The organism is Streptosporangium sp. NPDC023963 (assembly GCF_040639135.1).
GTDB lineage: Bacteria > Actinomycetota > Actinomycetes > Streptosporangiales > Streptosporangiaceae > Streptosporangium.
In genome coordinates, this window is record NZ_JBEZZK010000008.1 from 112949 (window position 1) to 226579 (window position 113631).

Genomic DNA, 113631 nt, shown 5'->3' on the forward strand with positions numbered 1-113631 from the left:
CCGTCCCAGGGCGCTGAGCTCGTACTCCACCCGGGGCGGGATCGTGGGGTAGACGGTGCGGGTCACCATCCCGTCGCGTTCCATGTTCCGCAACGTCTGGGTGAGACTCTTCTGGGTGATCCCGTCGAGCCTGCGGCGGAGCACGCCGAACCGGACCGGGCCGTCCCGCAGGGCGTCCACCAGCAGGCAGGTCCACTTGTTGGCGATCGCCTCCAGGACCTTCCGCGAGCCGCACTCCCGAAGATACGCATTCGCGGCGCCGTGCTCTCGCAGGCCAGAAGTAGTTTCCATGAGGTACCTATATATCCAAAAGGTGCCTTCTTTCAATGAGATACCGGTGTAGCCGACGATTGATCCCGAAGAGCTTCCCTTCAGAGGAGATCATGATGCGCCTCATCACCCAGTCCGCCGTCGGCGACCCTTCCGTACTCGACATCGCCGAGGCCGACCGGCCGGAGCCGGATCACGGGCAGGTCCTGATCAAGGTCGGGGCCGCCGGGATCAACCCGGTCGACGGAGCGGTCCGCTCCGGCCTCTACCCGCTGCTCGGCCCGCCGCCCTTCACCCTCGGCTGGGACGTCGCGGGCACGGTCGAGTCCACCGGGCCCGGCGTGTCCGCGTTCGCCCCCGGTGACGAGGTGCTGGGCCTGCTCGCCTACCCCGGTGCCGGCAACGCCTACGCCGACTACGTACTCGCCTCGCCCAACGAGATCGTCCACCGGCCCGCCGCGCTGCCCGTGGAGCAGGCAGGAGGGCTCCCGCTGGCCGGGCTGACCGCCTGGCAGGCGCTGGTCGGCATCGCCCGCGTCACCGAGGGGCAGCGGGTTCTCGTGCACGCCGCCGCAGGAGGGGTCGGCCACCTCGCCGTCCAGATCGCCGCGTCCCTCGGGGCGCACGTCATCGGTACCGCTCGAACGGCCAAGCACGACCTCCTGCGCGAGCTCGGCGCGCACACCCTGATCGACCACACCACCACCGACTTCGTCGCGGAGACCGAGCCGGTGGACGTGGCGTTCGACCTGGTGGGCGGCGAGTACGGGGAACGTTCCGCCGCCGCGCTCAAGCCCGGCGGCCTGCTCGTCGGAGCGCTGGGCGGCAACCTCGGCATCACCCGGGAACGCGCGGCCGAGCTGGGCGTACGGTTCGCGGTGGTGAACGTGCGCCCCTCGGCGGCCGACCTGTCGCGGCTGACGGCCCTGGTGGAGGCGGGCCGGCTCAGGGTCCACCTGGACCAGGTGCTGCCGCTGGCCGAGGTGGCCAAGGCACACGAGCTCCTGTCGACCCGCCGCACCACCGGGAAGATCGTCCTGATCCCCTGATTTCCTGGGATCCTGAGTCCCTGAGCCGTATGCCGCCCGCGACGGCTTCACGGGCGAGCCGGCCGGGCCGTCCTCGACGCCGAGACCGGCCCGCCGGACACGCTCACCTGAGCTGCGAGGAGGCCCGGCACGAAACCTGGGCGGGCCGTCAAAGGAACTCCGTCAAAGGAACTCCGTGAGGAAGGCGATCGGTGTTTTTGCGCGGATGCGTCGGGCACAAGGCCTCACATGGCGCCAAAAATGGATGATTCGGTCAGCATCACCCCGTGTGAGAATGGGCCGCTGCTGATCCGGGGGCCGTTCACACTGCTCACTCAGGACGGGACCATCATCGATCCCGGCCGGGCGACGGTGGCGCTGTGCCGCTGCGGCCGATCCTCATCCAAGCCTTTCTGCGACGGCTCGCACAAACGATCCGGCTTCCGGGCCGCGAGCGAGCCCGACGCGGTGGCCTGAGCTCGTGTTCTGAGCCGGCGGGACGAGTGCGCGGCGAGCGGTATCCGGCGTCCGGCATAGAAGACCCCGCCGAGCAGGAGCCGGGTCGCCAGGGCCGGCCAGCTGCAGACGGCCCGCTCCAGCAGCCACACCGGGACGAACAGGGTGGTGGTGAAGGGAAAGACCCGCCGCCCGCCCGCGCGACGGCGGCCGAGTTCGGCCAGGCCCATCGCCACCCCGGCCCCGGCCAGGACCGGCCCCGGGCGCCGCCGCAGCAGCGCGGCGGCCAGTGCGGGCGCGAGGGCGAGAAAGAACGCCATGCGGGCCGGTTGCGCGAGGTCGTCGTAGGCCTGCCGCACCCGCTGGGACCAGAAACGGCGCGAATCGGGCGGCAGGCGGCGGACGTAGAGATCCAGGGGGCGCTCCTCGCGGCCGCCGTGGGCGCGGACGGTGCGGATGAGTTCGAGGTTCTCGAACATCACGTTCCCGTCGTAGCCGCCCATCGCCAGGAAGGTCGAGCGGCGTACCCCGAACGTACCGGGGTAGTCGGCCCCGAAACCGCGGTTGAGCAGGGTGCGGGCGCTGTCCCAGTGAGCATGCCACGGCATCGGGTCGAAGTGGTTCTGCGGGCGGACCAGGTCGGCTCTTTCCAGCAGGGCGTCGAGGCGGGCCAGTTCGCTCTCGCCGTAACGGACGTCGTCGTCGGCGATGATCACGTGTTCGGCACGCGCCCGGCGCAGCCCGGTGATCACTCCGTTGACCTTGCCGTTGGCGAAGTCGAGGTCACCGTCGGGTCGCAGGTGCAGCGCGAGGCCGTCCCAGCGGGCGGCGTGCCGGGCGAACAGCGCGGCCGGGGAGTCGTCGACGACGATGACACGGACGCTGGAGCGCAGCCGGCGCAGGTAGACGGTCAGCTCCGCCAGCCCGGCGTCGTCGTTCCAGCGCAGCGGCAGCACGTAGTCCATGTCGAGATCCGTCTCCCGATCCAGGTCCAGGCCTGTCACCGGCTCCCTGCCATCAGGTCCGCCTCACGCGCCTCGCGCAGCGAGGAGACACCGCGGCGCCAGCGATCCATGACGTGCTCGGCGAAGAGCCGGTCCAGGGTCAGGGCGCAGGCCGCGCCGTACAGGACGTCACCGGCCCGCGAGGGGTGCTGCGCCACGAAGCCGCCGCACATGTCGTGCGCCGCCACCTGCTCGTGGACGGCGTCGGCCTGCACGTGCTCATCGTAGAAACGTCTCGCCGTCTCATCCCCGCCCAGCCTGCGCAGGCCCAGGGAGTAGCTGTGGTTGGGCGCCGAGGAGGTCATCTCGAACGCCGCCAGGTGGCCCAGCAGCGCTCCGAGGTGGCGCCGGTGCAGCCCGAACAGCGACATGGTGTTGGAGATCGCCAGCGTGATTGCCGGGACCCGCTCCAGGTAGGCGCCGTAGGAGTCGTCCATGTCCAGCCCGCGCATCGTGGCCCTGAACAGCTCGGAATGCATCCGCTCGACGCGCCCGCCGCCGTACTCGTCGGCCTGGATCTCCACCAGCGCCGCCTTGGGACGGCCGCTCAGCCGGGGAATCGCCCAGGTGTGCGGGTCGGCCTCCTTGAGGTGGTAGATCGACCGGTGCGCGACGAACTCGCGGAACTGCTCCAGGTCGGCCTGCCTGGCCAGGAACGCCGACAGGCGGGGCCCCTCGTCGGCGGCCACCAGCTCGGCCAGGGCGCGCCGCATGGGCACACCCGGCGCGAGCGGCGGGCTCGGCGGGCTCGGCGGGCGCAGCACGGCCCGCGCGAGGCCCTCCTCCCATCGCCGCTCCAGCGCCTTCCTGGCCGCCAGCAGCGACGGCTCCCACTCCCACTCCTGCCGCACCTCCTCGAAGCCCTGGTAGTGCAGTTCGTAGCAGGCGAAGAGCGCCAGCTGGAGGTCCTCATCATCGACGGCCGGCCCCCCGGCCGGTACCGGTGGCGGATCGAAGGTGTGCGGCGAGCGCCTCAGCCGTTCGAAGAGCGCGGCGGTGAGAGGACCTCGGGGCGTGGGAAGCTGCATCACGATCTCCCATGGCGACGAAAGGCTCGGGTGAAGGACTCGGGGAGAAACTTGGCGGTCTCATCTTCCGGAAGGGCGTCTCGCCGTGAGGTCGCGCCGCTGATTCGCTCCCAACCCGATGGAGGTGCATGCCACGGTGACGGCGCGACCGTCGGTGCCGATGTAGCCATATACGGTCATATATGGACTTATCGAACACGCGTACCATACGCCCCTGATGCCCTCGTCTTTCCCGCGCTAACCTCCCGGCCGTACGCATGGTGAGAAAAATCGTGATCGACAACGGGAGACGGCGTGGACGCGGCCCGTCATCCCAGGCACCGGTCGGCGGGCAGGAGATCGGCGCGCATGTTGCGCTCCATCATCCGCAGTGACGCCTCGGCGAGGTCGGGGTGGATGTGGGCCACGCAGTCGGAGGCCACCCGGACGGAGAAGTCGCGCACGTAGGCGTCCAGCGCGCTGTAGAGCACGCACTGCTCGGTGACCTGGCCGGCGAGCACGACGGTGTCGATCTCCTCGCGGCGCAGCAGGTACTCCAGTGGCGTGCCGAAGAACGCGCTGTGGCGCACCTTGGGCATGAAGGCGCAGTCGTCCGGGGGAAGCACCGGCTCGACCAGGTCGGGACGCCGGCCCTCCAGGGCGCGCCGCCGCAGGTCCTCGGTCGTGGCGGTGAAGTCGCCGTGGTTGTCGTTGACGACTATCAGCCGGGCGTCTCGATGCCGGTGGGCGTGCCTCATCAGCCCCGCCAGGGGCTCCACGATCTGCTCGACGCTCTTCTCCAGGGTGTCGGCGTCCTCGTGGTCGTAGGGATTCAGCATGTCCACCACGATCACCGCAACAGCACTCATGCCCTCACCCCTCATGATCGGGTCGTGGGTGATCACGGCCATCCGTACGGGAAACCGTGATCGCCCGTGGGTCGCAACCCTGTCAGCCCTGTCCCGTCTCTTCCCTGCCGTAGCCGAGGTCTGCGCCACCTCCGCCAGGGTGGTGGAGGTCCGCTCCGGCAGTGACCGCACCGCCTCGAGCACCGCGTCGGGCGCGCCGCGGCCCCGGCCTCGGACCGCGACGTCTCTCTTCTACCTGTCTACCTGAGAGTCTTCTGCCTGCGAGCGAGCCCTTACCCGCTCCTTGGTGGGCAAACATCCACGTGAGCGGCACAGGCTCGCCGATCCGGCGAGCGCGGCGAGGACGGAGAGGACAGCAAGGACTGGGAGGAAGCGAGGGCAGCAAGGACAGGGAGGAAGCGAGGGCGGGGAGGGCGGGGCCGTGCAGTGGCCGGGTGCGCTCCGACCGAGACTCGTGGATCACCGAACCGCGGGCGGTGGCTCGTCGCGGGAAGCGAGGGCCCGCGCCACGCGAGGTCTAGTGAGGGGCCATGTCGACGAAACGGCTGTAGTGGCCCTGGAACGCCACGGTGACCGTGGCGGTGGGGCCGTTACGGTGCTTAGCCACGATCAGGTCGGCCTCACCCGCCCTGGGCGACTCGCGCTCGTAGGCGTCCTCCCGGTGGAGAAGGATGACCATGTCGGCATCCTGCTCGATGCTTCCGGACTCGCGCAGGTCGCTGACCATGGGCCTCTTGTCCGTTCGCTGCTCGGGGCCACGGTTGAGCTGGGAGATCGCGATCACCGGGACCTCCAGCTCCTTGGCGAGGAGCTTGATGGCCCGGGAGATCTCGGAGACCTCGTTCTGGCGGCTCTCGGTCTTCTTCGGCGAGGACATCAGCTGCAGGTAGTCGATGATGACGAACCGCAGGTCGTTGCGCTGCTTGAGGCGGCGGCACTTGGCCCTGATCTCCATCATCGACATGTTGGGCGAGTCGTCGATGAACAGCGGGGCCTCGGCCACCTCGCCCATCCGCCGGGCCAGCTTGGCCCAGTCGTCGTCGGTCATCGTGCCCGATCGCATGGCGTGCAGCGCCACCCGCGCCTCGGCCGACAGCAGACGCATCGTGATCTCATTGCGCGACATTTCCAGCGAGAACACCACGGTCGTCATGCCGTGCTTGATAGCGGCAGATCTCGCGAAATCCAGCCCCAAAGTCGACTTGCCGATGGCGGGACGGGCGGCCACGACGATCATCTGGCCGGGGTGCAGGCCGTTGGTGAGGGAGTCGAGGTCCTGGAAGCCGGTGGGGACTCCGACCATCTGGCCGCTCCGGCCGCCGATGGCCTCCAGCTCGTCGAGGGCACCCGGCATGATGTCGGCCAGCGGGATGTAGTCCTCGGAGGTGCGGCGCTCGGTGACCTTGTAGATCTCCGCCTGGGCGCGGTCGACGAGGTCGTCGACCTCCTCGTCCTGACCGCCGTACCCGTAGGAGACGATGCGGGTGCCGGCCTCGATTAGGCGGCGGAGGATGGCCTGCTCGCGGACGATCCTGGCGTAGTAACCGGCGTTGGCCGCGGTCGGGACGACGGCGGTCAGCGTGTGGAGATAGGCGCCGCCGCCGATCCTGGCGACCTCGCCCCGCTTCTGCAGCTCGTCGAGGATGGTGACGGCGTCGGCGGGGTCGCCGCGGCCGTAGAGGTCGGTGATGATGTCGTAGATGATCTGGTGGGCCGGACGGTAGAAGTCGTCGGACCGCAGGATCTCGACCACGTCGGCGATGGCGTCCTTGGACAGCAGCATGCCGCCCAGGACCGACTGCTCGGCCTCGATGTTGTTCGGCGGGGTGCGCTCGAATCTCGGCTCGAAGACCGGCGGCTCCGCGATGCTCACCACACACCCCCTCTTTCGAACACAGTTACGTTATCTCTATTTGTAGCCGATCGGGGTGACAGTTTCGCGGCTCCGCGCCCGGCTGGCAACGCGGCCTGTCGACAGAGGTGTGGATAAGCTGTGCACTTCTTCCCCAGAGGTGTGGGCACCCTGGGGACAGTATTGTGGATAACTCTTGTCCACAGCTGTGGATAACCCTCTGACCAGGGAAAACGTCATCCACCGCCTGTGGAGAAAAGAAAGTTGGCACGACACGCCGAAAGTCGCCCCAGATGACACCCCCTGACGGGTTCATCCCACTGAAGATCCACCCGAAGGTAAGAGGCACAATGGATGAGTGCCTCTTACTCCTCGATCTGGCCGATCCGAGCGGTTCCGGTCCGGCCGATCCGGTCGGTCCGGCGAATCAGGTCGGTCAGGTGGATCCGGTCGGTCCGGCCGATCCGATCGCTCAGATAGATCCGGTCGGTCCGGTGGATCCGGTCGCGACCATGACCGGCAGATCCTGCGGTTGGCACTGCCCGCGTTCGGCGCCCTGGTGGCCGAACCGCTGTTCCTGCTGACCGACACCGTCGTCGTCGGCCGCCTGCCCGCCCCCGCGCTCGGCGCCCTGGGAGTGGCGAGCACGGTACTGAGCTTCCTCGTTGGGCTGTGCGTGTTCCTGGCGTACGGCACGACCGCGGCGGTGGCGCGGCAGATCGGGGCGGGCGAGACCGGGCGGGCGCTTCGGCAGGGGGTGGACGGCCTCTGGCTGGCCGCCGGGGTGGGACTGGCGATCATCGTGGTCGTCTGGCCCCTGGCGCCCACGCTGGTTCATCTGCTCGGCGCCGAGGGCGAGCTCGCCCGGCAGGCGGTGACCTACCTGCGGATCAGCCTGCTCGGTGTCCCCGCCATGCTGCTGGTGCTCGCGGGCACGGGCGTGCTGCGCGGCATGCAGGACACCGCCACCCCGCTGCTGGTGTCGGTGGGGGCCTTCGCGCTGAACGCCGTGCTCAACATCGTGTTCGTCCTGGGACTGGGCTGGGGGATCGCGGGCTCGGCCTGGGGCACCGTGCTGGCCCAGTCGCTCGCCGCCGCCGTCTATCTCCTGCTGATCCTCGTCCGGTACCGCGCGCCGTTCCGCCCCGACCTGGCGGGCGTGCGGGCGGCGGGCTCGGCCGGAATCGCTCTGATCATCCGTACGGCGTGCCTTCAGCTGGTACTGGCCGTCGCGACCGCCGCGGCCACCCGCATGGGAGAGCAGCAGATCGAGGCGCACACCGTCGCCATCAGGATCTGGACCCTGATGGCGTTCGCCCTGGACGCGATCGCCATCGCCGGGCAGGCGATCACCGGCCGCGCGCTGGGCGCCGGCGACGTGGCGGGAGCCCGCGGCGCGACCGGGAGGATGGTGGTCTGGGGGGTCGGCTCGGGCGTGCTGCTCGGCCTCCTCATCGTGCTGGCCAGGCCGTTCGTGCCCGCGCTGTTCGACGCCGGCCCAGTCGTCTCCGTGGAGTTGCTCGACCTGCTCTGGGTGGTGGCCGCCCTGCAGCCCGTCGCCGGGGTGGTGTTCGTGCTGGACGGCGTGCTGATCGGGGCCGGAGACCGGCGCTACCTCGCCTGGGCGGGGGTGTGGACGACGATCGCCTACCTGCCCGCCGCGTTCCTGGTGGACCTGCGGGACGGCGGCCTGGTGGCGCTCTGGCTGGCGCTCGGGCTGTGGATGACGGCCCGGCTGGTCACCCTGTCGACGCGGGCGTACGGCAGGGCGTGGCTGGTGGTCGGCGGCTGAGCGGACGAAACGGCCGGAACGGCCGGGTGGGCGCCGGGACGGCGAGAAGGCGGGCGGCAGGTAGTTCGCCTGTGACCGACGGTGTCCGCCGGGCAGGTGATCCAGGCGTGACACTGTGGTGTCCACGACGTGACCGGATAACCCTTGTCCGGTGGAACTCCCCTGCGGCACTGTGAAACGAGTCCAACAATATAGGGTTATCAGCCCACCACGATTGGTCACGTCGTGCCCGAAGGTCCTTCTTCGTCGATCGTTCGCCGCATGCCGCCGGGCCATGCCACAGGCCGGTTGACCGGTGCGCGCCACGGCCTCCCCACGGCCTATCGCGGGGCGGACCTCATCGTCCTCGGCGTCGGGGTCATGATCGGCGCGGGCATCTTCGGCCTCGCCGGCCGCCAGGCCGCGAACATGGCCGGACCGGGCGTGATCCTCTCTTTCATGATCGCGGGAATCACCAGCCTGCTCGTGGCCTTCTGCTTCGCCGAGCTGTCCTCCGCCATGCCGAGCTCGGGAAGCGCCTACACCTTCGCCTACGTCATCTTCGGCGAGGTCTGGGCCTGGGTCGTGGGCTGGGCGCTGGTCCTGGAGCTCCTGCTGGCCACGGCGGCGGTGGCCCGCGCCTGGTCGCTCTACGCCGCCCAGATGCTCACCGACCTCGGCGTGCGCCTTCCCGAGGTGATCGCGGGCATGGTCGGCCAGACCACGGGTTTCGACCTGTTCACGCTGTTCATCCTGGCGATCCTCACCGCCGTGGTGGCCCTGGGCGCCCGCGTCGGACTGCGCACCCTGTGGGTCATCGTGGTCGCCAAGCTGCTGGCCATCGGCGCGGTCATCGTGGTCGGAGCCCTCCACTTCGACCAGCGCAACCTCGCGGCCATCCCGGTGCCGGCGGTGCCCGCGGGGAGGGCAGAGGAAGCCCTGCACTCCCCGCTGCTCGGCCTCCTCCTCGGCCAGACGGGCACGTTCGGCTGGTTCGGCATCTTCGCCGCCTCGGCGGCCATCACCTTCGCGTACATCGGCTTCGACGTCGTGGCCACCGCCGCCGAGGAGTCCGAGGACGCCCCGCGGTCGATCCCGAAGGGCATCATCCGCGGGCTGGTGCTCACCACGGTCATCTACATCGCGGTCGCGGTGATCATGGTCGGGATGACCCCGTATGACAAGATCTCCACGGACGCCCCGCTCGCCAGCGCCTTCCGCGAGGCGGGCGAGGGCTTCATGGTGCACGTCATCAACATCGGGGCGGTGCTCGGCCTCACCACCGTCGTCCTGGTGCTGCTCGTCGGCCTGACCCGCGTGCTGTTCTCCATGGCGCGCGACGGGCTGATCCCCCGCTCGCTCTCCAAGATCAACCGTAGCTACCGCAGCCCGACGAGGGTAACGGTGATCATCGGCTTCCTCGCGATCCTGCTGGCCGAGTTCGTGGACGTGCTGACGCTCGAACCGCTGGTCGTGATCGGGGCCCTGTTCGTGTTCATCGCCGTGGCCGGCGGGGTGGTCAGGATGCGGCAGACGATGCCGGACCTGCCCCGAGGCTTCCACACCCCGCTCTCTCCCGGCGTGCCGATCGCCTCGATCCTCGCCTGCCTGTGGCTCATGGTGAACCTGCAGCTCATCACCTGGCTGTACTTCATCATCTGGATGGCCTTCGGCGTGCTGGTCTACCTGGTGTACGGAAGGCGCAACAGCGTGCTCGCCACGACGGCGCGGCCTCTCCCCGAGCCTCCCGCGCGTCCCGCCCCGGAGCGCTACCAGTACGGCCCCGGGGACGGACGGACGGGCCCGCCCGGACCACCCGGCCCGCCCGGCCCTCCGTTCGGTCCACCCGGTCCTCCGTTCGGCCCGCCCGGCCCGCCCGGCCCTCCAGGCGGTCCCGGCGGTCCCGGATCCGCCGCAGGGCCCCGCGGCAGGCACCGCCGCTGAGATCATCCGCCGAGACCTGGACGAGCCCCGGAACCCGGGAGCCGGAAGAGGTCAAAGGCGCCGGGCGTCGATCACACTCTGCACGAACTCCCTGGTACGGGGCTCACGAGGATCGGTGAAGATCTGCTCGGGGGTGCCTCGTTCCAGGAGCACGCCGCCGTCGAGGAAGCAGACGGTGTCGGCGATCTCCCGGCAGAAACCCATCTCGTGGGTGGTCAGGACCATGGTCATGCCCCCCTCCTTGAGCTCCCGGATGATCCCGAGCACCTCCTTGACCAGCGCCGGGTCCAGGGCCGAGGTGACCTCGTCCAGCAGCATCAGGCGAGGCTGGGTGGCCAGGGCCCTGATGATGGCGGCACGCTGCTGCTGGCCACCGGAGAGCTGGTCGGGGTAGGCGTCCGCCTTGTCCGCCAGGCCGAACCTGTCCAGCAGGTCGCGGGCCTGCGACTCGGCCTGCTTCCTACCCGTCTTGTGCACCTTGCGCGGCGCCAGCGTGATGTTGTCCAGCACGCTCATGTGCGGGAACAGGTTGAACGCCTGGAACACGATGCCCATGCGCTTGCGCACGCCGTCGGGATCGGTCCTGGCATCGGTGATCTCCTCACCGTCCAGGGTGATCGTGCCGTCGTCGGCGGTCTCCAGCAGGTTGACGCAGCGCAGCAGGGTGGACTTGCCGGAGCCGGAGGCGCCGATCAGGCACACCACCTCGTGCGGCTCGACCTCCAGGTCGATCCCGCGCAGCACGTTGTGGCCGCGGTAGTTCTTCCACAGGCCCTCGATGGTCAGCAGGCTCATGCCCTCTCCTCCCGTGCCGCCGCCGTCCCACCGGGCGGCGGGACGCTGCCTCCGTACGCCCCGGTCCGCCCGCTCACTGGCCCCGCCGCCGCTGCGAGCGGGCCGCCAGGTAGTCGGTGAAGCGGGCCATGGGGATGGTGAGCAGGATGAACAGCAGCGCCGCCGCCAGGTAGGGGGTGTAGTTGAAGGTGCTGGCGACGTGGATCTGCGCCTGCCGCAGCGCCTCCAGGGGACCGATCGTGGCGACGAGCGCGGTGTCCTTCTGCAGCGAGACGAAGTCGTTGAGCAGCGGCGGCACCACCCGGCGCACGGCCTGCGGAACCACCACGTGGCGCATGGTCTGGCCGTGACTCAGCCCGAGGGACCGGGCTGCGGCCCGCTGACTGGGGTGCACAGACTCGATGCCGGCCCGGAAGACCTCCGCCACGTACGCGCCGTACGAGAGGGTGAGCGCGATGATGCCCAGCGTCGCGAGGTCCGTCGGCGTGCCCTGCAGGCCGAGTGCGGGCAGGCCGAAGCCGACGAGATAGATGACGAGGATCGTGGGCACGCCGCGGAAGACGTCGGTGTAGATCACCGCGAGAGCGCGCAGTGGGAAGAACACCGGCGCCGTGAGGTTGCGGGCCAGCGCGACGAGCATTCCCACCACGAGGATCAGCGGCTCGGCGATCAGGAAAATCTTGATGTTGAGCAGGAACCCGCTCAGCACGTCCGGCAGCGCCTCGGTGAACTGGTCGAGGTCGAAGAACGTCTCCCGCACCCGGGGCCAGCCGGGCGAGGTGGTGAAGAGCCAGAGCAGCAGGACGATCACGAGGATCGTCGAGACCGTCGCGACGGAGCCCGAACGGATCGACGACCTCCTGCGGAGCCGTTCCCGCTCCAGTTGCCGCTCGCTCTTCGCCCAGCCGGCGGGATCCCCCGGGTGCTCGTCGCTCCTCATCGAGCGCCGTCGTGACGCGGACCGTACGCGCTCCGCGCCCGCGGCGAACCTTCGGCCCCGGCCCCGGCCCCGGCCCCGATTACGGCTGCGGCTGCGGCTCTACCTCCGGCCGTGGTCCCGGCTGCGGGCATGAGCATGGGCATGGGCGACGTCGGAGGGGACTCCAGGGTCACTTCAGCTCCGGTGCGCCTGCGGCGGAGCCGAGCCACTCGGTCTCGATCTTCGCCAGCTCACCGGAGGCGGTCAGCTCGTCGATGGCCTCGTTGACGCAGCCCACCAGCGGGCTGCCCTTCTCGAAGACCGCGCCGAAGACCTCGGGCTCCCCGGAGGCCGCGCCGAACTGGCCGACGATCTTGGAGTTCTCGACCTGGGCCGCGGTCACGTAGAAGGCGGTGGGCAGGTCGACCACCACGGCGTCGACCTGCTTGTTCTTCAGCGCGTTGACGGCGTCGATCTGCTCGTTGTAGACGTTGATCTCGGTCGACGGCTTGATGACGTCCTTGACCGCCTGCAGCGAGGTGGTGCCGATCTGCACGCCGATCTTGGCGTCCTTCAGGCCCGCCAGGTCCGTGGCGGAGGCGACCTTGGAACCGTCCAGCGCGACCACGGCCTGCTTGACCGTGTAGTAGCCCTTGCTGAAGTCGACGACCTTGGCACGGTCGGGGGTCACCGAGACCTGGTTGACGTCGAAGTCGAACTGCTTGGCGCCCGGCGCGAACGCGGAGTCGAACTTCACCGTCGCCCAGGTGACGTCACCCTTGGCGAAGCCCAGCCGGTCCGCGACGGCGTAGGCGACCGCGCTCTCGAAGCCCTTGCCGTTGGCCGGGTCGTCGTCGCTGAACCACGGATCGTAGGCGGGCTTGTCGGTGCCGATGGTCAGCTTGCCGGGGGTCTTCAGCGCGGGACTGTCCTTGGCGCAGGCGCTGGGAGCCGTGGAGGTCCCTGAGGCGCCTGAGGACGCGGGGCTCGCCTGGGTCGCCGTTTCCGAGGCCGGCGCACAGGCCACCGCGGTCGCCGCGAGGGCACCGAGCGCGAACAGCGTCGAGGGACGGACCATGACAAAACCTCCAGGCCGAAGCAACGGTTCCCGAATTGTATGTACTCGCAGTGACCTGGGGTAACGGGTATCAGAATATGAAATTTCCCGGCGGAAAAGGGGGTTTCCGCCGGTCCCCAGGGTCCGCAGGAGGGCCGGGAAGGCCGGTATCCACCGGCTTTCCGGGCCGGCGGGAGGACGGCCGGCGGGAGGAGGTCGGCGCGAGGGCCGGGAAACGGCGACGGCAGGGAAACGGCGACGACCGGAAAACAGCGAGAACCGGGAAGCAGTCAGAACCGGGAAACGGCGACGGCTGGAAAACGGCCAGGACCGGGAAACGGCCAGGACCGGGAAAGGACAAGGGCCCCTCCCCGCGAACGGGAGAGGGGCCCTTGTCGCACGGGGCCTGTCAGGCCGCGACGACCTCGACATCGAGGGACGCGGAGACCTCCGGGTGCAGCTTGACGCTGACCCGGTGGGAACCGAGGCTCTTGATCGCGGAGGCGATCTCGATGCGACGGCGGTCGAGCAGGGGGCCACCGGCGGCCTTGACGGCCTCGGCGACGTCACCCGTGGTGATGGAGCCGAAGAGGCGGCCGGACTCGCCGGCCTTCGTCTTCAGGACCACCTTCAGGGCCTGCAGCTGGCCGGCGACCTCCTTGGCGGTGCCAAGGTCGCGAATCTCGCGAGCGTCACGGGCCTTCTTGATCGAGGAGATCTGCTTCTCGCCGCCGCGCGTCCAGAGGATCGCGAAGCCGCGGGGAAGCAGGTAGTTGCGGCCGTAGCCGCTCTTGACCTCGACGATGTCGCCAGGGGCGCCGAGGCCGGTGACCTCACTGGTGAGAATGAGCTTCATCTGTCCGGACCTCCTTAGCGCGCGGTGCTCATGTACGGCAGGAGCGCCATCTCACGAGCGTTCTTGATAGCGGTCGCCACGTCACGCTGGTGCTGGGTGCAGTTGCCCGTCACCCGGCGGGCACGGATCTTGCCGCGGTCGGAGATGAACTTCCGAAGCAGCGCCGTGTCCTTGTAGTCGACGTAGGAGATCTTGTCGTGGCAGAACAGGCAAACCTTCTTCTTAGGCTTGCGCAGTGCCGGCTTGGCCATCGTGGTGCTCCTTTCAGAGCCCCGCCGTCAGGCGGGAATGGTCGCTGCGGATATGGACTGGGATGTCGGGACGCCGTGGTGGCCGTCCCGGAAAGGCGTCCCTAGAAGGGCGGTTCGTCGCTGAAGTCGCCGCCGCCGAAGCCGCCGCCACCCTGCTGCTGCTGACCGCCGCCGCCCCCGTAGTTGTTGCCGCCGCCGCCGGAGAAGCCGCCACCTTGCGGTGCGGCCGGCGCCGCGGAGGCCCACGGGTCGTTGGCGGGGCCGCCACCGAAGCCGCCACCGCCGCCACCGCCCTGACGGGCGGTCTTGTTGACCTTGGCGGTCGCGTTTCTCAGGGAGGGGCCGACCTCGTCGACCTCAACCTCGTAAACGGTGCGCTTCTCGCCTTCCTTGGTCTCGTAAGACCTCTGGCGGAGCCGTCCCTGAACGATGACCCGCATGCCGCGCTGGAGGCTCTCGGCGGCGTTCTCCGCCGCCTGCCGCCACACGTTGCAGGTCAGGAACAGGCCTTCGCCGTCTTTCCACTCGTTGGTCGTCTTGTCGAGGAACCTCGGAGTGGACGCGATGCGAAACCGGGCCACCGCTTGCCCCGTGGGGGTGAAGCGCAGCTCCGGATCGTCGACGAGGTTGCCGACGATGGTGATCGTGGTGTCGCCTGCTGCCATGGCTAGCGCTGCCCTTCCTGCGGCCTTCGCTGGTTATCGGCTCAGAGTACGGCTGCCGCCCGACAAAATGCCGGAGATTAGTGCACGTCCGGGCGCAGGACCTTGGTGCGCAGGATTCCCTCGTTGAGGTTCATCTGCCGGTCGAGCTCCTTGACCGTGGCGGGCTCGGCGCTCAGGTCGATGACGGCGTAGATGCCCTCGGGCTTCTTCGCGATGTCGTAGGACAGCCTGCGGCGACCCCACACGTCGACCTTCTCCACGGTGCCGCCGTCGTTGCGGACGACCGTGAGGAACTGGTCGAGGGAAGGGGCGACCGTACGCTCATCGAGCGAGGGGTCAAGAATGACCATCACTTCGTAACGGCGCATGCTGACTTCCAACCTCCTCTGGACTCTTGCGGTCACGACACCGTGCCGTGACAGGAGGACGCTGACGTACTTCACCTCGGGCTCCCATTTCGGCGCTCGGGGTGGAGGGTGGGCCATGACACACCCATTCGACGTAGCCGTGCCAGCCTACCAGTCCGGCAAGGGTTGGGCCGTCACCTCGCCGGGCACGTCCCCATCAGGGGAAACGGGTAGGTCCCGGTGGGACACGTCCTCACCGGGAAAGGGGGGCGGGGAAGATGCCGCATGCGTCCGGACACGGCCGGAGCGGGCGTTCCCGGTTCAGGCTGAACAGCGACGGGCGGCGCCACCCCCTGGAGAACGCGCTGAGCGTCTGCACGATCCTCTGCGGGCTGATCGCCTTCGTGGCCGGGCTCTTCCCCGCGGCGCACTCCGTCGCGTCGTTCCTGGGGGTGCTGGGGTTCTTCGGCGGCCTCTACTCCCAGTACGTCTCCGCGACGACGCCGGAGCGCACGCTGAACATCGTGGGCATCGTGGCCTCGTTCGTCGGTGTGGCCTTCGGCATCCGCAACGGGGGTTTCCTCCCGTAGGGTCCCGAACCTGACGAGGGCCACACCGGCGAAGGTCGTGCCGCGGCGTCCAGGCCACGCGGGCCGGGCCGACGGGCGGCACGCGGACGGGGAACGGCTAGCCGGCCAGGCGCAGATCCACGCCCAGCAGGATGAGGAACCACAGGAACACCGCGAGCAGCGCCTCGGCGATGTCCTTCAGGAGCGCGGGGGTGATGTATTCGTACACCCAGGCGACATAGAGGCCGATCAGGATGTAGATGAGGCCGATGAGACTGATCCCTCTGCGATAGCGAGCAGCCACTTGGAACTCCTTGGGGTCGGCCCGTGGGGGCGGGCGGTGGGGCGCGACCTGCGACTGCCCCTGCCCTCGGCGTTGAAACGGCTACTCTCGGATACATGCCGCTTATCGGAGCTCATGTCGACCAGGACGACCCGCTGGCGCACGCCAGAGCGCGCGGCGCCGAGGTCGTGCAGTTCTTCCTCGGTGACCCGAAGGGGTGGAAGGCCCCGGTCATCGGTGAGAAGACGCGGGAGATCAAGGACTCGGACGTGGAGGTCTACGTCCACGCCCCTTACGTGATCAACGTGGCGACCGCCAACAACCGGGTGCGCATCCCCAGCCGCAAGCTGCTGAGCTCGCACCTCGCGGCGGCGGCCGAGCTGGGCGCCCGGGGACTGATCGTCCACGGCGGGCACGTCGGCGCCGGGGACGACCCGCAGACCGGCTTCGACAACTGGCGCAAGGTGTTCGAGCGCCTGGAGGGGCACGAGGTCCCCGTGCTCATCGAGAACACCGCGGGCGGCGGCAACGCGATGGCGCGCAAGCTCGAGCGCATCGCCCGGCTGTGGGACGCGCTCGACGGCTTCGACGTGGGCTTCTGCCTCGACACCTGCCACGCCCACGCGGGCGGCGAGGATCTGGCGGACGTGGTCGAGCGGGTCATGGCGATCACCGGCAGGATCGACCTGATCCACTGCAACGACTCGCGCGACGCCTTCGACTCCGGCGCCGACCGGCACGCGAGCCTCGGCGCGGGCCAGATCGACCCCGAGCTCATCCTGGGGGTGTGCCGGAGCGCGAACGCCCCGATCGTGGTGGAGACCCCCTTCGACGGCCAGGCCGAGGACATCGCCTTCCTCAGGACGAAGCTCTAGGAGACTCCGGAACCAGGATTGATCCACAGCCTGTGGATAACTTCATGGGATTACTTTTCCCGAAGAGTGGGTAAGGAGAATTCCCGCCGTTCAGCCCACCCAGGCCCCGTCGGCGAAGATCAACACGTTGAGCGCCATCAGCGGGCCCACCACCAGGGCGTAGACGAGGATGACCCACCGTTTCCACGGCGCCGGTCCGCCGCTCGCCCTGGCGATCAGGATGAAGAGCGGCCACCACAGCAGCGCCGAGCGCGGGACCGACAGATAGTAGGCCGAGCACAGCAGGGCGCCCACCTGGAGCCCCACGTAGACGAACTCGCTCCACCTCCGCAGGAAGAGCAGGACCAGAACGAGCCCGACCCCGACGGCCGCCCCCGCGATCTCCATCCGGAACGCCCAGGCCATTCGCCCCTCGCCCGCGGCCGCGTTCAAGGTCGTGCTCAGCGACTCCCAGGGCCACACCATGTGACGCCCCCAGCCGGCCTCCTGCGCGCTCTTCCAGGCCAGCCAGTCGCCCGTACGGGAGTACTGGTAGGCGGAGTAGAGCGCCGGCGGCACGAACGGCAGGAGCAGCCACCCCGCCCGCCGCAGGGGCTGCCTGCGGACGAGGAACTCCACGATCAGCGCGACGGCCAGGAACAGGCCGGTGATGCGCACGCAGGAGGCGCCCGCAGCCAGGGCCGCGGCGAGCGGCCAGCGGCCCTGACGTGCCGCGAGCCAGGCCGGGACGGCGAAGGCCAGGAAGAGCGACTCGCTGTAGCCCGCGAACAGGAACACCGCCATCGGCCAGAGCAGCAGCGCCAGCACCGCGCGCCGGCCGGTTCCCTCCGGCCCCTCCAACTCGGCCAGCCTGGCGAGCGCCGCCATCGCGACGGCACCGGCCACCAGGGAGATCAGCAGACCGGCGAGCGTCCAGTCGTCGATCACGAGATGCACCGCGCGGAGCATCAGCGGCATTCCGGGGAAGAAGGCGGGCAGCCCCCTGTCGGGCTCGCTGCCCGGGACACCGTCGTAGCCGTGCTCGGCGATGGTGATGAGGAGGTTCGCGTCCCAGTTGCGCCAGCGCTCCAGGAACGGCTTCGGTACGGCGTCCCCCTCCATCAGCGCCTGCGCGCCGACGGCGACCAGGACGACGATTCCCAGACGGGAGGCCAGCCAGAGCAGCAGCCCTTCCGTCGCGGTGTCGCGCGGAGGGGTCTCGCGAGGGGGAGCGGAAGGAGTGGTCACAAGGTCGAATTGTTCCGGATCAGCTCGACGGACCGCCAGACTCGGACTCTCGCCGAACGGGCCCATCTTGTCTCCTGCCGCCTCGGCGGACCTGCCGGACGCCCGGCGAACACCCCCACCCGGGCCCCGCCACCTCGGCGAACGCACCGCCCGCCGGACGCGGACGCCCGGCGAACGGCTCCGTCCCCGCGCTAGGAGAGCGCGAGCCGGAAGCGGTCGGGTGCCCCGTCGAAGACGCCGCCCGCCTGGTCGTCGGTCCCATCCTCGCGGATCACGTCCTTGTCGGGAACGAAGATGTCCCGTACGACGAACGCCATCATGATCAGGATGGTGATCGCGCGGGCCCACACCGCGGTGAAGTAGGTGTCGCCCGAGATGCCCAGCGCCTCGTTGCCCGGCTGGATGCCGACCAGGTAGAGCCAGATCGCGAAGAAGTACCAGCACTCGGCGAGCTGCCAGAGCGCGATCGGCTTCCAGCCCGGCCTGGCCAGCACCGCGAAGGGGATCAGCCAGAGCACGTACTGCGGCGACCACACCTTGTTGGTCAGCATGAACGCCGCCAGCGTGAGGAAGCACAGCTGCATCAGGCGGGGACGGGTCCTGGCCGTCAGGGTGATCACGGCGATCGCCAGGCAGAACGCGGCGAGCGAGATGACACCCAGCTTGTCGAGGAGTTCGGAGTCACCCAGGACCGGCCACTGCTTCTGGTTGAAGAAGTACCAGATGGAGCCCCAGTCGGCCGGTCGCTCCTGGCTGAAGACGTAGAACCTCTTCCAGCCGTCGAAGGCGAAGACCATGATCGGTACGTTGACGACGAGCCAGGCGCCCGCGACGCCGCCGATCGTCTTGAGGAACGGCATCCACCTGCCGGTGCGCAGCGTCAGCAGGAACAGCGGGCCGAGGAACATCAGCGGGTAGAACTTGGTGGCGATCGCCAGGCCGAGCAGGATGCCCGCGAGCCACTGCTTGCGCTTCGACCAGGCCAGCAGCGCGCCCAGCGCGAGGGCGTTGGCCGCCAGGTCCCAGTTGATGTACGCGGTGAGGATCAGCGCGGGGGCCAGGGCGTACCAGAGCGCGTCCCAGCGCCTGGCGGGACCGGCCAGCGTGGCCATCAGCAGCACGCCGACGACCAGGCAGAGCGCCATGAGGATGACGGTGAGGTCGTAGAACGCCGTCCCCTGGTCGCTCATCGGGGTGACGATCCGGCGGAAGAACTCCATGATCCCGCCGATGCCGACGGGGTACTCGACCGGATAGTCGAAATAGGGGATCTTGCCCTCGTTGAGCTTCTCGTTCCACCACAGGGGATAGATGTCGGTGTAACAGAAGTTCGTGAACTGCAGGGTCCCGTGGTTCCACGCCCCGTCGACGCGGCACGGCCACTTCCAGAACCAGGCCAGGACCGCCCCCAGCCCCGCGAACAGGGCCAGGGGCAGGTACGGGATGGCCCGGGTGCCTAACTCGGGCAGCGGGCCTCGCGGCGACAGGAGGTTCTTCATCAGGGACGCCGTCCGCTCGCCGAGGGTGTCGGGACCAGGGCCGCGGCCGGCGTGCCGGGTGTGCCGGCCGCGCCCGGCGCGTCGTTCTGTTCCAGCTCGCCGTTCGGCGGGCCGTTGCCCGGATCGCCGTTCTCGCCGACGTCGCACGAGCCGTCCCAGGGCAGGCACTCGCGGCCGTCGGGCTCGCCCTGCTCGCCGCCGCCGTCGTTGTTGTCGTTCGGCGGCCAGCCGCCGTCGTCGCCGTTCTCGTCGGGGAACGGGTTGGTGTCGTCCATCGTCTGCGTCGGGCTGGGCGTCGGGGTGGGCGTGACCAGGTTGTTCCGCGTCCCGGTGTTGGCCCTCGGCGGGAACTGCAGGACCTCGTCCTTGGCGGTCACGACCTGCATGTAGTCGTGCCAGATCTGGGTCGGGGTGCCGCCGCCGCCGATGAAGGAGGGCATGGGCTCCTCGGCCCAGTGCACGACCTTGATCTTCGGGTTCGGCAGGCCGTACTTGTTGACCTTGAGCTTGCGCCTTCCCTCGGCCCCCAGCGGCTTGTTGTAGGGCACGTCCTTGGACATGCCGACCGCGGTGACGATCTGCGGGGTGAAGCCGACGAACCAGGCGTCCTTGTAGCCGTTGTTCGTGCCGGTCTTGCCGGCCACCGGCCGCGTGCCGAGGTTGGCGGCACCGCCGGTGCCGCCCTTGACGACGGCCTGCAGCGCGACGGTCGTGTCGGCCGCGGTCTCGGGAGTGATGACCTGCTTCTCGACGATCTGCTCGGGGAGCACGACGGAGCCGTCGACCGTGGTCACCTTGGTGACGGTGTGCCAGTTGTAGTGCTTGCCCTCGTTGGCGAAGATCCCGTAACCGGCGGCCTGCTCGACCGCGGTGACCGAGGCGCTGCCGATGGTGACCTGGTACTTCTGCTCCTCGACCGCGTAGTCGACAGCGTTCTTGCGCTTGTAGAGGGGGTTGTACTTGGTGGTCTCGCCGACCCCCGCCTCCTTGGCGATCCTCGCCACCTCCTCGAGGGTCACCTCCTTGCCCATCTGCACGAAGGCAGTGTTGACCGAGCTGGCCATGGCCTTGACCATGTCGATCGGCCCGAACGCCTGGTTCCCCGAGTTGCTGATCGGGGTGGTGCCGGGCATCTTGATCGTCCGCATGCCGTCCACCAGGCTGTCGAGCGACTTGTCGTTCTCCAGCCAGGCCGCGAGCACGTAGGGCTTGAACGCCGACGCCGCCTGCTTGGTGGAGTCGAACGCGCGGTTGACGGAGTCGTTGACGAAGTCGTCGCCGCTGTAGAAGGCGAGCACCCGGCCGTTCTTCGGGTCCACCGAGGCCAGCCTGGCGTGGATGGTCCGCTCCAGGCCGGAGGTGCGGGCCTTCACCGCCTTCTGCGCCGCCTCCATCATCTTCTCGTCGAAGGTGGTGTAGACCTTGTAGCCCTCGGTCTCCAGGTCCTCCTGCTCGATACCCCGCCCCTTGAGCTCCCGCAGGACGATGTTGAGCATGTAGCCCTTGAGACCCTTGTAGGTGTTCGCGGCCTTGGCCTTCTTGAACTTCAGGTCCTCGAAGGAGCTTCCCGCGTACTTGCCGTACTTGGCGGGGTCCATCTCCGCCATGTTCTTGAGCGCGGCGCCGAACCGCCACTTGATCGCGGAGTAGTCGCTCTTCTGCTCCTGGACGTCGAAGGCGCTCGGGTTCTGGACCCGGGCGGCCAGGTAGGCGCCCTCCGGCACGGTCAGCTGGCCGACGTTCTTGCCGAAGAACGTCTTCGCCGCCGCCTGGATGCCGTGCGCGCCACGGCCGAAGTAGATGAGGTTGAAGTACTCCTCGAGGATCTGGTCCTTCTCCATCGTCTTGCTCAGCTTGACGGAGACGAAGATCTCCTTGATCTTGCGCTGGATCGAGACCTCCTGGCTGAGGCCGTCGTAGTAGCCGCGCGCCATCTGCTGGGTGATGGTCGAGGCGCCCTGGAGCTGGGTGCCGCTCACGGTGCTCCAGAGCGAGCGGGCCATGCCCGCGAGGTCGATGCCGCTGTCGGTGCGGAAGGTCTGGTTCTCCAGGGCGATCACCGCGTCCTGGACGTGCGTGGGAATCTGCGCGAGCTTCACCGGGACGCGCTGGATGCCGATCCGCGCGATCGGGGTCTTCTTGTCGCGGTAGTAGATCACGCTGCCCCGGTCGTCCACGCTGGCCTGCGTGGAATTGGGGATGGGCGTGTTGGCGTAGGCGACCGCGATCATGCCGAAGACGCCCGCGCTGAGCACCACGAAGCTGGCCATGACGATCTTCCAGTTGGGCAGGAAGCGCGTCCACCTCTTGGGCTCGTCGTCGCCGTCGGGACCGCCGCCCCCGGGACCTCCGGGGCCCTCGGGACCTTCGGGTCCGCCCGCGGCGGGACCGCTCGCGCCACGCCCGCGGCGCCTGCGCCCGCCCTCGCCCGGCCTCGGACCGGCGGGACGCCCCCCGCCCGCCTGGGCGGCGAGCATCGCCTGGGTGTCCTCGAAGGCAGCCTCGGTGCGGCGGCCGGTCGGGTCGGTGTCGCGCCGGCGCGCCTCGCCGGGGGCGCCGGGGCCGCGCTGGGGAATCCCACCGGGAACGCCGGGGGCGCCAGGACCACCGGGGGCGCCAGGGCCGCCGGGGCCGCGCGGCGGCATGCCGCCGGGGGCGCCCGCGTCGCGCCGGGGCGGTCCGCCGGGCTGCTGGGACGGCGCGCCGCCGGGGTAGGGCATCCCGCCGTGCTGGGGCATCATCGCGGTGCGGGGATCGGCCCCCGCTCTCTGCGGTGGCCGATCCTGCGGTGCCTGCCGGGAAGAATCCCAGCTCGCGGCAGTTTGGGGGTTTTGTGAGGGGGGAACTGCACGGGGAGCGGCTCCTGGGCTCGAGCGACGGCGCCGCCCCTGGCGAGCCGATCCGTCGGCGCCTTCCTGGCGCCCGTCCGGCTCCGGGTCATTGCTGTGGCTGTAACTCACGCGTCCTCGTTTGGTCATCGGGGTCTATGACGGCGTGCAGGCGGGCGAGACTACCTCCTGATCAACGGAGACCTCGTCGCCTTGGCTCACTGGTAGCCGGCCTATTCGGGTGGATCTCCATTCCCGGGGACGAACGAGATCGCCAGGTGGTTCGGGCAACAACCTTGGCAGACCTCCCCCGCGTCGACGCGGGATTCCCGGCATTGAAAAGCGGTCCACGCCGCGCGGGGGCCGTGTCCCACCACCGCCTGCTGTGACCACATACGCGCCAGACTACGGCTTTTTGCGGTTTGCTCCCAACCTCTTGGGAAAGTCGCTGATTGCAGCCTTATGTTGAATGGACGTATCCTGTCGATGTATCGGTTCGATACATCGACGCGAGAGGTGGTGGTTTCCAGTGGCCGGCGGACGTGGCGGCGTGCTGGAGCTGGCCGTGCTCGGGTCGTTGCACGAGACCCCGCTACACGGTTATGAGCTGCGCAAACGGCTCAACGCCCTGCTCGGCATGTTCCGGGCGTTCTCCTACGGCTCCCTCTACCCGTGCCTCCGCCAGTTGCTCACCGACGGGCTGATCGTCGAAGACGGCGACGCCACCGCGGCCACCACGGCCGCCGACAGCGCCATCGTGCTCCCCGGCCGCCGTTCGAAGATCGTCTACAAACTGACCGCGGAGGGCAAGGAACGCCTGCAGGAACTCCTCACCCAGGCCGGCCCGTCCGCCTGGGAGGACGAGAGCTTCGGCGTGCACTTCGCCTTCTTCAGGCACACCGAGGCCGAGGTGCGCCTGCGCATCCTCGAAGGTCGCCGCAGCCGGCTCGAGGAACGTCTGGACGCCGTGCGCACGGCACTCGCCCGTACGCGCGAACGGCTGGACAGCTACACCCTCGAGCTCCAGCGTCACGGTCTGGAATCGGTCGAACGCGAAGTGCGCTGGTTGAATGAGCTGATCGCCACCGAACGGCGAGCATCGCCGCCGGAGGGGGAACGGCGGCCCGCGCGAGATGAGACGTCCAGGGCGCCCGCGCCAGGGACGGGCACGACGGGGCGGCACGCCACCCCGGAAGAGAACTGACCACTGAGAGAACAAAGGGGAGCGAGTGCCATGGGTTCGGTGCGCGTAGCCATTGTCGGTGTAGGCAACTGTGCCACGTCGCTCATTCAGGGCGTGCACTACTACCGGGACGCCGACCCCGGTGCCCGGGTGCCGGGCCTGATGCACGTGAAGTTCGGCGACTACCACGTCGGCGACGTGGAGTTCGTCGCGGCGTTCGACGTGGACGCCAAGAAGGTCGGGCGTGACCTGTCCGAGGCGATCGTGGCCTCGGAGAACAACACGATCAAGATCTGCGACGTGCCGCCGCTCGGCGTGACGGTGCAGCGCGGCCCCACCTACGACGGTCTCGGCGAGTACTACCGGGAGATGGTGGAGGAGTCCGACGAGGCCCCGGTCGACGTCGTGCAGGTCCTCAAGGACAGCAAGGTCGACGTCCTCGTCTCCTACCTGCCGGTGGGCTCGGAGGAGGCCGACCGCTTCTACGCCCAGTGCGCCCTCGACGCCAAGGTCGCGTTCGTCAACGCGCTGCCGGTGTTCATCGCCTCCGACCCCACGTGGGCCCAGAAGTTCGTCGACGCCGGGGTCCCGATCGTCGGTGACGACATCAAGTCGCAGGTCGGGGCGACCATCACGCACCGCGTGATGGCCAAGCTGTTCGAGGACCGCGGTGTCGAGCTGCTGCGCACGTACCAGCTGAACTTCGGCGGCAACATGGACTTCATGAACATGCTGGAGCGCAAGCGCCTGCAGTCCAAGAAGATCTCCAAGACCCAGTCGGTCACCTCGCAGATCCCGCACGAGATGCAGAAGGCCGACGTGCACATCGGCCCGTCGGACCACGTGCCGTGGCTCGACGACCGCAAGTGGGCGTACGTGCGCCTGGAGGGCAGGTCCTTCGGCGACACTCCCCTCAACCTGGAGTACAAGCTGGAGGTCTGGGACTCCCCCAACTCCGCCGGCATCATCATCGACGCGGTGCGCGCCGCCAAGATCGCCCTTGACCGGGGCATCTCCGGCCCGATCCTGTCCGCCTCCTCGTACTTCATGAAGTCACCCCCGGAGCAGTACTCCGACGACGAGGCGCGCGACTACGTGGAGAAGTTCATCCGCGGCGAGGTCGAGCGCTGACCTGCCGGCGTCGCACGACGACCGGACGGTGAACGGCGAGAGCCCCCGGCCCATGTGGGCCGGGGGCTCTCGCCGTGGAAACGGCCGCCGATGTGGGAGACCCTCACGCCGCCGGGACGTGGGACCGCAGCCTCGGCGGGCGGGTCAGCGGGCGGCGGGCGGGAGGTCGGCGGGGTCGGCGGCCCGCCATTCGAGCGGGTCGGCGCCGAGCTCGGCCAGCTGGGGGACCTGCTCGCGGCACCAGGGGGAGATCGCCAGACGGTCGCCGAGCACCCCGTCGGTGAACTCCTTCCACGGCATCCAGCGGACGTCGTCGACCTCGTCGGGGTTGGGCGCCGCCTCCGCGGTCACGAGCACCCGGTAGACCGGGCACAGCTCCCGCTCGACGGTGCCGTTGTCCATGACCGCGCGGTAGGAGAAGCGGGGCAGGAGGAGATCGACCTGGCCGGCCGCGAGGCCCAGCTCGTGGGAGAGCCTGCGGGTCACCGCCTCGGGAAGCGGCTCGCCGGGCAGGGGGTGGCCGCAACAGCTGTTGGTCCACACCCCCGGCCAGGTGATCTTGTGCAGTGCGCGGCGGGACAGGAGGACCCGCCCCTGCTCGTCGAACACGTAACTGGAGAAGGCCAGATGGAGGGGAGTGTCAAGACCGTGCACCGTGGCCTTGGCCGCCGTGCCGATCGCGTTTCCCTCGGTGTCGACAAGCACAACGTGTTCATCAGGTGTCACTCGACCGAGGGTACGTGATCATGTCGGTTTACCGCGCCCCCTAAGCGATACGTAGGCAAAGGTACGAAATGTCCAACTACCCCGTCAGGGATGTTCCCGATGCCCGCCCATCGCCGTCGCACATAGGCTGAGCGCGTGTCATTCGTATCCGATCTACGCGTGGTCCTGGAAGGTCGGGACTTCCGGAGGCTGTACGCGACCCGCCTGGTCTCGCAGTTCTCCGACGGGATCTTCCAGTTCGCCGTGGCCGGGTTCGCGTTCTTCAGCCCGGAGAAGAGCACGAGCGCGGTGGAGATCGCCGCCGGGCTGGCCGTGCTGCTGCTGCCGTACTCGATCCTGGGCCCCTTCGTCGGGGTGTTCATCGACCGCTGGTCGAGGCGGCAGATCCTGGTCATCGCGCCGCTGGTCCGCGGGGCGCTGCTGCTCGCCGCGGCGGGGCTCGTCGCCGCGGACGCCCCCGACGCGGTCTTCTACGCCGCCGCACTCGGCGTGCTCGGGGTGAACCGCTTCTTCCTGGCCGCGCTGGGAGCCTCGCTCCCGCACGTCGTGCCGGCCGACCGGCTGATGGTGGCCAACGCGGTCACCCCGACCTCGGGCACCGTGCTCACCTTCGTGGGCATCGGCGCCGGCTACCTGCTCCGGGCGGTCTTCGGCTCCGACCACCGGGGCACTTCGGTGCTGCTGGTCGTCTCCGGTCTCGTCTTCGGGCTCAGCGCGCTCATCTCCATGACCATGGGCAGGCGGCTGCTCGGCCCCGCCTACGACCCCGACCGGCCGCAGGCCCGCGAGGCCGTGCGCCATGTGCTGACCGGTCTGGCCGACGGCGTGCGGCACCTCGCCCGGCACCGGGCCGCCGCCGCGGCGATGGGCGCGATGGCCACCCACCGGTTCATGTACGGCATGTGCACGGCCATGATCGTGCTGCTGTCGCGCTACTACTTCGCCGAGAACGCCGAGGACGCGCTGAACGCGGTCTCCATCGTGGTCGCCACCTCGGGGGTCGGCTACTTCCTGGCCATCCTGGTCACGCCGTGGGCCACCGAGCGCTTCGGCATCGAGCGGTGGGTCCCGGCCATGCTGGTCACCTCCGGGGTGCTGACGCCGGCGCTCTGCGCGCCGTTCCAGGAGTGGGGATTCGCGGCCGCGGGCTTCGTCCTCGGCATCGCCGGGCAGAGCATCAAGATCTGCGCCGACACCGCCGTCCAGCGAGACGTCCAGGACGCCTACCTCGGCCGGGCCTTCTCCGTCTACGACATGCTCTTCAACGGCAGCTACGTGCTGGCCGCGGCCCTGGCGGCGGCGCTGCTCCCGCCGGACGGCAGGTCGTTGCTCGTGCTGGTGGTCATCGCCGCCGGATACGTCGCGGGCGCGGTGATCTACCGGATCATCACGCCGGCCAGGGTGATCCAGCCGCTGCCGCCGTCACCGTCACGGCCCTTGAAGTGACCGGACCGCCGCCGTCACCGTCACGGCCCTTGAAGTGACCGGACCGCCGTCATCGCCGACGCGGCCCTCACAGTGACCGGGCCGCAGCCGTCATCGCCGTCGTGACCCTCTCCAGGTCGCCGTCGCCGATCGAGTAGGGCGGCATCGCGTAGATCAGCCGTCCGAACGGGCGGAGCCAGACGCCGTGCCGCATGACGAGGTCCTGGACGGCGGGGACGTCGACGGGCTCGCGGGTCTCGATCACCCCGATCGCGCCGAGGACCCGCACGTCGCTCACCCCGGGGGCCCCCGAGGCCCCGGCCAGGCCCGCGAGGAGGCCCGCCTCGATGCGGCCCACCTCCTCGCGCCACGGGCGCTCCCGCAGCAGCTCCAGGGAGGCGTTCGCGACGGCCGCGGCCAGCGGGTTGCCCATGAACGTCGGCCCGTGCGCCAGCACGCCGACGCCCTCGGCCACCCGCTCGGTGCACAGCGTCGCGGCCATCGACATGTAGCCGCCGGTCAGGGCCTTGCCCAGGCACATGATGTCGGGCCTGATCCCGGCGTGGTCGCAGCCGAACAGCTCCCCGGTCCTGCCGAACCCGGTGGCGATCTCGTCGGCGATCAGCAGGACGCCGTGCTCGTCGGCCAGCTCGCGGAGCAGCCGCAGGTAGGCCGGGTGGTAGAAGTGCATGCCGCCCGCCCCCTGGACGACCGGCTCCACGATGATCGCGGCCAGCTCGCCGGCGTGCCGGGCGACCAGGTCCGCCAGCCGGGCCGCGTAGCCCTCGTCGTACTCGCGCGGCGGCCGGTCGGCGAACACGTGCCCGGGCAGCACGCCGGAGAACAGGTGGTGCATGCCGTTGACCGGGTCGCAGACCGACATCGCCCCGAAGGTGTCGCCGTGGTAGCCGCCTCTCACCGTGAGCAGCCGCCCCCTGCCGGTGAGCTGGAACGCCATCTTGATCGCGACCTCGACGGCGACCGACCCCGAGTCGGCGAGGAACACCTTCGGCAGCCCGGTCATCGCGGCGAGCGTGGCGGCCAGCCGCACGGCGGGCCCGTGGGTGAGCCCGCCGAACATGACGTGCGCCATGTCCTCCAGCTGGTCCTTCAGCGCCCGGTTGAGCCGGGGGTGGTTGTAGCCGTGGACGGCCGCCCACCAGGACGACATGCCGTCGACCAGCTCGCGGCCGTCGGCGAGCGTCAGCCGCACCCCGTCGGCGCGGGAGACGACGTGCGGCGCCACCGGCTGGGGTGTGGCCGCGTAGGGGTGCCACACGTGTTCACGGTCGAGCCTGGCGATCTCCGCCGGGGCGATCTCCGCGCCCCCGGCCGTCTCCACGATCCCCTCAAGGCCGCCGCGACCGCCGAGACCGCCGCGACCGTCCCAGGCTTCACGGCCGTCACGGCCGAAACGAGGACCGGGAGCACCGAAGCCGCCGAGGTCAGGAGCGCCGTTCAGGGTCCACCTCGCCGACGGCGTCGCCCGCCTCACCGCCCACGTCGCCGGTCCGGCCGTCCACCCCGTTCGCCCGCGCCCACTCACGGAGGGCGTCCGCGGCGGCCTCCTTACCGAGGACGCCCCGGTCGAGACGCATCTCCAGCAGGAACCTGTAGGCGCGGCCCACGACCGGGCCCGGCGGGACGCCGAGGAGCTCCTGGATCTCGTTGCCGTCGAGCTCGGGGCGGATCTTGCCGAGCTCCTCCTCCTCCGCCAGCCGGGCGATGCGCTCCTCCAGCTGGTCGTAGGTCTGCGACAGCGCCTGGGCCTTGCGCCGGTTGCGGGTGGTGCAGTCGGCGCGGGTCAGCTTGTGCAGGCGCTCCAGCAGGTGCCCGGCGTCGCGGACGTAGCGGCGCACGGCCGAGTCGGTCCACTCGCCCGTGCCGTACCCGTGGAAGCGCAGGTGCAGCTCCACCAGGCGGGAGACGTCGGCCACCACGTCCTTGGGGAACTTCAGCTCCGCCATGCGCTTTTTGGCGAGCTGGGCGCCGACCACCTCGTGGTGGTGGAAGGAGACCCGGCCGCCGGGCTCGTGGCGGCGGGTCTTCGGCTTGCCCACGTCGTGCAGGAGCGCGGCCCAGCGCAGGATCCGGTCGGGGCCGCTCTCCTCCAGGTCGATCGCCTGCTCCAGCACGATCAGCGAGTGCTCGTAGACGTCCTTGTGCCGGTGGTGCTCGTCGATCTCCAGACGGAGCTTGGGCACCTCGGGCAGCACGTGGTCGGCGAGCCCCGACTCGACGAGGAGCCGCAGGCCCTCGCGGGGGTGGTCGCCGCCGATGAGCTTGTCCAGCTCGTCGCGGATGCGCTCGGCGGAGACGATGTCGATCCTGTCGGCCATCGCGCCCATCGCGGCGAGCGCCGCCGGGTCGACGGCGAAGCCGAGCTGGCTGGCGAACCTGGCCGCGCGCAGCATCCGCAGCGGGTCGTCGCCGAAGGAGCGCTCGGGGGGGCCCGGGGTGCGCAGCACCTTGGCGTGCAGGTCGTCGAGGCCGCCGTGCGGGTCGACGAAATCGCGGGACGGCAGGCGCAGCGCCATCGCGTTGACCGCGAAGTCGCGCCGGGCCAGGTCGCCCTCCAGCGTGTCGCCGTAGGCCACGTCGGGCTTGCGCGACTTGGGATCGTACGACTCGCTGCGGTAGGTGGTGATCTCCAGCAGCCACCCGCCCTTGCGGACGCCGACGGTGCCGAAGTCGATGCCGATCGTCCAGATGGAGTCGGCCCAGTCGCGGACGAGCTCCAGGACCGTCTCGGGCCTCGCGTCCGTGGTCAGGTCGAGATCGTTGCCGATCCTGCCCAGGAAGACGTCGCGTACGGAGCCGCCGACGAGGGCGATCTGGTATCCCCTGGCGGCGAAGAGCTCGCCGAGCTCGTCCGCCACGGGTGCGATCTTCCGGAACAGCTCGCTCATGCCGTGGCGCTGGCTCTGGGTCAGATTTGAAAGGGACAAGCCGGGTAGGTCCTTCGGTTACGGAACATGTTCCCCTGCGGGGATACACCTGAAGCGATCACCAGGTTACGGTCGGTCAGGGAACCTCGGGGACTGTGCGTCGAGGCAAGGAGCACACACATGAAGGATGCGCTCGCGATCCACCGCTGGCTCCTCGCACACCAGGTCCATCATGAGATCGTACGCCTTCCGCGCGCGATGACATGCTCGGACGAACTCCCCGAGGTGCTGTCGGCGAGTCCCGAGATCTGCGTGGGAGTCACGGTCCTCGAGGTCACGACGCGGATCGGCCGCGAACCCGTGGCGGTCGTCACCTCCGTCGGCTCCCCGCCGCGCCCCGGCGTGGTCGCCGGCATCCTGGAGGCCCGGCGGGTCCGGCAGGCCTCGGCCTTCACCGTCAACTCCGCCACCGACTACGCCTCGGGCCTGGTCTGCCCGCTGCTGCTGCCCGCCACGCTCACCGTGCTGGTGGACGAGCGACTCACCCGCACCGTCACACCCGTTTACGTGCCCACCGGGGAGCGTCGTACGGCACTCCTGATCCGCGCCGACCATCTGCTCACACTGGTGTCAGGAAAGATCGTGGACCTGACCCGGCACGGCTCCCGGAGGGAGCCGGCGACCTTTCCCCTCGCCGGTTAGGCCATAGCATTACCGGCGTGCGCCGTACTCGACCCCTGGCCGGCACGTGATCCACAAGGCCGCGCTCCTCGCCCTGCTCGCCACCACGCTGCTCGTTCCCGCGGCCGTGGTCGTTCCGGGTACGGCGAACGCCCGGACGACCTCGGTGAGCCGGGCGGGCCTCCAGGTCGTGCTGGAGGCGATCGGCCCCGACGCCCCCCGCGACCCGACCACCGAGATCAAGCTGTCCGGCTCCCTGGTCAACTCCGGCACCGAGACCCTGAACGGGTTGCGCATCCGGATGCACTACTCCCCCCAGCCGTTCGCCCGGCGCGCCGACCTGGAGGCCTACCAGACGGGACAGACCCTCCCGAACTCGTGGTGCTGCGAGAGTTTCGTCCAGGCGCCGATCGCGCCCTCGGGCAAGCTGCCGTGGGAGTTCTCCTTCACGCCGCAGGAGCTGAAGTTCTCCGGCTTCGGCGTCTACCCGGTCATGGTCGAGGTGCTCAACGCCTTCGGGCAGCAGGGCACCCTGCGCACCACGGTGACCTACATGCCCAGGGAGACCAGGGTGGCCCGCACCCGGCTCGCCACGGTGCTGCCCATCGTCGACCAGCCGCGCCGGGCCGGCGACTCCACCTTCGTCGACGAGGGCCTGCCCGCGGCCATGGCCCCCGGCAAGCGGCTGGGCGACCTGCTCAAGATCGCCCAGGACACGTCGTCCGCCAAGGGGCTCACCTGGATCGTCGACCCCGCCCTGCTCGACGACGCGCGGGCCATGGGCGAGCCGCACGCGGTCAGGGTCAAGGACCGCACCCAGCAGCGCCCCGCGACCCCCGAGACCGCCCAGTGGCTGAACGACTTCCGCGAGGCCGTCGCCGACCACCCGGTGGTGGCGACCCCGTACGGCGACCCCGACGTGGCGGCCCTCGCCCACAACGGCGTCGACGACGCCACCGGGACCGGGATCGCCGCGGCCGGGATCGTGGCCAGGGAGACCCTCGGCCGCGACGTGATCACCAACGTGAACTGGCCGGTGGGCGGCCTGATCGACTACGACGGGCTGGACCTGCTGGCCACCGGCGGCGTCGGCACCGTGCTGCTGAACGGGCCGAACCTGCCGCCGGTGACGCCCCCGGTCACCACCCCCGACGCCGCGGCGACCCTGGAGAGCGTGAACGGCCCGGTCACCGCCCTGGTCGCCGACGCGGCGCTGAGCGAGACCATCGGCGCCGACACCTCCGCCCCCGGCGCGGCGCTGGCGAACCGCCAGCGGTTCATCGCGGAGACGGCGATGATCGCTTCGGAGCCCGGCACCCCGGCCAGGACGGTGATCGCCGTCCCGCACCGCCGCTGGGACCCCGATCCGGAGTACGTGACCGATCTGGTCGAGACGGCCGCCACCCTGCCCTGGCTGGCGCCCGTCACGCTCGACACGGTCAAGCGCGCCAAGGGCGTCCCCCCGGTCCCGCGGGCCGGCCTGACCTACACCGACCAGGACAGGAAGCTGGAGCTCTCCAAGCAGTACCTGACGGGCGTCAGGAGGGTCGGCGCCCGCGCCGACCTGACCGCCGCGATCACCACCGCCCAGGACCTCGACGTCTTCGACCTGGCGCTGCTGCGCCTGACCTCCTCGGCGTGGCGCGGCAAGACCGCCAACGCCGCGCCGTACGTCCAGCAGGTCGCCGAGGCGATCGACAGCCGGATCGCCATGGTCAACATCACCGGCAGCGAGCAGTCGCGGCTGCGCACCCTGGCCGGCAGCAACGGCGACGTGCCGATCAGCGTGCGCAACGAGCTGAGCGGCGAGGCCGGCGAGGTCGCGGTCGCGGTCCGGCTCAAGGTGACCTCCGACCAGCCCGACCTGCTCAAGATCGAGCCGTACGAGGACAAGCTGGAGATCCGCGGCGGCCAGAACCAGACCATCCGGATCCCGATGACCTCCAGGTCCAGCGGCCAGACGACCGTGACGGTCCAGCTCACCACCGAGGACGGCCGCAAGTACGGCAAGCCGATCGAGCTGACCGTGCGGACCACCGGCTACACCGGGGTCGCCCTGGTGATCGTGGGGGCGGCTCTCGTGGTGATGCTGGCGGCCGTCGTCCTGCGCGTCCTGCGCCGCCGGGGAGGCCGCCGTCCGGCGGCTGCCCCGCCGCCGGCGCGCGAGCGCGAGCCCGCCGGTACCGAGTCGTGAGCGCCCGGCGCTCCGAGCACCTAGCGAAGGAAAGCGCATGAGCAGGGTCCTGCGCGCGAGCGCGATCATGGCTGCGGGGACGATGGTCTCCCGCGTCACCGGCTTCGTCCGGACGGCGGTGCTCGCGGCGGCCATCGGGACCTTCGCGCTGGGCGACGCCTACAACGTGGCCTACACGATCCCGCTCATCCTGTTCGACCTGCTCATCGGCGGGATCCTGAGCAGCGTCGTGGTTCCGATGATCGTAAGGCGGCAGAGGTCGGACCCGGACGGCGGCCGGGCCTACGAGCAGCGGCTGATGACCCTCGGGGTCGTCGCGCTGACGCTGATGGCGCTGCTCGCGGTGGCGCTGGCCAGGCCGCTGATCGGCCTCTACAGCGCCGACTGGGGCACGGAGAAGACCGAGGTCGCGGTCACCCTGGCCCGGTACATCCTGCCGCAGATCGCCTTCTTCGGGATCGGCGCGATCGCGGGCGCGATCCTCAACACCCGCGACAGGTTCGCCGCGCCCATGTGGGCGCCGGTTCTGAACAACATCGTGATGATCGGCGTCGCGATCGTCTACTACGTGAAGCTGGGCGGATCGGGCACCGACATCGACACCGTGACGGACGGCGACCTGCTGCTTCTCGGGCTCGGCACCACCGCCGGCATCGTGGCCCAGTGCGTGGTGCTGATCGTCGCGCTCCACCGGGTCGGCTTCCGCTTCCGTCCCCGGTTCGACCTGCGCAACGCCGGTCTCGGCGAGATGGCACGGACCGCGTCCTGGACCTTCGCCTACGTCGGGATCAGCCAGCTGGGCTTCCTGATCACCACCAAGCTCGCCTCGGGCGCGGGTGAGCGCGCGCCCGGCGCCGGCAACTCGGCCTACGCCTACGCCTACCAGTTCTTCCAGCTCCCGTACGGGATCATCGCGGTCTCCGTGATCACCGCGATGCTGCCCAGGATGAGCCGGGGGGTGGCCGACGGGCAGCTCGACACGGTCCGCGAGGAGTTCGCCTCGGGGGTGCGGCTGGTGTCGGTGCTGCTGGTGCCCGCCGGGCTGCTGCTGATGGTGCTGGGCCCCGCGGTGACCGTGCTGATCTTCTCGTGGGGCAACATGACCGTCGACTCGGCGGTCCACATCGGCAACGTGCTGCAGGTCTTCGGGCTGGCGCTGGTGCCGTTCTCGATCTTCCAGCTGCTGCTGCGGGTCTTCTACTCCTTCGGCGACACCCGCACCCCGGTGTTCCTCGCCCTCGGCAACGTGGCGGTCAACGCCACGCTCAGCCTCACGGCCTACTACGCCCTGCCCCCCAGGTACATCGTGATGGGCCTGGCCTTCGCGTTCACCGTCGCCTACGTGGTCGGCGCGGCGGTCGCCTGGATCCTGGCGGCGCGCCGCGTGGGGGGCCTGGCGGGGCGCAGGGTGGCCGCCGGGCTGTCCCGGATGTACGTGGCCGCGCTCCCCGCCGCGGCGCTCGCGCTCGGCGTTCTGTGGCTCATGCAGGAGCTCACGGGGCTGGACGCGCTGAGCGCGGCCATCATGCTGGCGGTGGGCGGCGGACTCGGTATGGTTCTTTACTTGGCGATCGCCCACCGGATGCGCATCCCCGAGGTGAGTTCGATCGTTGGAATGGTGGCAGGACGGGTAGGCCGGTAACCCAAAGACTTGTCTCAAACGTCTGACAAGACGAACACGGGCGGAACCGGCGCGGGACTACCATGGTGCGACGCGTGTGGTGACATGCGGCTAATGGAAGCAGGAGGGCGTGGGCGGATCCACCCAGCATCGTGTGATGTGTCGTGATGTGCTGACCGGGCATGGTGCTGTCGTGTTCTCAGGTACGGGGTCCTCGTGAGTTCCCCCGCCGTCGAGCCCGGCACCAAGCTGGCCGAGCGTTTCCGGCTCGAGGACCGCGTCCACGAGTCGGGCGGTGCCACCCTGTGGAAGGCCATCGACGAGGTGCTCGCCAGGCCCGTCGCCGTCCACACCTTCGATCCCGACTTCCCCCGCCTGAACGAGGTCGTCACGGCGGCCAGGGTGGCCAGCCGGCTGACCGACCCCCGCCTCACCCAGGTCTTCGACGCGACCGAGGACGACGGCCACTCCTACGTCGTCAGCGAGTGGGTGAGCGGCGAGTCCTTCGGCGACATGATCGCGAACGGGCCGCTCGACCCCGAGCGGGCCGCCGCGATGGTCGCAGAGGCCGCGGAGGCGCTGGCCCACGCGCACGAGGCGAACCTCGCCCACCTCTGCCTCACCCCCGAGCACCTGGTGTGGACGGCGGGCAGCACCGTCAAGCTGCTCGGCCTGGGAGTCGACGCCGTCCTGGACGACGTGACGAGCGACGACCCCGCCCGCGAGGACGCCGAGGGTCTCGGCCGCCTGCTGTACGCCGGGCTGACCGGCCACTGGCCGGGCGACGAGCAGGACGGCGGCGGCCTGCCCGTCGCGCCCATGGGCGACGGGCACTTCTGCACGCCGCGCCAGGTCACCGCGGGTGTTCCCGGCTACCTGGACGCCATCGTCTGCCGGGCCCTGCTGCCGGAGACCAGGCGCGGGCTCGAACCGCTGACCACGCCCGCCGAGGTCGCCGAGGCCCTGGCCTCGGTGTCGCGGCCCAGTCCCCTGCCGATGCCGACGCCGATGCCCATGACGGCGCTGCCGGTGGCGGCCTCCCGCTCCGAGGGCATCGACACCGCGGCGCCCCAGCGCCACACGCCCCCTCCCCAGCACCACCACCAGAACCAGCACCGCCCGATGCCCCGCCAGGCGGGCGGCGGCATGGTCAACAAGGTCGCCATGACCGTCGTCGTGCTGCTGGTGATGGTGGCCGTCGGCCTGGGCGCCTGGACCCTCGGCCGCAGCATCGGCAACGCCGGCACCCCGGAGACCGGCGAGGAGAGCACCACGCCCACGCCGACCGCGGCGGTCGGCACCCGGGAGGTGAAGCCCTCCTCGGTCACCGGCTTCGACCCGCTGGGCGACAACGAGGAGCGCGGCGAGCTGGCCATCAACGCGACCGACGGCAAGGAGTCCACCGACTGGCACTCCGAGTCGTACGACTCCGCCGACTTCGGCCGGCTCAAGACGGGCGTGGGCCTCCTGCTGGACATGGGCGAGAGCGTTCCGGTCAAGCAGGTGACGGTCAACTTCGGCAGCACCTCGGGAGGCACCGTGGAGCTCAGGGTCGGCGACTCCCCGCAGCTCGACGACCTGTCGGTCCTGCAGAAGATCAACGGGGTCTCCGGCAAGAAGACGTTCACCGCGGAGAGCCCGAAGAAGGGCCGCTACGTGCTCGTCTGGTTCACCAAGATGCCCACCTACCAGGGGAAGTACCGCGGCCAGGTGCTGGACATGAAGGTCCTCGCGACCAAGTGACACCGCTCCGATTTGATCTGTTTTACCCGGCTTCTTGCAGATCATCGGAGAATCCGTGGCACCATCTATCCCGTAGAGGTGTTCTCCCCGGATCGGCATAGCAGGACTCTCCTTGTGAATTCCCCACCCGAGACCCCGCCAGCGGCGGACGAGCAGACGGCGAAGGCCCCCGTGTCCGACGCCGACCTGCTCACCCGGCACATCGCCGGGGATCCGCACGCCTTCAGTGAAATAGTCAAGCGACATCGAGACCGCATGTGGGCGGTCGCCCTGCGCACGCTGGGCGATCCCGACGAGGCGGCCGACGCCGTTCAGGACGCCTTCGTCTCGGCCTACCGCAAGGCCGGGAGCTTCCGCGGCGAGGCGGCGGTGACCACGTGGCTGCATCGCATCGTGGTCAACGCCTGCCTCGACCGCATGCGCAGGAAATCGGTGCGCCCGGTGGCCGACGACGAGCTCGTCGAGGCCGCGGAGCGCGAGACCCCGGTGCTCGACCAGACGGCCGAGCGCGAGGTGTCCATGGAGGTCTCGGCGGCCCTGAAGCTGCTGCCCTCCGACCAGCGCGCCGCGCTGGTCCTCGTGGACATGATGGGCTACTCGGTCGAGGACGCGGCCCAGGTGCTGGAGGTGCCGAGCGGCACGGTGAAGAGCCGATGCGCTCGCGGAAGGGCGAAACTCGCCCCGATTCTTTCCCATTTGCGGAACCGATCAGACCTGTCTCGCGTCTCATCCGCGAAGGGAGCAGAACTTCGTGACGGGTGATACGCACTACGACCTGGAGATCTTGGCCGAACTGGCCGAGGGGCTCCTCGACGCCGCCACGGCCATGCGGGTACGCGAGCATCTCGCGATCTGCGATCCCTGTGGTGAGAGCCTCGCCGACCTCGCGGCAGTTCGCGAGGTGCTGGCGGCGACCCCTACACCGGCGATGCCGATGGGAGTCGCGCTGAGGATCGACCGCGCACTGGCCGCTGAGGCAGACAGCTTCCGTGGAGGTGGAGTGGGCCTGGTGGAAGCACCGGCCTGGGACGACATAATGCGTGACGCGCCGTGGGAGACGTCCTCTCCCGCAGAACCGGCGCCATGGGAGACGACCCCTCTGCGGGCACCGCTCCCGCAGCAGGAGCCTGAGCTCGAGCCGGTGCGGCTGGGGGTCGTCGGCGACGACGGCACCGTGGTCCCGGCGGCCCCGGCCAGGCGTCGCGGCGCGAACCGGCGGAACCGGCGGAACCGGTGGGCGATGCCCGCCGCGGCGGCGGGCATGGCGGCGGCGGTGATCGGCGCGACCGTGCTGGCCACCGGGACGCTGACGGCGTCCGGGCCGGACCAACTGCCGATGAGCGCCCTGCCCGCGCCTGCGGACACGATCCAGTACGCGCTGACCGACAGCAACTACAACTACACCGACGCCGAGCTTCGCGGCTCGCTGCTCGACTACATCGGTCCCGGGACCATCCTCGGGACGGCCGAGAACTCGGGGATCGACAAGTGTGTCCGGCAGGTCTCGGCGCAGGTCGGCATCTCGCCCTTCGCCGTGGACCAGGGGTTCTACAACGGGCAGGAGGCCAACATCCTGCTCTTCTGGCAGAACCAGGCCAAGAACACGGTGCGCGTCCACGTCGTGGGCCCGCAGTGTGACGACGTGCGCAAGCCAGGCCTCGCACGCTGGAAGTGACCGGCGGTGCGGCCCCGGGTGACCTCGACAGGCCACCCGGGGCGGCCGACGGTGAAACACCCGGAATGACCGGTGACATCCGGAATGACCGGTGGCACACGGGATGACCGGCGACAAGGATCCCGAGGTGATCCGTGGCGGGTAATCCGCCGCCAAAACCCTCGCTTCCACCGTGGGTGCCCGGCATGGATTCGTCCGTGCCGGGCTTTCCGGTTCCACCCGGGGGATCCGTCACCGCGCCGGGCGGGAATCACCGGCGCCTAGGATCTGTTGACGCCGGTGGCATCGACAGAGGGAGAGGCGCGAGCGCTGATGGACGTCCGGAATGTGATCATCATCGGGTCGGGTCCCGCGGGTTACACGGCCGCGGTGTACTCCGCGCGTGCCGAGCTGAATCCGCTGGTCTTCGAGGGGTCGGTCACCGCAGGTGGCGCCTTGATGAACACCACCGAGGTGGAGAACTTCCCAGGCTTCCCCGGCGGCATCATGGGCCCGGACCTGATGGACGGGATGCGCAAGCAGGCCGAGCGGTTCGGCGCCGAGCTGGTCGCCGACGACGTGGTCGAGGTCGACCTGGCCGCCAACCCGAAGGTCGTCAAGACCGCCACCGACACCTACTACGCCACGTCCGTCATCCTGTCGATGGGCTCGGGTTACCGCGAGCTGGGCGTGCCCAACGAGAAGCGCCTGTCGGGCCACGGGGTGTCGTGGTGCGCCACCTGTGACGGGTTCTTCTTCCGCGGCCAGGACATCGTGGTCGTCGGCGGCGGGGACACCGCGATGGAGGAGGCGATCTTCCTGACCCGGTTCGCGGCCTCGGTGACGGTGGTGCATCGTCGTGGCGAGCTGCGCGCGAGCAAGATCATGCAGGATCGGGCGTTCGCGAACGAGAAGATCCACTTCCTGTGGGACAGCGAGGTCGTCGACGTGCTCGGCGAGAACAAGGTGAGCGGGGTGCGGGTACGCAACCTCAAGACCGGCGCGGAGGCGGAGCTGGCTGCCACCGGGCTGTTCATCGCGATCGGCCACGATCCGCGCACCGAGCTGGTCAAGGGCCAGGTGGAGCTGGACGACGAGGGCTACATCAAGGTCGAGGCGCCCTCGACGCGCACGAACCTGGAGGGCGTCTTCGCCGCGGGTGACGTCGTCGACCACACCTACCGCCAGGCGATCACCGCCGCCGGCACCGGGTGCGCCGCCTCGCTCGACTCCGAGCGCTGGCTGGCCGAGCACCACGGCGCGTGAAGACCGCGTGGAGACGTGAAGACCGCGTGAAGACAGGGTGTGACGACGGCGTGTGACGACAGGGTGCGCGGCCGGGTGTGACGCCCCCGCGAGGCACGCCTCGGGCGCGCGTCGCACCCCCGCCGGACGACACCTCGCCCGCACCGGTCACCCATCGGCAACGGCATCAGGAACAAGTCCTCAGACAAGAGGGAGAGCAGGAACCTTGGGCACCATCAAGCACGTGACCGACGCCAGCTTCGACGCCGACGTCCTCAAGAGCGACAAGCCCGTGATCGTCGACTTCTGGGCCGAATGGTGCGGCCCGTGCCGCCAGGTCGCGCCGATCCTGGAGGAGATCGCCGGCGAGCAGGCCGACAAGCTCACGGTCGTCAAGCTGAACGTCGACGAGAATCCGACAACGGCGACAAACTACGGCGTACTCCAGATTCCCACTCTGAACGTCTATAAGAACGGAGAGGTTGTGAAGCAGATCATCGGCGCCAAGCCGAAGGCCATGCTGCTTCGCGAGCTCGAGGGCATCATCTAGGCCCCCTGCGGGTCGGCCGCCCCCCACGGCGTCCGCCCGTATCACCCGCTTCCGAGCGGCACACCCACCCACTGAAAGCCCCCCGTCTCACCGCGGGGGGCTTTCACATGCGCAGGGCACCCGTACAGGAACATGCGCAGGGCACCCGCACAGGGCTTTTCGGCACGCGCCGCGCCGGGCGGCTCGCGGAGACCTCCGGAGACGAGTTCACGGATCCTGCGGTCAGGCTCACGGCTCCCGGAGGCGTGCTGACGAATCCAGGAGGCGGGTCCACGGCCCCCGGAGGGCGCGTTCGGCTCCACAACGTGCCGTAACGGGCTCCACAACGTGCCGTACGGGCTCCAGAGGGTCTCAGACGGGCCGCAGCGCCCTCTCGGGACTCATCGACCCGAGCAGCCTCTCCAGTGCCACCTCGACGTCCTCACGCCATGAGACGGCGTTCTTGAGCTCCAGACGGAGGCGGGGGAAACGCAGGTGCGGGCGGACCGTCTTGAATCCCACGGAGAGCAGGTAGTCGGCGGGCATCAGGCACGCGCCCGGCTGCTCCCACTTCAGGTCGCCGAACGCCTCGATCGCCCGCACCCCGCGCCGGGTCAGGTCCTTGGCCACGCCCTGGACCAGCATCCGGCCCAGGCCGCCCCCGGAGAACTCCGGGATGATGTGCGCGGTCATCAGCAGCACCGCGTCCGCGCTGACCGGGGAGGTCGGGAAGGCCACCGAGCGCGGCACGTAGTGGGGCGGCGCGTAGAGCACGAAGCCGGCCGCCACCCCGTCCACATAGACGATCTTTCCGCAGCTTCCCCACTCCAGCAGGGTGGAGGAGATCCAGGCCTCCTTCTCCAGTCCCGGATCACCGGCCTTCACGGCCCGGTCCGCGTTGACGGGATCGAGCTCCCAGAAGACGCACCGGCGGCAGCGGCGCGGCAGGTCGTCGAGATTGTCGAGGGTGACGTTTGCCAGCCGACGCGACACCTGTTGGCCCCAATCCTGGCGAGACGAGTGCAAGCCATGGCGAAAAACGCGCGAAAACGGCGTCTCCAGCTGGCATCGTAGCCCAGTGCGGGTCCTGGTTTCAGGAGGTCCCGTCCCCACACGCAGACGAACTGCAGCCCCTGACGTACCCTGGTTTCTCTGGTATGAGCGCTTTGTGTGCTCCACACAACCTAGGAGGTGGACCGTGCCCCAGGACAACGATCACGGTCAGACCATCGCCCCCACCCAAGGCTCGCGCATCGACGCTTACGTCGACCGTTACGCGGCACGGGCAACCGGGATGGTCGCCTCCGAGGTGCGAGCTCTCTTCTCCGTCGCGTCGAGGCCCGAGGTGGTCTCGCTCGCCGGCGGCATGCCGTACGTCACCGCCCTCCCCCTGGACGTGGTGGGGGAGCTGGTCGCCGACCTGATCGCCAAGCGCGGCCCGGTCGCGCTCCAGTACGGCTCGGGGCAGGGCGACCCGCACCTGCGCGAGCAGATCTGCGACGTCATGCGGATGGAGGGCATCGAGGCCAACCCCGACGACGTCGTCGTGACCGTCGGCTCCCAGCAGGCCCTCGACCTGATCACCCGGATCTTCATCGACCCGGGTGACGTCGTGCTCGCCGAGGGCCCCTCCTACGTCGGAGCCCTGGGCACGTTCTCCGCCTACCAGGCCAAGGTCATCCATGTCGCGATGGACAGCGAGGGGATCATCCCCGAGTCGCTGGCCCAGACCATCTACGCCCTGAAGAGCGCGGGCAACCGGATCAAGTTCCTCTACACGATCCCCACCTTCCAGAACCCCGCGGGCGTGACGCTCAGCGTCGCGCGCAGGCAGCAGGTCCTGGAGATCTGCCAGCGGGCCGACGTGCTGATCGTCGAGGACAACCCGTACGGCATGCTCGGCTTCGACGGCGATCCCATGCGGACGCTGCGCGCCGACAACGCCGACGGAATCGTCTATCTCGGCTCGTTCTCCAAGACCCTGGCCCCCGGTTTCCGGGTCGGCTGGGCCCTCGCCCCGCACGCCATCCGCGAGAAGCTGGTGCTGGCGATGGAGTCCGCGGTGCTGTCGCACTCCTCCTTCACGCAGCTGGCCGTCGGCCAGTATCTCGCCACCCAGCCCTGGCGCGAGCAGATCAAGTCGTTCAGGGAGCTCTACCGCGAGCGCCGCGACACCATGCTCTCCTCGCTGGAGGCCCTGATGCCCGACGGCGTCACCTGGACCCGCCCCGGTGGCGGGTTCTTCGTTTGGGCCACCCTTCCCGAGGGGCTCGACTCCAAGGCGCTCCTGCCCCGCGCGGTCGCCGAGCGGGTGGCCTTCGTGCCGGGCACCGGTTTCTTCGCCGACGGCGGCGGCGCGCGGCACATGCGGCTCTCCTACTGCTACCCCGAGCCCGAGCGCATCCGCGAGGGCGTCCGCCGCCTGGCCGGGGTGATCGGGCAGGAGCTCCGCGTCCGCGACACCTTCGGGACCGGCTCGCCCGCCGAGCGCGCCGGGATCGACACTCCGGGACCCGACCTCGCGTGACCCCGCCACACCCCGCTGTCCGGGAGGTGCCCCGTGCCACGGGGCACCTCCGGCATGAGCTCCTCCCCGCCGGTACCGTACGGTGACTTCCTGCGCCGGTGCGTGGTGATCGATCCGGTTCGCCGGAACAGCCGGACCGCGCGGGACGAGAGCGACAGGACAGGCTCGGAGCGGGCCTTGACGAGAGGTATGTCGGATGAGTGACCTGGGCCATGTGCTCGTCCTGGCGGGCGGGCTCTCCTACGAGCGGGAGGTCTCGCTGCGTTCCGGCCGCCGGGTGAGCGAGGTGCTGCGCGGCGCGGGCGTATCCGTGGAGACCCGCGACACCGACGCGTCACTGGTTCCCGCCGTGCTCGCGGACCCGCCGGACGCGGTCTTCGTCACCCTGCACGGCGGGGCGGGCGAGGACGGCGCCATCCGCTCGGTCCTCGAACTCCTCTCCGTCCCGTACGTCGGCGCCGGCCCCGACGCCTGCCGGGTCGCCTACGACAAGCCCACCGCCAAGACCGTCGTGCGCTCCGTCGGGCTGCGCACCCCCGAGTCGGTGACGCTGCCCAAGGAGACCTTCCACGACCTCGGCGCCTCCGCGGTGCTGGCCCGCATCGTGGACCGCCTCGGCCTTCCCCTGTTCGTCAAGCCGTCCCGCGGCGGCTCGGCGCTCGGCGCGTCGATCGTCCGCAGCGCCGAGGAGTTCCCCGCCGCCATGGTCGGCTGCTTCGCCTACGGCGACACCGCGCTGATCGAGCGCTGCGTCGAAGGGGTCGAGGTCGCCGTCTCCGTGGTCGACCTCGGGAGCGGGCCGGTGGCACTGCCCCCCGTGGAGATCGTCGCCAACGAGGGCGTGTACGACTACGCGGCCCGCTACACCGCCGGGCACACCGAGTTCTTCGCCCCGGCACGCCTGTCGCCCGAGGCGTCGGCCGCCTGCGCCGCGATGGCCGTGACCGCGCACACCGCCCTCGGCCTCAGGGACGTCTCCCGTACGGACCTGATCGTCGACGCGGACGGCCTGCCCCACTTCCTCGAAGTGAACGTCGCCCCGGGCATGACCGAGACGTCCCTCCTCCCCATGGCCGCCGAGGCCGCCGGGGACGACCTCGGCACCCTCTGCCGCGTTCTCCTGGAACAGGCCGCCGCCCGCGGCGCCTGACCTCTCGCCCGCTCTCCCGGCTCCCGCGCCTGAACCCCACCGCGGGCGCGGGCCGGTCCGGCACGGCGCCGAGCCGGACCGGCTGGTCCTGGACGGTGAGCCGGACCGGCTGGCCCTGGACGGCGAGCCGGACCGGCTGGCCCTGATCGGTGAGCCGGACCGGCTGGCCCTGATCGGTGAGCCGGACCGGCTGGCCCTGATCGGCAGGCCGGACCGGCGGACCTGGGCGGTGGGCGGGCCGACGCTCCTGGACGGTGGGCCCAGCCAACGGACTTGATCGGCAGGCGGGGCCGGCGGACCTGGGCGGTGGGCGGGCCGGGCCTCCCCCTACGCTGGCCGTGTGCTGACCTCCACCTCATTTCCCAAGAGCTTCGCCAGCGACAACCACGCGGGCGTGCATCCTGCGGTTCTCACCGCCATCCTCGAAGCGAACGCCGGAGACGCCCTCGCCTACGGCGGGGACGCCTGGACCACCGCGATGGAGGACGCCTTCCGCGCCGAGTTCGGCGCACGCGCGACCGCCTACCCGATGTTCAACGGCACCGGCGCCAACGTGGTGGGCCTCGGACTCGTGCTGCGGGCGTACGACGCGGTGCTCTGCCCGGCCACCGCCCACATCAGCACCAGCGAGTGCGGTGCCGCGGAACGCGTGCTGGGCGCCAAGCTGGTCACCCTTCCCACCGGAGACGGCAAGATCTCCGTGGATGACGTCCGCGGCCAGCTGTCCGCGCTGGGGGACGAGCACCACTCCCAGCCCAGGGTCATCTCCATCTCCCAGGTGACCGAGTGCGGCACCTGCTACACCGCCGACGAGATCGCCGAGCTCGCGGAGTTCGCGCACGCGCACGGTCTCTTCCTGCACATGGACGGCGCCCGGCTGGCCAACGCGGCGGCCGAGCTCGGCTGCTCGCTCCGCTCCCTCACCACGGACGCGGGTGTGGACCTGCTCAGCTTCGGGGGCACCAAGAACGGAGCCATGGGCGCCGAGGCGCTCGTGATCCTCCGCCCGGAGCTGGACGCCCCGGCGCTGTTCCTGCGCAAGCAGGGGATGCAGCTCGCTTCCAAGATGCGCTTCGTCTCCGCCCAGCTGACCGCCCTCCTCACCGACGACCTCTGGCGCGAGAACGCCGCCCACGCCAACGCCATGGCCCACCGCCTGGCCGACGGCATCGCCGGTCTCCCGGGCGTCTCCCTGCGCTACCCCGTGCAGTCCAACGCCGTCTTCCCGGCCCTCCCCGAGAAGGCCATCGCGGAACTGCAGCAGCGCTATCTCTTCCATGTCTGGGACGCGGCCGAGAACGTGGTCCGCTGGGTGACCGCCTTCGACACCACCCCCGAGCACGTCGACGCCTTCGTCGCCGACATCCGCCTCGTCGTTCAGGAGAACCTCGACTCCTGAACGACGTCTGTTTCACGTGAAACGGCCTGGCTCCAGAGACGGTGACTGTTTCACGTGAAACACCGACCGCCGTCTCCGGGCCGCCTTTCTTCCCTACGTCTCTTCCCTCTACGGCAAGATCCCGGTCGTTCCTTCGCGGGTGAAGAGGCGCGGTCGTTCTCCACGGGTGAGAACCTCCGCCTCTCCCGTCGTGCCCCGATCCCCTTCATCGTGGAACCCGCGCCTTGCCGGGGTCCGGCTCGCACATCCCACCACTTCGTGTTTCACGTGAAACGACGCCTCCTCCGCGATGACGACAGCAGGATCACCCGACGAGACGGCCGCGAGATGCGACCGACCAACAGGCCCCACGAAAGCCTCCGCCCGAGGCGCGGCACTCCACACGCGCAGCGGTCTCGCCGAGGCGGGCCCCACGCCCCTGGAACCGCGCATGCGCACGTGTCGGACGTGCCATGAGGGCAGGGGTCCAGTCGATCATCGAAACGCCGTACGGCGAGCACAGGGCGGTGAGCGCGAACGGCCTCCCTGTTTCACGTGAAACAGGGAGGCCGTTCGTCGTCGGGGAACCGTCCGGGAAGGTCGGCCGCCGGGGGTCGTCCCGGAAGGCAGCCATCCCGGAAGGGGCCCCGGGGGAGATTCACCGGCCCGGCGGATGCGCCACGTGCTCGCCTTCCCGGGCTTCCGGAGCCGGTTCGATCATCCTTCCATCGCCTGCAGCGAGCCCGGAGCCATCGTGCCGATGATGCGCTCCAGATCGTCGATGGTCGCGAACTCCACCACGATGCGTCCCTTGCGACGGCCGAAGTCGACCTTCACCCGGGTCTCGAAGCGGTCGGAGAGCCGGTCGGCCAGATGCCGGAGGGCGGGCTCCTCGTCGGGCTTGGGCCGGGGAGCACGCGGGGCCGGCGCCGGGGCGGCCTTGGCGTCGCCCACGGCGACGATCTCCTCGACCGCGCGGACCGAGAGGAGCTCGGCCACGATCCGGCGGGCGAGATGCTCCTGGGCCGCGGGGTCGTCCAGCCGCAGCAGGGCCCGGGCGTGGCCCGCGCTGATCGTCCCGGCCGCGACGCTGAGCTGCACCCCTGGCGGCAGCTTCAGCAGGCGCAGCGTGTTGGTCACGTGCGAGCGGGAACGGCCGATCCGGGTGGCGAGCTGCTCGTGGGTCGCGCCGAAGTCGTCGAGCAACTGCTGGTAGGCCGCCGCCTCCTCCAGGGCGTTGAGCTGCTCGCGCTGGAGGTTCTCGATGAGCGCGTCGAGCAGGAGCTTGTCCTCCTGGGTGTTCCGCACGATCGCGGGGATCTCGGAGAGCCCGGCGAGCCTGGAGGCGCGCCAGCGGCGCTCGCCCATGACCAGCTCGTAGCGTCCCTCACCCGTGGCCCGCACCACGACCGGCTGGAGCAGGCCGACCTCGCTGATCGAGGCGGCCAGATCCTGCAGGGCCTCCTCGTCGAAGACGTCGCGGGGCTGGCGCGGGTTGGGCACGATGTCGTCGACGGGGATCTCAAGGAAGTATGCGCCCGCGACCGGCGCGGGGCCGGGCTGTTCCGGCACCACCACCGGCTCGGGGGCGACCATGGTCGCGGTCATCGACGCGGGCGGCTCCGCGACGACGGCCGGACCCGTGGGGATGAGCGCCCCCAGTCCCCTGCCCAGCCCTCTCGGTTGCTTACTCACTTGCCCCTCCCGAGACTCAAGGTGTCGCCCTCACTGACGTACCCGTGACCGCGGCCGCGGGGTTCCCGGTGCTCATACGGCCGCACCGCGGTAAGCGATCTCGCGGGCGGCGTCCATGTACGCCATCGCGCCACTGGAGCCCGGGTCGTACGTCATGACCGACTGACCGTAGCTCGGAGCCTCGGAGACACGCACGCTTCGGGGGATCAGCGTGCTCAGCACCGTCGCGCCGAAGTGGGAGCGAACCTCGTCGGCGACCTGCGAGGCGAGGCGGGTGCGCCCGTCGTACATCGTCATGAGGATGGTGGAGAGGTCGAGCGTGGGGTTCAGGTGGGCGCGGACCAGATCCACGTTCCTCAGCAGCTGGCCGAGACCTTCCAGCGCGTAGTACTCGCACTGGATGGGGATCAGCAGCTCGTTCGCGGCCATCAGCGCGTTGACCGTCAGCAGGCCGAGCGAGGGAGGGCAGTCGATGAGGATGTAGTCGAACTCGACGGCGTCGTACGCGGCCAGCGCGCGCTGCAGGCGGGCCTCGCGGGCGACCATGGAGACCAGCTCGATCTCGGCTCCGGCCAGATCGATCGTGGCGGGAGCGCAGTAGAGGCCCGGCATGTCCGGGACCTCCTTCACGACCTCCGCGAGCGGCAGGTCCTCCACGAGCACCTTGTACATGTCCGGCACGTCACCGCGGTGCTCGACGGCCAGAGCCGTCGAGGCGTTTCCCTGGGGGTCGAGGTCGACCACGAGGACCCGCTGGCCGTGCATGGACAGCGCCGCCGCCAGGTTGACCGACGTGGTGGTCTTGCCGACGCCGCCCTTCTGGTTGGCGACGGTGAAGATCCGGGTCTTGGAAGGGCGGGGCCAGTCACCGTCCCGGACCCCGGTGGAGCCTCCGGGAGCGGCGGTCTTCTGGGCCGATGTTTCACGTGAAACCACTGAGCTGAGTGCCTCTCGTACCAGCGGCGAGTCGCCGGGATTAAGGGGGGTCTGGGTCACGGTCGTCTTCCTTTCAACCGGCCTGACTACGGCACCGGGTGCCGCTGCCGGCCAGCCCAGACCGGAAAGGCGTCCATGGGGCAGAGCGGCGGGAACCTCGGGCCAGCCGAGACCGCTCCTCGCGCTGGCGATCGCACTCGAACGGTCGTTCACTGGCCTCGTACTCGCTTTGCTCGGTTTACCTGGTGGCCTCGCGCTTACCTGCCTCGCGAGGCACGATCCTTCCGGCGAGAGGCCTTCCGCGCTCCTTCGGGAGCCCGACCGGCGACCACTCGGATGAGAGTTGCGGGCGGCTCGACCTTACCGTGCCCGACCGATGTAAGCTCGGCGGTTTGCACCCCACTCGCCCGCAATTGCGGCTCGGCGTCCGCCAACTCCTCAGCGGCACGCTCGCCCTTCATGGCCAGCAGCTCACCCCCCTCGCGCAGCAGGGGCAGCGACCACTTCAGCAGGCGATCGAGCGGCGCCACCGCCCGGGCGGAGGCGACGTCGAACTCCCGCCTGCCCGCGAACTCCTCGGCCCGGCCGCGCAGTACCTCGACGTTGTCGAGTTTCAGCGACTCCACGCACTCCTCCAGGAAGACCGTCCGGCGAAGGAGCGGCTCCAGGAGGGTGACGGTGATGTCGGGCCGTACGATCGCCAGGACCAGGCCCGGCAGGCCGGCACCGGAACCGATGTCGACCAGGCGCACGCCGGCGGGCACGGCCTCGGAGATCACCGCGCAGTTGAGCAGGTGGCGGTCCCAGATGCGCGGCACCTCCCGCGGGCCGAGCAGCCCGCGCACCACCCCGGGACCGGCCAGCAGCTCCGCGAAGGCCTCCGCTCTGGCCCAGGCGTCGCCGGTGAACACCTCGCGCGCGACCTCGGGCGGTTCGGGGATCTGGTCACTCACTCGATGCTCACTCTTCCCTCAAAAATATCGGGGTCAGGCCGGTCTCAAGGCTAACGGCCCGCTTCGGCGCCGTTGTACAGCACGGGGTGGGGACGCCGCCGCAGGCGCGCGGGACACGGTGCCGTCAGACGGCGTGCGGCGGTACCGGACGGATCGCGTGGTGGAAGACCACGGCCTTCCCGGGCGCCGCGAAGCGGGATCCCGGGACACATACCGGCAAAGGTTCCCGGGACGGCGGCGGCCCGGACGGTGTCCCTACGGCGCGTGCCACGAAAGCGGGCCACCAAGCCGGGCCGCCAAACGGCCCACGAAAAAGTCCCGCAAAGCGGGCCACGAAAGCGGGGCACGAAAAAGGCCGCCGTCCCCGGGGAACCGGGGGCGGCGGCCGGCGCCGGCCCATGCCGTCGCCAAGAGGCGCTAAACGGGAAGCACCACCACGAACCGGCGGGGCTCCTCGCCCTCGGACTCGCTCCGCAGGCCCGCCGCCGCGACGGCGTCATGCACGATCTTCCGCTCGAACGGGGTCATCGGCTGCAGCGACTTGGGCTCGCCGTTCCGCTTGACGTCCGCCGCGATCTTGGTGCCGAGCTCGCTCAGCTCGCTCCGGCGGCGGTCGCGGTAGCCGCCGATGTCGAGCATCAGGCGCGAGCGCTCACCCGTCTGGCGGTGGACCGCGAGGCGGGTCAGCTCCTGGATGGCCTCCAGCACCTCGCCGTTGGGGCCGACCAGGTCGCCGCCCTTGATGTCGACGACCGACACCACGGCGCGATCACCTTCGACATCCATGTCGATGTCGCCGTCGATGTCGGCGATGTCGAGCAGACCCTCGACGTAGTCCGCCGCGATCTCGCCTTCCTGCTCCAGGGCGGCGAGATCGGGAGCCGCCTTCACGGGCTCCTTCTCGGCCTCGGCCTCGGTCACGTCCGGCCACTCCTTCGTGCTGTCGGGATGAGACGTCAGGACTTCTTGCTACCGGTCCGCTTGCTGCGGGGCTGGCGGGTGGGCTGCTGTCGGATCACCTTGGCCTCCGGCACGGGCGGCGCCTCGGGCTCGGGGGCGGTCTTCTTGACCTTGCTCAGCAGGCTCGGCTTGGGCTCGGGAGTCGTGACGTTGCCCTTGGCGTCGACCACCGGCGAGGGGTTACGGCTGTAGAACCAGTGCTGCTGGCCGAGGGTCCAGACGTTCGTGGTGACCCAGTAGAGGATCAGGCCGAGAGGGAAGTTCAGCGAGAAGATCGCGAACAGCGGCGAGACGTACATCAGGATCTTCTGCTGCTGCGCCATCGGGTTGTCCGGCATCTGGGCGATCGAGCGGGTCACGCTCTGCCGGACGGTGAGGAAGGTCGTCAGCGAGCTGACCGCCACGAAGATGGCGAGCACGACCTTGGTGACGATCGGGTCGGCATCCAGCTTGATGATGTCGTCCCAGCTCGTGAAGAACGTCGCGGGGATGGGCGCGCCGAAGATGTGCGCGGCCCGGGCGCTGTCGACGAGCCCCTGCGACATCCCGAACTTGGCCTGGCCCGCGGCCATGGCCTGCAGCACGGTGAACATCGAGATGAAGATCGGGAACTGCGCCAGGATCGGGAGGCAGCCACCCAGCGGGTTGGCCCCCTGCCCCTGGTACAGCGCCATGACCTCCTGGTTCATGCGCTGTTTGTCGTTCTTGTAACGCTTACGGATCTCCTGGACCTTGGGCGCCAGCTCCTGCATCTTCTTCGACGAGCGCATCTGCTTGAGGAAGAGCGGGAAGATCAGCAGCCGCATCAGCACGGTGAGCGTGATGATGGTCAGCGCCCAGTTGAGCCCGCTGTCCTTCGGGATGAAGGTGCTGTAGCCCTGGTGAATCCAGGTGATTACATGGGCGACGGCTGTGTACAGCCAGTTCAGCCAGGACAGCTCCACCGAGCTAGCTCCCTTGCGTTTCGTCGGACCGGCCCGGGCGCGGGGGCACCGGGTCAAAGCCTCCGGGATGGAATGGGTGGCAACGCCCGATTCTCCGGATCGTCAACCATGTGCCGCGCAGCGCGCCGTGAACGGCCACGGCCTCGAGGCCGTAGGCACTGCACGAGGGGTGGAAGCGGCAACGGGGACCCAGCAGAGGACTCACGAAGGACCGGTAGAACCGGATCGGAGCCATCAGGATCCTGGCAGCCGGAGAAATTCCAGCGGTCTGCTGCGCCGTCATCATCGCCCATCCATGCGAGCCCCAGGGGGCTCCAGCCGCCTGAGTAAACGATCCAGCGCGACGTCGAGTTCGGCGGCGATGCGCTCGCTTCGCGCGGACGCGGCCGGTGGATTGGCGCGTACCACCAGCAGGCTACCTCTCGGAAGCCGGTCGAGACGGTCTCGCATGAGGTGTCTCAACTGACGTTTAACCCGATTTCTGATGACCGCGCCTCCTACGGCACGACTCACCACGAATCCGACCAGGGGGGGAGTGTCCCTGTCAGAGCGCATGCCAAGGTGCGCGACCAGGGTGGGGCGGCCTGCTCGGCTTCCCCTTCTGACCGCGCCGGCGAACTCGTCGCCCCGGCGCATGCGGGACCCGGACGGCAGCACGAGAGATCTTGGTGACCCTGGGCAGGTACGCCCGTCGCCCGCCGGCAGCGATGCCGGCGGGCGACGGGCGCTACTGCCTAGGCCCGGCGAACCGGGCGCAACGGATGCGTCAGGCGGAGATCTCGGCGCGGCCCTTGCGACGGCGAGCGGCAAGGATGGCGCGGCCGGCGCGGGTGCGCATGCGGAGCCGGAAGCCGTGGGTCTTCGCACGACGGCGGTTGTTCGGCTGGAAAGTACGCTTGCTCACGAGTGGGCTCCAGGCTCAAGACGCATCCCCAGCACATGGGGACGCTCGACAGTGGCTGGCTTGCCGGATGCGGGGCATGCGAAATAGCCGCCGCGTGGCAAGCCGACCGTCGTACGTTACGGGTCAGGCGTGTCCCAGGTCAAACCGGAGAGTGTTCCGAAGCACGCACACACAGGTTATCCACGTTTCCACAGGCACGTTATCCACCGGCGCCTCGCCGTCCACAGGATGTGCGCTCCGTCCCTCCCGTACGCCACTAGGCTGTGGACAACGTCTTGTACACAGCTGTGGACAGGGCTACTGTCGGCCCTTCCAGACCCTCTCTCCGCTGCGAGGACGCGTCGGACCGCAGGTAACGGGCTGTGCACAGCCTGTGGATTCGATGTGGATTTCGTATGGCGCCCACGACGGGGCCACGGGACTCCCGGCATGTGGACAACGACGAGATCCGGTGCGCCCGGCGGCCACCATTGTGGATAAACAGATCGCGGTGGGCCAGCGGGGCCGCGTCGGGAGGAGGGGAGCCGGACCATGGACGGAACGGACCTCAGCGCGGTCTGGGCGAGGGCTCTTGAGAACTCCCTGAACGAGAACGTCCCGTCCCAGCAGCGGGTCTGGCTCAACATGACCCGGCCCTTCGGCCTCATGAACGACACCGTGGTGCTCGCCGCGCCCACGGATTTCGCCAGAGATGTCCTGGAGAACAAGCTTCGTCCGCTCATCAGCCAGGCGCTCTCCCAGGAGTTCGGCCGCCCGATGCGAGTGGCGGTCATGGTCGACCCCAGCGCGGCGGGCCCCGAGTCCGGGCTCACTCCCCGCCAGGACGCTTATCCCCAGGCCCAGCCGCAGGGTTATGCACAGGCCGGCGGGGCTCAGCAGGGTTATGCACAGCCCGCTCCGCCCCAGCACCACGGGGGTTCCGGGCTCCAGCATCCCTATCCGGGGGGCAACCAGCCCGCGCAGCCGTCCACCGACTATCCACAGGCGCAGCCGTTCTCCTACCCGTACCAGCAGGGCGAGGAGTCCCCCCAGCCGTACCTGCCCGCGGAGCCCTCGCAGACGCCCGCGCAGGGAGAGCAGAACCCCGGATACGGCCGCGGCTACACCCCGCAGCCGTCACCGCCGCGGTCCGAGCCCGACTCCTTCGACCGCGGCGCGCCTCCCGTGCCCGCCGCGGGCGGCGCGGGCGGCGTGCAGAACAGGTGGGACGGCCGCGGGAGCCGCACCCAGGGGGAGCCGGCCCGGCTGAACCCGAAGTACACCTTCGACACCTTCGTGATCGGCTCCAGCAACCGGTTCGCGCACGCGGCGGCGGTCGCGGTGGCCGAGGCGCCGGCCAAGGCGTACAACCCCCTGTTCATCTACGGTGACTCGGGCCTGGGCAAGACCCACCTGCTGCACGCGATCGGCCACTACGCCCAGAGCCTGTACGACGGCGCGCGGGTGAGATACGTGAGCTCGGAGGAGTTCACCAACGACTTCATCAACTCCATCCGCGACCACAAGGCCGACAACTTCCGGGGCCGCTACCGGGCCGTGGACATCCTGCTGGTGGACGACATCCAGTTCCTGGAGGGCAAGGAGCAGACGCAGGAGGAGTTCTTCCACACCTTCAACACGCTGCACAACTCCAACAAGCAGATCGTCATCTCCAGCGACCGGGCGCCGAAACAGCTGGTCACGCTGGAGGACCGGCTGCGCAACCGGTTCGAGTGGGGTCTGATCACCGACGTCCAGCCGCCCGAGCTGGAGACCCGGATCGCGATCCTGCGCAAGAAGGCGATCCAGGAGGGCCTGGCCGCGCCGCCCGAGGTGCTGGAGTACATCGCCAGCCGCATCTCGACCAACATCCGCGAGCTGGAGGGCGCCCTGATCAGGGTGACCGCGTTCGCGAGCCTGAACCGGCAGTCGGTGGACCTGCAGCTCACCGAGGTCGTGCTGAAGGACCTGATCACCGAGGACGCCGGCTCCGAGATCACGGTCGCCACGATCATGGCGTCCACCGCCGCGTACTTCGGGCTGTCGATCGACGACCTGTGCGGCGGGTCGCGCTCGCGGGTGCTGGTGACCGCCCGCCAGATCGCCATGTATCTGTGCAGGGAGCTGACCGACATGTCGCTGCCGAAGATCGGCCAGCAGTTCGGCGGCCGCGACCACACCACGGTCATGCACGCCGACCGCAAGATCCGCTCCCTGATGGCCGAGCGACGCTCGATCTACAACCAGGTCAACGAGCTGACGACCCGGATCAAGCAGCAGTCCCGCAATGGATGATGAGGTTTTTCACCCCGTGATGCACAGGCTGTGGAAAACCTTGTGGATCAACGGTTCGCGGGGGGCCGGGAGGCTCCGGGGCGTCGAACCATGATCATCCGGAAACCCGCTGGTCCGAACGTTGTTCGGCGCATGTGGACAACTCTGGGGAGAACTTGGGGACAACCTGGGGACAACTCGTGGATAACCTGGGGACGCCCTGTGGGGAGAGTTTTCCACAAGGACAAAACGACCTCCTACCCCGTGGATAACCTGGGGAAACCTCGTGGAAAACTTGGGGACAGAGGGCACCGAATCTGGGGACGGCCTGTGTGTACTCCGAGGTTCTCCCCAGCCCCAAGAGTTGTCCACAGTCTCCGCCCACAGCACCGGTGGATGAAAAAACAGCACTTGACCTGCGGAAACAATGGCTTTCCACAGTATCCACAGCCCCTAATACGAAGGCCACTTGTATCTCTAACTAGGAAACCCAAGAGCCATAAGAGGGGTTCCGAGGGAGCGCAGGTGCGCGACAGTGAACACTTGAACCCCAGGCACCGAGCGGATGGCGCTCGACACACAGGAGGCGGATCCACGTGATGTTCCGGGTCGACCGAGACGTGCTCGCTGAGGCGGTCGCATGGACGGCGCGCAGCCTGCCGGCGCGTCCCTCCGTGCCGGTGCTGGCCGGCATGCGTCTTGAGGTCACGGAGAGCGGGCAGCTCAAGCTCTCGGGCTTCGACTACGAGGTCTCCGCAGAGGTGACCCTCGAACTGCAGACGGGCGAGGCGGGCGTGGTGCTCGTCTCCGGCAGGCTTCTGGCCGAGATCACCAGGGCGCTTCCCGCACAGCCTGTGGATTTCGTGGTGGAGGGAGCCAAGGCTGTCGTCACCTGCGGCAGCGCCCGGTTCACACTCCTGACCATGCCTGTGGAGGACTACCCCTCCCTGCCGACCATGCCCCCGGCCGCCGGCAAGGTGGGCAGCGACGTGTTCGCCTCGGCCGTCGGCCAGGTCGCGGTGGCCGCGGGCAAGGACGACACCCTGCCGATGCTCACCGGCGTGCGCGTGGAGATCGAGGGCGACACGGTCACGCTCGCGGCGACCGACCGCTACCGCCTCGCCGTACGGGAGCTGAAGTGGCAGCCGGGCCAGCCGGACTTCTCGGCGATCGCGATGATCCCGGGCAGGACCCTCGCCGACACGGCCAAGGCCCTGGGCGGCACCGGCGCCGAGGTCGAGATCGCGATGAGCTCCGCCGGCGGCACCGGTGAGGGCATGATCGGCTTCTCCAGCGCGGGACGCCGCACCACCACCCGGCTGCTCGACCCCGAGTTCCCCAAGTACCGCTCGCTGCTGCCGACGGAGTTCTCCGCCCGCGCGGAGCTGCCGACGGCCGCCTTCGTCGAGGCCGTCAAGCGCGTGGCCCTGGTCGCCGAGCGCAACACGCCCGTACGGCTGGCCTTCCGCGGCGACGAGGTCGTCCTGGAGGCGGGCAGCGGCGACGAGGCGCAGGCGGTCGAGGTGCTCCCCGTCGACTTCGAGGGCGACGACATCAACATCGCCTTCAACCACCAGTTCCTGCTCGAGGGGCTCGGCGCGATCGACTCCGACGTGGCCCGCCTGCAGATGACGACGTCCACCAAGCCCGCCATCCTCACCGGCGGCAAGCCCGCCGACGACGGCGGTGTTCCCGACTACCGCTACCTGATCATGCCCATCCGCCTGTCCAGCTGATGGAGGCCTCGCGACGGCCCGGCGCGGCGGATCCCCGGTGAGTCCCCCGGTGGATCCCGCGACGGGCCCCGAACGTGATCGCGCGGCGGAAGCGGCGACCGGCGCCGAGGGGGATCCCGCGGCGGCGGACGAGGGCACGCGGACGCGCGGCGCGACGGCGGGACGGCGGGGGGAGGCGACGTGGCTCAAGGCGTGCCTGAACGGCGCCAGGAGGCCCGGCGACCACCCGGCCCTCCCCCTGACCCCCCTGGAGCTCGCTGAGGCGGCCCGTGAGGCGTGTGGGGCGGGTGCGGACGCCGTTCACCTCCATCCGCGCGACGAGGCGGGCAGCGAGTCGCTCAGCGCCGCCCACATCGGGGCGGCCGTACGCGCCGTGCGCGAGGCCTGCCCCGGGCTCCCCGTGGGGGTGAGCACCGGGCTGTGGATAACCGGCGGGGATGTGGACACGCGGCGCGACGCCGTCCGCGGCTGGGCCGCGCTCGCCCCCGGCGAGCTGCCGGACTTCGCCTCGGTGAACCTCTCCGAGCCCGGCTTCGAGGGCCTGTGGCATGATCTGCGACGGCTCGGGGTGGGGGTGGAGGCCGGGGTCTGGTCCGTGGAGGACGCCGACGCGCTCGCCGCGACCGGCCTGGAATGCGCGCGGGTGCTCGTCGAGATCCTCGGCGGTCCCGCGGAGACCGCCGTCTCCCGGGCGCGCGCCGTCCTGGACCGCCTCGCCGAGCTGGGCGTCCCCGGTCCGCGGCTGCTCCACGGTGAGGGGGACCCCGCCTGGATTCTCCTGGACGAGGCGGGGCAGTCTGGACTCGCCACGCGCATCGGCCTGGAGGACGTCCTCCACAGCCCTGTGGGTGACCCCGTCGGCGGGAACGCCGAGTTGGTAAGGCTTGCGCGGGCACGCCTGGCGTAGGTGAATGATGAAACCCTGAAGGGGGTCTCGTATGCAGATCGGCATGGTCGGGCTGGGCAAGATGGGCGGCAACATGGCTGAGCGCCTGCGCCGCGGCGGCCACGACGTCATCGGGTACGACCGCGATCCCGCGGTCAGCGACGTCTCCGGCCTCGAGGAGCTGGTGGAGCGGCTCCAGGCGCCGCGCACCGTGTGGGTCATGGTGCCCTCCGGCGACCCGACCCGGGCCACGGTCGAGGCGCTCGGCGGCCTGCTGTCACCCGGCGACATCCTCGTCGACGGCGGCAACTCGCACTACGTCGACGACCAGAAGCACGGCGCCGAGCTCGCCGCCAAGGGCGTCGGCTTCGTCGACTGCGGCGTGAGCGGCGGCGTCTGGGGGCTGCAGAACGGCTACGCGCTCATGGTCGGCGGCGAGAAGGCCGACGTCGAGCGGGTGATGCCGATCTTCGAGACCCTCAAGCCCGAGGGCGAGGACGGTTTCGTGCACGCCGGCACGGTCGGCGCCGGCCACTTCGCCAAGATGGTCCACAACGGCATCGAGTACGGCATGATGCAGGCCTTCGCCGAGGGCTGGGAGCTGCTCGAGGCCTCCGACATCGTGACCGACGTGGCCGGCTCCTTCAAGAGCTGGCGGCAGGGCACGGTCATCCGCTCCTGGCTGCTCGACCTGATGGTCCGCGCGCTCGACGAGGACCCGTCCCTGGCGGAGCTGGAGGGTTACGCGCAGGACTCAGGCGAGGGCCGCTGGGCGGTGCAGGCCGCCGTCGAGCACGCGGTCCCGCTGCCGGTCATCACCGCCGCCCTGTACGCCAGGTTCGCCTCCCGCCAGGAAGACTCGCCGGCGATGAAGGTCGTCGCGGCCCTGCGCAACCAGTTCGGCGGCCACGCGGTCACCTCCAAGGCGGGCGCGGCCGAGAAGGGCGCCGACTCTCCCGGCGCCGACGTCACCCCGCCGGTCGAGACGGCCGGCTGACCCGCCGTCCCCGCGCGGCTCGCGCCATACCTTTTCCACAGGGCGCGAGCCGTACGGACGCGGGGGCCCCGGTGACGGACGGGGCCGACTAATCTTCCTGGGGTGCATGTCGCCCATCTCTCCCTGACCGACTTCCGGTCCTACGAAACCGTCGACCTCGGCATGGAGCCGGGGGTCACGGCCTTCGTCGGGCCCAACGGCATGGGAAAGACCAACCTGGTCGAGGCGCTGGGATACGTGGCGACGCAGGCCAGCCACCGGGTCGCCAACGACGGGCCGCTGGTCCGGCAGGGCGCGGCGCGGGCGATCGTCCGCTCGTCGGTGGTGCGCGACGACCGGCGCGCGCTGATCGAGCTGGAGATCAACCCGGGCAGGGCCAACCGGGCCAGGCTGAACCGCTCGCCCGTCTCCCGCCCCCGCGACGTCGTCGGCCTGCTGCGCACGGTCCTGTTCGCCCCCGAGGACCTCGCGATGGTCAAGGGCGACCCCTCCGAGCGGCGCCGGTTCCTCGACGACCTCCTGGTGGCCAGGACACCCAGGTTCGCGGGGGTGCGCGCCGACTACGACCGGGTGCTCAAGCAGCGCGGAGCCTTGCTGCGCACCGCCGCGCAGGCCCGGCGGGGCTCCGGCCGGAGCCGGAGCGCGCGGCGGGCCGAGAGCGACGCCGCGTTCGCCGAGGCGGGGGCGGGAGACCCGCTCAGCACCCTGGAGGTCTGGGACGCCCACCTGGCGACGCACGGCGCCGAGCTGCTCGCGGCCAGGCTGGAGCTCGTCGAGACGCTGCGCCCGCTGGTCGCCGCCTCGTACGCCTCGCTCGCGCCCGACTCCGCCCCCGCGGGGCTGGAGTACCGCGGCACCCTGCCCCCGGACGCCGGGACCGACCGCGCCGAGCTGGCGGAGCGGCTGCGGGCCTGCCTGCTGGAGGTCCGCGCCTCCGAGCTCGAACGCGGCGTCACCCTCGTCGGCCCGCACCGCGACGACCTGTTCCTCGGCCTGGGCGAGCTGCCGGCGCGCGGCTACGCCAGCCACGGCGAGTCGTGGTCGTTCGCGCTGGCGCTCAGGCTGGCCGCCTACGACCTGCTCAGGGCCGACGGGGGCGACCCGGTCCTGATCCTGGACGACGTCTTCGCCGAGCTGGACAACAGGCGCAGGCGCCGCCTGGCCGAGATGGTCGCCCCCGCGGAGCAGGTGCTGATCACCGCCGCGGTCCCCGACGACGTGCCGGGGGAGCTGGCCGGGAGCCGTTTCGACGTGACCGAGGGGGGCGTGGCCCGTGTCCGATGACGGTGGAGAGGGCGCGGGCGGCCCGGTGCCCGTGCCGCGGGCCCTGGAGCCGAGGCGGCGCGGCGCCGCCCGGGGTGGTCAGGAGCGCGGCGGCGAGGGCCGGGAGGCCGCGCCGGCCGGTCCCGGGCCGGCCGCCCCGGACGGCGCGGCACCCGCGCCGGGCGGTACGGGCGATACGGGGGTGGACGGCGCGGCCGCCGGATCGGCGAGGAGCGCGGCCGCCAAGGGGGCCGCTATGGCCAGGGAGAAGCTGGCCCAGGCCAAGTCGGACGCCGCCAGGCGGGGACAGCTCCCCCGCCGCGAGCCGCGGCGCAGGGCGTCGGGGGCGCGCAGGGACTCCGGTGATCCCCAGCTCTTCGGCAGGGCCATCGCCGACCTGCTGTCCGATCGCGGCTGGGAGCAGCCCGCCGCGATCGGCGGGGTTTTCGGTCGCTGGCACGAGATCGTCGGCGCCGACATGGCGGCTCACACCAAGCCGGAGACCTTCGCCGAGGGCGAGGTCGTGGTGGTCGCCGACTCCACCGCCTGGGCCACCCAGGTGCGGTTGCTGGCGAGGACGCTCGTCAGGAGGTTGAATGAGGAGCTCGGGGACGGAACGGTGCAAAAGGTAAAGGTTCGTGGACCGCAGAACGGTCCCCGCTCCAGCGGTGGCCTGCGCGTCACCGGAAGCCGCGGCCCGGGCGACACGTACGGCTGATCCGAGGCTCGAAAACGGATCAGCGGCCTTTCTGGCGGGGTGAACCCCGTCCCCGTAGGGGGATGTCCAAGGCGATGATCGTCGCGCGACAGGCCATTCCAGAGGCCGTCAATGCCACATGATGTGCTCTGAGCCGCTAGAATGAAATCGAATTCCGGACACGTCCGTTTGCGTGTCACCCCCGGCGCGCATGCCGGCTCCCCTGGGTGAACGCATCGGGGCATTCACGACGGTGACGGGCACGGCGGGGCTACATGTTGTCTCCCTGCCGCGTGTCCGCGGCAGGAGGATTTCGCACTTGTCCTACGACGCTAGCTCAATCACCGTTCTCGAAGGGCTTGAGGCGGTCCGTAAGCGCCCCGGCATGTACATCGGCTCCACCGGCGAGCGTGGTCTGCACCACCTCGTCTACGAGGTCGTGGACAACTCCGTCGACGAGGCGCTGGCGGGACACGCCGACCGGATCGAGGTCACCCTGCTCGCCGACAACGGCGTGCGGGTCGTCGACAACGGCCGCGGCATCCCCGTCGGGAACGTCCCCGGCGAGAACCGCCCCGCGGTCGAGGTCGTCCTGACCGTGCTGCACGCGGGCGGCAAGTTCGACGACAAGTCGTACGCGGTCTCCGGCGGCCTGCACGGCGTGGGCGTCTCCGTCGTCAACGCGCTGTCCAGCAAGCTCGACGTGGAGATCCGCACCGAGGGCCACCACTGGCGCCAGAGTTACGTCGAGAGCAGGCCCACCGCCCCGCTGGCCAAGGGCGAGAAGGCCGACGAGACCGGCACCTCGATCACCTTCTGGGCCGACGAGACCATCTTCGAGACCACGACCTGGCACTTCGAGACCCTCGCGCGCCGCTTCCAGGAGATGGCCTTCCTCAACAAGGGCCTGACGATCTCCATCAGGGACGAGCGCCCCGACTTCGCCGAGGGCGAGGAGGGCGAGCCCAGGGAGGCCACCTTCCACTACGAGGGCGGCCTGTCCGACTTCGTCAAGCACCTCAACTCCAAGAAGGAGCCGGCCCACCTCTCGGTGATCGACTTCGAGGAGCAGGGCGAGGGCATCGCCGTCGAGATCGCGATGCAGTGGAACAACTCCTACAGCGAGTCCGTCTACACCTTCGCCAACACGATCAACACGGCCGAGGGCGGCACCCACGAAGAGGGCTTCCGCGCGGCGCTGACGTCCATCGTCAACCGCTACGCGCGCGAGCAGAAGTTCCTCAAGGAGGGCAAGGACGACAACCTCGCCGGAGAGGACATCCGCGAGGGACTCACCGCGATCATCTCGGTGAAGCTGACCGACCCGCAGTTCGAGGGCCAGACCAAGACCAAGCTGGGCAACACCGAGGCCAAGTCGTTCGTGCAGAAGGCGTGCAACGACCACCTGCGCGACTGGTTCGAGCGCAACCCCGGCGAGGCCAAGGACATCATCACGAAGTCCCTGCAGGCCTCCCGCGCCCGCCTCGCGGCCCGCCAGGCCCGCGACCTGACCCGGCGCAAGTCGCTGCTGGAGTCGGGCTCGGGGCTGCCGGGCAAGCTGGCCGACTGCCAGTGGAGCGACCCGGAGAAGTGCGAGCTGTACATCGTCGAGGGTGACTCGGCGGGCGGCTCCGCCAAGGGCGGCCGCGACTCCAAGTTCCAGGCGATCCTCCCGATCCGCGGCAAGATCCTCAACGTCGAGAAGGCCCGGATCGACAAGGTCCTGCAGAACAACGAGGTCCAGGCGCTGATCACCGCCATGGGCACGGGCGTGCACGACGAGTTCGACATCGCCAAGCTCCGCTACCACAAGCTCATCCTGATGGCGGACGCCGACGTCGACGGCCAGCACATCACGACGCTGCTGCTGACCCTGCTGTTCCGCTTCATGCGGCCGCTGATCGAGGCCGGGCACGTCTACCTCTCCCAGCCGCCCCTCTACAAGATCAAGTGGGACCGGAAGGGCGAGGACGCCTCCTACGCCTACTCCGACCGCGAGCGCGACGTGGTCATCCAGGCGGGCATCGACGCGGGCAAGCCCGACCCCCGGCCGCGCGACAACGTGCAGCGCTTCAAGGGTCTGGGCGAGATGAACGCCGCCCAGCTCTGGGAGACGACCATGAACCCGGACACCCGCCTTCTCCTCCAGGTCACCCTCGACGACGCGGCCCAGGCCGACGAGCTGTTCAGCGTGCTCATGGGTGAGGACGTCGAAGCCCGCCGCTCCTTCATCATCAGGAACGCCCGGGACGTCCGTTTCCTCGACGTGTAGCGGTAGCCGTACCAGAAAAGGATCTTGACCTGTGACGGAAGTCAACACTCCGCCCGGCCCTCCGACCGACCGCGTCGAGCCGGTCGACATCCAGTCCGAGATGCAGCGCAGCTACATGGACTACGCGATGTCGGTCATCGTCTCGCGCGCGCTGCCGGACGTCCGCGACGGCCTCAAGCCGGTGCACCGCCGCGTGCTGTACGCCATGTACGACGGCGGCTACCGGCCCGACCGCGGCTACTTCAAGTGCTCCCGCGTCGTCGGTGACGTCATGGGCTCCTACCACCCGCACGGCGACGCGTCGATCTACGCCACCGTGGTGCGGATGGCCCAGCCCTGGTCGCTGCGCTACACGCTGGTCGACGGTCAGGGCAACTTCGGCTCGCCGGGCAACGACCCGCCGGCCGCGATGCGCTACACCGAGTGCAAGCTCGCGCCCATCGCGATGGAGATGCTGCGCGACATCGACAAGGACACCGTCGATCTCGTCCCCAACTACGACGGGCGCTCCCAGGAGCCCCTCGTCCTGCCCTCGCGCTTCCCCAACCTGCTGGTCAACGGGGCGGCGGGCATCGCGGTCGGCATGGCCACCAACATCCCGCCGCACAACCTGCGGGAGGTGGCCGGCGGCATCGTCTGGTGCCTGCAGAACCCCGACGCCGACGACGAGGAGCTCCTCGAGGCGCTGATCGCCCGGGTCAAGGGGCCCGACTTCCCCACCGGCGCGCTGATCGTCGGCCGCCGCGGCATCGACGACGCGTACCGCACCGGGCGCGGCTCGATCACCATGCGGGCGATCGTCGAGGTCGAGGAGGACGCCAAGGGCCGCCAGTGCCTGGTCGTCACCGAGCTCCCGTACCAGGTCAACCCGGACAACCTCGCGCTGACCATCGCCGAGGCGGTCAAGGACGGCCGCATCAGCGGCATCGCCGACGTCCGCGACGAGAGCTCCTCGCGCGTCGGCCAGCGCCTGGTGATCGTGCTCAAGCGCGACGCGGTCGCCAAGGTCGTGCTGAACAACCTCTTCAAGCACACCCAGCTGCAGACCACCTTCGGCGCCAACATGCTCGCCCTGGTCGACGGGGTGCCGCGGACGCTCAGGCTCGACCAGTTCGTCCGCCACTACGTGGCGCACCAGATCGAGGTCGTGGTCCGCAGGACCCGATACCTGCTGCGCAAGGCCGAGGAGCGGGCGCACATCCTGCGCGCGCTGCTCAAGGCCCTGGAGCGGATGGACGAGGTCATCGCCCTGATCCGGCAGTCGCCCTCGGCGTCCGCGGCGCAGGGCGGCCTGATGACGCTGCTGGAGATCGACGAGATCCAGGCGCAGGCCATCCTCGACATGCAGCTGCGCAAGCTGGCCGCCCTGGAGCGCCAGCAGATCACCGACGAGCACGACTCGCTGATGGCGCAGATCACCGAGTACCAGGCGATCCTTGCCTCGCCCGAGCGGCAGCGCACGATCGTCCAGGACGAGCTCACGGAGCTCACCGGCCGGTACGGCGACGAGCGCAAGACCGAGATCATCGCCTACGAGGGCGACATGTCGATCGAGGACCTCCTCGCCGAGGAGGACATGGTCGTCACGATCACCCGCGGCGGCTACGCCAAGCGAACCAACACGGATCTTTACCGGGCGCAGAAGCGCGGCGGCAAGGGCGTGCGGGGCGCGCAGCTGCGCCAGGACGACATCGTCGACCACTTCTTCGTCACCACGACGCACCACTGGCTGCTGTTCTTCACGAACAAGGGCCGCGTCTACCGGGTCAAGGCGTACGAGCTGCCCGACTCCGGCCGCGACGCGCGCGGGCAGCACCTGGCGAACCTGCTGGCCATGCAGCCGGACGAGGTCGTGATGGAGGTCCTCGACCTGCGCGACTACGAGGTCGCCCCGTACCTCGTGCTGGCCACCCGCAGTGGCCTGGTGAAGAAGACGCGCCTTTCCGAGTACGACTCGCCGCGCACTGGTGGTCTCATCGCGATCAATTTGCGGGAAGATGACGAGGTGATCGCCGCCAGGCTGGTGTCGGAGGACGACGACCTCCTCCTCGTCTCGCGTGGCGCCCAGTCCATCCGCTTCACGGCCTCCGACGAGGCCATGCGCCCGATGGGCAGGGCGACCAGCGGTGTGATCGGCATGCGCTTCCTCGACGGCGACGAGCTCCTGGCGATGAACCGGATCGCCGACGGCGACAACGTGCTCATCGCCACCGAGGGCGGATACGCCAAGCGCACTCCCGTGGATCAGTACCCTCTTCAGGGAAGAGGTGGAAAGGGAGTCCTGACCGCCAAGATCGTCAGCGCTCGTGGCAAGCTGGTTGGCGCGGTCATGGTCAGACCCGAGGACGAGGTTTTCGCGATCACGTCCGCCGGAGGGGTTATCCGGACGAGTGCCGGGGAGATCAAGCAGTCTGGCCGCCAGACGATGGGGGTTCGGCTGATGAATCTGGCGGAGGGGGACAGCGTCGTGGCGCTGGCCCGTAATGCGGAGGCACTGGAGACCGGGGAGAACCTGGCGACCGAGGAAGGCGCCGAGCCGCAGGTGGAGACCGGTGAGAACGGGGAAGGGGAGAATCCGTGAGTGCTCAGGGCAAACCGGGATCGCGCCCCGCCTCCTCGTCGACACGCGACCAGGCGACGGAGAAGATGGACAAGACCGCTGGAACGAAGGACGTCGAGGCGGCCTCGTCACCGGTTAACGGTAGCGCGCCCGCGCCGGAAACCGATGAATCGGTATCCGACGATCGCAAGGGCAGGAAAAAAGTGACGACAGAGGACGGCAAGCAGGCCGACACCACGGTGCGAATCCGTCCAGGCGGATCTCCACCACCCTCCGCGCCACCGCTGCAGTCGCCCACGCCGCCTTCGCCGCAGACCTCGCCTCCGCCGGGAGGACCGCAGGGCCGTTCCCCGGTCGCCCCGGTCGCCCCGCCCGCGCCGCCGCCCGGGAGCCAGCAGGGCCGTTCACCGGCAGGGCAGCAGAACAACCGCGCCCCGTGGTCGCCGGGCAGCCTGTCGTCGCCCCAGGCCCCTGACAAATCCGGCAAGAAGGCCACGGACGTCAGCGGTCCCAGGTCGCCCCGCAAGGCGCACCTGGTGCTGCGCAGGGTCGAACCTTGGTCGGCGATGAAGTTCAGCTTCGTCGTGTCACTGGTCTGCTTCGTGGTGCTGTTCATCGCGGTCGCGGTGCTCTACATGGTGCTGTCCGGCCTCGGGGTGTTCGAGAACATCATCCAGACGGTCACCCAGCTGACGACGGCCGACGGCAAGGCCACCAGCGGCGTCGACATCGCCTCCTGGTTCGAGCCGGTCCGCATTCTGGGCTACACCGCCCTGATCGGCGCGGTGAACGTCGTGCTGATCACCGCCCTCTCCACCCTCGGCGCGGTGATCTACAACGTCGCCTCCGACCTGGTCGGCGGCGTGGAGGTCACCTTCAGCGAGGCCGAGTAGCCGACCCGTCGCGTGTTCGCGCCATGTTCCCGCCCGTTCGGGGCCGGGGACATGGCGCGAGCAGGCACCGAAACAGGGTAAGCTTTTCCCTGTTCGAGCGAACGGGTTCGCCTCCACCAAACGGATGCGAGACCGTTCGTCTGCGTGATGAGGGGCTATAGCTCAGACGGTTAGAGCGCTTCCCTGATAAGGAAGAGGTCCCAGGTTCAAGTCCTGGTAGCCCCACCCAGCTCAGAGGCCATTTCCCGGCAGGGAAGTGGCCTTTTTCGATCTTCCGGGTGACTAGGGTCGTATCTTGTCCGAAGATCACGAGCTGCAGCCGGAACACTGAACCTCCCCGCCCCGAGGTGCCCCGAGGTCCGCCCGGAGGATGAGCGGTCGTGGAGTCCTGGGGGGTATGAGTGATGAAGCACCGCGCGCTGTCGTGCTGGACGGGTGCCATCCTTCTGTCCACCCTTCCTGGCTGGGCTACGTTGCCAGTGGATACAGAGATCTACATCTGCGCCTCTCTAAACACCGAAGACGGATACGCCGGTCGTGACGTGCTCGGCCTGGGCTTCGGCGCGATGGCCACCCTTCTTCCCCCTGCTTTGGTAGCACTGGCTGTGGCAGCGTGGCGATCAGTGCCCCGAAGGCGCCGGCTCCTGGCCTGGATGGGAGCGGGCGGAGCCCTCGCGACAGCCGCTTACCACGCCCTGTCGACCCTTGCCTTCTTCTCCCCCTATTGCCCTGAGGGTTCGCAAGGGCCCGGGTTCGTGCTCCCGCTCTATGGCGCCATCGCCGTGCTCGTCCTGATCGCCGGTGTGCCACGAGCCGGGAACAAGCCCGACGCGGAGGCTGGCCGCGTCCAACCGGGGGCGGCCCGCTTGGAAACGATGGGTCGGTTGTCAGTCGAAGACGACGACCTGGCGGCCGATCACGTCGCCTCGGGCCAGCGCGGTGAGCCGGTCGTTGAGGTCGTCGAGCTTGATCGGTGTGACGGTGTGCTTGATCCCACCTTGGACGGCCAGGGCAAGGACCTCGGTGAGGTCGTTGTGGTTGCCCCAGAAGGACCCGGAGAAGGTTCTCTCACCGGAGACGAACGGGAATATCGGGAACTCGACGCGCCGGCCCATCAGGCCCACCGACACGAGGCTTCCTTCGGCCGCCAGGAGCGAGGCGTTGAGCTCGAGTGACTGCGAGGCTCCGGAGCAGTCCAGGGCGCCGTCGATCTCGCCGCGGCCGGTCAGCTCCGCCAGCTCGGCCCGTATCTGGTCGGGCACCTTGCCCCGGGTGTTGATCGTGTGGTCGGCGCCGTTTCGCTCCGCCACCGCGAGTTTGTCGTCGCTGCGGCCGAAGGCGACCACGGTGGCTCCGTCGCCGAGCAGCCGGGCGTACTGCACGCCGTAGCTTCCGAGCCCGCCGATGCCGCTGACGACCACCGTGCGTCCGGGGCCGAGCCTTCCGGTGGCGCGGAGCTTCTTCATCCCCCGGTAGGGGGTCAGCCCGGCGTCCACCAGCGGCGCGAGGTACTCAGGCGTCAGACCCGCGCTCGGGTCGACGCGGATGAGATGGCGGCTGGGAGCGGTGACGTACTCGGCGAAGCCGCCGGGCGGCCCGAAGCCGATCCATCCCCCGCTCCCCGTGCACAGTTGCTCGTTGCCCTCGTGGCACTGCCGGCAGGTCCCGTCACCCCAGGCGGGGTTCACGACCACCAGGTCCCCCTCCGACAGGCCGGCCGAAGCGGGAACGTCCGCGCCCAGCCGAGCGACCTCGCCCGCTATCTCGTGGCCGGGAATGTAGGGGAACTCCAGCTCCAGCGGGAAGTAGCCGTCGACGAGCTGGAAGTCGCTGCGGCACATCCCGGTGGCCCGGACTTTGATGAGAACCTCGTTCGGACCCGGTTCGGGAACCGGAATCTCGTCGATCTGCAGCGGCTGCTTGTAGCCGTGCATCCGCGCTGCGCGCATGGTGACGCCTCCCGCATTCTGTTCAGATCACATGGCCGTAAAGGCATGCTTACACCCTCAAAATGGTGGTAATCACCATGAAACAGACAAAAAGGCGGGCAATCCTGGTTTGCCTTCACGTCGGCGGCGAACGCCGGGTCGTATCGCTTGTGCAGACGAGGGGAAGGCATTACCTCGGCGTGGCGCTGTGCTCTTGCCGCGTCACTAGGCTGAACGGGCCGACCGGCCGAAAGGAGCCGAAAGGAGCCGAAAACCGAAAGGAGCAGGGTGGTGAACCTCAACGACCCCTTCGCCCGCCTGCCCAAGGTGCCCTCCTTCACCGTCACCAGCACCACGCTGACCGACGGCGCACCCTGGCCCGCCGAGCAGATGCACGCCGGCGTCCCGGGCGGTGAGGACATCTCTCCGCAGCTGTCATGGAGCGGCGCACCCGGGGGGACGAAGAGCTATGCCGTGACGGTGCTGGACCCGGACGCGCCGACCGGCTCCGGGTTCTGGCACTGGGCCGTCGCCGACATCCCCGCCACCACGCTCGATCTGCCCGAAGGCGCGGGGGACGAGACCGGCTCGGGCCTTCCCCAGGGCGCCTACCAACTGCCCAACGACACCCGCGCGGCACGCTTCATGGGCGCGGCCCCGATGGCAGGAGGCGGCCCGGACCGCTACTTCATCGTGGTGCACGCCCTCGACGTCGAGAACATCGGTGTCGCGGCCGACGCCACTCCCGGCTGGCTGGGCTGGATCATCGCGAGCCATATCCTCGGCCGCGCCGTCCTGGTCGCCACCGCCGAGATCCCCGCCTGACCCGAGAGGCCGGCGGCCGGCGAACCCCTCGTGTGACCTCGATCACAGCCGTACATAGGATGGTTTCTGTAGCGGGGAGGCGATTGTCCGATGGCGAAGCTCCTTTTCGTGATCACGGGGACGGCGTACTGGACGCTCAAGGACGGCACCAGGCACGCGACGGGATACTGGGCCGAGGAGTTCGCGGCCCCCTACAAGGCACTCACCGACGCCGGCCACCAGATCGTGGTCGCCACGCCCAACGGGGTGATGCCGTACGTGGACATGATGAGCCTGCGCCCCGAGATGGCCGGAGGCGCGCAGGCGGCGATCGATCTGGAAGAGATCATCCGTTCCGCGGAGGCGATGCGGCGACCGATCGAGCTGGCGGACGCCCGCCTGGACGACTACGACGCCGTCTACCTCCCCGGCGGCCACGGTCCCATGGAAGACCTGTGCGTCGACGCGGACGCCGGCCGGTTGCTGACCGCGGCGCTGGCCTCCGGCAAGCCCCTCGCCATCGTCTGCCACGCCCCGGCCGCGATGCTGGCGACCAGGATCCACGGCGTGTCGCCCTTCGCCGGCTACCGCGTCACCGCGTTCACCAACGAGGAGGAGAACGCGGTCGGGCTCGCCCCCAAAGCCCGCTGGCTGCTGGAGGACGAGCTCATCGACCTCGGGGTCGACTTCACCAAGGGCGACATGTGGAAGCCCTACACGGTGGTCGACCGCAATCTGCTCACCGGGCAGAACCCCGCCTCGGCGGCCGAACTGGCCGGACGGCTGCTCGAGGTCCTCTAAAGGGTGGTTCGTGGCCGCGGCTCATGCCGCGACCGAGGCGGCACGGTCAGGGGGCGTTGTCCATCCGGGCGATCAGGCTCCTGGGACGCATGCCGGTCCACGACTTCTCGACGTGATCGAGGCGGCTCGCTCGGTCGGTCTCACGGGCGGCGCGCTGGACGATTCCCGAGGGCAGCGGGTGCACCGCGGCGGCGGAGGCGAGCACCTCCGGCAGGCCGCTGCCCCCGGGACGGGCCGGTGGGAATCGCTCTCGTTCACGAGGGGGAGGAGGCCGAACCGGAACCACCACGGCACGCGGCTGCTCCTCGCCGAGGACGGGGCCGGCCGCCTCGTCGGATCGTCGTCACAGGTCGGTGGCTACGATCTTCTCGATGTTCCGTTCGGCCAGCGCCGTGATGGTGACGAACGGGTTGACGGTGGTGTTGCCGGGGATCAGCGAACCGTCGATGACGTACAGGCCGGGGTAGGCGGTGAGGCGGCCGTAGTTGTCGGTGGCCCTGTTCAGTACCGCGCCGCCGAGCGGGTGGTACGTGAGGTGGTCGCCCCAGATCTTGTACACGCCGAAGAGGTCGGTCCGGTAGATCGTCCCCTCCTTGGCGTTGATCTTGTCGAAGATCGTCTTGGCCATGTCGATGGACGGCTGCTTCCAGGAGGTCTGCCAGTTCAGGTCGACCTTGCCCGTCGCGGCGTTCCAGGAGAACTGGGCGCGGTTGGGATTCCTGGTGATCGACAGGTAGAACGAGGCGAACGTCTCGATGCCGACCGGTAGCGGCGCGACCTCGGCGAACGCGCCACCGGCGGCCCAGTTGTCGATACCGGAGCAGGGAATGGTCGACTGGAGGCCGCCGGTCGGGTCCCACAGGTGGTTGGCGCGGCCGCACATGACGTTGCCGTTGTCGCCCCAGTTCTTGCCGATCTCGTTGTTCAGGTTGGGCAGCGCGCCGGTGGCCTTCAGCTTGACCAGCAGCTTGCTGGTGCCGACGCTGCCGGCGGCGAAGAACACCTTGTCCGCGGTCACGGTCTTGGTGGCCGTGATGTCACCGCCGGTGTTGATCTGCTCGATGACGACCGTGTAGCGGCCACCGGCCGCCGGGGCGACCGAGGTGACCCTGTGCAGCGGTGAGACGGTGACGTTGCCGGTGGCCTTGGCCAGGGCGATGTAGGTCTTCTGCAGCGACTTCTTGCCGTGGTTGTTGCCGTAGAGGATCTCGCCGGCCAGCGCCGACTTGGTGGCGGTTCCGGCCGCCTCCTGCTTCATGTAGGTCCAGTCGTACACGTTGGGCACGAAGACGAACGGGAGGCTGGAACGCTGGGCGTGCTTTCTGCCGACCCGGCTGTACTGGTAGCAGGCGGTGGTGTCGAACCAGGCCGGGTCGATGGAGGTGACCCCGAGTCCGGCGTTGGCGCGCGGGTAGTAGGTGCCGTACATCTCGTCGGCGTTCACCGACGGGAGGACGGCGCCGAAGTTCTCGCGCCTGGGGGTGACGGCCATGCCGCCGTTGACCAGCGACCCGCCGCCGACGCCGCGGCCCTGGTAGACCGTGATGCCGCCGAACTCCTCGGCGTCCAGGATCCCGGTGTAGCGGGTGATGTCCCTGTCGATCGGGAAGCCGAGGAAGTAGTTGAGGGGGGCCTTGGTCCTGGTACGCAGCCAGTAGGACCGGTGGTCCGGCGCGGTCGTGGTGCAGAAGATCTTGCCGTCGGAGCCCGGGGTGTCCCAGGCCATGCCCATCTCGATCATGTGCACGCCGACACCGGCCTGGGCGAGGCGCAGGGCGGCGACGGAACCTCCGTATCCGGTGCCGATCACCAGGGCTGGGACGTGAGCGCCGTCGGCGATCGGAGCGGCCGCGGTGACGGATTGCGCCTGGGCCGCGGTGGTGTGACCCGTGAGGGCCGTGATTCCCAGTATGGAACCAGTTCCAGTTATGAATCCGCGACGTGATATGCCTTTAGAGCTGGATCCAACTGAGCCTTTCTTGGTCATGTGATTTTCCTCACACTCGGGGGGTGGAACCAGTTCTATATGTTTCTGGCGTGTTAATCCACCACGCGCCCGCGAGTGATTTGTGTCCTGAGCGCTACCGGAAACTCCGGGCACGGTTCGGGGCGGTCTGTCATCGTGGCTCCCCGCGCCATGCGGGCGTCACGGTGACAGCCGCCCCGATAGATCGGGCGGGCGTCATGTGACAGACCGCCCCGGCAGATCAGGTGGGCGTCACCGTGACAGCCGCCTCCGGTGGCCGTTCGAGGGGCGTACGGATGTGGCGGCCGTCCGCCCCGGCGTTCGGGACGTCAGCTCTCGCAGGACTCCCTGACTTCGGCGGCGCAGAAGTCCCTGCCCGCCCCGCCGACGACGGAGTCGGCGCCCGCGTTGCCTTCGAGGACGTCGTCGCCGTCGTTCCCGTTCATGGTGTCGCCGCCGGTCTGGCCGGAGACGATGTCGCGGGCCGCTCCGCCGGAGAAGCCGTCCCTGCCGGCGCCCAGGAAGGCGCGCATGGACAGGGCGGTGTTGTTACGCAGGGTGTCGGCGCCCCCCTGGAGGTTGGCCTGGATGCCGGTGATCCCGGTTGCGGGGCAGCGGACCGTGTTGTCGTCGATCTTCTGGCAGGTCCCGCCGGTGGAGAGCGTGTCGGTGGAGTTCCTGATGAGGAGCGAGCCGTCGGCGTCGATGTCGATGCTGATGTCGTCGGCCAGGTTCCCCGCGTTGACGGACAGCAGGCTTCCGGTCACGACCACGCTGGTGTCGGCCAGCGCGGGCCCGGCGAGGGCCAGCGGCGGGGCGACCATCAAGATCCCCACCGCCAGCACCCGCAGCCCGGCCCTGCGGATCGCGCCCGGCCGCGACGCCTCACGCTTCGTGACGTTCCTCCGTGTACGCATGAATCCCCCGTGTGTTCGGTCGCCGGCCACTTCTGGTGGTGACCGGCCGACGGGCTCCTGTGCCCGGGACGATTACATCCCGTCACCACCCGCGACCCCGCGTCGCTGCGCGCACGGTGTGAGAACTGTTTTACGGAGAGTTCTGAAAGCTAGACCGTCTCCGAGGCCGGGCACCCCCGATGCCCGGCCCGGAGTCGCTCTGGGTGGCTCAGCTCTGGGTGGCTCAGCTCTGGGCCGGTGTCAGTTCCGCCATCCGCGACCATCCCTCACCGGGCGCCTCGACGTTGATGATCTCCGGCGTGCTCGCGATCACCTCGGGCATCCAGGCCATCGCGGTCTTGAAGTGGTCCGAACCCACGTGCGCCGCGCCCGCGGCGGACGAGGCGAACGCCTCCAGCAGGACGAACTGGCCGGGTGTGTCGACGCTCCTGGACCATTCGAAGAAGATGTTCCCCGGCTCGTCGCGGGTGGCCCGGGTGAAGTCGTCGACGAGCGAGAGCCACTCCTCGGCGCGCTCGGGACGGATGGTGAACTTGACGGCGATGAAGATCATTTGCTGGCCTCTTCAGCTCTGTTCCGGCTCCGGCGAGATGCCGGATCTGTCGAAATCATGGTCCTGACGGAATCGCGGTCCCGTGGAAATCATGGCTCTGTCGTGGCTCTGTCGAAAATCAAGACGGATGTTCGCTCCCGGGTGTCGCGCGGGACGGCACCCGGCGCCATGGCCAAGATAAGTGGCGGACGCGCCATCCGGGCGCCGCCGCCACCCGAGAAGGAGCGGATCATGCAGGCTCCGCCGTCCCCCCACCTCACCCGCCCGGTCATGTACCACCGCTGGTCCGAGATGACCTTCACGCACTGGCGGTACCCACCGGCCGCGATCCAGCGGCTGCTGCCCCCCGGGCTCACGGTCGACACCTTCGACGGCGCGGCCTGGGTCGGCCTCACCACCTTCCTGATGGAGGACGTACGGGCGCCCGGCGTGCCCGCGCTGCCGTGGCTGTCGCGGTTTCCCGAGACGAACGTCCGCACGTACGTACGCGACGAGCTGGGGCGGGACGGTGTCTGGTTCCTGTCGCTGGACGCCGGGCGCCTGCTCGCGGTGCTCGGCGCGCGGGCCGGGTACGGGCTGCCCTACTTCTGGTCCCGGATGGCCGTCAGCGCCGTCGGCGAGCGGCGCGGCTACCGCTGCCGCCGGCGCCTGCCGGGACCCGTGGGGGCGCGGTGCGACGCGGTCGTGGAGCTCGGCCCGCCGCTCACGGAGCCGGAGCGTGACGAGCTGGCGCACTTCCTGACCGCCCGATACCGGCTGTTCACCACAGTCGCGGGCAGGACGGCCACCGCCCAGATCGAGCACCCCGACTGGCCGCTGCGCCACGCCCGGCTGGTCCGCCTGGACCAGGACCTGCTCCAGGCGGGAGGGCTCGACGCCCCGGATCACGCTCCCGTGCTGCACGCCTCATCCGGGGTGCCGGTACGGATCGGGATGTGGACCCGGTGACGCGCGGGCCCTCCCTCCCGGCCCGGGTCCGCACCGTCACTCCTGCCTGACGAGGAGGTGGCGCGGCCCGCGCAGGACCGCGCTCTGCCGGTACGGGGGCGGGTCGGCGACGAGCCGGGGGCTCTCCAGGTTGCGGAAGAGCTCGTTCAGCGCGATCTGCGCCTCCAGCCGGGCCAGGGGGGCGCCGAAGCACAGGTGGACGCCGGCGCCGAAGCCGAGGTGCTGGTTGTCCGGCCGGTCGGGGTCGAACCTGTCGGGGTCGCGGAAGTAGGCGGGGTCGCGGTTGCCGGAGGCGAGCACGAGCGTGATCCGCGAGCCCTTCGGGATGACGGTGTCCGCGACGGTGAGGTCGCTGAACGCGGCCCGCCAGGGGATGAGCTGCACCGGAGGCTCGTAGCGCAGCAGTTCCTCGACCGTACGGATGATCATTACCGGGTCCCGGCGCAGGCGCTCCAGCACGTCGGGATGGCGCAGCAGCGTCAGCACGCCGTTGGTGATCAGGTTGACGGTCGTCTCGTGGCCCGCGATGAGCAGCAGGTTGGCGGTGCTGACGATCTCCTCGTCCGTCATGCGCCCGTCGGGCCCGTCGTCGTCGGCCAGCCGGGACAGCAGGTCGTCACCGGCACGGCCGCGGCGGCTCTCCAGGAGCTCGGCGAGGTACGCCCTGAGGTCCTCGCGGGCCCGTGCGCCCTCTCGCACGCGATCCTCGGAGTCCGTCACGGGGTCGACGTCGAGCATGGCGACGATCGCCTCGACCCACTCGTGGAACCGCGGCTCGTCCTCGCGGGGTACGCCGAGCAGATGGCAGATCACGGTGACGGGGAAGGGATAGGCGAAGTCGTCGACGATGTCGATCTCGTCCTTGCTCACCAGGTCGTCGATCAGGCGCGTGACGATGGCGTTCAGGTCGGGCCGCAGGTCGTCCACCAGCGTGGGCGAGTGCGGGGGGCCGAAGTGCCGCATCGCCATGCGGCGCAGCCGGTCGTGCTGCGGCGGGTCGAGGCCGATGAACGCCGGTGTGTCCCCGCGCATGGCGAGGGCGTGCCCCGGCTGGTCGAGGTTGTGCGCGTCGGAACTGAGGTGCGGGTCGTGCAGCAGCGCGGTGATCTCCCGGTAGGTGCTGACGACGTAGCCGCCGTCCTCCTGCCGGGCCACCGGGGTCCTGCGCAGTTCGGCGTAGAGCGGGTACGGATCGGCCCGGCTGGAGTGGTCGAGGATCCGCTGGAAAGTGCTGGACGCCTGGGTGACTGTCATGGCCGCTTCTCCTAGGTTGTGCCGCTTCCGGCCGCCCGGGGTTCCACCGGCCCTGGTCGAAACCGATCGAACCCGGTCGAGATAATTGATCTAGGTCGAGTCTCGTGAGGCCGGGTGGAGCTCGTTTCGAGGCTCGTGAGCCAGTGGAGTTCGTCTGGGCCTCGTGAGGCCGGGTGGAGCTTGTTCGGGCCCGGTCGAACCCGGTCAGCCGCCCGGCCGTGCGAACGCCACGCGCCGCTCGCTCGGCTCGTGGCCGGTGACCACCACCGTCGCTCCGTGGGTGATGATCACCGGGTCGGGGAAGTGGGCGGGCACGGGCCTCATGCCGGCGGGCTGGTCGGGTGTGGGGCAGGAGGGCGGGAAGGGCGCCGCCGTCTCGATCAGATGCCGGTAGTGGTCGAGCCACTTGGCGTTGTCGAAGCTGACCGCCGCGGTGACCCGGCCGCGGTAGCCGTACGCGGCGACGAACCGGTGCTCCTCCACCGATCCCTGCGTCACGACGACCTCGTCCGACAGGATCGGGACACCGACGGACTTGATGTTGACGCCGAACTGCGTCGACCAGAACGTCGGCATGGACAGGTGCGGCCAGCGGTCGGTCGGTGAACTGACCATGTTGTGGGCCGCGACCTGGGCCTGCTCCACCGCGTTGGCCCAGTGCTCCAGTGACAGGAACCGATACTCGTAGACCGGGTGCGGGCAGCGTGCCACGTCCCCGGCGACGAAGACGTCATCGGTGACCAGGCCGTTGACGTCGAACGCCCGGCAGCCCGAGTCGCAGGCCACGCCCCAGACACCGGCGGCGAGCCCCGAGTCCCGCAGCCACTCGGTGTTGCGCACCCCGCCGAGCGCGACCACCACCACGTCGGCGTCGACCGTGCCGCCGTCGGAGAAGTGGGCGCGGCGCACCCGCCCCCGCTCGTCCCCCTCCAGCCGGGTGACCTTGACGCCACAGCGCAGGTCGACGCCGTGGGCACGCTGGAGGTTCGCGGCGATCGAGCCGATCATGCTCCCGAGCGCTCCCACCAGCGGGGCCTCGGCGACCTCGGCGACGGTCACCGGTATGTCGCGCTCGCGGCACACGGAGGCGATCTCGGAACCGGCGAAACCGGCCCCGATGACGAGCACCCGGCCGGGCCCGGCGGCCAGCCGTTCCCCCAGGCGGCCGGAGTCGTCGCACGTGCGTACCACGAACACGCCGTCCAGGGCGGCCTCGGCCTCGTCCGCCCAAAGTCTGGCGCGCACACCGGTGGCGATCAGCACCTTGTCGAAGGGGATCTCCCGCCCGTCCGCGAGTTCCACCCGCTTGCCCGCGAGGTCCAGCGCGGAGGCGGGCACGCCGAGCAGCCACTCCGCGCCGATCTCGCGACGCCGGGGCAACGCGGTGCCGTTCGCGGGTACCCAGCCGGTCAGGACCTGTTTGGACAGCGGGGGCCGGTCGTAGGGTTCGCAGGCCTCGTCACCGACGAGGGTCAGCGAGCCGGTGAAGCCCTCGTCACGGAGCGCCTCCGCGGCCCGTAGCCCCGCGAGGGAGGCACCGACGATGACGATGCGGCCGTCGTGCCTGAACGTCTCCTCACCCCGCTTGCCGGTCACACCGCCGCCGTTCCGGTCGCGGTCGCCGCCGTTGTCGCCGTTCCGGACGCCGCTGTCGCGGCCCTCGCCGTTCCGGTCGTCATCGCGGGCGGGATCGCGGTCGAGTCCAGCCGCTCGACGAGGATCGCCTGGACCGGGCAGGCCGCCGCCGCGCGCAGGACCTGGTCCCGTTGCGCCTCGTCTGGACTGGAGTGGAACATGAGCGCCTCCTCCCCCCGCATCCGGAACGTGCCCGGAGCCAGGAAGGCGCACTGTGCATATCCCTGGCATCGCGCCAGGTCGACGACGACCCTCATGTGGACCATCCCTTCCGAACCTTCGTACGGCTGAGTGAGACGGAGAGAACCGGGACGGCGGAGTCGATTCCGGAGGCGGACGGCGGCGCTGGTTACGTCCCGGAGGACGGCGACCTCGGTACGTCCGGCGGGCGGCGGCCTCGGCACCTGTCCCGGCGGGCGGTTCCGCGTGCGGCCGAGGGCTCTGCGGGGTTCGAAGGGTGCCGAAGCCCTCGAAAGGGCGAGGGCGCGGCGGATACGGAGAACTGGGCGTGTGGTTCCGGGGCGGGACGTCGTCCCCGGCCGATTCCGGAGAACGTCAGACGTCCTCCCACGACACCACCTGGTAAGGCGCTGAGCTGCACAAATAAGGCTAACCCGGACATTTGGCCGGTACATCGCCCTTGCGCCAGAGGATGGTCAAGGATTGCGTACGGAGGGGGAGGATCGGCGACGGAAGACGACGCGTGACCCGCCTCACCGCGATGAAGCCGGGAGCCGGGAGCCGGGAGCCGTGGGCGCGCGTCATCCGGCCACGTTCGCCGGAGGTGCTCGCCGGGGCGCGCGGTCCCGCTCTACGATCACGTCCGACCGGGGCAGGGGCTCCTCTACGATCACGTCCGACCGGGGCAGGGGCTCCGGGTGAGCGCGTGACGATCATCGGGGACGGCCGGGCCGTCAGACCTCCGGGATTTCCCGGGATCTCTCAGAACGAAACCTGGAGCTCGCCCTGGCCGGGATCGTCCCGTACGGAATCGGCGGTGCTCCGCACGGGGCCGAGGGTGTTTCGTACGGGATCAGGCGTGCCGGATGTGCCGGATGTGCCGGATGTGCCGGGTGTGTCGAAATCGTCGAGGCCGTCCTGCGCGGAGTCGGCCGAACCGCCGGCCCCGCTCCGGGCCACCGGAAGGCCGAGTCGCATGCGCAGGCGGACGCGCGATCCCTCCTCCATCTGCTCGATGGTGAACTCGTCGCACAGCTGTTTCATCAGCCACAGGCCGAACCCCCGCACGGTGCCCGTGGGGCGTTCGCTGGGGACGTGCCAGCGGCTCAGGAGGCCCAGGGTGTCGGTGACGTCGACGGTCAGATAGGTCTCGTTCTGCCAGATGGCCAGCGTGCCCTTGCCCCCGCCGTGCTCCAGGATGTTGATGACCGCCTCGTTCGTGACGAGAAGGAGATCGTCCAGCCGTTCGCCCCGCATGCCGGCTCGAACGGCATGATGTTGGAGACGATCCCGCAGAGCGCTGAGATCCTCGTCGATCGGCCACTGCTGGCCGTGGTCGCCGGTCACGACACCCCCTTGAGGTCGCCTTGTCTGGCAGTCACCGGGGGGCGAGCCGACTTGCTCCAGAATCAGGGCGTTGCTGACGAGTTACACGATGCTAGACACCTGCCCGCTCGTTGCCAACTTACGACCGTCCGAGCCAACGGATGTTCGCTCGATCGTGTCCCGGAAAGCGACGGCCGATCGGGGTCGGGGTCCGCTACGACGGCCGGCTCGGCCGCAGCACCTTGAGGGCGTCGGCCACGGTGGGCTGGACGCCGAAGGCCTGGGCGAGACCGGTCAGGTGGAAGAGCCTCTCGAGGCGGGGGTGCAGATTGACCAGGATGATGCTGCCGCCGCGGTCCTGGACGGTCTGGCGGGTGGTCAGGAAGCTCTGGATTCCCGTGGAGTCGCAGAAGGTCAGATCGGTCAGGTCGATGACGAGGTCACGCCTGCCCTGGCCGATGGCCTCCTGCAGGTCGTGGTAGAACCGCTCGGCGTTGCTGTAGTCGAGCTCGCCGGCCAAGGCCAGAAGGAGCGTCTCCTTCACAGCGGGGTCGGACACGTCGGTCACGCGGACGGCAGCGCTCACGGATATACCTCTGCAGACAGTCGGTGGGAGGAAGACTCGGCCGGGGGGCAGCCGCCGGGCGTGACGCCCGAACCGAAACCGGAGGGCGATGACCCGATCACGGTCGCCCCGGGACCGGGAGCCGTGGAGGGAGCCGATCTGGTTACTCTCAGCGTACGATCCTCCGAATTCCTCTAGAGAACCCTTACGGTACAACTGAGGAGCAATCAGTCGTTATCCCACTGTGGTTACGGTGCCCGGACCCACGCTCAGCACCTCTGTCCAGCCGCACAGCTCGACGATCCGCCGCGTATGCGGACGAAGACCTTCGACGATCAACCTCCGGTCGCCCGCCATCCCGAACGCCGTCTCCGCCAGCACTCTCAGGCCGCCGACGTCGACGAAGCCGACGCTGCGGAGGTCGGCGTACAGATCGCCATCGGTCCGTTCCACCGCCATGGCGAGCGCCCGTACCAGGATGCGCCGCGTGCAGAGATCGATGTCTCCCTCGCAGGACACACCGGCCGGTCGGCTGGTGAGGAGAATGCGCAGTGAACCGTGGTCGACGTCACCTGTCATCGCGATCACCTTCTGGGTGCGCATGAAGGTCAGTCAACATCTGTCGTGTCGGCACAGATGGGTCGGCTGATCGCCATGGGGCGCCGGCCACGCCGGGCACCTGTTCCCATCATCCTTCAATCGGACGGCTACCGGTACGGTTCACGGCCTGCGAGTTTCGGGTCCGGGAGCCGGCCACCCGGCGTGTTCGATCGAACACCTCCGCGCGGCCGACCTTCACCGCCGCTCCCTCGCGAGGTTTTCTGGCTCGCCGCCCGGCGGGACACCCGGTGCGGGAGCGGGGAGGCGGGGGCCGGGAATGAACGCCGCGCGGGATCGGCTGACCAAGGAACCGCCGTGCGACCGTACGGCGGCCTGGCGAAGGAGGACCTCCATGCAGGCGGACGTCAAGCTCTCCCCCGGCGGTGATTCCTTCGTGGCGGAGGTGGACGGCAGGCAGGCGGGGAAGCTGGAGCTCATCCGGCGTGACGGGGTCATCGTCTACCCGCACACCAAGGTCCAGCCGGAGTACGAGGGCATGGGGGTGGGGTCCGCGCTCGTCCGTACGGCACTGGACGCGGCCCGCGCGGAGAACGCGAAGGTCGTCCCGCTCTGCTGGTTCGTGCGGGAGTGGATCGACCGTCATCCCGACTATGCCGATCTCGTCGAGAGCGCCTGACCGCTTCGAGCCTTGAGGATTCACCGGCCTATCCGGCCTCTCCGGCCTCACCGGTCCCAAAAAGCTTCATACCGAGCGGGTTTGTGTCATTCGCGCTCCGCGTAATCAAGCCGGAGCCGACGAATGCGCTGGTCGTGGTCATGACGGGCGGCGCCATTCCCGGCCGGACGGGGACCGGAACTTCCCAGAGGGTAAAGCGGGAGCGTCACGGGGGTTATCGTGAGAACCAGGACGGTTTCGCGATAAGACTCACGGCGGATTGTGATCGTCGGAACGCGTGCCGTGCGGCATGATACTGAAAATCACCCGGTTGGTGTGGATCGGCCCTGGTGGCTTGTCGTGCAGACCGGATCATGGCCCGATCCCTTGCTAGGCTGCAGGGAACCGTTCGAACCGGGCGTTGTCTCACCCCGGCAGGTGAGACTTCTCAAGAAGTGGGGTCACACCGTGAAGAAGTTGCTCGTTCTGGCGCTCGTCGCCCTCGGGGGGCTGCTGGTCTGGCGCAAGGTGCAGGCCGACCGCGCCGAGCTTGACCTGTGGACCGAAGCCACCGGCAGCGAGAACTGACAGACGCGGCTACCGATTCGGGTGCTTTCATGGTCCTTGCCCAAGGTGGAATAACACCCATCAGGCTTGTCTGCCTGGATCTGGCAGGCACCACGATCGGCGATGTCGCCATGGTCGAGCGGGCGTTCGCCGAGGCGATCGCCACGCAGGGCATCGTGCCCGGGACCGGTGCGTACGCTCGCGCCATGGTGCACGTGCACCGGTCCCGGGGATGTTCCACGATCGATGTCTTCCGGGGCATCTTCCCGGACAACGAGGCCCAGGCCCAGGCGGCCAATCTGACCTTCGAGCGCTCCTACGAGGGCGCCATCGCACGCGCGGGCCTGGTCCCGCTGCCCGGGATCGTCGAGGCACTCGACAAGCTCCGCGGCGCCGACGTCAAGGTCTGCCTCATCACCGGCTTCAGCCGCACCACGCTCAGCCGCGTGCTGAGCACCCTGAGCTGGTCAGAAAAGATCGATCTCGCCCTGTGCCCCGAAGACGCCGGACATGGCCGCCCCCTGCCCAACATGGTCCTCACCGCGGTCATGCGCCTCGGCGTCGAGGACGTCCGCCAGGTCGCGGTCGCCGGTGACTCCGAGAGCGACATGCTCTGCGGCCGCCGTGCGGGTGCCTCGGTGGTGGCCGGCATCCTGACCGGCGTCCACAGCAAGGAGCGTCTCCTCAACGGCGGAGCCACCCACCTTCTCGACTCCGTCGCGGACCTCCCCGAACTCCTCCTCGGTGTCACTCCGGTCGCGCCCCCCGTCGTCGCCGCCGTCCACTGAAGCCCGCCCCGCCACGCGGATCCAAGTGGCGTAGGAGCGGTTTTAGTTGCTACGGTGTACGACTGAAGCAGGTCGTGTGCGAGGGTGTCTCCCCAGGCCACCGGCTTGAATCTCGGGGCCTTAGCTCAGTTGGCAGAGCGCCTGCTTTGCAAGCAGGATGTCAGGAGTTCGAATCTCCTAGGCTCCACCAGCCAAAACACCTCTCAACGGAGCTTGGTGTGAGGCATCCGGGCCATTAACGGGCCATTAGCTCACTCAAGGCGGCAGCGCTCCGCGCCGCCGCCCGCCCGCCGTCCGGGCATGCGGCCTGGGGGCCGGTCCCGAACGGCGGCGGGACTCAGGGCCGCCCGCCGCACCCAGCGGTCGCCGCACCAAACCGCACCCACCAACCATGGACGCGCCGCCGCCTGCTTCCTTCGGCTACGGCGCTCGGCATACGATCTTCCGCCATGACCGATGACTTAGCGTATGACGGCTGACTGACGATCATCTCTGCGGAGGCTCGAAGTCGACGAGGTACTCCGCGCTGATCGCGCGCAGCTTGCTCCCTGTGGCAAGGGTCTCGTTGAGACTCAGAGTGGTTGAGCCGACCTCAACAAGCTGGCGCCCGACCCTGGCGAACAGCACCATTCTGCCGTTCGCCTCCTTCTTGGACAGCCATCGATCCGCCGCCAGCCGCTCGCAGGACTCAGAGTCCCTTTCCCACGCCGTACACGCCTTGCGTGGATCCCCGCTGCTGCTGATACGGACGAATACGTCGGGCTCGCTCTGTCGGTCTTTGGCGTAGTCGAGCGCCAAGACGTCGTCGGCGATGGTCCACACGTTGACCAGTGTGCGTCCCGGGACTACGTCAGGCACCGCCAGGGGAAGGGACTCGTTGTAAGAGGCGATCAAGTCTTTGCGGAGTTGCTGTTTCCGAGCCTCCGTTCGTTGTTGCTGGATCGTCGTCGTCGTGATCACGCACGCGCACACGACCACGGCCGCGATGACCTGGGGTATCAGCGACGCCGTACTCGCCAAGCCGGCGGCGCTCGCATAACTCACCATGGCCAGGACGGTGAATCCGAGCAAGGCCAGGTGGGGACGGGGGCTCGGCACGGCCAGATCCACCGCGTTCTTCAACACCAACAACAACAAGGGCGCAAGCAACGCGCTGCGGATCGGATGCGCAATCCTCAACATTCTGGCAAGCAGCCATCCGACGGGAACTACCAGCAATACGCCCACAGCCACTAAGGGCATGACCGTGTACGTCTCTATGTCCTCCTCGTACAACCGCGACACCGGATACCCGAGCCCGAGGCCTACCACCAGCCCAACACCAGCGCCCCGGACAAGATCCTTCCCCATGGACCCACGATGCCATCAGCCGATGCAGGGCACACGCTGAACCACTCAAATAGTGCTTATCCGCATGCGCATCGAGCGATTGTGGGCAGTGACAGGACCTCGTCGCGTGGCACCCATCACACTTCGCGCGACTCATCGCTTGACGTCGATGATCTGCCCACCGCTCGGCCTGCCCGCACGAGGGAGAACTCTTGGCGCGCCTTGCCGCTGGAAGCGTAAAGGATCACGTGTCGAACCGAACCCGACGACCCTATGGCTGCTGCCGCTGGCACGCCTCCGGCGGGGGCCTCTGGCTCCGGGATGATCGTCGGACGGGAGGGATCAAGCCGTAGATGGATGATCAGGCGGGCGGGGTGTGCGCGCCGCGCGAGGAAGACCAGCTCACGCGGCTGATCGTCGGGCCATTAGCGGGCCATTAAGGGCGGTCAACGGCGGTCAGTCACGGTCGCTCGTGGGGAGCCCGCCTCCCAGCTCAGGCCCTGTACGGCTCAAGATCCGACCGATTTGCAAGCAGGATGTCAGGAGTTCGAATCTCCTAGGCTCCACCTGCGGGAATGCTCATTCTGTGATCATGAAAACCGGGCTTGAGTGACTAACTGGGTGACTAAGCTCCCCGGGCACCTCCGAAGAGATCATCCATCGCCGTCGCGCCCTCCTGCATGACGGGCCGGATCTGGAGCCGGTAGACCGTCTCGGTGACCACGGTGTTGGCGTGGCCGACCAGGCGAGAGATGTGCTCGATGGGGACGCCGGAGTCCGAGCGCAGCGAGACGAAGCTGTGCCGCATCTCCCGAGGCGTCCACTCCGTGTCGACCAGCCCGGCTTCCTTGAGGATCTTCCGGAAGTCCCGCCGCACGTTGCCAGAGCTCAGCGCAGTCCCGTTCTTCGTGCAGAACACCAGCCTGCCCGTTCCGCCATGATCGGCGACCTCACGGGTGAGCCCTTCGTGTTCCCAGAGATCGCGCAGCGCCTCGACACACCGCTGTGGCAGCTTGAGAGTCCGGCGGGACTTGACGGTCTTGGTGTCACCGCATCGCCCTCATGATCTAGAAGCCCAGCCGTAGAGGCGGAGTAACCGGCTTGGTGGCGGGGCGCTGTAATTAGCGCGAGATGTCGGAGTGTAAAGATCGCGCTGCAGCCCTTCACCGTGTGGGGTACGAGCGGGAGGACATTCTCAGATGAGGCGATGGATCGCTGCGTCGGCCGTCATGCTGGTCGTCCCGATGATGGCAACTGGACTCGGCAGCACTGCGAACGCCCAGGGCGCTCCCGCCGACCCGATCGACGCGCTCAAGCGCCAGCTCGTCGAAAACCGGGGCGTGAAAATGTCGAAGGTCCACACTTCCACATACATAGCGGACGGGGAGAAGGAACACTTCTGGACCGAGGCCGTCGCCGAGTTCGGCAGGGGAAAGATCACGACCATCGATATGACCTATGACTCCGACCGAAGAAACTGGACCGACCCCATACGGCAGATCACCATTGAGGGCCGCCAGTACATCCAGGATGACCACTTGCCCAACGGTAAGAGCTGGATCCCGCGCGAGGACAACGAGATCCGGCCGGTATTGAGCGCTGACTGGATCAAACTCGCCGATCCGGTCATGCTGAAGGCGGTGCTGGCTACCACCAAGGTCAAGCGCCCCGCAGGCATCTACGACGGCACTCCTACCGCGCTCTACCAGGGCACGATCAACCTCGGTCAGCTCTACAAGGCCTCTCCCGGGTTTCCCTTCGGACTCGTGGCGAAGCCCACCCGAAAGGAAGCGAAGGCCAAGATATCTTGGCGGCTCTGGCTCGGTGAGGACCAGCTGGTACGCAGGGCCTGGGGTTCGTGGAGAGAACCGTTTTCCAAGAACGGTGATGTCCCCGTCTCTTATGTCGTTGACGCTCGCCTGACCGGCTGGGGCGCCGAAACCGACATCGCCGTTCCTTCCGCCGACGATGTGGTGACACCTTCAGACTGGTCGAGTTCTGAGACCTCCGTCTCCCTGAATCCGGCCGCCGGATAACGACCGCCGCTTTAAGCGGCCAAGGCGTCCTGATATCCGGTGCACACGGAGGCATTCCAACCGAAAGGCCACGATCCACGGCTGGAGTGTTGACCTCATGATCAACCGGGCGCCGATCATGAGACCTGACAGGGCGCCGATCATGAGGTGGCTCAGAGTTTCTTTACTGGTTCAAAGCGCCAGCGCTTCGCGCCGCCGCACGGCGGGACACGCCCCGCCGTCCCGGCACGGCCAGCGGGCCGGGCGTGCGGCCCTGGCGGCCGGTCCCGACCCGCGCCAGCCGGGACGGCACGGCGTAAGCCCGCCGCCCACCGCACCGAGCACCCGCCGCACCGAACGCACCCGCCGCCCCTGGTACGCGCTGCCACCTGCCGCTGCGACCGCCGGCCCAACCGCTGCGCGGCCCCTACGGGGTGCCATTCGGCATTGCGCCGGCCGTCTCCACCCAGTGATCATCAGGAACGCCCCCATAGAGATGATCAAGGACTCTGCCGCCCTGCTTCCTGTGCTCGCGCCTGGCGGCACTGCGCTCCGGGTCAGGTTGCCACCGGACGACACGGTTACCTGCTCACGGCCATTGCCAGCCAGGTGCGGCAACGCGACCACGAGAGGTCTGTCGCCGCACCCGACCGGTGATCATTTGATGTCGTCGGTTCGCAGCATGTGTTTTCCGCGACTGTCCGAAGTGTGGTGGTGGGCCTGGAGGCGGGCTAGCGCGGCATCGACCAGACGGCCGAGGTTGCCCAGTTCGTACAGCATCCGGTGGCGCTCAGCGTCCTCCCACGCTCTGATGACCACCCCGATGTCGCCCGACTTTACGGCCGTGACGATGACCTCCTGGCCGTTGGCTCTCTTGGTGGCCGCATCGCCCAAGATGACCCAGCCGTACACGGTCACGACCCCTGGGCGTTCACGATCAGGGCGACCACTTGTTCGGGATGCTCGCTTCGCACCGCTTGAAGGTCGGAGCCATTGCGCAGGGAGACCAGGTAGCTGCCCGAGCGCGCACCCATGGTCACCGTGGCCATGCGCCAGCCCTGCGGACCCTTCACGGTCAGCTCTGGCGGGTGTCGCTCCATCCACGACCGAAGCGGAGGCTGGTCGGGCCAGGCGGCCGGGCTGTTGGCGAACAGCCCCAGGCTGATCGTGTGATGACGGTGAGCACGGATTCCCCGCTCGATGAGAAGCCGCTGAACGACGGCCAGTGCCTTGTCATGGCTCTCCACCGTCGCCTCATCAACAGCGGGTGGGACGGCTCTACAGTTGTCCATGGGTCGCACCTCCAGTGTGCGATCAAGGGACCCGTACGGCGTTACCGCGCCTGCGGGTCCCGTTTTTCCTGGTGCTCCCATGACATCGCCGGGTACCCCGCGCCGACAGTGCGAGTAGGGGAGACTGAGGGAGACAGGAGGACCCCAGTCCCCCGAGGTGCACACAATGAATAACGTTCCGGCCTGGGCCGTACGGTTACGCGCCGCGAGGCGTGGCAAGTTGTGGACGCAGCGAGACATGGCCAGGCAGCTCGCCGAGGCCGCCGATCCGCGCACTCGCGCCCGCCTGCCCGAGCGGGATTCCCTGATCCGAATGATCAAGGATTGGGAGGCGGGCAAGCACCAGCCCAAGGACCCGTATCGGCTGCTCTACTGCCGGGTGTTCGGCGCGGAAGAAGCCGAGCTGTTCAGTGAGGAGCCGGAGAGCACGACGCCGGGTATTCCTCACTTCGCCGAGGAGATCGAGGCGCTGGAGCTGGCCCGTCGTGTCGCCGCCAGTGACGTGGGCACCGAAACGCTCGACCGGCTGGAGCTGGCCGTCGATGACCTCGCGATGGCCTACCAGGCGACACCACCGGCCGAGCTGCTGGAACGGGTACGTCGGCACCTGTCGTATGTCTCGCACCTGGTCGACGCCAAGAAGACGTTCGCCGAGCACCGCCGCCTCCTCACGGCCGGTGGCTGGCTGTCGCTGCTGGCCTCCACCTGTCACATCGACCTTCGCCAGTTCGAGGCCGCCGGAACGTGGCTGCGGACGACCGCCCAGCTGGCCAAGCACGCCGAGTATCCCGAGATCGCCGCGTGGCGTCTGGAGACGGAGGCATGGCAGGCGGTCACCACCGGCGACTACCGCCGTGCCCTGACGCTGACCCAAGGGGCGCAGGCGATCGCACCGCGCACCAGTTCGGCCTACATCCAAGCGACCGCGCAGGAAGGCCGGATCTGGGCACGACTCGGGTCCGGCCCGGAGACACGTGACGCCTTGAATCGCGTTGCCCGATTGGTCTCGCCGCTGTCGATGCCCGAGCATCCCGAGCACCACTACCGCTACGACCCTTCCAAGAGCGAGGCGTACGTGGCGACCACGCTGTCATGGCTGGGAGATCCGGCCGCCGAGCCGTACGCCCGGCAGGTGCTCGCACGCCTGGAGTCGGCCGCGGACGGGTTGGTTCGCCCGCGTAGGGCGGCCTCCGCGCGCCTTGACCTTGCTCTGGCGCTTCTCGCCACCGACCAGCCCGATGAGGCGAGTCAGCTTGCCCTCACGACCATGACGAGTGGCGCGCTGGTGCCGTCCAACTACTGGAGGGCACGTGAGGTGATCGGCGCCATCGAGACGCGTCGTATGCCGGAAGCCGTAGAACTACGCGAGGCATATCGAGAACTGAGCGGCCTCGTATGAGGACCGGGGAAGACGCCGCCACTTCCACGTAGCTCAAGGGCTTCTAAAAGCATGAAAGCAGCCGCGTCCGAGAACATGATCAATCTGTTGACGACGCGCGAACGGTACCCCGTGACGATGATCACTCGAATTTACCCAAGCAGAGTCCCATCGGGTATGGGGGCGGAAAGTGATCAGGGAGTACGGCAGCCACGAAGTCAGTCCCGCGTCACGCCGCGAGCTCTCCGCCGGGCGGCAACGAGGAGTGCGACTGCGCTGACCGCATAGGCGATGGGAGCCAGCGCCCAGACCCCTCCCTCTGGGTGCGTACCGAAGTAGAAGTCCGGCTGACTGCCGGCGAACATGTCCGCAGTGGCGTTCGCCGGTGGAAGGGTTATCGGAAGCCGTTCCAGCAAGGGCACCAGATGAAGCAGGGCCAGGATGCCGCAGATTCCGCTGGTGACGCTGACCAGCATGCGAGATCTTGCCACGGCAACGACGCCCACTAAAAGCGGCAGGACACCGATGACGAAGACGTCCAGGACTATGAGGTTCCGTGCCGAGGCTCCGGCAAGGGAGATGGCGATCATCATCAAGGGCAAGGGGGGAGCGGACCCTCCGCCTTCCGTCGTAGCGAGCAACGCCCACGGCGCTAGCGAAGCGCTCACCGCCACCGCGAACCACGCCCACGAACGACGGCCCGTCGGCGCGTTCTTCCAGGTCAGCACCAAAAGATCGTATAGGACGCTTTCCGGAGTCGCCCCGGCTTGGGTAGGCCGCTTGGTCCAACGACCGATCGTGGTCTCGGACGCGGCTGCCCTACTCTGTCGGGAGTTAAAGAGCGTGCTCTGACCGGCCCGGATGCGAATCACTCAGTGACCAACTGGGACAACGACCCTGGACGAGGCCGGACGACGGTGGACCGCCATGGACCGTAAGCCCAGGTGGGAGCGAGTATTGCCCATGGTCCCGACCCCGTCTGGGTTGCTTTGCAAGCAGGATGTCAGGAGTTCGAATCTCCTAGGCTCTACTCCCCTTCGGGCAGACAGAAGCCCAGGTCAGGCATGTTGCCGTAACCTGGGCTTTGATCTTCATTCGGCCTTCTTCCGCTCCCGTGCCCGTTGCGTGCCCGATCCCTTCGCCAGTGCCCCACGGGCGAGGCCGTCGAGCGGCGGCGCGGCGCGCCGCCGTACCCCCGGCCCTCCGCCCGCCCGCCGTCCGGGCGTGCGGTCTGGGGGCTGGTCCCGGACGGCGGGGGGACACCGGGCCGGGCACCGCACGCCGGCCCGCCGTACCAACCGAACGCACCGACCGGGGTTGCCACGCCGCCGCACAGATGCGGCCCTACGATCGCCACCGCATGGCTGGAGGCCCGTGCATGCTTGGGGCGATCGGTGAGCCAGGGTTCGTTCCTCACCCTGGCTCACCGAGCAACGTGGCTGATCGCGGTTCGGCGGCGGACGGTACGCGGATACGCGAAGATCATTGAGCTGGCCCATAGCGGATACTGTCAGCTGAGAGGAACGTCCGTGATCGACTCAACCTACCGCGAGTGGTTTCGCCTGCGCACTCAGCTGGTCGTCAACTTGACGTGGTGCTCTGCCACCAAGATTGACGACGTCCTGGCTGCGTATGCCATCTCACCCGAGAGCACCCAGCCGGCGCGCTTCCTCGCAGACGACGTCGACATGTTCATCGGGCGCCTCGGCAAGGGCACCGTCATCATGGACTACCGCGTCGATTCCACCACCGATCAAGCTCTTCCCATTCTGGCGCAGTACGGCCCCTGCCTGAGCGCTACATGGATCGATCACGCCCCAGCGATGGTCTCGTATCGCACGGAAAGCGGCCTGGTGGTCGAATTCGACAGGCTGGAGTGGGACTGGTACCCAGTTCCTGATCTCGCCAGCGTCGAGCAATGGATCGCCGCCAGCCCAGCAGGTCGGGAGATCTGGGAGAACAGTTGCGATCTCGCCACGCTCATCACCGCCGAAGCGCTATGCCAGGCTGTGGTCGACGACGAATGGATGCGATCCGTACACACCGGCGTCACCTCACCGGATCCACTGGGGCAGGAGATGCCGTCAGCCCCACGCACTCTCAGCGCGATCATCGACAAATACGGTGACCGCACACCGTAGGACAGAGATCCGGCAGAACAGACCCGTGACCCCACATGATCGCCGTGCCCGTCGCGTGCCCGATGGGACGGGAAACGAGGGGGAACAGCGGGGAGTCACGGGGAACGCGATCAGGGCGCGGAGCTGCGTCTTCGCAGGTCGAGCAAGATCGGCATGCGTCTTTGCAAGCAGGATGTCAGGAGTTCGAATCTCCTAGGCTCCACTCCCCTTCGGACAGACAGAAGCCCAGGTCAGGCATGTTGCCGTAACCTGGGCTTTGATCTTCATTTGGCTTCTTCCGCTCCCGTTCCCTTCTCAAGTGCCCCGCGGGCGAGGCCGTCGAGCGAAGATCAGCCCCTTGTCGCCGTCCTGGGTGAAGTCCTTCACGTGCGCCCGCAGGTCCTCGATGATCAGATCGGGGATCACCACAGTCCGCTTGCCCGCCGCCGACTTGGGCTCGGTGAAGGCGATCCCCTTGCCGGTGAGCTGCATCAACTGACGTTCCACGCGCACAGTCCCGGCGTCAAGGCGGCGGCGCGGCGCGCCGCCCAAACGCTGCCCGAGCGTGCGGCGTGGGCGCCGGTCTCGGCCGGCGGCAGGACCACAAGCCGCCCACCGCACCACCGGGCCGCCGTACCTGCCCACCTACCGCCGCATCAGGGCCACGCCGCCGCCTGGGACTCCGCGATCAGCGACGGCGAAAAATGCAGGTCAACTGCGAAAGAACGTCTCCCACCAGACCCTCCGACGTATGGCTGAGTTGCCACCCTTCACGCTCGACACCTGCGATCAACTCAGCCACATCCGATGCAGCCCATGCGCGCTTCTTCCCATACTTGGATTGGATACGAGAGACAAAGATCTCTTGCCCCTCTTGATGCGCCTGCCGAGCCTCCGCGATGGTTTCTTGGACATCTTGCGTGTCGTCCCGGAACAGCGCCATGAGACATTGCCTTCCTTCTCGCAAGTTGACGGATCAAGGTCGCATTGATGGGCAACGGCACTGAAGTGGGAAAGGTTCCCACAAAATAAACGTCGTCTCCGGCGGGGGCGCTCAGGCTCCGGGATGATCGCGAGCTTCTTCGCGCGGTCCGTAGGTGGCTGAGGTAGGGGCCTGATCATCCCGTCTGCCATCGACCCGGAACAAGCCGAGCAGACCGGGGCCACATGGTCTTCTGTTCGGCGTTCCGGTAGGTCACGCGGCCCGGTCGTTGTCGTGCTCCATCTGCGCCTCGAACCTGGGCTCGTCCCCCCGGCTGTGCGGCCAGGTGCTACGCCGCAGCACATCGCCTCGTTTTCACGTGCTCGCGTGACTGGATTTCCGAGCCATCCCATCGGAAGTCTGTAGGCTCTATGAGCAGGGAGAGGAGATTCCAGCATGACCGCACAGCCCCACGGCTTCGTGCCCCCTGCCTCACCGATGCCTGAGAAGAGCTTGCGGGCTATCCGCGCCGCCCTGGTCGTGCCGCAGGACCGCGAAGCGTTCGACGCGGGGCTCAAGGCAGTGCTCGACGAGGTTCGAGTGAGTTTGGATCTCGGTGTGCTCAACGCCTTCGTGCATCGCTGGTGGATCTCCGCGTGTGACTCGGTGCGGGATCCGGAGGGACGTCGCCAGATGCATGCCAGAGCCGAGCAGGTCCTTGCCGGTGAACCGGTCTCCTCTGGAAGGTCGTGGCGTGAGGTTCTCGGCGCTCGTGGGGTCGACCTGTAGGTGTACCAGGTCACCTCGATCCTCTCGCCGAAGAGCAGATCGCGGCGATTCCCGTGGAAGCGCTACGTCCACTCGCCGAACTGCTCACCCTGCTGGAAGTCGCGCCGTGGAGCGGTCAGCCGTACAACCCGGCCAACCCCAAGGCCAACATGCTTACTCACGCGTTCGGCGAGCGAGGGCTCGCGACCTACGTAGTCTTGGACGAGCAACGCGAGGTGTACCTTATCCGGGTTGAGTGGCCGTGATCCTGTGTAGTACGACGGCGGTACGGCGACGCCCGATGGGCACCAACGGTTTCAGCGTCCGATCCCTGCCGAAGGCCGGGCCTCTGGATGACCGACTGGGTGACAACGCCCCTGGACGAGGCCGGACGGCGGTGGATCACCATGGACCGTGTGCGCAGGTGGGGACGGGTGTATGCCATGGTCCCGTCCCCGCTTGAGTTGCTTTGCAAGCAAGATGTCAGGAGTTCGAATCTCCTAGGCTCCACTCCCCCTCGGGCAGACAGAAGCCCAGGTCAGGCATGTTGCCGCAACCTGGGCTTTGATCTTCATTCGGCCTTCTTCCGCTCCCGTGCCCGTTGCGTGCCCGATCCCTTCGCCAGCGCCCCACGGGCGAGGCCGTCGAGCTTCCGTGCCACCTCCCGCTGCCGTTCGTCGGTCGAGTGCTGATAGACCATCGCCGTCCGCGTGCTGGAGTGGCCCATGCGCTCCATCAGCTCCCGGATCGACGCCCCGGCGTTTGTGGCGAGGGTTTTGCCGGTGTGCCGCAGGTCGTGAAAATGGATCTTCGGAAGGCCCGCGCTTACGAGAGCCTGAGCCCAGACGCGGCGGTTGAAATTGGTGTTCCGGAGTGGCCTGTCATCCGGCCCCGCGAAGATCAGCCCTTGTCGCCGTCCTGGGTGAAGTCCTTCACGTGCGCCCGCAGGTCCCCGATGATCAACCCGGGGATCACCACGGTCCGCTTGCCCGCCGCCGGCTTGGGTTCGGTGAAAACGAGCCCCTTGCCTGTGAGCTGCATCAACTGACGTTCTACGCGCACGGTCCCGGCGTCCAGGTCAAGCGGCGGCGCGGCGCGCCGCCGTAGCCCTGCCCTCCGCCCGCCCGCCGTCCGGGCGTGCGGCCTGGAGGCCGGTCCCGGATGGCGGGCGGGACACCGGGCCGGGTACCGCCACGCCAGCCCCGCCGTACCAACCGAACGCTCCGACCGGGGTTTGCCACGCCGCCGCACAGATGCAGCCCTCACGATCACCACGACTTGCACTCAGGAATCAAGTACGGCGGCGACTGCTTCGATCTCAACGAGCTGGTCGGCATAACCAAGCACGGTGACTCCCAACAAGGTGCTCGGTACGTCATGGTCACCGAACGAGTCCCGGACCACCTCCCAGGCAGCCACCAAATCCTCCCGTCTGGTGGAGGCGACGAGAACCCTTGTGCTGATGACGTCCTGCAATGATGCGCCAGAGGCAGTGAGAGCCGCCTGCATATTCTCGATGGCTTTCGCTGCTTGGCCTGCGTAATTTCCAATTGCTGCCGTCGACCCGTCCTCGTTCAGGGGACACGCACCGGCGAGGAAGATGAGTCGTGACTCGGCGGGCGCCGTGGCTGCGTAAGCGTACTGGGCGACGTCGGACAGAGAAGCGGCGCGGATCAAAGTAATGGCGCTAGGCATAACCATTCAGTTCCTTTCACATCGGGTACAGAGCGATCATCCTGACATGGGCATCCTGATTGCCGCTTCCTATTTCCGCAGGCCAAGCCGCCCGTACCTCGCGCCCGCCCATTGTCACGCCGCAGTGGGGCCGCACCACCGCCCCAGAGCGAGAGCTTCGACTGGCAGGCCCAACCTCTTCGAGGCCCTGCGGGTGCTTCGCATTGCGCCGACCCACTCGCTCTCTCAGGTCGGGAATCTCGCCAAGCTTCAACCAGATGCCTCCGGCGGGGGTACTTCGGCTCCGGGGTGATCGACATTGCACCACGAAGGCCATAGGTGGTTGAGGTGGAAGCCGGATCTTCCCGTCTGCCACGTCCCAGGCAAGCCCAACAACTCGACTCCTCCAGATCAAGTCCGTCTGTGACCGTTGGCATCCCATGGCCGAGGAACGTCTACCGGCTGACGTACACGCGAAGACGACCTTGACCCTCCGTCCCCGAACTGTTGCCCCTCCGGGGCAGGACGAGGCAGACGGGAAAATCCGGCGAGAAGGGGCATGCGTAGCATGGTCTATCCCTTTGCCGGCCTCACACACCAATGGGAGACTCAGCGCATGAGTGAACAAGATCCTGCCGCACGTCAGGGGAAAACAACTGACGGCACCCAACCAGTGGACGGGTGGGGGAACGCAACTCTTGCTCTGAGCGCAGCAGTTCCCATCCTCGGCTTCATCATCGAAGAAGAGCTCACAACCAACGCCCTCCTTGGAGCGCTCATCTTTGCGACCGTCGGAATCGGGCTACGTATTGAGGCAGCGATCAAGAGTCGTGGGTGACGTGTCACTCGCGTGCCAGTACGACCGGGGAACAGGGGGAGCAGCAGGGAGTCACGGGGAACGCGATCAGTGCGCTGAGCTGCATTTTCGCAGGTCGAGGAAGAGCGGCATCCGTCTTTGCAAGCAGGATGTCAGAAGTTCGAATCTCCTGGGCGCCATCATTCTCACGGACACGAAGAGGCCCAGATCCCGGTGCCGGTGAGACTCCCGCCGCCCGCTCCAATGGCGCGTCGGCATTGCAGCGTTTCAGCTCAGGTTGATGGGGTTGGTGAGCGCCGCCATGTGCCCGCCGGGATGACGCACCTCGATGCGAACGAACGCCGACTCCTTCGCGCTGGTACGCCACTCCAAGGACCCTGATCCGTCGACGGGCAACGATTCGCGGTACACCTTCCCACGATCGGTGTGAAAGCTGACAGTGCCGGATGGCACGCCACGCACGTCCACCCGCACCACAGCCGGTCCGTCGCCGGTATCCAGCCGCTCCCCGATGCCGGCAGTGCGATCACGGGCAGAGGCCATGAGCGACAGCTCAATCGTGGCCGATTCGGCGATCCAGCTCCGGCCGGCACGGATTCCGGCGAGGGTTGCGTCGGTACTCAGTTCTTCGGCCAGCACAACGGTGTGGGGTGTGCCGATCTGGCCCTCCAGATGGGCATCGCTGTTGCCCATAGCCGACCGCCACCGTTCGTTGCGGATGTCGACGGCCAGACCACGACCCCATTCGGCCAGTGCCGCCTCATTGTCCGCCTGCCACGGCTCATCGGAGGCCCACAATCCATTCCACACCTCGACCGCATCAAATCCCTCGAACGGGTACATGAAGACCCCGGAGGGGTACGGCGCGTGCGGGTGGGCCGCTACGCACAGCCCACCGGCCTGATGTACCTGATTCAGATGCTTGCCGATCATGTCGTCGCGGACGCGATACCGCCAGTCGACGACCTGCCCCGGATTGATGCCGAGCGCCAGCCAGTGCCCGGTTTGGCTGGTGGCCTCCTGGCCAATGATCACCAGCAGGTCGTCACCGACGAGCGAACCCCAGGCGCCGTGTGCGTCTGCGGTGTTGTGCTCAGTGGTCGCGATGAAGTCCAGCCCCGCCGCACGGGCACCGGTGGCAAGCTGCTCCGGTGTCAGCTCTCCGCCGTTCGAGAGAACCGAATGCACGTGGCAGTCGCCTCGATACCAGCCACGCCCCCGACCGGCCACGCGCCTCGGCGGGAACTGCGACTCCGACATCCCATAGTCCGTGACCATCCCGGCAGCGTACTCACCACAGGGCAGGGATCCACAGGATCCATATGGCGATCGGCGGACGCCTGGAGCGAACACGATCACTTTCCCCTATGCCACATTCGTGTGCCTGGATTTCCGAGCCCTCCCGTCGGAAGTCCGTAGGCTCTATGAGCAGGGAGCGGAGACTCCGGCATGACCGCACGGCCGCAGGACTTCGACGTGGACGGGCGGAGACAGAAACCGCCGCGACACCGAGCCGTCGGCGGCCCGGAATCGATCGGTGACGACATCGAGGGGGCGGGGACGTCCTCGATTATCCTGTGGCGATGGGCATCAGGAACTATCTGGTCGAAGGAGTTTCCTGCACCGGCAAGACGTCGGTCTGCAAAGAGTTGCGGCGGCGCGGCTACCACGCCATCAACGGTGACACCGAGTTGGCTTATCAGGGCGATCCGGAAACAGGTAGGCCAACGGATAGCCTGGCGCACGAGAACCACATTTGGCAGGTAGACAAGGTAAGAGCCCTGATCGCCGACCAGGATGAGGCGGTGACATTCTTCTGCGGTGGGTCCAGGAATTTTTCTCATTTCATTGATTTATTTGACGGCGTTTTCGTCCTGGGGGTCGACCTCGACACGCTGAATCAGCGACTTGACCAGCGGCCGGAAGACGAGTGGGGCAGTAAGCCGGTGGAAAGGGAACTCGTCGTGCGGTTGCACCGAACGAAAGAGGACCTCCCGAAAAACGGCATCCTAATCGACGCCACCGCGCCGCTCGCGCACGTCGTTGACGAGATCGTTCGTCGAACCGAAGCCAATAAATAGCCACAACGCGGGAACCCGGTCGAAAGCATCAGGCTTGAACCAAGAACCCCTCGACGCCCGGCGCAACGGAACGCAGAGGAAGCGGGGCGTGCGGAACCTTCACATCCTCTCCTCGGTTTCAGCACACCTCCATGCTTGGCTCCGCCCATGGGACAGGAACGGGACCTGGGGCGGCGTCTTGAGCCGGTTCCGGTCCGAACAGACACGACGAGGGCGGGCAGGGCGGGCTGCGTCGCCTTCTTCGCGGTGATGTCGCTGCCGGTGCTCGCGTTCGTGAACTGGGTCGTCGCGACGTCTGTCATTCGTGCCATCCAGTGTGAGCAGTATGAGCGGGGAGGCGTCCTGGACTGCGGTGGCTCGCCCGCGACGGGGGAAGCCTTCACCACCGGGGCGCTGTCGGCGGTTCCGGTGCTGGCCGTGCAGATGTGGCTGATCGGTTTCGCGATCCGGCGGGTTCGAAACGGGCCGCGCCCGCTCGCTCGGAGAAGACGCTCGCACCATGGAAGCCGTTTGCGTGGATGACCAGGTCGCGAAAATGGATCTTCGGAAGGTCCGCGTCTTCGGGCGCCTGAGCCCAGACGCGGCGGCTGAAGTCGGTGTTCCGGAGTGGACCGTCATCCGGTCCCGCGAAGATCAGCCCCTTGTCGCCGTCCCAGGTGAAGTCCTTCACGTGAGCCCGCAGGTCCTCGATGATCAGTTCGGGGATCACCACGGTCCGCTTGCCCGCCGCCGGCTTGGGTTCGGTGAAGACGAGCCCTTTGCCGGTGAGCTGCATCAATCGATCTTCGGCTGGCTCAGGCTCCCGGAGTCCTTGAAGGCGAACACGCATGACGAACCTTGACCGGACGCCCGAGCGCCTTCGTCTCGACGCCGCGCTGGACCGAGTGGCCGTCACTTTCCGCGGCATGACCGCCCGTCCCGACGAGCAGAACTGCGAGTGCCACTGGGGCGGCGCGGAAGACCTCGCCCGGTTGAAGGTGCCGGATGTGGAGTTGAGTCCTGACCGTCTGCGTGCCGCCTGGCAGGCCAAGGACTGGGATGACCACGCATCCGTGCTGCGCCGCATCCTGCCCCAGCTCTCCACGGCCCTCGCCGGCGGCCTCGCCGAGTCCTCGTTCGGCATTGAGGAGGTCGGGTATTCATTTGCTTTGGGGCAGTGGTGGCAATGGCCCGCCGAGCAGGCCGCAGCGGTGCGGGAATTCCTGCACGCCTGGTGGGCCCACACACTCACCGACCCGGATCCCGCTGTGCCCGCTCACGAGGTCCTCGCCCTGTGTGCCGAAGCCTCCACCACGCTCAGCCCATGGCTGCACGCCTGGGAAGCACACACGCACGCCGTGGCCGACCAGCACCTGGCCGAAGCGGTGGCGCACTGGGAGTACCGCTTACTGGGAGACCAACTCCCCTGGGAAAGCTGGAACTGGGGGAACGAGGAGGAGACGCGTACCGAGTTGACGGCCTGGCTGATCCGCCACGCCCCTGTCCGGCTCCGTGCCCGGAACGCTCCCGCAGAACTGCTCCACCGGGTACGGCTGCTCGGCCTCACCGGTCCCGCCCGCTGGGAGGACCCGCACTGGCCCAACCACACCTACTGAGCCTCCTCGAAAGGCCACACGGCAGCGTTGACGTCACGAGACGGCCTTCAGCAGGAGCAGGCCGGTTTGGACGATCACCGGTCGCGGGCTGTCTGAGAACCCTGGTCGGCACGCTTCAATTCTCAACCACCTTCTGGGAGCGGTATGAGCCAGGCGGCGGAGGTCAAGGTGGCTGTCGGGCCCCGGCGCGGCTCCCCGGATCACCGTTTGCGGGCCAGCAGCTGCACCGCTCGCGCCGGGTGACCGTTCATCGTGACAGCGGAGATCCGACGCTCTTCCACGAGATCGAACTCAGGCAGGAGGGCGTGCAGTTCGGCCATGTCGTGGTGTCGCACCACCGCGCCGTCGTCGGTGGCGAACACCCCGTACGGGACTCTGAACCGCCGGGCGTAGGCGGCGTAGCGGTCCCGGTTCCGCTCGTCGTCCTGCAGCACCATGTCACTGACATAGAGGAGCCCGCCGGGTGCCAGGACGCGGACGAGTTCGGCGATGAGCGCGCGCTGCGCGTCGTCGTCGGGAACGCACGTCAGCACCGCGAACAACAGCACGACATCGAAGCTCGTCGGCGGGTACGGCAGGCTCGGCGGGGACTCCAGCACCGCGAGGCGCAGTTCGGGGTGCGACCGGCGGCCCCGCGCGATCAGAGCGGAAGACGGGTCCACTCCCGATACGTCGCAGAAGCCCCGGTGACTCAGCTCGGCCATGACACGGCCGTAGCCGCAGCCGTAGTCCAGGATTCGCGCCCCCCGGTCCACGGTCGCCGGCCAGCCGGGATCGACGGGGTGGGTGAACGTCTTCTCGGCGCCGGCGGTGTCCCAGTACGCGACCTGACGACCAAGATCCTTCATGGAGCCACAGTACAGAGCACTTCTCGATCGCCCCATGGGCGCCGATCCACGTGCCGGCGCGCACCGGCCGTGTTCGGAGCCCACCGGCGAGCGTGATCGGGCCACCTTCCGCCGCACCGGGTCCGACGGCTGGACGAGAAGCCGGTCGGCTGTCCGGGCCGGAGCGGTGTGGTGGGTCGCCGGCGTTCACGCCGATCCGCCGGGGACCGCGAGACCGGTCTCGTAGGCGGCGACCACTGCCTGTACCCGATCGCGCAGCCCGAGTTTGGTGAGCACGTTGCTGACGTGTGTTTTCACCGTGTGCTCGCTGAGCACCATGGCTTCTGCGATCTCCGCGTTGGACAGCCCGCGCGCGATCATCTGAAGTGTCTCCTGCTCGCGGACCGTGAGTACGGAGAGTCGCCCGGCAGGTGGGGTGACAGGGCGGGCGACCGTTCTGGAGGTGAACTCGGCGATCAGTTTCCTCGTGACGGAAGGCGCGAGCAGTGACTCCCCGGCCGCGACCACCCGCACCGCGTGGACGAGGTCGTCGCGACGGACGTCCTTGAGCAGGAACCCGCTCGCGCCCGCTCGCAGCGCGTCGTAGACGTAGTCGTCCAGGTCGAACGTGGTCAGCATGAGCACCCGGCAGTCGGTCTCGGCGCACACGATCCTGGCTGCTTCGATGCCGTTCATCGTGGGCATGCGGATGTCGAGGAGGAGCACGTCCGGCCGGTGCTCACGGACTGCCGCGACGGCCTCGGCACCGTCGTTCGCCTCGGCGACGACCTCGATGTCGGGCTGGGCGTCGAGGATCATGCCGAACCCGGCGCGCACCAGCTCCTGGTCGTCGGCCACCACGACTCTCAGGGTCATGCCGTCACCGCCTGCGCCAGCGGCAGCCGTACGAGCACCTGGAAACCCGGCCCGTCCGGGCGAGGGCCCATGGTGGCGGAGCCGCCGAAGGCGGCGGCGCGCTCGCGGATGCCGACGAGACCGTTTCCGCCGGTGGGGAAGGACGGCTCGGAGCCACGGCCGTCGTCGGTAATGGTGATCATGAGTGTGTCATCCTGCCAGAGGAGCCGAATGTCGGCACGGGTCGCGCCCGCGTGCTTGACGACGTTGGTGAGGGCTTCCTGGGTCACCCGGTAGGCGGCGACCTCGATGTCGGGAAGCAGCGGCCTGGACTCACCCGAGGTGGAGTAGGTCACGTCGAGCCCGGCGTCGGAGACCTGGCCGGCCAGCTCGGCCAGGTCGTCGATGGTCGGTCGCGGCGCACGCGAACCCGTGTCCTCCTTGAGCGCGGTCAGCATACGGCGAAGCTGGACCATGGCATCGCGTCCCGCGGAGGCGATCGCGTCGAAGGCGGCCTCGGCGCGGGCCGGGTTGCTCCTGACCACCACGGGACCGGCCTCGGCCTGTACCACCATGAGGCTGACGGCGTGGGCGAGGATGTCGTGCATGTCGCGGGCGATCCGGGCCCGCTCGCGTTCGGCGGCCCGTTCGAGCTCGGCCCGGCGCTCGTACTTCAGCCGGGAGGCCTGCTCCTCCAAGGCGGTGGCGTATGCGCGGGAGGTGGCGGAGGCCCGGCCGATCGCGTACGCGGCGACGAACAGCACGACGCCGCGCAGCGCGGTCTCCGAGGAGCCGACCAGGAGCATGCCCCCGCCGACCGAGAAGACGAACATGATCACGCGGGGAAGGCGCGAGGAGCAGGCGGCGACCGTGTACATGGCGATGAGCCCGCCGTACCAGATCGGCTGTGCGGGGACCTCGTCCGCGAGGTCGTAGAGGGAGGTCGCGACGAGGGTGCACACCAGCGCGACCACCGGCGCCCGCCGTCGCCACACCAGCGGCACGGCGGCGGCGACCACGACCGCGTATCCCCACCAGTGCCATGGCACGGCGTACGGGTTCTCGCGGGAGAGGAACGGCCACAACTGCACGCCCATCACCAGTACGGCGAGCGCTGTGTCCAGCCAGGGAGGCGGAAGAGACCTCAACCGGCTGCGAGCTCGGACAAAAAACGACAAGGCGGGCACGGCGTCCAATCCTGCCTCCTCTTTCCGGCCTTCCGGTACGGCGGGGACGGGGAACGCGAAACGACGGACCGGATGGTCCGCCGGTTGGCGTCCTGTCACACGACGGCGGGGACGGGCTCGGCGGTACGGGAGACCTGACCGGCGAGAGGGGCGAAGGAGACGAGCAGGAAGACGGCCCCGAGCGGGATGAGGTCCTTGTCGACGAACGGGAGGAGGAGGTCGAGCAGGACCAGGAAGGGCGTCCAGACCTTGACGCGGCGGACGGCGGCGAGCTGGACGACGAGCGCGAGCTGGCCGATGTAGAAGAGGAACGGACCGCCGTCGTAGACGGCGACGGAGACACCGGGGACGGCCTGGATCCGGTCGAAGAGGATGCCCATACCGGCACGGTCGGCGGACAGGAAGCCGACCACGATGTCGATGACGAACTGTGTGGAAAGCGCCAGGGTGCCGATGATTCCGACCGTGGCGCTGACATTGGAGAGGGTGTTCCGTCCCGCCATCCGGCGCATCTGCAGGAAGGTGGAGACGAACATGGCCAGGGCCGCGAGGAAGGCGAGGTGGCCGGTGGTCCAGGCGAGGCCGGGGCCTCGGCTGCCGTCGAGTCCGTCGAGGATCCGGATCACTCCGTAGGCCATGACGAGCAGGGGGGCTGCGACGAATGCGCTGCGGGGGTTCATCCGGGAGACTCCTCAGTGGTTTGCTTACGCCCCAATCCTGGATTTCTTTGGCCCGGAAGTAATCGCCGAGGAGAGCGATCCCGGCGCTCCCTCTCGGGAGGGAGCGCCTCTCCCCCGTATCGGTGACATCGCGGCCACCGCGGGCATGTCTCGGGAGCCGTCCGGGGGCGCCTGCCACCGAGTACCCGGGTGGAGGCGCGGCACTGTACGGCGGCGGAGTACAGCGGCGGAGTACAGCGACAGCGCCGGCACGTCATCGCATGCCCGAGCTCCTCACCCCTGCTTCCCGATGAACTCGCGCAGCCAGTGGAAGCTCGCCTTCTCCGTGCGGGCCTGGGTCTCGTAGTCGACGTGGACGAGCCCGAACCGGGCGGCGTACCCGCGGGCCCACTCGAAGTTGTCCAGCAGCGACCAGCAGAAGTAGCCGCGCACGTCCACCCCGTCGGTCATCGCGGTGCGGATGGCGGCCAGGTGGTCGCGCAGGAAGTCGACGCGACCGGTGTCGTCGAGGGTCCCGTCGTCGCCGTAGCCGTTCTCGGTGATGAGGATCGGCGGCAGCGCGGGGTAGCGCCGGGTCAGGCCGAGGAGGGTCTGGTGGAGCCCCTGCGGCTCCATCGGCCAGCCCAGCCCGCTGGTCGCCGCGCCGTCCGGGGTGACGCTGCGCACCCCGAGGTCGAAGGCGGAGCGCAGCGCGGGGTCCGCCTGCTCGTACGGCGCCGCGGCGGCGTGGATGCGGTAGTAGTAGTTGACGCCCAGGAAGTCCAGCGGAGCGCCGATGACCTCCAGGTCGCCCTCGCGGCGGAAGGAGAAGTCGCTGATGGCGCCGAAGGTCTCCTCCATGTCGGACGCGTAGGCGCCGAGCAGCAGCGGGTCGGTGAACTGCCGGTTGACCAGCAGGTCCATCTTGCGCGCCGCGTCGGCGTCGGCCGCCGAACCGGTCGCGGGCACCGTGGGCGACATGTTGAGCGTGATGCCGACCTGCTGCCCCTCCCGTGCCCGCGCCCGCAGCCTGGCCGCCGCGAGGCCGTGGCCCAGCAGCAGGTGGTGGGCGGCGGCGAGCGCTCCGTGACCCTCGCGCGCGCCGGGTGCGTGGCGGCCTTCGGCGTAGCCGACGATGGACGAGCAGTACGGCTCGTTCAGCGTGATCCAGTGTGACACCGTGTCGCCCAGCGCCTCGTACGCGATCTCGGCGTAGTCGGCGAAACGCTCGGCGGTGTCACGGTCGCGCCAGCCGCCGCGGTCCTCCATCGCCTGGGGCAGGTCCCAGTGGTAGAGGGTGACGTACGGCTCGATGCCGCGCTCGCGCAGGGTGTCGGCGAGCCGCCGGTAGAAGTCGAGGCCGCGCCGGTTCACCCGGCCGTCGCCGTCGGGCACGATCCTGGGCCAGGCCAGCGAGAAGCGGTAGGCGCCCGCGCCGAGCTGGTCCATCAACTCCACGTCCTCCCGCCAGCGGTGGTAGTGGTCGCAGGCGTGCTCGCCGCTCTCGCCCCTGGCCACCGCGCCGGGGACGCGGCAGAACGTGTCCCAGATCGAGGGCCCGCGCCCGTCGGCGTCCACGGCGCCCTCGATCTGGTAGGCGGCGGTGGCCGTCCCCCACACGAATCCGGCGGGAAAGGCGGTATGTTCCTGGGTCATCCCTTGATCGCTCCTGACATGATTCCCCCAATGATCTGACGGCCCAGCGCGGCGAAGACCGCCACGATCGGCACGATCGCGAGCACGGTGCCGGTGAGCACGAGTGCGTAGTCGGTGGTGTAGCCGCTGGCCAGGCTGGAGAGCGCGACCTGGACGGTCGGGTTCTCCGGCGTGAGGACGACCAGCGGCCAGAAGAAGTCGTTCCAGGCCTGCATGAAGGTGAACAGGCCGAGCACGGCGGCGGCCGGCCGGGCGGCGGGCAGCACGACGTGCCAGAACAGCCGCAGCGTGCTGCACCCGTCGATGCGACCGGCCTCCAGCAGCTCGTCGGGGATGGCGCTGGAGAGGTACTGGGTCATGAGGAACACGCCGAACGCGGTGACCAGGCCGGGCACGATCACCGCCTCGAGCCTGCCGGTCCAGCCGAGCTCCGCCATGAGGATGTACAGCGGGATGATGCCGAGCTGCTGCGGCACGGTGGTGGTGGCGATGGCCATGACGAGCAGCACGTTGCGCCCGCGGAAGCGCAGCTTGGCGAAGGCGAAGCCGGCCAGCGTGGAGAACAGCACGACCGAGACGGTGACCGAGCCGGACACGAGGAAGGAGTTGAGCATCGCCTGGCCGAACGCGGTGGTGTCGAAGACCCGGGCGATGTTCTCGAACAGGTGGCCGCCGGGGGTGAGGACCGGCGGGACGCTGGCGATGGCGTCGTTGTCGTGGGAGGCCACGATCAGCGACCAGTAGATGGGGAACAGCGAGCCGAGCAGCACGGCGACGAGCGCGGCGTAGGTCCAGAACCCCGCCCCCAGGGGATTCAGGCCGCGCCGGACGGTCCGGCGGTTCAGGCCGCGTCGGACGGCGGTGGCGGTTGCCATGTCAGCTGCTCCTGATCCTGCGCGTGATGGCGAAGTTGACGAGCGCCATGACCACGATGATCATGCAGAGCGTCCAGGCGATCGCCGAGGCGTAGCCGAACTCGTACATGCTGAAGCCCTGCTCGTAGAGGTAGAGGCCGACGGTCTGGAACTGGCGGTCCGAGCCGCCGGTCGGGTTGCCGGTGCCGGCCTGGAACAGCAGCGGCTCGGCGATGATCTGGAAGCCGCCGATGGTCGACACGACGGCGGTGAAGATGATCGTGGGGCGGAGCATCGGCACGGTGATCTTCCGGAACTGGGTGAACTGGCTCGCGCCGTCCAGCCGGGCCGCCTCGTACAGGTCCTCGGGGATGGTCTGCATGGCGGCCAGGTAGATGAGGGCGTTGTAGCCGGTCCACCGCCAGATGACGATCAGCGAGATCGCGACGTGCGAGGAGAGCGTGCCGGCCTGCCAGTCGATCGGATCCAGGCCCACCAGGCCGAGGGCCCAGTTGACCATGCCGAAGTCGCGGCCGAAGAGCTGGGCGAAGATGATCGTTACCGCGACGATCGAGGTCACGTTGGGCAGCAGCACGCCCATCCGGAACAGCGTGCGGGCGCGCAGCCTGCGGTTGAGCATGTGCGCGATGAACAGCGCGGCCAGCAGCTGCGGCACGGTGGACAACAGCCAGATGCTGACGGTGTTGAACAGCGCGTTCCAGAAGTAGTCGTCGGCCAGCAACTCGGCGTAGTTGGCCAGCCCCACCCACTCGCGGGCCGGGTCCAGCAGGTTCCAGTCGGTGAGGGAGACGTAGGCGGTGTACAGCAGCGGGAACATGCCCACCACGCCGAACAGCAGGAAGAACGGGGCGATGTAAAGGTACGGCGAGCCCTTGACGTCGAGCTGGTAGGCCCAGCGGCGCCGGGGCCCTGTTCTGACGGAGGTCATGGTCGGCTCCTCGGGGGAAGGGGCGCGACGGATCTGACGGAGGTCACGGTCGGCTCCTCGGGAAAAGGGGCCGACGGCGGGCCCTGACCGCCCGCCGTCGCCCGGCTCTCTCACGGATCGATGCGCGTCACTTGCTGATGCGCTCGACGTCCCCGAGCATCTGCGTCCACGCCTCGGCGCCGTCCTGCTTGCCCTCCTCCACACGGTTGATCGAGTCGCGGATGGCGGTCTGGATGTCGCCGGCCCTCGGGCCCTGGTACTGCGGCTTGAGGTTGCGGGCGGCGGTGGTGAAGATCTGCCCGATCGGCGCGTCGTTGAAGAACTCGTGCTTGAGCCCGGTCACCTCGGGCTTGTCGTAGGTGGCGACGGTGGAGGGCAGGATGCCGTGCTTGGTGAACACCTCGATCTGCTGTTCGGGCGCCGTCAGCCAGGTGATCAGCTCCACGGCCTCCTTCAGGTGCTTGCTCTGGGCGGGGACGGTCAGGTAGGAGCCGCCCCAGTTGCCGCCGCCGCCGGGGATGGCGGTCACGTCCCACTGCCCGGCGAAGTCTTTGCCCTGGTCCTGGATCTTGGCGAGCATCCAGGCGGGGCAGGCGATGGTGGCGAACTGGCTCTTGGCGAAGCCGGTGTTCCAGGCGGGCGAGCTGCCGACGAGCTTGGCCGACTGACCGTCGGCCACGGCCTTGAGCACCTCGTCGTAGGCGGCGCGGATGGCCGGGTTGGTGGCGACCACGACGTTGTCCTGGGTGTCGTAGTAGCCGGTCTCGGCCTGGCCGATCATCGCGTTGAACACCTGGGGGCCGCCGTCGAAGAACGCGGCGCCTTCGGGCTTCTTGGCGGTGTAGCGCTTGCCGGTCTCGAAGTAGGACGCCCAGTCGGGCCAGAGCTTGGCGACCTCGTCACGGTCGGTGGGCAGGCCGGCCTTCTTGAACAGGTCGCGGCGGTAGCACATGGCCAGGCCGCCGACGTCAGTGCCGTAGCCGATCTGGGCCCCGGACTTGGCCAGCGACGCCTCCCACTTCCACGGCAGCCAGCGGTCCTTGAGCTGGTCGGCGCCGTGCTGGCGCAGGTCGGCGAAGTGCTGGGGCTGGTTCCTGAACTGGGCGACGAAGCCGGTGTCGATCGCCTCGATGTCGGCGGTGCCGCTGCGGGTGGCCAGGTGCGCCGCGAGGTTGCGGTGGTGGTCGTTGTACGCCGACGTCCTCTCGACGATCTTGATGTTGGGGTGGGCGGCCTCGTACTTGGCGTAGAGCTCCTTGAAGCCCATGTTCCCGAACAGGTTGAGGGTCAGGGTGATCTTGCCGTCGGCCGGCGTGGAGCCGGTGGAGGCGGAGGGGGAGGGAGAGCCGCAACCGGCGGCGAGCATGCCGGCGGCCAGCACTCCGGCGGCGAGACGGATTCGTCCAGCAGACACCTGGGACTCCTTCGAAGGGAGAGAAAGGGTGACTGCGAGATGCGATGAGAAGGCCGAGCCCCGCGGCAACGGTGCGGCATCGGCCTGTTAGTGGGACATTTCACAGATCACCTGCACCCTCTGTCAAGTCACAGAAACGTCACGTGCCGGAAATCCGCGACGGTGGGTTGACACGGTGCGAGCTCTCACATAACTTCCATGCAACCGGTTACATGAAACCGGTTTCAGCGAGATGCGATAACGTACGCCCGTGGCAACGATTCGAGAGCTGGCGCGCCTTTGCGGGGTGTCGTCGGCGACTGTCTCCCGCGTGTTCAACAACCCCGAGGTGGTGAACGCCCAGACCCGCGAGCTGATTCTCAGCACCGCGGCACGCATCGGATACCTGCCCAACGAGTCGGCCCGCACCCTGGCCACCAAGAGGTCCCACATGGTCGGCCTGATCTGGGACACCGACCACCGCCGCCCCGGCTGGCGGCACCCGTTCTTCCAGGAGATCCTCATCGGGCTGAAGACCGCGCTGAGCGAGCGCGGTTACCACCTGCTCATGCTCGCCACCAGCGAGGACGGCACGCCCGACAGCTTTCTCCGCGCCGTGCGCAGGCACAACCTCGACGGCGTGGTCTTCATAGACAACGGCAGGGCCGACCCCTCGCTCCAGCCGCTGGCGGCGTCGGAGGTGCCCTGCGTCTCCCTCGACCGGCCCGTCCAGGGGCCGCGGACCACCTACGTGACCTCCGACAACGTGGGCGGGGCGCGCGAGGCGGTCCGCCACCTGCACGCGACCGGGCGCCGGGCCATCGCGACCATCACCGGCCCGGCCCGCACCAGACCGGGCGCGGAGCGGCTGCGCGGCTACCTGGAGGAGCTGGCCGCGCTCGGCCTGGAGCATCGGCCGGAGCTGGTCGTCGAGGGAGACTTCTACCTGTCGAGCGGTTACGCCGCGATGCGCGCCCTGCTGGAACTGGAGGAGCCGCCCGACGCGGTGTTCGCCGCGGGTGACGAGATGGCGATCGGCGCGCTGCGGGCCGTGACCGAGGCGGGGTTGAAGGTGCCCGAGGACATCGCGCTGGTCGGGTTCGACGACATCGAGCTGGCCGCGCTGGTGCCGCCGGGGCTGACGACGCTGGCCCAGGACAAGGCGGGCTTCGGCACGGCGGCGGCCGCGGCGGTCATCAAGATGATCAACGAAGGCGTCACCCCTCTCCCGCGGATCCTGCCCACCCGGCTGGTCGTCCGCGGCTCCACCGGGTAGACCCGGCCCGCGGTCCGAACCGCCGCTGCTCGCCCGGCAAGGTCCGCGGCTCCTCACCATGGCTGAAGCGGCGCACCCGACCACCACGTGGACCACCTCGGTGTGCGTGGGCTCGCTCACGCTCGGCGCGGCGGGCCTGCTGGAGGAAGTCAGGGCGACCACTCACCGGGTGGCCCACGACCTGCTCACGCAGTTCGAGGCGGCACTACGATTCGTCGCGCTCCGCGTCCTTCCACCGAGCCTCGCGTTTCGCCCATTCCAGCCGTTGGGCCGCACGTTCAGCCGTCACACGCTCATGTAACGTCGGCACTCTTCGACGTTCGTGCCGGATCGCCAACCGCACCACCCAGTAAACGATGAAGAAGAACACCGCAGCAGGAATCGCCCAGCCCGCGAGCACGACGAGAACTTCCGTCATCCCGAACTCCCCGTCCGTTCCGCAGCCTTCGGCTCGCCGGGTTTCTGGAGACCCACCCCCGGGCCGTTCTCGCGTTCGAGCCGGACGTACGGACCCATGCGCGCCGCGATCGGCCTTCCACGGGGCGCTCCCCGAAACGTGGCCGAGCGTTCGGGGCCGGCACAGCCGATGACGATGTCCTTGACGCGAGTGTGCGGATCCGCCATCCGGCGATGCTCCCAGATCCGCTTCGACACCGCGACAGGGTAAGGACCTACGGAGCGGACCGTCAAGCCCTCGGCCCACCTCCGGGGAACCGTCCATCGCCGTCGTGCCCTCCCGCATGACGGGCCGGATCTGGAGATGGCGAACCGTCTCGGTGATCGCGGTCGTCCGCGTTGCCGTGCGGCCTCGCGCGGGCGGCCGCGAGAGTGTGGTCGGCGGTGACGGCCGCCGCGTGTTCGCTGTTGAGGAGGCGGCTCGCCTGCGCGAGGATCTGCTCGGGGTCGTCGACCGAGGGGTAGATCCATGTCGTGTTGATGTTCTGCTTCATGGTCTTGGCCTCGGGTCCGGTCGTCGTGACCGTGCGTTCCCACCCGTTCGTGAAGACGGCGCCGGCGCTCCCCAGGTCCAGGGTGTTGCTGTAGGGGTCGAAGGCGAAGGGCAGGAGGGCTGTTCCGAGGAGTTCGGCCGCGGCGTTGTACCCGGCGCACTTCCCCATCGGCTGGGCGTGCTGGCAGCTCTGGATCGTGTGGTGCCCGTCTTCCACGGCGGCCACCGCGGTGTCGCCGGCCGCGTACACGTCGGGGACTCCGGTCACCCGCATGTGCGTGTCGACGCTCAGCCGTCCCAGCCGGTCGCGTTCTCCGGGGATCTGGGCCGTTAGGGGGCTGGCGATCATGCCGGCCGTCCATATGATGGTCGCCGCGGGGATGATCTCGCCGTCCGAGAGAACGGCCTCCTCGGTGGTCGCCGACGACACGGTGCGGCCCAGACGCCGTTCGATCTTCAGCTCGTCGATCGCGGCGTCGATGACCGGGCGGGGTCCCGGACCGAGCTCCGAGCCGAGGACCTCGGCGCGGTCGACGAGAACGATCCGCACCGCCTCCCCGCCGCCGTGCCTGTCGGCGATCGTCCGCAGCCGCTCGCCCAGGACGGTGGCGATCTCCAGACCGGTGAAGCCGGCGCCCACCACGACCGCCGTGTACCTGCCGTCGGAGGGCCGCCGCCGGGGGAGCCGGCGCAGGTGGTGGTCGAGCGCGGCCGCCGCGGGCAGGGTGTCGATGTCGAAGACGTGCCGCGCGCCGGGGAAGGTGGGGCGGACCAGCCGGCTGCCGGTCGCCAGCACGAGCTTGTCGTAGGACAGGGTCAGCGCGGAACCCTCCCGCCCGACGGCGCGGACGGTGCGGGCCTCGGTGTCGATGCCGGTCACGGTGGCCGTGAGGCGGCGTACGCCGATCGGGCCGAGAACGCGATCCAGGGGCACTCGCATGCTCTCCGGTTCATCCTCGTACAGGCGCGGGCGGATGACCAGGTCGTCCCCACCGCTGACCAGGGTCACGCGCAGTTCCTCGCCGCCGCCCGCGCCGTCGGCCGCACGCGCGGCGCGGATCGCTCCCGCCGTGCTCCACACACCGGCGAAACCGCCGCCGATGACCAGAACGTCTTTCATGGTTTCTCCCTTGCGAACGATGAGTACGGATGTCGCCGCCACCGGGCCGCGTTAGGGCTCGCGGCCTGCGTCTCTTATCCAGGACGTTATATATCCTGGATACTTAATGTCAAGGTTAGCTGTCCGTGGTAACACCAGGTCAGGGGGGTGAGGACCGGCGGATCAGCTGCCTCGTCTCGGTCCAGGACATAGGATGTCCGCAATATGCGAATGACCAAGGGTGTCGAGTGGGCCCTCCACACACTCCTCAACCTCGACATGATCGGCGGGGGTCCCGTCAGCGGCGGCCAGCTCGCGGAGGCTCACGGGCTGCCGGGCCCCTACCTGGTGAAGCAGCTGCAGCAACTGACCAAGGCGGGGCTCCTGACCTCCGTCCCCGGGCCGCGCGGGGGCTTCCGCCTGGCCAGGTCCCTCAGCGAGATCACGCTCCTCGACGTGGTCGAGGCCATCGAGGGCGATGCGCGCCTGTTCCACTGCGCCGAGATCCGTTGCTGCGGCAGGATCGGCGAGCTGTCGCCGCCGCCCGAGGAGCCATGCCCGGTCAAGTCGGCCATGCGTCGTGCGGAAGAGGCACTGCGTCAGGCCCTGGCCGCCCAGAGTCTCATGGACATCAGGGCGGAGATCGACAGGAATCCCACGATCGGACAGGTCGTGCGGGCCGCGTTCGGCTGAGCCCGCTTTCACGGTGGTGGACGCGGTGCTTTTCAGTATTTTTTGGGATCTGGCCTGCGGGGCGACCCCGGGTTACCATGATCGCGTTGTGCTCCGGGCTTCAACGCGAGCGGCCGTCGCCGGACGGTTCTGAAGCCGTCCGCATCGAACGACCGCGCTGGAGAGCATGTGCCCGTCCTCGGCAACCCGCGCCGGGCGCCGATCGTCCTGGCGTACGCGACCTTCGTCCTGGCCGGGTTGAACGCCGGGGTGGGCGGAGTGCTGCTGCCCGCGCTGATCGGCGACTACGGCGTCGACATGACGACGATCGGTATCACCTTCTTCGCCTCCTCCGCCGGGTTCATGCTCGCCGGATCCGCCACGGGCCCGCTGCTCGAGCGCCTCGGCACGCGCCTGGCCCTCGCCGTCGGCGGTGGCCTGTACGTGATGGCCACGCTGTACATGGCCGCCCGCCCGCCGTTCGTGGCCTTCGTGGCGGTGCAACTGGTGGTCGGCTACGGCACCGGCGTGCTGGAGTCGGTGCTCAACGCCTACCTCGCGGAGTCGCCCTCGGCCACGACGCTGCTCAACCGCCTGCACGCGTTCTTCGGGGTCGGCGCGCTGCTCGGCCCGTTGACGGCCGCCTGGATGCTGACCTTCCTGCCGTGGACGGCTGTGTGGCTGGTACTGGCGGTGGCGTGCCTGCCGCTGGTGGCAGGCTTCCTGACGGCCTATCCCAGGCGCGCCCCCGCGGGTGACGGCGCGGCCGACCCCCTCGTGAAGGCGGGGCCTCCGTATCCCGACGCTCCGGTGCTCCCAACGGTCCCCGAGGCCTCAGGATCGGAGCGGGGCGGCCTGCTGACCGCCGTCATGCGCTCGCCCGCTGTGGTGCTGGCCTCGGTGTTCCTCGCCGTGTACGTCGGCCTGGAGATCAGCGTGGGCAACTGGGGGTTCACCTTCCTGGTGGAGGAGCACGCGCAGACCGGCCTGACCGCCGGGTACATCTCCAGCGGTTACTGGCTCGGGCTGACCCTGGGCCGTTTCCTGATCAGCCCGCTCGCCACCCGGATGGGACTGACCGCGGCCGGCATGACCTACGCCTGCCTGGCCGGCGTGACGGCGAGCGCGGTACTCACCTGGGCGGCGCCGGGAGCGGTCGTGGCCACCGCCGGTTTCTTCCTGCTCGGCTTCTTCCTCGGGCCCATCTTCCCGACGGCCATGGCGGTGGTGCCCGATCTGACCACGACCCGGCTGGTGCCGACGGCCATCGGCGTCATGAACGGGGTGTCGGTCATCGGCGGCGCGGCGCTTCCCTGGCTGACCGGCGCCATCGGGCAGAGCGCCGGGATCTGGACGCTGATGCCCTCCGCCGTGCTCCTCGCCCTGCTGCAGCTCGCTCTCTGGCGGATGATCGTCGCCCGGATGACCCCGGCCTGACCCGGCGCCGGACCGGGATCCGCGCGGCCGCCCCCTCCGCGGACCCCGGCCCGCACCAGGAGGCGGCAGGTCGCTACCTCCAGCGTGGTCGCGGTCGTGATGCCGGGACGCTCCGGCGCGACCGGAGGCCGGCCAGGGTGAGGGCGGCCGCGGCGTAGCCGCAGAGCACGGCGAGCCCGGCCCACCAGGCGAGGGGATGGTAGCCCGCCGACGGAGCGTAATGGGCGACCACCTGCGGATACTCGTGGATGCTCTGCTGGACGGCGAAACCGGCGGCGGGCGTGAGGCGCAGCAGCCACCTGGCCGTGTCGTCGGGCAGGAGCGGCAGGACCGCCAGGAGGTAAGGGAGGACGACCGCCGAGACCGCGACGAGGATCGCCGCCCGGGTTCGCCGCAACAGCGCGCCGAGGGCGAGCGCGAGGACGGCGGCGATCGCGAGCAGCGCCGCGACACCGGCGGCGACCCGCAGCCCCGTGAGGGCCGACGCGGGAATGACACCGAGGCCGTTGGCCCGCAGGATGCTCGGGCCGGCCGTCACCACGACCGCCGCGGAGACCAGTCCGGCCAGGAAGGTGACCGCGCCGATCACGAGGGCCTTCGCCGCCAGTGTCCGGCCGGTGAGTGGCGCGCCGCCGGTCACGCCCGGCCGGTACTCGGCGGTCACGAATCGCACGGCCACCACGAGCACGATGATCAGGCCGACGACGAGGCCGACGAGGCCGCTCTCCACGGGGTGGCCGCCATGGGGGCCGCTCGGCCCGATGTCGCCGGTTCCGGTGACGGTGAACGCGCCGTTCGACTCGACGAGCCCGGCCGCCCGGTGGTACTTCTCCCAGTCGGTGTGCCCCATCTCGCCCACGCTGCCGTGGCTCCACGCGCCGCCGGACGCGCCGCCCTCCACACTGACGTGGTCGAAGGTGGCGGTGGCCTGGGTGAAGCGCGACTCCGGGAGGCCCGCACCCAGGGCGACCGGTCTGAGCGTCAGGTCACCCGGGGACGTGACGAAGAGCCCGACCCGTACCGTTTCGGGCAGCGCGGCGAGGCGGACGGTGCCGACCTTCGCCCATCGCGTGCCGTCGGCCGACTCATAGCCGGTGATGGTGTCGCCGGAGCGGGTCAGGCGCAGCCAGCGCGGTCTCCCCGCCGAGACGCCGCCCGCGCGGCCGGCCGTGTCGTGGACGTAGTCGTGCTGCATCCGCACGCCGTGCGCGCCCGTGAGCATCAGCGCCGCGTAGGGAGAACCCTGCGCGACGCCGTCCTTGATGATGATTCCGGCCTTCGCCCAGGGCACGAGGCCGGGGACGATCTCGTCGTGGCCGGGCGGCGGATAGGTGATGACGCCGGTCATGGACGTCACGCGGACGGTGATGCCGCCGTTCTCGCCCAGGGGCCGGTGCACGAAGTAGAACGTGTCGCTCACCGGCCGGCCGTGCGGCCCGGCCGGATCGGTGGGGCAGGGGACCTCCACCGGGCCGTCGCTGCAGTGGGTGCCGCTGCCGAGGGTGATCGCGTGGAGCAGTCCGAGCAGGAGGATGACGAGGATCGTGGCCGCGACGGCGACCATCCGGCCCCGGGTGCGGAACCTCACCCACTCCTGGCGCACATGGGCGGTCAAGGACGGCTCGGTGGTCGTTCCATGGGTTTCTCGCATGCGGCCGGTTCTACGGACCCGGCCCTAACACGGCCCGAACCACCCCTGTCACGTCACTGTTAGGCCAGGTACCCCATCCTGGAGGTCCGCACGCGAACGGGAGAGGACCGATGAGCAAGCCGCGAGGCTCCGCACCACCGACGCGGACGGTACGGCAGCGTTTCACCATCCTGTACGCCGTCCTGTTCCTCCTCTCCGGCTCGGGGCTGCTGGCTCTCACCAACCTGCTGGCCGGCGCGAGCAGCGTGACCCAGCCGGTGCCCGGCCAGACCCCTCCCGTCCCGCGACCCGGCCTCGACCGCGCCCAGGAGCGCGTCCACCAGCTCGAAGCGCAGCTCTCGGACCTCCAGGCGGTCCAGTCGCACCGGCTCCTGGTGGGCTCGGTGATCGCGCTGGTCGTGATGGCGGGGATCTCGTTCCTGCTGGGCAGGGCCGTGGCCGGCCGGGTGCTGCGCCCCCTGCGGACGATCACCGCGGCGACACGGCGGATCTCGGCCGAGAACCTGCACGAACGGCTGGCCGTGCCGGGCCCCGCCGACGAGGTCAAGGACCTCGCGGACACCATCGACGGGCTGCTGGAACGCCTGGAGGCGTCCTTCGCCGCCCAGCGCCGGTTCGTCGCCAACGCCTCCCACGAGCTGCGGACACCGCTGACGACCATGAGGGCGTCGCTGGACGTGGCCGTGGCCAAGCCGGTGCCGGTGCCGGCGCAGACGCTGGCGCTCGCCGACCGGCTGCGCACCGAACTCGACCGGGTCGACAGCCTTCTGGAGGGCTTTCTCGACCTCGCCCGCGCGCAGCACGGCGAGCTCCACGGCCGCGTCCCGGTCGCGCTCGGCACCCTGGTGTCCGAATCGCTGGCCGCCCGAGCGGCGGACATCGCGGAGAGGGACCTGACCGTCGAGGCACACGTCCAGGACGCCGCATGGACCCGGGGCAGCCCGCCCCTGCTGTCCCGCATGGTGAACAACGTGATCGACAACGCGGTCGTCCACAACCGGCGCGGTGGCTCGATCCGGCTCGCGACCGGCACCGGGAACGACGGGGCGCGGCTGGTCGTGGAGACGGACGGGCCGGTTCTCGACCCGGAGCAGGTCGCCCGGCTCACCGAGCCCTTCCGGCGGCTCGCCGCCGACCGGACCGGCTCCGAGACCGGCGCCGGCCTCGGGCTGTCGATCGTCGCGGCCGTCGTCGGCGCGCACGACGGTGACCTGGCCCTGCACGCCCGGCCGGAAGGGGGGCTGCGCGTCACCGTCTCGCTGCCGCCGGAGCCCGCGCCGGAAGACGGTTCACGCGCCACGGTCTTCTCGCCGCCGGAGCCCGCGCCGGAAGGCGCCGCCACGTGAGGATCCTGGTGGTGGAGGACGCGCGCCCGCTCGCCGAGATCCTGGCCGAGGGGCTGCGGGATCAGGGCATGGCCGTCGACGTCGCCCACGACGGCCTGGCCGCCGCGGCGAAGCTCGATCTCAACGCGTACGACGTGGTGGTCCTCGACCGCGACGTGCCCGGGATCCACGGCGACGTCCTCTGCCAGATGATCACCGAACGGGACGGCCGCGCGATGGTCCTGATGCTGACCGCGGCCGGCTCCCCGGGAGACCGGGTCAGCGGCCTCACCCTGGGAGCCGACGACTACCTCGCCAAGCCCTTCCACTTTCCCGAGCTGGTGCTGCGCCTCCAAGCCCTGGCCCGGCGCCGGCCGTTCGCCCGCGCGCGGACACTGCGCGCGGCCGGGATCGAGCTCGACCCGGTACGCCGCACGGCCACCCGCGACAGCCGGCCGCTCGACCTCTCGGTCAAGGAGTTCGCGCTCCTCGAGGCCCTGCTGCGCGCCGGCCCCGGCTTCCTGAGCACCGAGGACCTCCTGGAGCAGGTCTGGGACGAGAACGCAGACCCGTTCACCAACACCGTCACCGTGACCATCGGGAGGCTGCGCCGCAAGCTGGGGAGCCCGTCGATCATCACGACGACACCCGGGGTGGGGTACCGCATCGCCGATCCCGCCGCCGGGGCGTAGCGCGGGAGGGTCAGGCGCGGTGCACCTCGAACAGGAAACAGCCGAACTCCACCGCCCGGACGTGCACCAGCGCCACGTCGGGGTCCGCGAACTGCTCCGCCAGGATGGTCTCCGCAGCGGTGGCGTCGCGGCTGACGTATCCGTCCACCAGCCGTCCGCCGAGGATGCCGCCGCCGGCGTCGTAGGCGCGGAAGACCCGCCGCTCACCGCACATGTCGACGGGGAAGCCCGTCCCGCCGGGACCCTCGCACGGCTCGGCGTGCACGAACACCGGGCCCAGTTCCTCGTACGGGCCGGGGTCGCCCCCGGTCCGCG

109 protein-coding genes, 2 tRNA genes and 2 pseudogenes (2 of these 113 only partly in view) are annotated in these 113631 nt (G+C 69.1%); 51 read left to right on the top strand and 62 right to left on the bottom strand.

What is annotated here, in order from left to right:
• Positions 1–291: the 5' portion of a helix-turn-helix domain-containing protein gene (locus AB0F88_RS24170; protein WP_362688110.1), read on the bottom strand. The gene continues 126 nt to the left of window position 1, outside the view; only the first 291 of its 417 coding nucleotides appear in the window; its start codon is at positions 289–291; its stop codon lies off the left edge, out of view.
• A 95-nt stretch (positions 292–386) separates the two neighbouring features.
• Here AB0F88_RS24170 and AB0F88_RS24175 point away from each other — a divergent pair, with 95 nt between their 5' ends.
• Together AB0F88_RS24175 and AB0F88_RS24180 are read left to right on the top strand one after the other, a co-directional pair.
• Complete coding sequence (locus AB0F88_RS24175; RefSeq protein WP_362688113.1) at positions 387–1319, top strand: NADP-dependent oxidoreductase; 933 nt, start codon at positions 387–389, stop codon at positions 1317–1319.
• A gap of 240 nt (positions 1320–1559) precedes the next feature.
• A pseudogene (locus AB0F88_RS24180) lies at positions 1560–1670 on the top strand (hypothetical protein); the annotation flags it as partial.
• Here AB0F88_RS24180 and AB0F88_RS24185 read toward each other — a convergent pair.
• The 4 genes from AB0F88_RS24185 to dnaB form a co-directional block, all read right to left on the bottom strand.
• Complete coding sequence (locus AB0F88_RS24185) at positions 1634–2758, bottom strand: glycosyltransferase family 2 protein (protein ID WP_362688116.1); 1125 nt, start codon at positions 2756–2758, stop codon at positions 1634–1636. The pseudogene AB0F88_RS24180 and the gene AB0F88_RS24185 sit on opposite strands and share 37 nt — an antisense overlap.
• A complete protein-coding gene (locus tag AB0F88_RS24190) occupies positions 2755–3786 on the bottom strand; it encodes an iron-containing redox enzyme family protein (protein WP_362688119.1) in 1032 nt (343 codons plus the stop codon). Before AB0F88_RS24190 ends, AB0F88_RS24185 begins: the two co-directional genes overlap by 4 nt.
• A gap of 308 nt (positions 3787–4094) precedes the next feature.
• Positions 4095–4634: an isochorismatase family cysteine hydrolase gene (locus tag AB0F88_RS24195; protein WP_362688122.1), complete on the bottom strand. Its 540-nt coding sequence runs from the start codon at positions 4632–4634 to the stop codon at positions 4095–4097.
• 517 nt (positions 4635–5151) lie between these two features.
• Positions 5152–6507 (bottom strand): replicative DNA helicase, encoded by a 1356-nt coding sequence (gene dnaB / locus AB0F88_RS24200; protein ID WP_344744206.1) that lies wholly within the window; start codon positions 6505–6507, stop codon positions 5152–5154.
• A 511-nt stretch (positions 6508–7018) separates the two neighbouring features.
• On the opposite strand from dnaB, the gene AB0F88_RS24205 reads away from it, so the two are divergent.
• Both AB0F88_RS24205 and AB0F88_RS24210 read left to right on the top strand, forming a co-directional pair.
• On the top strand, positions 7019–8278 hold the full coding sequence (locus tag AB0F88_RS24205; RefSeq protein WP_362688126.1) for an MATE family efflux transporter: 1260 nt from the start codon (positions 7019–7021) through the stop codon (positions 8276–8278).
• Between the two features lie 261 nt (positions 8279–8539).
• Positions 8540–10201 carry an amino acid permease gene (locus AB0F88_RS24210; RefSeq protein ID WP_362688129.1) on the top strand — a complete coding sequence of 554 codons (1662 nt, stop codon included), beginning with the start codon at positions 8540–8542 and terminating at the stop codon, positions 10199–10201.
• Between the two features lie 51 nt (positions 10202–10252).
• Here the strand turns inward: AB0F88_RS24210 and AB0F88_RS24215 are convergent, their stop codons facing one another.
• From AB0F88_RS24215 to rpsF, 7 genes are all read right to left on the bottom strand, one after another.
• On the bottom strand, positions 10253–10996 hold the full coding sequence (locus AB0F88_RS24215; protein WP_362688132.1) for an amino acid ABC transporter ATP-binding protein: 744 nt from the start codon (positions 10994–10996) through the stop codon (positions 10253–10255).
• A gap of 73 nt (positions 10997–11069) precedes the next feature.
• Entirely contained in the window at positions 11070–11936 is an 867-nt protein-coding gene (locus AB0F88_RS24220) for an amino acid ABC transporter permease (RefSeq protein ID WP_362688135.1), read from the bottom strand.
• A 169-nt stretch (positions 11937–12105) separates the two neighbouring features.
• Positions 12106–12993 (bottom strand): ABC transporter substrate-binding protein, encoded by an 888-nt coding sequence (locus AB0F88_RS24225; protein ID WP_362688138.1) that lies wholly within the window; start codon positions 12991–12993, stop codon positions 12106–12108.
• Between the two features lie 388 nt (positions 12994–13381).
• Positions 13382–13828 (bottom strand): 50S ribosomal protein L9, encoded by a 447-nt coding sequence (gene rplI / locus AB0F88_RS24230; protein WP_344744211.1) that lies wholly within the window; start codon positions 13826–13828, stop codon positions 13382–13384.
• 14 nt (positions 13829–13842) lie between these two features.
• Entirely contained in the window at positions 13843–14079 is a 237-nt protein-coding gene (gene rpsR / locus AB0F88_RS24235) for a 30S ribosomal protein S18 (protein ID WP_012895699.1), read from the bottom strand.
• 101 nt (positions 14080–14180) lie between these two features.
• The gene (locus AB0F88_RS24240) at positions 14181–14744 is read right to left on the bottom strand and encodes a single-stranded DNA-binding protein (RefSeq protein WP_350968673.1); all 564 of its coding nucleotides are present in this window, start codon (positions 14742–14744) and stop codon (positions 14181–14183) included.
• A 77-nt stretch (positions 14745–14821) separates the two neighbouring features.
• Positions 14822–15112: a 30S ribosomal protein S6 gene (gene rpsF / locus AB0F88_RS24245; protein ID WP_030919721.1), complete on the bottom strand. Its 291-nt coding sequence runs from the start codon at positions 15110–15112 to the stop codon at positions 14822–14824.
• A gap of 257 nt (positions 15113–15369) precedes the next feature.
• On the opposite strand from rpsF, the gene AB0F88_RS24250 reads away from it, so the two are divergent.
• Positions 15370–15681 carry a hypothetical protein gene (locus AB0F88_RS24250; RefSeq protein WP_362688143.1) on the top strand — a complete coding sequence of 104 codons (312 nt, stop codon included), beginning with the start codon at positions 15370–15372 and terminating at the stop codon, positions 15679–15681.
• Positions 15682–15778: 97 nt separating this feature from the next.
• Here AB0F88_RS24250 and AB0F88_RS24255 read toward each other — a convergent pair whose 3' ends face one another.
• Positions 15779–15964 carry a hypothetical protein gene (locus AB0F88_RS24255; RefSeq protein WP_362688145.1) on the bottom strand — a complete coding sequence of 62 codons (186 nt, stop codon included), beginning with the start codon at positions 15962–15964 and terminating at the stop codon, positions 15779–15781.
• A gap of 95 nt (positions 15965–16059) precedes the next feature.
• On the opposite strand from AB0F88_RS24255, the gene AB0F88_RS24260 reads away from it, so the two are divergent.
• Positions 16060–16818: a deoxyribonuclease IV gene (locus AB0F88_RS24260; protein WP_362688148.1), complete on the top strand. Its 759-nt coding sequence runs from the start codon at positions 16060–16062 to the stop codon at positions 16816–16818.
• Positions 16819–16908: 90 nt separating this feature from the next.
• Here AB0F88_RS24260 and AB0F88_RS24265 read toward each other — a convergent pair whose 3' ends face one another.
• The 3 genes from AB0F88_RS24265 to AB0F88_RS24275 all read right to left on the bottom strand — a co-directional run bounded on the left by AB0F88_RS24265 (position 16909) and on the right by AB0F88_RS24275 (position 22285).
• Complete coding sequence (locus AB0F88_RS24265; protein WP_362688151.1) at positions 16909–18045, bottom strand: hypothetical protein; 1137 nt, start codon at positions 18043–18045, stop codon at positions 16909–16911.
• A 191-nt stretch (positions 18046–18236) separates the two neighbouring features.
• Positions 18237–19544 carry a glycosyltransferase 87 family protein gene (locus AB0F88_RS24270; protein ID WP_362688154.1) on the bottom strand — a complete coding sequence of 436 codons (1308 nt, stop codon included), beginning with the start codon at positions 19542–19544 and terminating at the stop codon, positions 18237–18239.
• Positions 19544–22285: a transglycosylase domain-containing protein gene (locus AB0F88_RS24275; protein WP_362688157.1), complete on the bottom strand. Its 2742-nt coding sequence runs from the start codon at positions 22283–22285 to the stop codon at positions 19544–19546. Before AB0F88_RS24275 ends, AB0F88_RS24270 begins: the two co-directional genes overlap by 1 nt.
• Positions 22286–22901: 616 nt before the next feature.
• Here AB0F88_RS24275 and AB0F88_RS24280 point away from each other — a divergent pair.
• Positions 22902–23576 (top strand): PadR family transcriptional regulator, encoded by a 675-nt coding sequence (locus tag AB0F88_RS24280; protein WP_362688160.1) that lies wholly within the window; start codon positions 22902–22904, stop codon positions 23574–23576.
• Between the two features lie 30 nt (positions 23577–23606).
• Entirely contained in the window at positions 23607–24686 is a 1080-nt protein-coding gene (locus AB0F88_RS24285) for an inositol-3-phosphate synthase (protein ID WP_362688163.1), read from the top strand.
• A gap of 144 nt (positions 24687–24830) precedes the next feature.
• Here the strand turns inward: AB0F88_RS24285 and idi are convergent, their stop codons facing one another.
• Positions 24831–25412, bottom strand: coding sequence for an isopentenyl-diphosphate Delta-isomerase (gene idi, locus AB0F88_RS24290; protein WP_362688166.1), 582 nt, complete (start codon positions 25410–25412; stop codon positions 24831–24833).
• Positions 25413–25547: 135 nt separating this feature from the next.
• On the opposite strand from idi, the gene AB0F88_RS24295 reads away from it, so the two are divergent.
• Positions 25548–26858 (top strand): MFS transporter, encoded by a 1311-nt coding sequence (locus tag AB0F88_RS24295; RefSeq protein ID WP_362688169.1) that lies wholly within the window; start codon positions 25548–25550, stop codon positions 26856–26858.
• Positions 26859–26925: 67 nt separating this feature from the next.
• Here the strand turns inward: AB0F88_RS24295 and AB0F88_RS24300 are convergent, their stop codons facing one another.
• Both AB0F88_RS24300 and AB0F88_RS24305 read right to left on the bottom strand, forming a co-directional pair.
• Positions 26926–28179 (bottom strand): adenosylmethionine--8-amino-7-oxononanoate transaminase, encoded by a 1254-nt coding sequence (locus AB0F88_RS24300; RefSeq protein WP_362688172.1) that lies wholly within the window; start codon positions 28177–28179, stop codon positions 26926–26928.
• Positions 28180–28282: 103 nt separating this feature from the next.
• Complete coding sequence (locus AB0F88_RS24305) at positions 28283–29746, bottom strand: CCA tRNA nucleotidyltransferase (RefSeq protein ID WP_362688758.1); 1464 nt, start codon at positions 29744–29746, stop codon at positions 28283–28285.
• A 159-nt stretch (positions 29747–29905) separates the two neighbouring features.
• On the opposite strand from AB0F88_RS24305, the gene AB0F88_RS24310 reads away from it, so the two are divergent.
• The 8 genes from AB0F88_RS24310 to trxA all read left to right on the top strand — a co-directional run bounded on the left by AB0F88_RS24310 (position 29906) and on the right by trxA (position 39413).
• Positions 29906–30427 carry a YbaK/EbsC family protein gene (locus AB0F88_RS24310; RefSeq protein ID WP_362688175.1) on the top strand — a complete coding sequence of 174 codons (522 nt, stop codon included), beginning with the start codon at positions 29906–29908 and terminating at the stop codon, positions 30425–30427.
• A gap of 46 nt (positions 30428–30473) precedes the next feature.
• Positions 30474–32600 carry a DUF6049 family protein gene (locus AB0F88_RS24315; RefSeq protein ID WP_362688178.1) on the top strand — a complete coding sequence of 709 codons (2127 nt, stop codon included), beginning with the start codon at positions 30474–30476 and terminating at the stop codon, positions 32598–32600.
• A 37-nt stretch (positions 32601–32637) separates the two neighbouring features.
• Positions 32638–34242 (top strand): murein biosynthesis integral membrane protein MurJ, encoded by a 1605-nt coding sequence (gene murJ, locus AB0F88_RS24320; protein ID WP_362688181.1) that lies wholly within the window; start codon positions 32638–32640, stop codon positions 34240–34242.
• A 195-nt stretch (positions 34243–34437) separates the two neighbouring features.
• The gene (locus AB0F88_RS24325) at positions 34438–35964 is read left to right on the top strand and encodes a protein kinase family protein (RefSeq protein WP_362688184.1); all 1527 of its coding nucleotides are present in this window, start codon (positions 34438–34440) and stop codon (positions 35962–35964) included.
• Between the two features lie 114 nt (positions 35965–36078).
• Positions 36079–36726 (top strand): RNA polymerase sigma factor SigM, encoded by a 648-nt coding sequence (gene sigM / locus AB0F88_RS24330; protein ID WP_329088091.1) that lies wholly within the window; start codon positions 36079–36081, stop codon positions 36724–36726.
• Positions 36716–37639, top strand: coding sequence for a zf-HC2 domain-containing protein (locus AB0F88_RS24335; protein ID WP_362688189.1), 924 nt, complete (start codon positions 36716–36718; stop codon positions 37637–37639). The genes sigM and AB0F88_RS24335 overlap by 11 nt, the downstream gene beginning before the upstream one ends.
• A 309-nt stretch (positions 37640–37948) precedes the next feature.
• Positions 37949–38884, top strand: coding sequence for a thioredoxin-disulfide reductase (trxB, locus tag AB0F88_RS24340; RefSeq protein ID WP_362688760.1), 936 nt, complete (start codon positions 37949–37951; stop codon positions 38882–38884).
• A gap of 205 nt (positions 38885–39089) precedes the next feature.
• Positions 39090–39413, top strand: coding sequence for a thioredoxin (trxA, locus tag AB0F88_RS24345; protein ID WP_362688192.1), 324 nt, complete (start codon positions 39090–39092; stop codon positions 39411–39413).
• 351 nt (positions 39414–39764) lie between these two features.
• Here trxA and AB0F88_RS24350 read toward each other — a convergent pair whose 3' ends face one another.
• Complete coding sequence (locus tag AB0F88_RS24350) at positions 39765–40385, bottom strand: GNAT family N-acetyltransferase (RefSeq protein ID WP_326646217.1); 621 nt, start codon at positions 40383–40385, stop codon at positions 39765–39767.
• A 301-nt stretch (positions 40386–40686) separates the two neighbouring features.
• On the opposite strand from AB0F88_RS24350, the gene AB0F88_RS24355 reads away from it, so the two are divergent.
• The 3 genes from AB0F88_RS24355 (at position 40687) to AB0F88_RS24365 (ending at position 44468) form a co-directional block, all read left to right on the top strand.
• Positions 40687–41919 carry a PLP-dependent aminotransferase family protein gene (locus AB0F88_RS24355; protein ID WP_362688763.1) on the top strand — a complete coding sequence of 411 codons (1233 nt, stop codon included), beginning with the start codon at positions 40687–40689 and terminating at the stop codon, positions 41917–41919.
• 196 nt (positions 41920–42115) lie between these two features.
• Complete coding sequence (locus AB0F88_RS24360; protein WP_362688196.1) at positions 42116–43069, top strand: D-alanine--D-alanine ligase; 954 nt, start codon at positions 42116–42118, stop codon at positions 43067–43069.
• A 340-nt stretch (positions 43070–43409) separates the two neighbouring features.
• Positions 43410–44468, top strand: a complete 1059-nt coding sequence (locus AB0F88_RS24365) for a beta-eliminating lyase-related protein (protein WP_362688199.1) — start codon at positions 43410–43412, stop codon at positions 44466–44468.
• A 696-nt stretch (positions 44469–45164) separates the two neighbouring features.
• On the opposite strand, the gene AB0F88_RS24370 is transcribed toward AB0F88_RS24365, so the two are convergent.
• The 8 genes from AB0F88_RS24370 to rpmH all read right to left on the bottom strand — a co-directional run bounded on the left by AB0F88_RS24370 (position 45165) and on the right by rpmH (position 50839).
• On the bottom strand, positions 45165–46142 hold the full coding sequence (locus AB0F88_RS24370) for a ParB/RepB/Spo0J family partition protein (RefSeq protein WP_362688202.1): 978 nt from the start codon (positions 46140–46142) through the stop codon (positions 45165–45167).
• A gap of 72 nt (positions 46143–46214) precedes the next feature.
• Complete coding sequence (locus AB0F88_RS24375; RefSeq protein WP_362688205.1) at positions 46215–47138, bottom strand: ParA family protein; 924 nt, start codon at positions 47136–47138, stop codon at positions 46215–46217.
• A gap of 197 nt (positions 47139–47335) precedes the next feature.
• Positions 47336–48031 (bottom strand): 16S rRNA (guanine(527)-N(7))-methyltransferase RsmG, encoded by a 696-nt coding sequence (gene rsmG / locus AB0F88_RS24380; protein ID WP_362688208.1) that lies wholly within the window; start codon positions 48029–48031, stop codon positions 47336–47338.
• Between the two features lie 417 nt (positions 48032–48448).
• Entirely contained in the window at positions 48449–48952 is a 504-nt protein-coding gene (locus AB0F88_RS24385) for a R3H domain-containing nucleic acid-binding protein (RefSeq protein WP_344915512.1), read from the bottom strand.
• A gap of 35 nt (positions 48953–48987) precedes the next feature.
• A complete protein-coding gene (gene yidC / locus AB0F88_RS24390; RefSeq protein ID WP_362688212.1) occupies positions 48988–49935 on the bottom strand; it encodes a membrane protein insertase YidC in 948 nt (315 codons plus the stop codon).
• Positions 49936–49939: 4 nt separating this feature from the next.
• Positions 49940–50218, bottom strand: a complete 279-nt coding sequence (gene yidD / locus AB0F88_RS24395) for a membrane protein insertion efficiency factor YidD (protein ID WP_344893437.1) — start codon at positions 50216–50218, stop codon at positions 49940–49942.
• Positions 50218–50592, bottom strand: coding sequence for a ribonuclease P protein component (rnpA, locus tag AB0F88_RS24400; RefSeq protein ID WP_350968641.1), 375 nt, complete (start codon positions 50590–50592; stop codon positions 50218–50220). The genes yidD and rnpA overlap by 1 nt, the downstream gene beginning before the upstream one ends.
• Before the next feature lie 109 nt (positions 50593–50701).
• Positions 50702–50839: a 50S ribosomal protein L34 gene (gene rpmH, locus AB0F88_RS24405; protein ID WP_329088117.1), complete on the bottom strand. Its 138-nt coding sequence runs from the start codon at positions 50837–50839 to the stop codon at positions 50702–50704.
• A gap of 531 nt (positions 50840–51370) precedes the next feature.
• On the opposite strand from rpmH, the gene dnaA reads away from it, so the two are divergent.
• From dnaA to AB0F88_RS24455, 10 genes are all read left to right on the top strand, one after another.
• Complete coding sequence (gene dnaA, locus AB0F88_RS24410) at positions 51371–53113, top strand: chromosomal replication initiator protein DnaA (RefSeq protein ID WP_362688217.1); 1743 nt, start codon at positions 51371–51373, stop codon at positions 53111–53113.
• 575 nt (positions 53114–53688) lie between these two features.
• Positions 53689–54828, top strand: a complete 1140-nt coding sequence (dnaN, locus tag AB0F88_RS24415; RefSeq protein WP_362688220.1) for a DNA polymerase III subunit beta — start codon at positions 53689–53691, stop codon at positions 54826–54828.
• Positions 54829–54865: 37 nt separating this feature from the next.
• Positions 54866–55735 (top strand): 3-keto-5-aminohexanoate cleavage protein, encoded by an 870-nt coding sequence (locus AB0F88_RS24420; RefSeq protein WP_362688223.1) that lies wholly within the window; start codon positions 54866–54868, stop codon positions 55733–55735.
• Positions 55736–55766: 31 nt separating this feature from the next.
• The gene (gene gnd, locus AB0F88_RS24425; RefSeq protein ID WP_362688226.1) at positions 55767–56711 is read left to right on the top strand and encodes a phosphogluconate dehydrogenase (NAD(+)-dependent, decarboxylating); all 945 of its coding nucleotides are present in this window, start codon (positions 55767–55769) and stop codon (positions 56709–56711) included.
• A 102-nt stretch (positions 56712–56813) separates the two neighbouring features.
• Positions 56814–57995 (top strand): DNA replication/repair protein RecF, encoded by a 1182-nt coding sequence (gene recF, locus AB0F88_RS24430; RefSeq protein WP_362688229.1) that lies wholly within the window; start codon positions 56814–56816, stop codon positions 57993–57995.
• Positions 57985–58692, top strand: coding sequence for a DciA family protein (locus AB0F88_RS24435; RefSeq protein ID WP_362688232.1), 708 nt, complete (start codon positions 57985–57987; stop codon positions 58690–58692). Before recF ends, AB0F88_RS24435 begins: the two co-directional genes overlap by 11 nt.
• A 298-nt stretch (positions 58693–58990) precedes the next feature.
• Positions 58991–60943 (top strand): DNA topoisomerase (ATP-hydrolyzing) subunit B, encoded by a 1953-nt coding sequence (gyrB, locus tag AB0F88_RS24440; protein WP_362688235.1) that lies wholly within the window; start codon positions 58991–58993, stop codon positions 60941–60943.
• Between the two features lie 31 nt (positions 60944–60974).
• Positions 60975–63524, top strand: coding sequence for a DNA gyrase subunit A (gene gyrA / locus AB0F88_RS24445; RefSeq protein ID WP_362688238.1), 2550 nt, complete (start codon positions 60975–60977; stop codon positions 63522–63524).
• Positions 63525–63706: 182 nt separating this feature from the next.
• Positions 63707–64396 carry a DUF3566 domain-containing protein gene (locus tag AB0F88_RS24450; RefSeq protein ID WP_362688241.1) on the top strand — a complete coding sequence of 230 codons (690 nt, stop codon included), beginning with the start codon at positions 63707–63709 and terminating at the stop codon, positions 64394–64396.
• A gap of 151 nt (positions 64397–64547) precedes the next feature.
• Positions 64548–64621 (top strand) — tRNA-Ile (locus AB0F88_RS24455).
• Positions 64622–65283: 662 nt separating this feature from the next.
• Here AB0F88_RS24455 and AB0F88_RS24460 read toward each other — a convergent pair.
• Positions 65284–66345 (bottom strand): NAD(P)-dependent alcohol dehydrogenase, encoded by a 1062-nt coding sequence (locus tag AB0F88_RS24460; protein ID WP_362688244.1) that lies wholly within the window; start codon positions 66343–66345, stop codon positions 65284–65286.
• A 270-nt stretch (positions 66346–66615) separates the two neighbouring features.
• On the opposite strand from AB0F88_RS24460, the gene AB0F88_RS24465 reads away from it, so the two are divergent.
• Positions 66616–67149 carry a YbhB/YbcL family Raf kinase inhibitor-like protein gene (locus AB0F88_RS24465; RefSeq protein WP_362688247.1) on the top strand — a complete coding sequence of 178 codons (534 nt, stop codon included), beginning with the start codon at positions 66616–66618 and terminating at the stop codon, positions 67147–67149.
• Between the two features lie 90 nt (positions 67150–67239).
• Positions 67240–67929, top strand: a complete 690-nt coding sequence (locus AB0F88_RS24470) for a type 1 glutamine amidotransferase domain-containing protein (protein WP_362688249.1) — start codon at positions 67240–67242, stop codon at positions 67927–67929.
• A 46-nt stretch (positions 67930–67975) separates the two neighbouring features.
• Here the strand turns inward: AB0F88_RS24470 and AB0F88_RS24475 are convergent, their stop codons facing one another.
• From AB0F88_RS24475 to AB0F88_RS24490, 4 genes are all read right to left on the bottom strand, one after another.
• Positions 67976–68134 (bottom strand): hypothetical protein, encoded by a 159-nt coding sequence (locus tag AB0F88_RS24475; protein WP_362688252.1) that lies wholly within the window; start codon positions 68132–68134, stop codon positions 67976–67978.
• 138 nt (positions 68135–68272) lie between these two features.
• Positions 68273–69739 (bottom strand): GMC oxidoreductase, encoded by a 1467-nt coding sequence (locus AB0F88_RS24480; protein ID WP_362688255.1) that lies wholly within the window; start codon positions 69737–69739, stop codon positions 68273–68275.
• A gap of 485 nt (positions 69740–70224) precedes the next feature.
• Positions 70225–70812: a hypothetical protein gene (locus AB0F88_RS24485; protein WP_362688258.1), complete on the bottom strand. Its 588-nt coding sequence runs from the start codon at positions 70810–70812 to the stop codon at positions 70225–70227.
• Between the two features lie 223 nt (positions 70813–71035).
• Positions 71036–71365 (bottom strand): putative quinol monooxygenase, encoded by a 330-nt coding sequence (locus AB0F88_RS24490; protein ID WP_362688261.1) that lies wholly within the window; start codon positions 71363–71365, stop codon positions 71036–71038.
• A gap of 231 nt (positions 71366–71596) precedes the next feature.
• On the opposite strand from AB0F88_RS24490, the gene AB0F88_RS24495 reads away from it, so the two are divergent.
• Entirely contained in the window at positions 71597–72313 is a 717-nt protein-coding gene (locus AB0F88_RS24495) for a DUF2071 domain-containing protein (protein WP_362688264.1), read from the top strand.
• 36 nt (positions 72314–72349) lie between these two features.
• Here AB0F88_RS24495 and AB0F88_RS24500 read toward each other — a convergent pair whose 3' ends face one another.
• The 6 genes from AB0F88_RS24500 to AB0F88_RS24525 all read right to left on the bottom strand — a co-directional run bounded on the left by AB0F88_RS24500 (position 72350) and on the right by AB0F88_RS24525 (position 77876).
• Positions 72350–73567, bottom strand: a complete 1218-nt coding sequence (locus AB0F88_RS24500) for a cytochrome P450 (RefSeq protein WP_362688267.1) — start codon at positions 73565–73567, stop codon at positions 72350–72352.
• Between the two features lie 204 nt (positions 73568–73771).
• Positions 73772–75163, bottom strand: a complete 1392-nt coding sequence (locus tag AB0F88_RS24505) for an FAD/NAD(P)-binding oxidoreductase (protein ID WP_362688270.1) — start codon at positions 75161–75163, stop codon at positions 73772–73774.
• Positions 75160–75459 (bottom strand): ferredoxin, encoded by a 300-nt coding sequence (locus tag AB0F88_RS24510; RefSeq protein WP_362688273.1) that lies wholly within the window; start codon positions 75457–75459, stop codon positions 75160–75162. Before AB0F88_RS24510 ends, AB0F88_RS24505 begins: the two co-directional genes overlap by 4 nt.
• Positions 75460–76144: 685 nt before the next feature.
• Positions 76145–76729, bottom strand: coding sequence for an ATP-binding protein (locus AB0F88_RS24515; RefSeq protein WP_362688276.1), 585 nt, complete (start codon positions 76727–76729; stop codon positions 76145–76147).
• A 193-nt stretch (positions 76730–76922) separates the two neighbouring features.
• Positions 76923–77294, bottom strand: coding sequence for an STAS domain-containing protein (locus AB0F88_RS24520; RefSeq protein ID WP_362688278.1), 372 nt, complete (start codon positions 77292–77294; stop codon positions 76923–76925).
• 213 nt (positions 77295–77507) lie between these two features.
• The gene (locus AB0F88_RS24525) at positions 77508–77876 is read right to left on the bottom strand and encodes an STAS domain-containing protein (RefSeq protein WP_362688281.1); all 369 of its coding nucleotides are present in this window, start codon (positions 77874–77876) and stop codon (positions 77508–77510) included.
• Between the two features lie 349 nt (positions 77877–78225).
• Here AB0F88_RS24525 and AB0F88_RS24530 point away from each other — a divergent pair, with 349 nt between their 5' ends.
• The 4 genes from AB0F88_RS24530 to AB0F88_RS24545 all read left to right on the top strand — a co-directional run bounded on the left by AB0F88_RS24530 (position 78226) and on the right by AB0F88_RS24545 (position 80034).
• Entirely contained in the window at positions 78226–78510 is a 285-nt protein-coding gene (locus tag AB0F88_RS24530) for a GNAT family N-acetyltransferase (protein ID WP_362688284.1), read from the top strand.
• Positions 78511–78957: 447 nt separating this feature from the next.
• Positions 78958–79077 (top strand): DLW-39 family protein, encoded by a 120-nt coding sequence (locus tag AB0F88_RS24535; RefSeq protein WP_211264163.1) that lies wholly within the window; start codon positions 78958–78960, stop codon positions 79075–79077.
• 29 nt (positions 79078–79106) lie between these two features.
• On the top strand, positions 79107–79844 hold the full coding sequence (locus AB0F88_RS24540; protein WP_362688287.1) for an HAD family hydrolase: 738 nt from the start codon (positions 79107–79109) through the stop codon (positions 79842–79844).
• Between the two features lie 114 nt (positions 79845–79958).
• Positions 79959–80034 (top strand) — tRNA-Ala (locus AB0F88_RS24545).
• 296 nt (positions 80035–80330) lie between these two features.
• On the opposite strand, the gene AB0F88_RS24550 is transcribed toward AB0F88_RS24545, so the two are convergent.
• Complete coding sequence (locus AB0F88_RS24550; RefSeq protein WP_362688290.1) at positions 80331–81194, bottom strand: hypothetical protein; 864 nt, start codon at positions 81192–81194, stop codon at positions 80331–80333.
• A gap of 604 nt (positions 81195–81798) precedes the next feature.
• Positions 81799–82206, bottom strand: a pseudogene (locus AB0F88_RS24555) (tyrosine-type recombinase/integrase); the annotation flags it as partial.
• Between the two features lie 166 nt (positions 82207–82372).
• Here AB0F88_RS24555 and AB0F88_RS24560 point away from each other — a divergent pair.
• Complete coding sequence (locus AB0F88_RS24560) at positions 82373–83209, top strand: hypothetical protein (RefSeq protein ID WP_362688293.1); 837 nt, start codon at positions 82373–82375, stop codon at positions 83207–83209.
• Positions 83210–83845: 636 nt separating this feature from the next.
• On the opposite strand, the gene AB0F88_RS24565 is transcribed toward AB0F88_RS24560, so the two are convergent.
• Positions 83846–84106, bottom strand: a complete 261-nt coding sequence (locus AB0F88_RS24565) for a hypothetical protein (RefSeq protein ID WP_362688296.1) — start codon at positions 84104–84106, stop codon at positions 83846–83848.
• Positions 84103–84480: a hypothetical protein gene (locus AB0F88_RS24570; protein ID WP_362688298.1), complete on the bottom strand. Its 378-nt coding sequence runs from the start codon at positions 84478–84480 to the stop codon at positions 84103–84105. Before AB0F88_RS24570 ends, AB0F88_RS24565 begins: the two co-directional genes overlap by 4 nt.
• 166 nt (positions 84481–84646) lie before the next feature.
• On the opposite strand from AB0F88_RS24570, the gene AB0F88_RS24575 reads away from it, so the two are divergent.
• Positions 84647–85879: a hypothetical protein gene (locus tag AB0F88_RS24575; RefSeq protein ID WP_362688301.1), complete on the top strand. Its 1233-nt coding sequence runs from the start codon at positions 84647–84649 to the stop codon at positions 85877–85879.
• Between the two features lie 197 nt (positions 85880–86076).
• On the opposite strand, the gene AB0F88_RS24580 is transcribed toward AB0F88_RS24575, so the two are convergent.
• Entirely contained in the window at positions 86077–86586 is a 510-nt protein-coding gene (locus tag AB0F88_RS24580) for a hypothetical protein (protein WP_362688304.1), read from the bottom strand.
• Positions 86587–87387: 801 nt separating this feature from the next.
• Here AB0F88_RS24580 and AB0F88_RS24585 point away from each other — a divergent pair.
• Complete coding sequence (locus AB0F88_RS24585) at positions 87388–87999, top strand: hypothetical protein (protein WP_362688307.1); 612 nt, start codon at positions 87388–87390, stop codon at positions 87997–87999.
• A 294-nt stretch (positions 88000–88293) separates the two neighbouring features.
• Here the strand turns inward: AB0F88_RS24585 and AB0F88_RS24590 are convergent, their stop codons facing one another.
• Positions 88294–88485, bottom strand: coding sequence for a hypothetical protein (locus AB0F88_RS24590; protein ID WP_362688310.1), 192 nt, complete (start codon positions 88483–88485; stop codon positions 88294–88296).
• Between the two features lie 181 nt (positions 88486–88666).
• Complete coding sequence (locus tag AB0F88_RS24595) at positions 88667–88921, bottom strand: hypothetical protein (RefSeq protein WP_362688313.1); 255 nt, start codon at positions 88919–88921, stop codon at positions 88667–88669.
• 435 nt (positions 88922–89356) lie between these two features.
• Between AB0F88_RS24595 and AB0F88_RS24600 the strand changes: the two genes are divergently transcribed.
• Positions 89357–89689 carry a DUF6247 family protein gene (locus tag AB0F88_RS24600; RefSeq protein ID WP_362688316.1) on the top strand — a complete coding sequence of 111 codons (333 nt, stop codon included), beginning with the start codon at positions 89357–89359 and terminating at the stop codon, positions 89687–89689.
• Positions 89690–89742: 53 nt separating this feature from the next.
• Positions 89743–89934, top strand: a complete 192-nt coding sequence (locus tag AB0F88_RS24605) for a hypothetical protein (protein ID WP_362688319.1) — start codon at positions 89743–89745, stop codon at positions 89932–89934.
• A gap of 305 nt (positions 89935–90239) precedes the next feature.
• Here AB0F88_RS24605 and AB0F88_RS24610 read toward each other — a convergent pair whose 3' ends face one another.
• The 3 genes from AB0F88_RS24610 to AB0F88_RS24620 form a co-directional block, all read right to left on the bottom strand.
• A complete protein-coding gene (locus tag AB0F88_RS24610) occupies positions 90240–90572 on the bottom strand; it encodes a tyrosine-type recombinase/integrase (protein ID WP_362688766.1) in 333 nt (110 codons plus the stop codon).
• Positions 90569–90709: a hypothetical protein gene (locus AB0F88_RS24615; protein WP_362688322.1), complete on the bottom strand. Its 141-nt coding sequence runs from the start codon at positions 90707–90709 to the stop codon at positions 90569–90571. The genes AB0F88_RS24610 and AB0F88_RS24615 overlap by 4 nt, the downstream gene beginning before the upstream one ends.
• 243 nt (positions 90710–90952) lie before the next feature.
• Complete coding sequence (locus tag AB0F88_RS24620; RefSeq protein WP_343983802.1) at positions 90953–91363, bottom strand: Rid family hydrolase; 411 nt, start codon at positions 91361–91363, stop codon at positions 90953–90955.
• A 538-nt stretch (positions 91364–91901) separates the two neighbouring features.
• Here AB0F88_RS24620 and AB0F88_RS24625 point away from each other — a divergent pair.
• Positions 91902–92180, top strand: coding sequence for a hypothetical protein (locus AB0F88_RS24625; RefSeq protein WP_362688326.1), 279 nt, complete (start codon positions 91902–91904; stop codon positions 92178–92180).
• Between the two features lie 246 nt (positions 92181–92426).
• Here AB0F88_RS24625 and AB0F88_RS24630 read toward each other — a convergent pair whose 3' ends face one another.
• The gene (locus AB0F88_RS24630; protein WP_362688329.1) at positions 92427–93437 is read right to left on the bottom strand and encodes a CehA/McbA family metallohydrolase; all 1011 of its coding nucleotides are present in this window, start codon (positions 93435–93437) and stop codon (positions 92427–92429) included.
• 305 nt (positions 93438–93742) lie between these two features.
• Here AB0F88_RS24630 and AB0F88_RS24635 point away from each other — a divergent pair, with 305 nt between their 5' ends.
• Complete coding sequence (locus tag AB0F88_RS24635; RefSeq protein WP_362688332.1) at positions 93743–94240, top strand: AAA family ATPase; 498 nt, start codon at positions 93743–93745, stop codon at positions 94238–94240.
• A 379-nt stretch (positions 94241–94619) separates the two neighbouring features.
• Here the strand turns inward: AB0F88_RS24635 and AB0F88_RS24640 are convergent, their stop codons facing one another.
• Positions 94620–95015, bottom strand: a complete 396-nt coding sequence (locus tag AB0F88_RS24640; RefSeq protein WP_362688335.1) for a hypothetical protein — start codon at positions 95013–95015, stop codon at positions 94620–94622.
• A 52-nt stretch (positions 95016–95067) separates the two neighbouring features.
• Here AB0F88_RS24640 and AB0F88_RS24645 point away from each other — a divergent pair, with 52 nt between their 5' ends.
• A complete protein-coding gene (locus tag AB0F88_RS24645) occupies positions 95068–95835 on the top strand; it encodes a hypothetical protein (RefSeq protein WP_362688338.1) in 768 nt (255 codons plus the stop codon).
• A 200-nt stretch (positions 95836–96035) separates the two neighbouring features.
• On the opposite strand, the gene AB0F88_RS24650 is transcribed toward AB0F88_RS24645, so the two are convergent.
• The 8 genes from AB0F88_RS24650 to AB0F88_RS24685 all read right to left on the bottom strand — a co-directional run bounded on the left by AB0F88_RS24650 (position 96036) and on the right by AB0F88_RS24685 (position 104236).
• Complete coding sequence (locus AB0F88_RS24650; protein WP_362688341.1) at positions 96036–96683, bottom strand: class I SAM-dependent methyltransferase; 648 nt, start codon at positions 96681–96683, stop codon at positions 96036–96038.
• A gap of 186 nt (positions 96684–96869) precedes the next feature.
• A complete protein-coding gene (locus AB0F88_RS24655; protein ID WP_362688344.1) occupies positions 96870–97538 on the bottom strand; it encodes a response regulator transcription factor in 669 nt (222 codons plus the stop codon).
• The gene (locus tag AB0F88_RS24660) at positions 97535–98614 is read right to left on the bottom strand and encodes a histidine kinase (protein WP_362688347.1); all 1080 of its coding nucleotides are present in this window, start codon (positions 98612–98614) and stop codon (positions 97535–97537) included. The genes AB0F88_RS24655 and AB0F88_RS24660 overlap by 4 nt, the downstream gene beginning before the upstream one ends.
• 185 nt (positions 98615–98799) lie before the next feature.
• Positions 98800–99384: a hypothetical protein gene (locus AB0F88_RS24665; RefSeq protein ID WP_362688350.1), complete on the bottom strand. Its 585-nt coding sequence runs from the start codon at positions 99382–99384 to the stop codon at positions 98800–98802.
• Between the two features lie 273 nt (positions 99385–99657).
• On the bottom strand, positions 99658–101019 hold the full coding sequence (locus AB0F88_RS24670; RefSeq protein ID WP_362688353.1) for a GH1 family beta-glucosidase: 1362 nt from the start codon (positions 101017–101019) through the stop codon (positions 99658–99660).
• Complete coding sequence (locus tag AB0F88_RS24675) at positions 101016–101894, bottom strand: carbohydrate ABC transporter permease (protein ID WP_362688356.1); 879 nt, start codon at positions 101892–101894, stop codon at positions 101016–101018. Before AB0F88_RS24675 ends, AB0F88_RS24670 begins: the two co-directional genes overlap by 4 nt.
• Before the next feature lies 1 nt (position 101895).
• Entirely contained in the window at positions 101896–102822 is a 927-nt protein-coding gene (locus tag AB0F88_RS24680) for a sugar ABC transporter permease (protein ID WP_362688359.1), read from the bottom strand.
• Between the two features lie 127 nt (positions 102823–102949).
• Entirely contained in the window at positions 102950–104236 is a 1287-nt protein-coding gene (locus tag AB0F88_RS24685; protein WP_362688362.1) for an ABC transporter substrate-binding protein, read from the bottom strand.
• Between the two features lie 250 nt (positions 104237–104486).
• On the opposite strand from AB0F88_RS24685, the gene AB0F88_RS24690 reads away from it, so the two are divergent.
• Together AB0F88_RS24690 and AB0F88_RS24695 are read left to right on the top strand one after the other, a co-directional pair.
• The gene (locus AB0F88_RS24690; RefSeq protein ID WP_362688365.1) at positions 104487–105491 is read left to right on the top strand and encodes a LacI family DNA-binding transcriptional regulator; all 1005 of its coding nucleotides are present in this window, start codon (positions 104487–104489) and stop codon (positions 105489–105491) included.
• Between the two features lie 58 nt (positions 105492–105549).
• On the top strand, positions 105550–105792 hold the full coding sequence (locus AB0F88_RS24695; RefSeq protein ID WP_362688368.1) for a hypothetical protein: 243 nt from the start codon (positions 105550–105552) through the stop codon (positions 105790–105792).
• A 385-nt stretch (positions 105793–106177) separates the two neighbouring features.
• Here the strand turns inward: AB0F88_RS24695 and AB0F88_RS24700 are convergent, their stop codons facing one another.
• Positions 106178–107560, bottom strand: coding sequence for an FAD-dependent oxidoreductase (locus AB0F88_RS24700; protein WP_362688371.1), 1383 nt, complete (start codon positions 107558–107560; stop codon positions 106178–106180).
• Between the two features lie 204 nt (positions 107561–107764).
• Between AB0F88_RS24700 and AB0F88_RS24705 the strand changes: the two genes are divergently transcribed.
• Complete coding sequence (locus AB0F88_RS24705) at positions 107765–108232, top strand: Rrf2 family transcriptional regulator (protein WP_362688374.1); 468 nt, start codon at positions 107765–107767, stop codon at positions 108230–108232.
• 168 nt (positions 108233–108400) lie between these two features.
• Positions 108401–109648 (top strand): MFS transporter, encoded by a 1248-nt coding sequence (locus AB0F88_RS24710; protein ID WP_362688377.1) that lies wholly within the window; start codon positions 108401–108403, stop codon positions 109646–109648.
• A 73-nt stretch (positions 109649–109721) separates the two neighbouring features.
• On the opposite strand, the gene AB0F88_RS24715 is transcribed toward AB0F88_RS24710, so the two are convergent.
• Entirely contained in the window at positions 109722–111299 is a 1578-nt protein-coding gene (locus tag AB0F88_RS24715) for a hypothetical protein (RefSeq protein WP_362688380.1), read from the bottom strand.
• A gap of 110 nt (positions 111300–111409) precedes the next feature.
• Between AB0F88_RS24715 and AB0F88_RS24720 the strand changes: the two genes are divergently transcribed.
• Both AB0F88_RS24720 and AB0F88_RS24725 read left to right on the top strand, forming a co-directional pair.
• The gene (locus AB0F88_RS24720) at positions 111410–112645 is read left to right on the top strand and encodes a HAMP domain-containing sensor histidine kinase (protein WP_362688383.1); all 1236 of its coding nucleotides are present in this window, start codon (positions 111410–111412) and stop codon (positions 112643–112645) included.
• Entirely contained in the window at positions 112642–113316 is a 675-nt protein-coding gene (locus AB0F88_RS24725) for a response regulator transcription factor (RefSeq protein WP_362688386.1), read from the top strand. The genes AB0F88_RS24720 and AB0F88_RS24725 overlap by 4 nt, the downstream gene beginning before the upstream one ends.
• Positions 113317–113326: 10 nt before the next feature.
• Here AB0F88_RS24725 and AB0F88_RS24730 read toward each other — a convergent pair whose 3' ends face one another.
• On the bottom strand, positions 113327–113631 hold the 3' portion of the coding sequence (locus tag AB0F88_RS24730) for a DUF1203 domain-containing protein (RefSeq protein WP_362688389.1). 193 nt of this gene lie beyond the right edge of the window; 305 of the gene's 498 nt are visible here — the last part of the coding sequence; its start codon lies beyond the right edge, outside the window; its stop codon occupies positions 113327–113329.

Excerpts from the sequence above, each read along its gene's own strand:
- AB0F88_RS24175 (WP_362688113.1), top strand. The coding sequence starts at position 387 with ATGCGCCTCATCACCCAGTCCGCCGTCGGCGACCCTTCCGTACTCGAC.
- AB0F88_RS24190 (WP_362688119.1), bottom strand. The coding sequence starts at position 3,786 with ATGCAGCTTCCCACGCCCCGAGGTCCTCTCACCGCCGCGCTCTTCGAA.
- AB0F88_RS24195 (WP_362688122.1), bottom strand. The coding sequence starts at position 4,634 with ATGAGTGCTGTTGCGGTGATCGTGGTGGACATGCTGAATCCCTACGAC.
- AB0F88_RS24210 (WP_362688129.1), top strand. The coding sequence starts at position 8,540 with ATGCCGCCGGGCCATGCCACAGGCCGGTTGACCGGTGCGCGCCACGGC.
- AB0F88_RS24215 (WP_362688132.1), bottom strand. The coding sequence starts at position 10,996 with ATGAGCCTGCTGACCATCGAGGGCCTGTGGAAGAACTACCGCGGCCAC.
- AB0F88_RS24220 (WP_362688135.1), bottom strand. The coding sequence starts at position 11,936 with ATGAGGAGCGACGAGCACCCGGGGGATCCCGCCGGCTGGGCGAAGAGC.
- AB0F88_RS24225 (WP_362688138.1), bottom strand. The coding sequence starts at position 12,993 with ATGGTCCGTCCCTCGACGCTGTTCGCGCTCGGTGCCCTCGCGGCGACC.
- rplI (WP_344744211.1), bottom strand. The coding sequence starts at position 13,828 with ATGAAGCTCATTCTCACCAGTGAGGTCACCGGCCTCGGCGCCCCTGGC.
- rpsR (WP_012895699.1), bottom strand. The coding sequence starts at position 14,079 with ATGGCCAAGCCGGCACTGCGCAAGCCTAAGAAGAAGGTTTGCCTGTTC.
- AB0F88_RS24240 (WP_350968673.1), bottom strand. The coding sequence starts at position 14,744 with ATGGCAGCAGGCGACACCACGATCACCATCGTCGGCAACCTCGTCGAC.
- rpsF (WP_030919721.1), bottom strand. The coding sequence starts at position 15,112 with ATGCGCCGTTACGAAGTGATGGTCATTCTTGACCCCTCGCTCGATGAG.
- AB0F88_RS24250 (WP_362688143.1), top strand. The coding sequence starts at position 15,370 with ATGCCGCATGCGTCCGGACACGGCCGGAGCGGGCGTTCCCGGTTCAGG.
- AB0F88_RS24260 (WP_362688148.1), top strand. The coding sequence starts at position 16,060 with ATGCCGCTTATCGGAGCTCATGTCGACCAGGACGACCCGCTGGCGCAC.
- AB0F88_RS24270 (WP_362688154.1), bottom strand. The coding sequence starts at position 19,544 with ATGAAGAACCTCCTGTCGCCGCGAGGCCCGCTGCCCGAGTTAGGCACC.
- AB0F88_RS24275 (WP_362688157.1), bottom strand. The coding sequence starts at position 22,285 with ATGATGCCCCAGCACGGCGGGATGCCCTACCCCGGCGGCGCGCCGTCC.
- AB0F88_RS24285 (WP_362688163.1), top strand. The coding sequence starts at position 23,607 with ATGGGTTCGGTGCGCGTAGCCATTGTCGGTGTAGGCAACTGTGCCACG.
- AB0F88_RS24305 (WP_362688758.1), bottom strand. The coding sequence starts at position 29,746 with ATGAGCGAGCTGTTCCGGAAGATCGCACCCGTGGCGGACGAGCTCGGC.
- AB0F88_RS24310 (WP_362688175.1), top strand. The coding sequence starts at position 29,906 with ATGAAGGATGCGCTCGCGATCCACCGCTGGCTCCTCGCACACCAGGTC.
- murJ (WP_362688181.1), top strand. The coding sequence starts at position 32,638 with ATGAGCAGGGTCCTGCGCGCGAGCGCGATCATGGCTGCGGGGACGATG.
- AB0F88_RS24355 (WP_362688763.1), top strand. The coding sequence starts at position 40,687 with ATGGTCGCCTCCGAGGTGCGAGCTCTCTTCTCCGTCGCGTCGAGGCCC.
- AB0F88_RS24360 (WP_362688196.1), top strand. The coding sequence starts at position 42,116 with ATGAGTGACCTGGGCCATGTGCTCGTCCTGGCGGGCGGGCTCTCCTAC.
- yidD (WP_344893437.1), bottom strand. The coding sequence starts at position 50,218 with ATGACGGCGCAGCAGACCGCTGGAATTTCTCCGGCTGCCAGGATCCTG.
- dnaA (WP_362688217.1), top strand. The coding sequence starts at position 51,371 with ATGGACGGAACGGACCTCAGCGCGGTCTGGGCGAGGGCTCTTGAGAAC.
- gnd (WP_362688226.1), top strand. The coding sequence starts at position 55,767 with ATGCAGATCGGCATGGTCGGGCTGGGCAAGATGGGCGGCAACATGGCT.
- AB0F88_RS24460 (WP_362688244.1), bottom strand. The coding sequence starts at position 66,345 with ATGCGCGCAGCGCGGATGCACGGCTACAAGCAGCCGCTGCAGATCGAC.
- AB0F88_RS24470 (WP_362688249.1), top strand. The coding sequence starts at position 67,240 with ATGGCGAAGCTCCTTTTCGTGATCACGGGGACGGCGTACTGGACGCTC.
- AB0F88_RS24485 (WP_362688258.1), bottom strand. The coding sequence starts at position 70,812 with ATGCGTACACGGAGGAACGTCACGAAGCGTGAGGCGTCGCGGCCGGGC.
- AB0F88_RS24490 (WP_362688261.1), bottom strand. The coding sequence starts at position 71,365 with ATGATCTTCATCGCCGTCAAGTTCACCATCCGTCCCGAGCGCGCCGAG.
- AB0F88_RS24495 (WP_362688264.1), top strand. The coding sequence starts at position 71,597 with ATGCAGGCTCCGCCGTCCCCCCACCTCACCCGCCCGGTCATGTACCAC.
- AB0F88_RS24500 (WP_362688267.1), bottom strand. The coding sequence starts at position 73,567 with ATGACAGTCACCCAGGCGTCCAGCACTTTCCAGCGGATCCTCGACCAC.
- AB0F88_RS24510 (WP_362688273.1), bottom strand. The coding sequence starts at position 75,459 with ATGAGGGTCGTCGTCGACCTGGCGCGATGCCAGGGATATGCACAGTGC.
- AB0F88_RS24525 (WP_362688281.1), bottom strand. The coding sequence starts at position 77,876 with ATGCGCACCCAGAAGGTGATCGCGATGACAGGTGACGTCGACCACGGT.
- AB0F88_RS24530 (WP_362688284.1), top strand. The coding sequence starts at position 78,226 with ATGCAGGCGGACGTCAAGCTCTCCCCCGGCGGTGATTCCTTCGTGGCG.
- AB0F88_RS24540 (WP_362688287.1), top strand. The coding sequence starts at position 79,107 with ATGGTCCTTGCCCAAGGTGGAATAACACCCATCAGGCTTGTCTGCCTG.
- AB0F88_RS24550 (WP_362688290.1), bottom strand. The coding sequence starts at position 81,194 with ATGGGGAAGGATCTTGTCCGGGGCGCTGGTGTTGGGCTGGTGGTAGGC.
- AB0F88_RS24560 (WP_362688293.1), top strand. The coding sequence starts at position 82,373 with ATGAGGCGATGGATCGCTGCGTCGGCCGTCATGCTGGTCGTCCCGATG.
- AB0F88_RS24570 (WP_362688298.1), bottom strand. The coding sequence starts at position 84,480 with ATGGACAACTGTAGAGCCGTCCCACCCGCTGTTGATGAGGCGACGGTG.
- AB0F88_RS24575 (WP_362688301.1), top strand. The coding sequence starts at position 84,647 with ATGAATAACGTTCCGGCCTGGGCCGTACGGTTACGCGCCGCGAGGCGT.
- AB0F88_RS24595 (WP_362688313.1), bottom strand. The coding sequence starts at position 88,921 with ATGGCGCTGTTCCGGGACGACACGCAAGATGTCCAAGAAACCATCGCG.
- AB0F88_RS24600 (WP_362688316.1), top strand. The coding sequence starts at position 89,357 with ATGACCGCACAGCCCCACGGCTTCGTGCCCCCTGCCTCACCGATGCCT.
- AB0F88_RS24615 (WP_362688322.1), bottom strand. The coding sequence starts at position 90,709 with ATGCAGCTCACAGGCAAGGGGCTCGTTTTCACCGAACCCAAGCCGGCG.
- AB0F88_RS24620 (WP_343983802.1), bottom strand. The coding sequence starts at position 91,363 with ATGCCTAGCGCCATTACTTTGATCCGCGCCGCTTCTCTGTCCGACGTC.
- AB0F88_RS24625 (WP_362688326.1), top strand. The coding sequence starts at position 91,902 with ATGCGTAGCATGGTCTATCCCTTTGCCGGCCTCACACACCAATGGGAG.
- AB0F88_RS24630 (WP_362688329.1), bottom strand. The coding sequence starts at position 93,437 with ATGGTCACGGACTATGGGATGTCGGAGTCGCAGTTCCCGCCGAGGCGC.
- AB0F88_RS24635 (WP_362688332.1), top strand. The coding sequence starts at position 93,743 with ATGGGCATCAGGAACTATCTGGTCGAAGGAGTTTCCTGCACCGGCAAG.
- AB0F88_RS24640 (WP_362688335.1), bottom strand. The coding sequence starts at position 95,015 with ATGCAGCTCACCGGCAAAGGGCTCGTCTTCACCGAACCCAAGCCGGCG.
- AB0F88_RS24645 (WP_362688338.1), top strand. The coding sequence starts at position 95,068 with ATGACGAACCTTGACCGGACGCCCGAGCGCCTTCGTCTCGACGCCGCG.
- AB0F88_RS24650 (WP_362688341.1), bottom strand. The coding sequence starts at position 96,683 with ATGAAGGATCTTGGTCGTCAGGTCGCGTACTGGGACACCGCCGGCGCC.
- AB0F88_RS24655 (WP_362688344.1), bottom strand. The coding sequence starts at position 97,538 with ATGACCCTGAGAGTCGTGGTGGCCGACGACCAGGAGCTGGTGCGCGCC.
- AB0F88_RS24660 (WP_362688347.1), bottom strand. The coding sequence starts at position 98,614 with ATGGGCGTGCAGTTGTGGCCGTTCCTCTCCCGCGAGAACCCGTACGCC.
- AB0F88_RS24665 (WP_362688350.1), bottom strand. The coding sequence starts at position 99,384 with ATGAACCCCCGCAGCGCATTCGTCGCAGCCCCCCTGCTCGTCATGGCC.
- AB0F88_RS24670 (WP_362688353.1), bottom strand. The coding sequence starts at position 101,019 with ATGACCCAGGAACATACCGCCTTTCCCGCCGGATTCGTGTGGGGGACG.
- AB0F88_RS24675 (WP_362688356.1), bottom strand. The coding sequence starts at position 101,894 with ATGGCAACCGCCACCGCCGTCCGACGCGGCCTGAACCGCCGGACCGTC.
- AB0F88_RS24680 (WP_362688359.1), bottom strand. The coding sequence starts at position 102,822 with ATGACCTCCGTCAGAACAGGGCCCCGGCGCCGCTGGGCCTACCAGCTC.
- AB0F88_RS24695 (WP_362688368.1), top strand. The coding sequence starts at position 105,550 with ATGGCTGAAGCGGCGCACCCGACCACCACGTGGACCACCTCGGTGTGC.
- AB0F88_RS24700 (WP_362688371.1), bottom strand. The coding sequence starts at position 107,560 with ATGAAAGACGTTCTGGTCATCGGCGGCGGTTTCGCCGGTGTGTGGAGC.
- AB0F88_RS24705 (WP_362688374.1), top strand. The coding sequence starts at position 107,765 with ATGCGAATGACCAAGGGTGTCGAGTGGGCCCTCCACACACTCCTCAAC.
- AB0F88_RS24715 (WP_362688380.1), bottom strand. The coding sequence starts at position 111,299 with ATGCGAGAAACCCATGGAACGACCACCGAGCCGTCCTTGACCGCCCAT.
- AB0F88_RS24720 (WP_362688383.1), top strand. The coding sequence starts at position 111,410 with ATGAGCAAGCCGCGAGGCTCCGCACCACCGACGCGGACGGTACGGCAG.